The sequence below is a fragment of the Paenibacillus sp. JJ-100 genome (assembly GCF_948329825.1).
Lineage (GTDB): Bacteria > Bacillota > Bacilli > Paenibacillales > Paenibacillaceae > Paenibacillus.
The window spans coordinates 173,015-288,357 of sequence record NZ_CAOJCM010000003.1; the positions used below are offsets into that span (position 1 = coordinate 173,015).

102 protein-coding genes and 1 pseudogene (2 of these 103 running past the window's edge) are annotated in these 115,343 nt (G+C 47.3%); 72 read left to right on the top strand and 31 right to left on the bottom strand.

What is annotated here, in order from left to right; all coding sequences use genetic code 11:
• From PQG66_RS13840 to PQG66_RS13865, 6 genes are all read left to right on the top strand, one after another.
• Positions 1-196 carry the 3' end of an aldo/keto reductase gene (locus PQG66_RS13840; protein WP_272038304.1) on the top strand. The gene continues 722 nt to the left of window position 1, outside the view, so 196 of the gene's 918 nt are visible here — the last part of the coding sequence; its start codon lies beyond the left edge, outside the window; its stop codon occupies positions 194-196.
• Positions 197-506: 310 nt separating this feature from the next.
• Positions 507-1,889: a helix-turn-helix domain-containing protein gene (locus PQG66_RS13845; RefSeq protein WP_272038305.1), complete on the top strand. Its 1,383-nt coding sequence runs from the start codon at positions 507-509 to the stop codon at positions 1,887-1,889.
• Between the two features lie 264 nt (positions 1,890-2,153).
• A complete protein-coding gene (locus PQG66_RS13850) occupies positions 2,154-2,324 on the top strand; it encodes an aspartyl-phosphate phosphatase Spo0E family protein (protein ID WP_272038306.1) in 171 nt (56 codons plus the stop codon).
• A gap of 153 nt (positions 2,325-2,477) precedes the next feature.
• On the top strand, positions 2,478-2,858 hold the full coding sequence (locus PQG66_RS13855; protein ID WP_272038308.1) for a GntR family transcriptional regulator: 381 nt from the start codon (positions 2,478-2,480) through the stop codon (positions 2,856-2,858).
• Entirely contained in the window at positions 2,855-3,736 is an 882-nt protein-coding gene (locus PQG66_RS13860; protein WP_272038310.1) for an ATP-binding cassette domain-containing protein, read from the top strand. The genes PQG66_RS13855 and PQG66_RS13860 overlap by 4 nt, the downstream gene beginning before the upstream one ends.
• Positions 3,733-4,431: a hypothetical protein gene (locus PQG66_RS13865; RefSeq protein ID WP_272038311.1), complete on the top strand. Its 699-nt coding sequence runs from the start codon at positions 3,733-3,735 to the stop codon at positions 4,429-4,431. The genes PQG66_RS13860 and PQG66_RS13865 overlap by 4 nt, the downstream gene beginning before the upstream one ends.
• A 123-nt stretch (positions 4,432-4,554) precedes the next feature.
• Here the strand turns inward: PQG66_RS13865 and PQG66_RS13870 are convergent, their stop codons facing one another.
• The 3 genes from PQG66_RS13870 to PQG66_RS13880 form a co-directional block, all read right to left on the bottom strand.
• Positions 4,555-5,076 carry a hypothetical protein gene (locus PQG66_RS13870; RefSeq protein WP_272038312.1) on the bottom strand — a complete coding sequence of 174 codons (522 nt, stop codon included), beginning with the start codon at positions 5,074-5,076 and terminating at the stop codon, positions 4,555-4,557.
• A 103-nt stretch (positions 5,077-5,179) separates the two neighbouring features.
• On the bottom strand, positions 5,180-5,341 hold the full coding sequence (locus PQG66_RS13875; protein WP_334220786.1) for an isocitrate lyase/phosphoenolpyruvate mutase family protein: 162 nt from the start codon (positions 5,339-5,341) through the stop codon (positions 5,180-5,182).
• A 39-nt stretch (positions 5,342-5,380) separates the two neighbouring features.
• A complete protein-coding gene (locus PQG66_RS13880) occupies positions 5,381-6,433 on the bottom strand; it encodes a bifunctional transcriptional activator/DNA repair enzyme AdaA (RefSeq protein WP_272038313.1) in 1,053 nt (350 codons plus the stop codon).
• A gap of 255 nt (positions 6,434-6,688) precedes the next feature.
• Between PQG66_RS13880 and PQG66_RS13885 the strand changes: the two genes are divergently transcribed.
• Positions 6,689-7,267 (top strand): hypothetical protein, encoded by a 579-nt coding sequence (locus PQG66_RS13885; protein WP_272038314.1) that lies wholly within the window; start codon positions 6,689-6,691, stop codon positions 7,265-7,267.
• Positions 7,268-7,449: 182 nt separating this feature from the next.
• On the opposite strand, the gene PQG66_RS13890 is transcribed toward PQG66_RS13885, so the two are convergent.
• Positions 7,450-8,367 (bottom strand): phosphatidate cytidylyltransferase, encoded by a 918-nt coding sequence (locus tag PQG66_RS13890; RefSeq protein WP_272038315.1) that lies wholly within the window; start codon positions 8,365-8,367, stop codon positions 7,450-7,452.
• 96 nt (positions 8,368-8,463) lie between these two features.
• Between PQG66_RS13890 and PQG66_RS13895 the strand changes: the two genes are divergently transcribed.
• The 3 genes from PQG66_RS13895 to PQG66_RS13905 all read left to right on the top strand — a co-directional run bounded on the left by PQG66_RS13895 (position 8,464) and on the right by PQG66_RS13905 (position 11,734).
• Positions 8,464-9,030 (top strand): hypothetical protein, encoded by a 567-nt coding sequence (locus PQG66_RS13895; RefSeq protein ID WP_272038316.1) that lies wholly within the window; start codon positions 8,464-8,466, stop codon positions 9,028-9,030.
• Between the two features lie 208 nt (positions 9,031-9,238).
• Entirely contained in the window at positions 9,239-10,534 is a 1,296-nt protein-coding gene (locus PQG66_RS13900; protein ID WP_272038317.1) for a GntP family permease, read from the top strand.
• A 24-nt stretch (positions 10,535-10,558) separates the two neighbouring features.
• Positions 10,559-11,734, top strand: a complete 1,176-nt coding sequence (locus tag PQG66_RS13905) for a glycerate kinase (RefSeq protein ID WP_272038318.1) — start codon at positions 10,559-10,561, stop codon at positions 11,732-11,734.
• A 155-nt stretch (positions 11,735-11,889) separates the two neighbouring features.
• On the opposite strand, the gene PQG66_RS13910 is transcribed toward PQG66_RS13905, so the two are convergent.
• Positions 11,890-12,951, bottom strand: a complete 1,062-nt coding sequence (locus PQG66_RS13910) for a CdaR family transcriptional regulator (protein ID WP_272038319.1) — start codon at positions 12,949-12,951, stop codon at positions 11,890-11,892.
• Between the two features lie 313 nt (positions 12,952-13,264).
• On the opposite strand from PQG66_RS13910, the gene PQG66_RS13915 reads away from it, so the two are divergent.
• The 6 genes from PQG66_RS13915 (at position 13,265) to PQG66_RS13940 (ending at position 20,254) form a co-directional block, all read left to right on the top strand.
• On the top strand, positions 13,265-14,725 hold the full coding sequence (locus PQG66_RS13915) for a carboxylesterase/lipase family protein (RefSeq protein ID WP_272038320.1): 1,461 nt from the start codon (positions 13,265-13,267) through the stop codon (positions 14,723-14,725).
• A gap of 292 nt (positions 14,726-15,017) precedes the next feature.
• On the top strand, positions 15,018-15,359 hold the full coding sequence (locus PQG66_RS13920; protein ID WP_272038321.1) for a zinc ribbon domain-containing protein YjdM: 342 nt from the start codon (positions 15,018-15,020) through the stop codon (positions 15,357-15,359).
• A 184-nt stretch (positions 15,360-15,543) separates the two neighbouring features.
• Positions 15,544-16,104 (top strand): RNA polymerase sigma factor, encoded by a 561-nt coding sequence (locus PQG66_RS13925; RefSeq protein WP_334220781.1) that lies wholly within the window; start codon positions 15,544-15,546, stop codon positions 16,102-16,104.
• Complete coding sequence (locus tag PQG66_RS13930) at positions 16,061-17,722, top strand: DUF4179 domain-containing protein (protein WP_272038322.1); 1,662 nt, start codon at positions 16,061-16,063, stop codon at positions 17,720-17,722. Before PQG66_RS13925 ends, PQG66_RS13930 begins: the two co-directional genes overlap by 44 nt.
• Positions 17,723-18,203: 481 nt before the next feature.
• Positions 18,204-19,016, top strand: a complete 813-nt coding sequence (locus PQG66_RS13935) for a class I SAM-dependent methyltransferase (RefSeq protein WP_272038323.1) — start codon at positions 18,204-18,206, stop codon at positions 19,014-19,016.
• 185 nt (positions 19,017-19,201) lie between these two features.
• Positions 19,202-20,254, top strand: coding sequence for an LLM class flavin-dependent oxidoreductase (locus PQG66_RS13940; RefSeq protein ID WP_184180713.1), 1,053 nt, complete (start codon positions 19,202-19,204; stop codon positions 20,252-20,254).
• A 203-nt stretch (positions 20,255-20,457) separates the two neighbouring features.
• Here the strand turns inward: PQG66_RS13940 and PQG66_RS13945 are convergent, their stop codons facing one another.
• Complete coding sequence (locus PQG66_RS13945; RefSeq protein ID WP_272038324.1) at positions 20,458-20,925, bottom strand: DUF4385 domain-containing protein; 468 nt, start codon at positions 20,923-20,925, stop codon at positions 20,458-20,460.
• A gap of 158 nt (positions 20,926-21,083) precedes the next feature.
• Here PQG66_RS13945 and PQG66_RS13950 point away from each other — a divergent pair, with 158 nt between their 5' ends.
• The 5 genes from PQG66_RS13950 to PQG66_RS13970 all read left to right on the top strand — a co-directional run bounded on the left by PQG66_RS13950 (position 21,084) and on the right by PQG66_RS13970 (position 25,304).
• The gene (locus PQG66_RS13950) at positions 21,084-21,545 is read left to right on the top strand and encodes a DUF1877 family protein (RefSeq protein WP_272038326.1); all 462 of its coding nucleotides are present in this window, start codon (positions 21,084-21,086) and stop codon (positions 21,543-21,545) included.
• Between the two features lie 145 nt (positions 21,546-21,690).
• On the top strand, positions 21,691-21,819 hold the full coding sequence (locus PQG66_RS13955) for a hypothetical protein (protein WP_272038328.1): 129 nt from the start codon (positions 21,691-21,693) through the stop codon (positions 21,817-21,819).
• A gap of 235 nt (positions 21,820-22,054) precedes the next feature.
• Positions 22,055-23,533 (top strand): copper amine oxidase N-terminal domain-containing protein, encoded by a 1,479-nt coding sequence (locus PQG66_RS13960; protein ID WP_272038329.1) that lies wholly within the window; start codon positions 22,055-22,057, stop codon positions 23,531-23,533.
• A 257-nt stretch (positions 23,534-23,790) separates the two neighbouring features.
• Positions 23,791-24,348, top strand: a complete 558-nt coding sequence (locus PQG66_RS13965; RefSeq protein ID WP_272038331.1) for a GNAT family N-acetyltransferase — start codon at positions 23,791-23,793, stop codon at positions 24,346-24,348.
• 170 nt (positions 24,349-24,518) lie between these two features.
• Positions 24,519-25,304: a glucose 1-dehydrogenase gene (locus PQG66_RS13970; protein ID WP_272038333.1), complete on the top strand. Its 786-nt coding sequence runs from the start codon at positions 24,519-24,521 to the stop codon at positions 25,302-25,304.
• Between the two features lie 183 nt (positions 25,305-25,487).
• Here the strand turns inward: PQG66_RS13970 and PQG66_RS13975 are convergent, their stop codons facing one another.
• From PQG66_RS13975 to pdxR, 3 genes are read right to left on the bottom strand one after another with little or no spacing between them, the layout of a single operon-like run.
• Entirely contained in the window at positions 25,488-25,946 is a 459-nt protein-coding gene (locus tag PQG66_RS13975) for a GNAT family N-acetyltransferase (protein ID WP_272038334.1), read from the bottom strand.
• Complete coding sequence (locus PQG66_RS13980; protein WP_272038335.1) at positions 25,943-26,863, bottom strand: D-alanine--D-alanine ligase; 921 nt, start codon at positions 26,861-26,863, stop codon at positions 25,943-25,945. The genes PQG66_RS13975 and PQG66_RS13980 overlap by 4 nt, the downstream gene beginning before the upstream one ends.
• A gap of 44 nt (positions 26,864-26,907) precedes the next feature.
• Positions 26,908-28,359: a MocR-like pyridoxine biosynthesis transcription factor PdxR gene (gene pdxR / locus PQG66_RS13985; RefSeq protein ID WP_272038337.1), complete on the bottom strand. Its 1,452-nt coding sequence runs from the start codon at positions 28,357-28,359 to the stop codon at positions 26,908-26,910.
• Positions 28,360-29,039: 680 nt separating this feature from the next.
• Between pdxR and PQG66_RS13990 the strand changes: the two are divergent.
• The 12 genes and pseudogenes from PQG66_RS13990 to PQG66_RS14045 all read left to right on the top strand — a co-directional run.
• Positions 29,040-29,162 (top strand): annotated as a pseudogene (locus tag PQG66_RS13990) (nucleotide excision repair endonuclease); the annotation flags it as partial.
• A gap of 275 nt (positions 29,163-29,437) precedes the next feature.
• A complete protein-coding gene (locus PQG66_RS13995) occupies positions 29,438-30,184 on the top strand; it encodes a Bax inhibitor-1/YccA family protein (RefSeq protein WP_272038715.1) in 747 nt (248 codons plus the stop codon).
• A 304-nt stretch (positions 30,185-30,488) separates the two neighbouring features.
• The gene (locus PQG66_RS14000) at positions 30,489-31,703 is read left to right on the top strand and encodes an AraC family transcriptional regulator (RefSeq protein WP_272038338.1); all 1,215 of its coding nucleotides are present in this window, start codon (positions 30,489-30,491) and stop codon (positions 31,701-31,703) included.
• Positions 31,704-31,752: 49 nt separating this feature from the next.
• Positions 31,753-32,805: an ABC transporter substrate-binding protein gene (locus PQG66_RS14005; protein WP_334220782.1), complete on the top strand. Its 1,053-nt coding sequence runs from the start codon at positions 31,753-31,755 to the stop codon at positions 32,803-32,805.
• Between the two features lie 265 nt (positions 32,806-33,070).
• Complete coding sequence (locus PQG66_RS14010; protein WP_272038340.1) at positions 33,071-33,931, top strand: alpha/beta hydrolase; 861 nt, start codon at positions 33,071-33,073, stop codon at positions 33,929-33,931.
• A 56-nt stretch (positions 33,932-33,987) separates the two neighbouring features.
• Positions 33,988-34,773 (top strand): 2,3-dihydro-2,3-dihydroxybenzoate dehydrogenase, encoded by a 786-nt coding sequence (locus tag PQG66_RS14015; protein ID WP_272038341.1) that lies wholly within the window; start codon positions 33,988-33,990, stop codon positions 34,771-34,773.
• 24 nt (positions 34,774-34,797) lie between these two features.
• Complete coding sequence (gene dhbC, locus PQG66_RS14020; protein ID WP_272038343.1) at positions 34,798-36,150, top strand: isochorismate synthase DhbC; 1,353 nt, start codon at positions 34,798-34,800, stop codon at positions 36,148-36,150.
• A 3-nt stretch (positions 36,151-36,153) separates the two neighbouring features.
• Positions 36,154-37,770 carry a (2,3-dihydroxybenzoyl)adenylate synthase gene (locus PQG66_RS14025; RefSeq protein WP_272038344.1) on the top strand — a complete coding sequence of 539 codons (1,617 nt, stop codon included), beginning with the start codon at positions 36,154-36,156 and terminating at the stop codon, positions 37,768-37,770.
• Positions 37,771-37,860: 90 nt separating this feature from the next.
• Complete coding sequence (locus tag PQG66_RS14030; protein ID WP_272038345.1) at positions 37,861-38,931, top strand: isochorismatase family protein; 1,071 nt, start codon at positions 37,861-37,863, stop codon at positions 38,929-38,931.
• A 14-nt stretch (positions 38,932-38,945) separates the two neighbouring features.
• Entirely contained in the window at positions 38,946-46,187 is a 7,242-nt protein-coding gene (locus PQG66_RS14035) for an amino acid adenylation domain-containing protein (protein ID WP_442955107.1), read from the top strand.
• 12 nt (positions 46,188-46,199) lie between these two features.
• Positions 46,200-46,436, top strand: a complete 237-nt coding sequence (locus tag PQG66_RS14040) for an MbtH family protein (RefSeq protein ID WP_272038347.1) — start codon at positions 46,200-46,202, stop codon at positions 46,434-46,436.
• Positions 46,433-47,917 carry an MDR family MFS transporter gene (locus tag PQG66_RS14045; protein WP_272038350.1) on the top strand — a complete coding sequence of 495 codons (1,485 nt, stop codon included), beginning with the start codon at positions 46,433-46,435 and terminating at the stop codon, positions 47,915-47,917. Before PQG66_RS14040 ends, PQG66_RS14045 begins: the two co-directional genes overlap by 4 nt.
• A gap of 153 nt (positions 47,918-48,070) precedes the next feature.
• Here PQG66_RS14045 and PQG66_RS14050 read toward each other — a convergent pair whose 3' ends face one another.
• Complete coding sequence (locus tag PQG66_RS14050) at positions 48,071-48,778, bottom strand: 4'-phosphopantetheinyl transferase family protein (protein ID WP_272038351.1); 708 nt, start codon at positions 48,776-48,778, stop codon at positions 48,071-48,073.
• A gap of 351 nt (positions 48,779-49,129) precedes the next feature.
• Between PQG66_RS14050 and greA the strand changes: the two genes are divergently transcribed.
• The 3 genes from greA to rlmN all read left to right on the top strand — a co-directional run bounded on the left by greA (position 49,130) and on the right by rlmN (position 52,511).
• Positions 49,130-49,606: a transcription elongation factor GreA gene (greA, locus tag PQG66_RS14055; RefSeq protein WP_272038352.1), complete on the top strand. Its 477-nt coding sequence runs from the start codon at positions 49,130-49,132 to the stop codon at positions 49,604-49,606.
• Positions 49,607-49,874: 268 nt separating this feature from the next.
• Positions 49,875-51,230 carry a sodium-dependent transporter gene (locus tag PQG66_RS14060; protein ID WP_272038354.1) on the top strand — a complete coding sequence of 452 codons (1,356 nt, stop codon included), beginning with the start codon at positions 49,875-49,877 and terminating at the stop codon, positions 51,228-51,230.
• Between the two features lie 156 nt (positions 51,231-51,386).
• Positions 51,387-52,511 carry a 23S rRNA (adenine(2503)-C(2))-methyltransferase RlmN gene (gene rlmN, locus PQG66_RS14065; RefSeq protein ID WP_272038355.1) on the top strand — a complete coding sequence of 375 codons (1,125 nt, stop codon included), beginning with the start codon at positions 51,387-51,389 and terminating at the stop codon, positions 52,509-52,511.
• A gap of 111 nt (positions 52,512-52,622) precedes the next feature.
• On the opposite strand, the gene PQG66_RS14070 is transcribed toward rlmN, so the two are convergent.
• Both PQG66_RS14070 and PQG66_RS14075 read right to left on the bottom strand, forming a co-directional pair.
• Positions 52,623-53,066 (bottom strand): GNAT family N-acetyltransferase, encoded by a 444-nt coding sequence (locus PQG66_RS14070; RefSeq protein WP_272038357.1) that lies wholly within the window; start codon positions 53,064-53,066, stop codon positions 52,623-52,625.
• A 272-nt stretch (positions 53,067-53,338) separates the two neighbouring features.
• A complete protein-coding gene (locus PQG66_RS14075) occupies positions 53,339-54,124 on the bottom strand; it encodes an ABC transporter ATP-binding protein (protein WP_272038358.1) in 786 nt (261 codons plus the stop codon).
• A gap of 407 nt (positions 54,125-54,531) precedes the next feature.
• On the opposite strand from PQG66_RS14075, the gene PQG66_RS14080 reads away from it, so the two are divergent.
• The 6 genes from PQG66_RS14080 to PQG66_RS14105 all read left to right on the top strand — a co-directional run bounded on the left by PQG66_RS14080 (position 54,532) and on the right by PQG66_RS14105 (position 61,379).
• Complete coding sequence (locus PQG66_RS14080; protein WP_272038359.1) at positions 54,532-55,458, top strand: ABC transporter permease; 927 nt, start codon at positions 54,532-54,534, stop codon at positions 55,456-55,458.
• A 28-nt stretch (positions 55,459-55,486) separates the two neighbouring features.
• Positions 55,487-56,368 carry a carbohydrate ABC transporter permease gene (locus PQG66_RS14085; protein WP_272038360.1) on the top strand — a complete coding sequence of 294 codons (882 nt, stop codon included), beginning with the start codon at positions 55,487-55,489 and terminating at the stop codon, positions 56,366-56,368.
• Positions 56,369-56,499: 131 nt separating this feature from the next.
• Complete coding sequence (locus PQG66_RS14090) at positions 56,500-58,095, top strand: extracellular solute-binding protein (RefSeq protein ID WP_272038361.1); 1,596 nt, start codon at positions 56,500-56,502, stop codon at positions 58,093-58,095.
• Between the two features lie 40 nt (positions 58,096-58,135).
• Complete coding sequence (locus PQG66_RS14095; RefSeq protein WP_272038362.1) at positions 58,136-59,104, top strand: LacI family DNA-binding transcriptional regulator; 969 nt, start codon at positions 58,136-58,138, stop codon at positions 59,102-59,104.
• Between the two features lie 80 nt (positions 59,105-59,184).
• The gene (locus PQG66_RS14100) at positions 59,185-60,297 is read left to right on the top strand and encodes a glycoside hydrolase family 88/105 protein (RefSeq protein ID WP_272038364.1); all 1,113 of its coding nucleotides are present in this window, start codon (positions 59,185-59,187) and stop codon (positions 60,295-60,297) included.
• On the top strand, positions 60,294-61,379 hold the full coding sequence (locus tag PQG66_RS14105) for a pectinesterase family protein (RefSeq protein WP_272038365.1): 1,086 nt from the start codon (positions 60,294-60,296) through the stop codon (positions 61,377-61,379). The genes PQG66_RS14100 and PQG66_RS14105 overlap by 4 nt, the downstream gene beginning before the upstream one ends.
• A 214-nt stretch (positions 61,380-61,593) precedes the next feature.
• Here the strand turns inward: PQG66_RS14105 and PQG66_RS14110 are convergent, their stop codons facing one another.
• Positions 61,594-62,442, bottom strand: coding sequence for an aldo/keto reductase (locus tag PQG66_RS14110; protein WP_272038366.1), 849 nt, complete (start codon positions 62,440-62,442; stop codon positions 61,594-61,596).
• Positions 62,443-62,673: 231 nt separating this feature from the next.
• On the bottom strand, positions 62,674-63,894 hold the full coding sequence (locus PQG66_RS14115) for an MFS transporter (RefSeq protein ID WP_272038367.1): 1,221 nt from the start codon (positions 63,892-63,894) through the stop codon (positions 62,674-62,676).
• Positions 63,895-64,058: 164 nt separating this feature from the next.
• Here PQG66_RS14115 and PQG66_RS14120 point away from each other — a divergent pair, with 164 nt between their 5' ends.
• The 3 genes from PQG66_RS14120 to PQG66_RS14130 all read left to right on the top strand — a co-directional run bounded on the left by PQG66_RS14120 (position 64,059) and on the right by PQG66_RS14130 (position 65,736).
• The gene (locus PQG66_RS14120; protein ID WP_272038368.1) at positions 64,059-64,457 is read left to right on the top strand and encodes a winged helix-turn-helix transcriptional regulator; all 399 of its coding nucleotides are present in this window, start codon (positions 64,059-64,061) and stop codon (positions 64,455-64,457) included.
• Positions 64,454-65,131 (top strand): TIGR00266 family protein, encoded by a 678-nt coding sequence (locus tag PQG66_RS14125; protein WP_272038369.1) that lies wholly within the window; start codon positions 64,454-64,456, stop codon positions 65,129-65,131. Before PQG66_RS14120 ends, PQG66_RS14125 begins: the two co-directional genes overlap by 4 nt.
• 143 nt (positions 65,132-65,274) lie before the next feature.
• A complete protein-coding gene (locus PQG66_RS14130) occupies positions 65,275-65,736 on the top strand; it encodes a MarR family winged helix-turn-helix transcriptional regulator (protein ID WP_272038370.1) in 462 nt (153 codons plus the stop codon).
• A 108-nt stretch (positions 65,737-65,844) separates the two neighbouring features.
• On the opposite strand, the gene PQG66_RS14135 is transcribed toward PQG66_RS14130, so the two are convergent.
• On the bottom strand, positions 65,845-66,819 hold the full coding sequence (locus PQG66_RS14135) for an aldo/keto reductase (RefSeq protein ID WP_272038371.1): 975 nt from the start codon (positions 66,817-66,819) through the stop codon (positions 65,845-65,847).
• A gap of 110 nt (positions 66,820-66,929) precedes the next feature.
• Here PQG66_RS14135 and PQG66_RS14140 point away from each other — a divergent pair, with 110 nt between their 5' ends.
• Together PQG66_RS14140 and PQG66_RS14145 are read left to right on the top strand one after the other, a co-directional pair.
• Complete coding sequence (locus PQG66_RS14140) at positions 66,930-68,003, top strand: LCP family protein (protein ID WP_334220783.1); 1,074 nt, start codon at positions 66,930-66,932, stop codon at positions 68,001-68,003.
• A gap of 263 nt (positions 68,004-68,266) precedes the next feature.
• Positions 68,267-70,849, top strand: coding sequence for a DUF2339 domain-containing protein (locus tag PQG66_RS14145; protein WP_272038372.1), 2,583 nt, complete (start codon positions 68,267-68,269; stop codon positions 70,847-70,849).
• A 332-nt stretch (positions 70,850-71,181) separates the two neighbouring features.
• Here the strand turns inward: PQG66_RS14145 and PQG66_RS14150 are convergent, their stop codons facing one another.
• Complete coding sequence (locus PQG66_RS14150; protein ID WP_272038374.1) at positions 71,182-71,337, bottom strand: hypothetical protein; 156 nt, start codon at positions 71,335-71,337, stop codon at positions 71,182-71,184.
• Positions 71,338-71,573: 236 nt separating this feature from the next.
• Here PQG66_RS14150 and PQG66_RS14155 point away from each other — a divergent pair, with 236 nt between their 5' ends.
• Together PQG66_RS14155 and PQG66_RS14160 are read left to right on the top strand one after the other, a co-directional pair.
• Entirely contained in the window at positions 71,574-72,254 is a 681-nt protein-coding gene (locus PQG66_RS14155; protein WP_272038376.1) for an FHA domain-containing protein, read from the top strand.
• Positions 72,255-72,359: 105 nt separating this feature from the next.
• Entirely contained in the window at positions 72,360-72,938 is a 579-nt protein-coding gene (locus PQG66_RS14160; RefSeq protein ID WP_272038377.1) for a class I SAM-dependent methyltransferase, read from the top strand.
• Between the two features lie 211 nt (positions 72,939-73,149).
• On the opposite strand, the gene PQG66_RS14165 is transcribed toward PQG66_RS14160, so the two are convergent.
• Genes PQG66_RS14165 through PQG66_RS14175 form a run of 3 tightly spaced genes read right to left on the bottom strand, consistent with a single transcriptional unit; the run spans position 73,150 to position 76,915 of the window.
• Complete coding sequence (locus PQG66_RS14165; RefSeq protein ID WP_272038378.1) at positions 73,150-75,381, bottom strand: carbohydrate-binding domain-containing protein; 2,232 nt, start codon at positions 75,379-75,381, stop codon at positions 73,150-73,152.
• A 27-nt stretch (positions 75,382-75,408) separates the two neighbouring features.
• A complete protein-coding gene (locus PQG66_RS14170; RefSeq protein WP_272038379.1) occupies positions 75,409-76,089 on the bottom strand; it encodes a DUF4956 domain-containing protein in 681 nt (226 codons plus the stop codon).
• On the bottom strand, positions 76,082-76,915 hold the full coding sequence (locus tag PQG66_RS14175; RefSeq protein ID WP_272038381.1) for a polyphosphate polymerase domain-containing protein: 834 nt from the start codon (positions 76,913-76,915) through the stop codon (positions 76,082-76,084). Before PQG66_RS14175 ends, PQG66_RS14170 begins: the two co-directional genes overlap by 8 nt.
• A gap of 313 nt (positions 76,916-77,228) precedes the next feature.
• On the opposite strand from PQG66_RS14175, the gene PQG66_RS14180 reads away from it, so the two are divergent.
• The 3 genes from PQG66_RS14180 (at position 77,229) to PQG66_RS14190 (ending at position 79,644) form a co-directional block, all read left to right on the top strand.
• Positions 77,229-77,906, top strand: a complete 678-nt coding sequence (locus PQG66_RS14180; RefSeq protein ID WP_272038382.1) for a response regulator transcription factor — start codon at positions 77,229-77,231, stop codon at positions 77,904-77,906.
• The gene (locus PQG66_RS14185; protein WP_272038383.1) at positions 77,906-79,270 is read left to right on the top strand and encodes a sensor histidine kinase; all 1,365 of its coding nucleotides are present in this window, start codon (positions 77,906-77,908) and stop codon (positions 79,268-79,270) included. Before PQG66_RS14180 ends, PQG66_RS14185 begins: the two co-directional genes overlap by 1 nt.
• 86 nt (positions 79,271-79,356) lie before the next feature.
• Entirely contained in the window at positions 79,357-79,644 is a 288-nt protein-coding gene (locus tag PQG66_RS14190) for a hypothetical protein (RefSeq protein ID WP_272038384.1), read from the top strand.
• 258 nt (positions 79,645-79,902) lie between these two features.
• Here the strand turns inward: PQG66_RS14190 and PQG66_RS14195 are convergent, their stop codons facing one another.
• The 3 genes from PQG66_RS14195 to nirB form a co-directional block, all read right to left on the bottom strand.
• Complete coding sequence (locus PQG66_RS14195; protein WP_272038386.1) at positions 79,903-80,784, bottom strand: formate/nitrite transporter family protein; 882 nt, start codon at positions 80,782-80,784, stop codon at positions 79,903-79,905.
• Between the two features lie 73 nt (positions 80,785-80,857).
• A complete protein-coding gene (gene nirD / locus PQG66_RS14200) occupies positions 80,858-81,175 on the bottom strand; it encodes a nitrite reductase small subunit NirD (RefSeq protein WP_272038387.1) in 318 nt (105 codons plus the stop codon).
• 16 nt (positions 81,176-81,191) lie between these two features.
• A complete protein-coding gene (nirB, locus tag PQG66_RS14205) occupies positions 81,192-83,639 on the bottom strand; it encodes a nitrite reductase large subunit NirB (protein WP_272038388.1) in 2,448 nt (815 codons plus the stop codon).
• A gap of 498 nt (positions 83,640-84,137) precedes the next feature.
• Between nirB and PQG66_RS14210 the strand changes: the two genes are divergently transcribed.
• Positions 84,138-84,731: an ANTAR domain-containing response regulator gene (locus tag PQG66_RS14210; protein ID WP_272038389.1), complete on the top strand. Its 594-nt coding sequence runs from the start codon at positions 84,138-84,140 to the stop codon at positions 84,729-84,731.
• A gap of 68 nt (positions 84,732-84,799) precedes the next feature.
• Here PQG66_RS14210 and PQG66_RS14215 read toward each other — a convergent pair whose 3' ends face one another.
• Together PQG66_RS14215 and PQG66_RS14220 are read right to left on the bottom strand one after the other, a co-directional pair.
• Entirely contained in the window at positions 84,800-84,946 is a 147-nt protein-coding gene (locus PQG66_RS14215) for a hypothetical protein (RefSeq protein WP_272038390.1), read from the bottom strand.
• Positions 84,947-85,055: 109 nt separating this feature from the next.
• A complete protein-coding gene (locus PQG66_RS14220; RefSeq protein ID WP_272038391.1) occupies positions 85,056-85,679 on the bottom strand; it encodes an acetate uptake transporter in 624 nt (207 codons plus the stop codon).
• Between the two features lie 349 nt (positions 85,680-86,028).
• Between PQG66_RS14220 and PQG66_RS14225 the strand changes: the two genes are divergently transcribed.
• Entirely contained in the window at positions 86,029-91,377 is a 5,349-nt protein-coding gene (locus tag PQG66_RS14225; protein ID WP_442955099.1) for a rhamnogalacturonan lyase family protein, read from the top strand.
• Positions 91,378-91,669: 292 nt separating this feature from the next.
• Positions 91,670-91,846, top strand: a complete 177-nt coding sequence (locus PQG66_RS14230; protein WP_272038392.1) for an aspartyl-phosphate phosphatase Spo0E family protein — start codon at positions 91,670-91,672, stop codon at positions 91,844-91,846.
• A gap of 175 nt (positions 91,847-92,021) precedes the next feature.
• On the opposite strand, the gene PQG66_RS14235 is transcribed toward PQG66_RS14230, so the two are convergent.
• A complete protein-coding gene (locus PQG66_RS14235) occupies positions 92,022-92,951 on the bottom strand; it encodes a response regulator (RefSeq protein WP_272038393.1) in 930 nt (309 codons plus the stop codon).
• A gap of 430 nt (positions 92,952-93,381) precedes the next feature.
• Here PQG66_RS14235 and PQG66_RS14240 point away from each other — a divergent pair, with 430 nt between their 5' ends.
• Positions 93,382-94,818 carry an alanine/glycine:cation symporter family protein gene (locus PQG66_RS14240; protein ID WP_272038394.1) on the top strand — a complete coding sequence of 479 codons (1,437 nt, stop codon included), beginning with the start codon at positions 93,382-93,384 and terminating at the stop codon, positions 94,816-94,818.
• 127 nt (positions 94,819-94,945) lie between these two features.
• Here PQG66_RS14240 and PQG66_RS14245 read toward each other — a convergent pair whose 3' ends face one another.
• On the bottom strand, positions 94,946-95,785 hold the full coding sequence (locus tag PQG66_RS14245) for a methyl-accepting chemotaxis protein (protein ID WP_272038719.1): 840 nt from the start codon (positions 95,783-95,785) through the stop codon (positions 94,946-94,948).
• 289 nt (positions 95,786-96,074) lie between these two features.
• Between PQG66_RS14245 and PQG66_RS14250 the strand changes: the two genes are divergently transcribed.
• On the top strand, positions 96,075-96,773 hold the full coding sequence (locus tag PQG66_RS14250; protein ID WP_272038395.1) for a Crp/Fnr family transcriptional regulator: 699 nt from the start codon (positions 96,075-96,077) through the stop codon (positions 96,771-96,773).
• A gap of 64 nt (positions 96,774-96,837) precedes the next feature.
• Here PQG66_RS14250 and pepT read toward each other — a convergent pair whose 3' ends face one another.
• Complete coding sequence (pepT, locus tag PQG66_RS14255; RefSeq protein ID WP_272038396.1) at positions 96,838-98,079, bottom strand: peptidase T; 1,242 nt, start codon at positions 98,077-98,079, stop codon at positions 96,838-96,840.
• A 204-nt stretch (positions 98,080-98,283) separates the two neighbouring features.
• Here pepT and PQG66_RS14260 point away from each other — a divergent pair, with 204 nt between their 5' ends.
• Entirely contained in the window at positions 98,284-98,478 is a 195-nt protein-coding gene (locus PQG66_RS14260; RefSeq protein ID WP_272038397.1) for a 2-hydroxymuconate tautomerase, read from the top strand.
• Positions 98,479-98,543: 65 nt separating this feature from the next.
• Positions 98,544-99,578, top strand: coding sequence for an NADH:flavin oxidoreductase/NADH oxidase (locus PQG66_RS14265; RefSeq protein ID WP_272038398.1), 1,035 nt, complete (start codon positions 98,544-98,546; stop codon positions 99,576-99,578).
• A gap of 97 nt (positions 99,579-99,675) precedes the next feature.
• Here PQG66_RS14265 and PQG66_RS14270 read toward each other — a convergent pair whose 3' ends face one another.
• Positions 99,676-100,449: a class I SAM-dependent methyltransferase gene (locus PQG66_RS14270; protein WP_272038399.1), complete on the bottom strand. Its 774-nt coding sequence runs from the start codon at positions 100,447-100,449 to the stop codon at positions 99,676-99,678.
• 193 nt (positions 100,450-100,642) lie between these two features.
• On the opposite strand from PQG66_RS14270, the gene PQG66_RS14275 reads away from it, so the two are divergent.
• Together PQG66_RS14275 and PQG66_RS14280 are read left to right on the top strand one after the other, a co-directional pair.
• On the top strand, positions 100,643-101,059 hold the full coding sequence (locus PQG66_RS14275) for an SRPBCC family protein (protein WP_272038400.1): 417 nt from the start codon (positions 100,643-100,645) through the stop codon (positions 101,057-101,059).
• 284 nt (positions 101,060-101,343) lie between these two features.
• Positions 101,344-102,702 carry a cryptochrome/photolyase family protein gene (locus PQG66_RS14280; RefSeq protein ID WP_272038401.1) on the top strand — a complete coding sequence of 453 codons (1,359 nt, stop codon included), beginning with the start codon at positions 101,344-101,346 and terminating at the stop codon, positions 102,700-102,702.
• Here PQG66_RS14280 and PQG66_RS14285 read toward each other — a convergent pair.
• Positions 102,683-103,399, bottom strand: a complete 717-nt coding sequence (locus PQG66_RS14285; RefSeq protein WP_442955100.1) for an effector binding domain-containing protein — start codon at positions 103,397-103,399, stop codon at positions 102,683-102,685. The two genes, PQG66_RS14280 and PQG66_RS14285, sit on opposite strands and share 20 nt — an antisense overlap.
• 139 nt (positions 103,400-103,538) lie before the next feature.
• On the opposite strand from PQG66_RS14285, the gene PQG66_RS14295 reads away from it, so the two are divergent.
• The 7 genes from PQG66_RS14295 (at position 103,539) to PQG66_RS14325 (ending at position 109,367) form a co-directional block, all read left to right on the top strand.
• A complete protein-coding gene (locus tag PQG66_RS14295; RefSeq protein ID WP_272038402.1) occupies positions 103,539-104,027 on the top strand; it encodes a GyrI-like domain-containing protein in 489 nt (162 codons plus the stop codon).
• A 210-nt stretch (positions 104,028-104,237) separates the two neighbouring features.
• The gene (locus PQG66_RS14300; RefSeq protein ID WP_272038403.1) at positions 104,238-105,413 is read left to right on the top strand and encodes an acyltransferase; all 1,176 of its coding nucleotides are present in this window, start codon (positions 104,238-104,240) and stop codon (positions 105,411-105,413) included.
• A gap of 210 nt (positions 105,414-105,623) precedes the next feature.
• Positions 105,624-105,773: a hypothetical protein gene (locus PQG66_RS14305; RefSeq protein ID WP_272038404.1), complete on the top strand. Its 150-nt coding sequence runs from the start codon at positions 105,624-105,626 to the stop codon at positions 105,771-105,773.
• A 36-nt stretch (positions 105,774-105,809) separates the two neighbouring features.
• Positions 105,810-106,022 carry a hypothetical protein gene (locus tag PQG66_RS14310; protein WP_272038405.1) on the top strand — a complete coding sequence of 71 codons (213 nt, stop codon included), beginning with the start codon at positions 105,810-105,812 and terminating at the stop codon, positions 106,020-106,022.
• A gap of 83 nt (positions 106,023-106,105) precedes the next feature.
• Positions 106,106-107,251, top strand: coding sequence for an HNH endonuclease (locus PQG66_RS25365; RefSeq protein ID WP_442955101.1), 1,146 nt, complete (start codon positions 106,106-106,108; stop codon positions 107,249-107,251).
• A 295-nt stretch (positions 107,252-107,546) separates the two neighbouring features.
• Complete coding sequence (locus PQG66_RS14320) at positions 107,547-108,215, top strand: TVP38/TMEM64 family protein (protein WP_272038406.1); 669 nt, start codon at positions 107,547-107,549, stop codon at positions 108,213-108,215.
• A 90-nt stretch (positions 108,216-108,305) separates the two neighbouring features.
• A complete protein-coding gene (locus PQG66_RS14325) occupies positions 108,306-109,367 on the top strand; it encodes a DUF1835 domain-containing protein (RefSeq protein ID WP_272038407.1) in 1,062 nt (353 codons plus the stop codon).
• A 27-nt stretch (positions 109,368-109,394) separates the two neighbouring features.
• Here the strand turns inward: PQG66_RS14325 and PQG66_RS14330 are convergent, their stop codons facing one another.
• The gene (locus tag PQG66_RS14330; protein WP_272038408.1) at positions 109,395-109,922 is read right to left on the bottom strand and encodes a cupin domain-containing protein; all 528 of its coding nucleotides are present in this window, start codon (positions 109,920-109,922) and stop codon (positions 109,395-109,397) included.
• A 151-nt stretch (positions 109,923-110,073) separates the two neighbouring features.
• On the opposite strand from PQG66_RS14330, the gene PQG66_RS14335 reads away from it, so the two are divergent.
• The gene (locus tag PQG66_RS14335; protein ID WP_272038409.1) at positions 110,074-111,075 is read left to right on the top strand and encodes a dTDP-glucose 4,6-dehydratase; all 1,002 of its coding nucleotides are present in this window, start codon (positions 110,074-110,076) and stop codon (positions 111,073-111,075) included.
• Positions 111,076-111,266: 191 nt separating this feature from the next.
• Here the strand turns inward: PQG66_RS14335 and PQG66_RS14340 are convergent, their stop codons facing one another.
• Positions 111,267-111,443 (bottom strand): CsbD family protein, encoded by a 177-nt coding sequence (locus tag PQG66_RS14340; RefSeq protein WP_184180880.1) that lies wholly within the window; start codon positions 111,441-111,443, stop codon positions 111,267-111,269.
• A gap of 182 nt (positions 111,444-111,625) precedes the next feature.
• Here PQG66_RS14340 and PQG66_RS14345 point away from each other — a divergent pair, with 182 nt between their 5' ends.
• The 3 genes from PQG66_RS14345 to PQG66_RS14355 form a co-directional block, all read left to right on the top strand.
• Entirely contained in the window at positions 111,626-112,564 is a 939-nt protein-coding gene (locus tag PQG66_RS14345; protein ID WP_272038410.1) for a hypothetical protein, read from the top strand.
• A gap of 66 nt (positions 112,565-112,630) precedes the next feature.
• Positions 112,631-114,502: an RNA polymerase sigma factor gene (locus PQG66_RS14350; protein WP_272038411.1), complete on the top strand. Its 1,872-nt coding sequence runs from the start codon at positions 112,631-112,633 to the stop codon at positions 114,500-114,502.
• 592 nt (positions 114,503-115,094) lie between these two features.
• Positions 115,095-115,343, top strand: the 5' portion of a protein-coding gene (locus tag PQG66_RS14355; protein ID WP_272038412.1) for a DUF1641 domain-containing protein. Its footprint extends 198 nt past the window's final position; the window shows 249 of its 447 coding nt (coding positions 1-249); it begins with the start codon at positions 115,095-115,097; its stop codon lies beyond the right edge, outside the window.

Consider the following 115,343-nt stretch of genomic DNA (forward strand, 5'->3'; position numbering starts at 1 on the left):
GATCGCTGCAAAGTATGATGTGAGCAATACCACGATTGCAATTGCATGGTTGCTTCGTCACCCTGCTAAGATGCAACCCGTGACAGGCACCATGAATATTGAACGTCTCAGAGATTGTGTGAAAGCAAGTGATGTTCACCTGACTCGCCTTGAATGGTATGAGATTTACCGTGCAGCAGGTAATGTTCTGCCATAAATCAGGCACAAAGATATGAATCTCTCTAATGTAGTGATCTTGTAGTTGCTACTGAGGGATGGATAATCGACACGAGCCGGACAGGCTCGTGTTTGATTTGTTCACATTTAGGCTTGGAGATCGACACTTTTCGATATAAAATATAGGTACATACCTTCTTGATTAAAAAAGGATTAAAATGTAATTAATACAAATTTGTTGAAAAGGTTTTATTGAAAAGACCGTATAGATTACATATAATTACTTTTACATACACGTTGCATCCTAACAATCTTGTTTTTGGTTTTTTATTTTGGAGGGTGGTGTTCCCTTGGAGCCGACAACCACGATACGCGATCATTTAGAACGTTATCTGAAGAGTGAACAGATGTCGATTAGTCTTTTTTCCGAGTTGTCAGGAATTAATTCTGGCACACTTAGTAATATATTGAATAAAAATCGACCTATCTCCATGCAGCAGTTGGACCGTATTACATCAGCCATGAAGCTGGTACCGGGCCATTTCTACGAGTTGTATATTGATGAGTGCTTCGTGCACGCTACCCCGGACTGGAGAAGACTAGGGCCCTTCCTGCATCGATGTGCCGAATTAGATAAACTCGACTGCATCGAACAGGTTGTTCGTCTGATGATGGATAATTTGTCGTATATCCCGTTGTTATTCGAGGTGGCCGAAGAGTTTTACCATGCTGGCAAAAGGAAACCAGCAACCCTTCTATATGAAACGATCGCCGAAAGCGAGAAGATGCAGCATTCCGAGCGGCTTGCCCTCTGTCAGTACCGTCTTTTCAAGCTCGGGCTGACGAATGATCAGCAACGTAATGTGATTATTGCAGCACAGTTTGAATACTACGTGGATCGACTGGATGAGCGTTATCAACTGGATGCACTGAATGAACTAATTAATGCATTTGGAGCTTTGCATAGATGGAATAAAGTACAGGAGTTGTCCGAGAAATTAAAAATTAAAGCGACAGTCCATTATGAACTGAATGGCAGAAGGAAGCAGGAAGAGACCAAAAGACCGATCATTTTTTATATCCTGTATTCTTATCTTGCTTCGGGAAGCGCATATTATCATCAGAAGGATTATCATAAAGCACTTGAGTATGTTGCTCTATATGCAGATCATAGCTGGGTTAAAGATCCTAATGAAGAAGAAAGAGTGGTCATGAACCAGTTTCAAGAATGGGCTGTAGCTAACCGATATATTTATCAATTAATGGCTGGACAGTTTGAGGTGTTACCTGATTATTTGGACTATATATCAACCAAAGAGAATGAAATTTTCCCGGCACTATGTGATATCGTGAAGGCAGCTCTTCAATATCATCAGAATATTGATCATGTTCTGCGGGATTACCAATCCTATTTTGTATATCAAGAGCAAAGCAATCGAATTGGTAAAGTCAGCAGACAGGTGACGGATGATCGATATTTACGACTATTATTGGATCTGGGAGCATATTATTTAAGGAAAAATGAGTATCATTTAGGTATCAGATTTGTGTTAGATAGTTTAAAATTTGCTATTGAAATTAGCAGTGGACGAGGTATGCTAAGAGGAGTCGGACTGTTTGAGCAATACAGGGAATTCGCACCAGAGACGGCGAAACAGGAATACAAAATGATCATTAGTGAGGTGCAGAAACTCAATGAAGAGAAAGTTGACTTTGTTGATAGCTACATGTAGTATCGTTGTATCCATCACGTCCCCTATTGCGCAACCTGTCCCAGACACCCAGAATCCCAACCTTGAAATTATGAAACCTAATGATCACGGATTTGGAACGTAAATGCGATACGAAATAAGGTTCAGGGGCATAAGCCTGAACCCCGGAACGCTTCTGATTGACTCAGAAGCGTTCTTTTTTTTGCAATAAAATACATCTGTCATATCTTCGCTCAACTATCGATTGGCATAATCAGCTAAAATATGACAAAAGGAGGGGGAGTCATGGATCGGTTGGAACTGAGAACACAGATTGAGGACGCCAGACAGCAGCTGCATCAGGTACAATTACAATACGGTAGTCTGCTTCATCCTGAAGTGATCCGACATTCTGTAGCACTAGATGACCTCCTGAATCAATATAACCGGACACAAGTGAAGAAATGGATGAATTAAAATAGTCTATTTACAATGACGTTTTTGTGTATTATAGTTAGTTACATGAGTAACCAACCAATCAACCAACTAACTGACCGCCGACTAACTCAAACGAACTCACGTGAATTCAAAAGCATATCCATTATCATTATGTAAGAAAGTTGGAAACAGATGAAATCGACTTTAGATGAATCGCAACCTATTTTTCATCAGATCGCCATGATGATCATGGATGATATTGTGGAAGGTAGATTAAGGGTGGAGGAACAGGTACCCTCAACGAATGAGTTGTCTCGCTTTTATAATATTAATCCGGCTACAGCACGAAAGGGGCTACAGGAGTTGGTGGACAAAGGCATTATCTATAAACAGCGAGGTGTAGGCATGTTTGTTGCCAAAGGAGCCAGAGAAGCGTTGCTTGTTGAACGGAGACAGCATTTTTACGAAGAATATATCAAGCCTTTACTTGAAGAAGCCAGACGCATTCGTATGGATGAGGATATGATTATTGATCTAATCCGAGGCAAGAAGGATAAGGAGAGTGAACTATGATTCGTATGGATCAGGTAAGTTATAGTTATCAGAAGAATACCCCCGCTATACTCAACGAGATCGATCTGCATGAGAGTGAGCCTGTGATTGGGGCTATCTGGGGAAGGAATGGTGCTGGAAAAACAACACTGATGAGTCTGCTCGCAGGACACAACCGACCTGATCGTGGAACCGTTCAGATTATGGGTCAGAACCCGTATAATAATCTGTCCGCTCAGGGGCATCTATGCTACATCCAAGAGAATCATCCACTTGGCAGAAACTGGACCATTCATGATCTGGTTGCCATCGGTTCACATTTCCATTCTAAATGGGATCAGCAGCTTGCCAAGCGTCTCATCGACCTGTTCGAGCTACCCTCCAAAAATAAAATCAGCAAATACTCCAAAGGCATGAAGACAGCCGCCCAGATTATTTTGGGTCTATGCAGTAACGCAAGTGTAACGATTATGGATGAACCCACGAACGGACTGGATGCCGAGAAACGAAAACTGTTCTACGAATCCTTACTCGAAACGTATGAAAATAATCCACGTTTGATGCTGATATCGACGCATCATATTGAAGAAGTACAGCCTTTGTGTGAAACGCTGATCGTAGTTCATCAAGGGAAGTTGTTATACCATCATCCTATGGATGAGATGCGCGAACGAGGAATTCTCCTAACAGGGTCTAATCGAGATGTGGAACAAGCGTCACAAGGTGCCCGTATTATCGATACTACTCGTATAGGCACGACCAGCAAAGTGTTGATCGATGACGTGTATTCACAGGAATGGACGACTAAGGCGAAGGATCACGGGCTTTCTATTGACAGAGCATCGCTACAGGATTATCTGGTGAATGTCACTCGGAAGCAAGAGGAGGTGAGTGTATGAATGCAGTAAAAGGAACGAATCGACTGATGTTAGATGACATGCGTCTATATCTGACCATCTTTACTTCTATTGCTCTTGGACTGACAGCGATATATATCGCCATTAGCCTATTATTTAATGTAAGTTATTCCTCACAGTTATTAGGACCCATGTATGGAGGGATATGTGCTTTTGCTGTTGCAGGTCTGATTACACTCTACCCGGTAGCCATTGGGTTGGGCAGTACTCGAATTCAGTTCATGAAATCATTTTATATGATGGGGGCCTGCATGGTGGCTGGTACCATGGTCATTTTGCATACCATCTATCTGATCGTTCATCTGCTGAACACAAGAGGAGGGTTAGGGGTTACATTGTTTCAACCCGGGATGCTATATTCCTCCCAATATCGTATATTTTCTTACTTGTGGATTGATCTGATGCTTGGTTTTTTGGTTCTCGGTCTGTCCGTTTTCTTAACCGTTTGCTGGATTCGGCTGGGGATGCGTAACTTCCTGATTCTATTGTTTGGCTTGGGTCTTGTGATGTCGCTGGTGACAGTATTCACTGATCTAATTGAATTATTGGGGTGGATCACTAAGGTAGATATGCTGCTCCTGTTTACCGTTCTAGGCTTGATCGGTGGAGCACTGCTTCTGTCAACCTATCCCATGATGAAACATGCGCCGCTTGTACGAAAAAGCAGCAAAGGCTAAGCATAATCCAGTTAAGGTTCTTTCATAAAAAAATGCAAAGTGGTCAGATCGTGATAAGGACAGCATATTCAGTAGTGAAAAAACACGAGGGAGAAACTCGCCTCGTGTTTTTGTATTGTTGTGTTATGCCTGAGCTTGTCCTTGCGGTCTGAAACCTTCTTCTTGAAGATATTCACCAGCTTCGCCACGTGATTCAAAAGCCATCTCCAGCTCCTGACCGGCATACACACACCACATGTCATTATCATATTTTAATGTGAGGGTGTGTCCCTCGTCATTGATCCAGATTCCGCCTCCCGAAGAAAGTGTAACGGGAACCGATTTCTTCTCGGCCGGAACTTGCTCAACCACATCAGCTGCGTCTGGGTTGTGGGACATGGCTTCAATCGTTGCATCCAGCAATGTGCGTAGATCGGCCTCAGAATAATCACGGATGTTAACGAACCCTTTGGCGTCCGTCTCGTAGTTCGGCAAGAGTCCTGCATAGATATAACCGTTACCGTTCGGATGAATATGGAGTGCCACAATCTTTTTCTCATAGGCACTGTCTTCGTAGTGGAAATTCACACGCCCTAGAGAAACATTTTTGCGTTGTAGCTGAGGGTAAGATTCCAGAATTTCAAGCTTTCGTTCAACGTTAAGCATATGTGCCTCCTGTTACTAGTTAGGTAGTGGGATTATACCACAGGTGAAGTCTGGAAACATCCTGTCCATGACGTGGTACGAACGCACCTCTTTATCATGACCCTTATGATCCTGTGAATAAACGTTGATCTTCAATATTGATGCCTACAGCTCCAAGCTCTATAATCCGGGATACATTTTCCTTCACTTCTGACACAGACCTGCCATGCCCTCCCTCTATATCGACGGTTACAGGCAAATTCTCACTCCTGATAATACGTTCCAGGTTCCTTTATAAAATAAAATGACGCTGATGCTGTAAATCTTACTGTAAAGAAACCTGCTTCTCATGCTGAAGTAGCCAATTTTTACGTGTTAATCCGCCTCCATAACCGCCTAATTCACCACTTGCATTAATTACACGGTGACATGGGATGACAATGGCCAGTTGATTGGTTCCATTGGCTTGTGCTACTGCTCGGCAAGCAGACGGTTTTCCAACAATGCTCGCGATCTCTTGATAGGATCTCGTTTCTCCAGCTGGAATGGCTAATAGTGCTTCCCAGACTTGTTTTTGAAATGGTGTTCCTAAACAGAACAACGCTGTGTCGAACGCTGTTCTTTTGCCGTCGAAATATTCAGTTAACTCCCGTTCTATGGATTGGATCGGTGGTGTTATACCAGGTACAATCGAAGATTTGGTCCTCTTACGCAGGCGCTCCACTTCGCGTTCCAGCCCTCTGCGGTCAACGAATTCAAGTAAATATAAGGCCTTCTCGTCGGCAACAGCCATCATGGGGCCAAGGCGGGTGTCAATCCAAGCTGCCTTCAGTATTCGTTCCTCATCTACATGTGTAGGTGCAGCCCCCATAATCCGCGAAAAGGCATCTCGAAATCCACTGCTGGATTCATATCCGGTCGAGAGCTGGCTATCAATGACGGTGCGTCCTGAACGAATATGTTTTAGAGCTAGTCCCATTCGTCGGGCCCGTGCGTACTCAACAAAGGTCATGCCAAATCTTTTTTTGAACTGACGACGAGCCGTAGATTCATCAATAGATAATGCCCGAAAGTCCTGGCCCTTCCAGCGTTTTTCGGGCTCCTTCTCGACAGCCTCCACCAGCATGCGAACCACGTCCGAAACATGATTGGGATGAGATAAAGGCCGGCACCGCTGACAAGGGCGGAATGAGGCAAGCAGGGCTTGCTGAGCGGTTTCGTAAAACTCGCAGTTCTCAAATTTGGGTTTCCGCGCCGGGCAGGTCGGACGGCAGAATACTCCCGTTGTTTTGACCCCTACATAAAATATACCTTCGTATTCTGAATCTTTGGCTACCAGCGCCTGATAATATTGTTCCTTTAGATCTGGAGAGATCATAAGTCGCACGTCCTTACTTCAGTAGAGTCATTATCTTACCTCCTATTATAGGTGAGGATTACACATTCCATCGCCGAAAATCAGGCATCGATTCTGATTATGAAGGGATCAAGAATAACAGTGACAGTCTTAATTTTAAACTAATTTACATATTATGGAGCTTCATGAGGGACGATATCGTGTAGTGATGAATAAGGTTTACTTCGAAGTCGTGCAAGAGAATGGTGCAAGAAGATTGAAGGGAGAAGATGTAGTATGAATGAAGCGGTAATCAGGAAATCTGTATGGTATACGGCGGTGTTGTGTATGCTCCTTACCATTAGCGCCTGTGGCGCCAAAAATAATAAAGAGTCTGTTCAGGAACATGCATATCCGCAGTCCAAGCAACCCATCGAAGAAGCTGGACAAGATTCTGTGCCTAATGCCGAGGCTAAGAACAACAATGATCAGAATAACGCAAATGATGAGGAAAGCAAGATGGAGAAGCAGTCTACTTCTTCGGCATCGTCCAAGGAGATTGACATTGTTATTGATCAATCGGATAAACCGATCGAGGGCAACAGCTTTGATTTTGCGATCAAAAACGTACCTGATGGGTATACCTTAACGGAAATGCAATGGACATCAAACACAGTGACGATTGTGAATTCTTTACAGGAAGCGATCGAGCATGGTGCGAACGGAGAGGACGGCTTTTATTTTAGCGGCAATGGTCAGTTCTCAGGCTTTATCTATTCGGACGAGATGAAGGGTGAACGCGGGAAAGCCACGTTTGTATTCACCAATGATGAGGGTAACATGCTAATGTCCGAGAAGGAAATCAAGTTGAAATAAACACAGTGCTCTTCAGGAGGCGGGGAGCCACATACACCATCTTTGTACGGTTGAAAGTACAGTTGAGAATATAGTTAAAAATAAAACAGGAAAAGCAGCCTTTTGGGCTGCTTTTTGGGTATGCATTTTTGCATCACTACTTCTGTGGAGGTCATTTGTCTAAGATAGCTGCTCTGGCGCTCCTACATAAATTCAAAGAAATAACGAACCACGTGGAACATGACTGGCGAGGTATAGGTAAGACTATCCACCCGGCTGAGATAACTCTCTTTAAGTGCGTCCGATTTGTTGTCATCCCCGATGAGCAGATCACGTTTCAGCACGGACACGGTGAGGCTACCGAAGAATCCGGCAAGGCTGATCAATGCCCCAATGAACAACGAGAATGGCCAATCAAAAGGCGTTAAGTAAGGATGAATGAAATAGGAGGCGGCCGTCGTGACAAGGAATGCACACACAAACCCTTCCCATGTGAGAAAAGGATTCGCTGTAGGCACCACCTTTCGTTTGCCCCAATATAGAGATATCAGATAGTGCACCACATCATTAAGCTGCGTTAACACGACAAGAAAGAGTACCAGCTTCGACCCGTACTCTGGCGTGGCAAATGGGAAATAAGCCAGATGGCTAAGTCCAAATACCATCAGCATGAGGCCCCACTGTGTGGAGCTGACACTGCGCAGGAAGCCGATAGTTCCTTTGTTGATTAGTCGCGGCATGGGTAAGAACAGAAATACATAGAGTGGAATAAAGACGATAAACATGCCATACCATCCAATGTAAATCCAGTAAAACTGCACGGGAATCGCAAGATATGCCCATAGAAACAGACGGCGGTCGGCCTTGCGTGTGTTGCGGATCATGGAGAAATACTCTTTCAGTGAGAAAAAAGCAAGCACCATGAGTGAGATTAGAGAAACAATAGGGTTAAACAAGGTAGCGAGGCAAAAGATAACCAGCATGCCCCACCAGGTTTTGATTTTGGTTCCGATGCCCGAATAATCCTTATCTGGTTGCAGTCTAGCAATTACTTTATACACAATATGAATAACAAGTAAGGCTGCAAAGATCAGGGTTAGTGTGAATAGGGAACTGCTCATGTATGAGATCACCTGCTTATTCATTGTGACATTCCATTATAGGATACTATGTTATTATGAAGGAATAGTGACAACTTGATAAGGGGAAATATGAGGATGACCGATAAACGATCCATTTATATTTTGCTGACGAATACAGGGACGTTGTTCACGAGAGTGATTCAGAGCTACACCAGAGCGCCATATAACCACGCTTCCATCTCGTTTGACCGGGAATTAACGGAATTGTATAGTTTTGGACGCAAACATCCAAGCAATCCTCTGAATGGCGGTTTTGTGAAGGAAGATATCCAGACGGGTACTTATAGTAAGTATCCCAATACGACATGTGTCATCTATGAGCTTCAGGTTACGGAGCGTGAAGTGGAAAAAATGAAGCGTGTGCTGCACATCTTCATTCGCAGCCGTCAGAAATATATGTACAATCTTCTAGGTGTGATTGGAATTACGCTTAAGGAGCCGGTGGAGTTCAGCAACTCCTATTTTTGCTCTCAGTTCGTAGCTGAGATTCTGCAACGCTCGGGGATCAAGCTGTGGGATAAGCTGCCGGCACTGGTCACCCCGGACGATTTTCGCCAATGTGAGCAGCTGAAGCTGGTGTATGAGGGGAGACTGAAGGAATATTCTATTAGTAGCGAGGAAGAGGTTCCTTACTTGGAATAGCAGCTGAGGTCCGCTTAAGGGGTTGGAACTACAGTAAAATAGGCAGATGGATGCCATCTGTCTTTTTGCGTTATATGTAAGTTTCTTGCCAATGAGTTCAGGATATTATGCATATGCACAAGTAATTTCGTCCTTTCATCAATATTTATTTGGTTCCCCAGCTACTATAATGAAAGCGTGTTCAACAAGTGCGAGGGGGAAATGAACAATGGAATCCTTAACAATAAGCTGGATTGGAGCACTGGCAGGACTTGCAATAGCCATTATACTAATCCTGAGAAAGCTTAATCCCGTGTATTCTTTATTTTTAGGCGCAATTGTAGGCGCTTTAATTGGCGGAGCGAACCTAGATCAAACTGTCAATATACTAGTCAACGGCACTCAAAGCGTCATGGGGACAGTTCTTCGGGTGCTTGCTGCAGGGGTGCTGGCAGGTGTCATGATGGAATCAGGTGCAGCAGAGACAATTGCCCAAGCCATTGTGCGGAAGTTTGGAGGCAGCAAAGCTATTCTGGCACTGGCTCTAGCAACGATGATTATTACTGCTGTCGGCGTATTTATTCCAGTCGCGGTATTGATTGTTGCTCCGATTGCACTCTCGGTAGGTAACAAAATGGGCATATCCAAACTCGCGTTAATTCTGGCACTATCCGGTGGAGGCAAGGCAGGGAATGTGATCTCTCCGAACCCGAATACGATTGCGGCTGCACGTGGCTTTGACCTCGACCTCAGTAGTGTCATGCTGGCAGGGGTTATTCCAGCCATCTTCGGATTAATTGTAACCGTTATTGTGACTTCCATGCTGAAGAATAAAGGAGTAATGGTATCTGATCAGGAAGCGGAACAGGGTGAAGTGGATACCTCAAAATATCCACCATTGGGTAAGGCCATTGTTGCACCGCTGACAGCTATCATTCTACTGATGATTAATCCGATTGGTTCCATAGCAGGCATTGAAGCCTTGTCTGCGTTCAAGGTCGATGCCATGTACATTCTGCCGCTTGCAGGAATCATCGGTATGCTGGCCATGGGACAAGGACGAAATATCGTTAAATATACAACATCAGGTTTGAACAAAATGACGGCAACTGTGCTAATTTTGGTGGGCGCTGGTGGTATTGCAGGACTTATCTCGGCTTCTAACCTGTCCGCTCAGGTAGTCAGTTTGATTGAAGCCTCTGGCGTATCAGGTACCTTCCTGGCACCTATCGCAGGGATTCTTATGGCAGCAGCTACAGCGTCAACATCAACGGGGGTTATCTTAGCGACAGGCTCCTTCGGTGATGCCATTCTGAATATGGGCACAGCACCATTAGCAGCGGCTGTCATGGTTCATACTGGCGCTACAGTTATTGATTCTCTGCCACAGGGGAACTACTTCCACGTCACGGCAGATAGCATGAAGATGACCATTCGCCAGCGGATGGGAGTCGTCCCTTATGAAGCTATTGTAGGTGGAACGATGGCAATTATAGCGACAATATTATATGGATTTATCCTTTAGTATAACGGATGGAGCGTGAGAGATATGGAAGAGACAGTGGATATGATGAAAGGCAGAGAAACTACGTTTGTGCTAGCTCCGGACTCATTCAAAGAGAGCATGACTGCGAAGCAAGTCTGTGAGGCGATGGAGAAAGGTCTTCGAAAAATATATCCGACTGCCCGTTATGTTCATGTACCCATGGCCGATGGTGGGGAAGGGACAGTACAGTCACTCGTTGATGCTTCAGGCGGTGCAATATATCAACAGGAGGTCCAAGGCCCGCTGGGTGAAAAGGTCCTGGCTCAGTACGGTATACTTGGTGACGGTACGACAGCTGCTATTGAGATGGCTTCTGCAAGTGGTATTCATCTCGTCACACAGGAGAATCGGAATCCGCTGCGTACTTCAACTTATGGAACGGGGGAACTGATCTCAGCGTGCCTGAATCGGGGAATTCGTAAAATCATTATCGGGATTGGCGGCAGTGCTACCAATGATGGCGGTGCTGGCATGGCTGAAGCTCTTGGTGTGAAGTTTCTGGATGCTTCGGGTCAGCCGCTTGCACGCGGAGGAGGGGCTTTGCGTCAACTTGCCCGGATTGATGTGTCCGGCTTGGATGAGCGTCTGCAAGAAGTTGAATTTATCGTGGCTTGTGATGTCACCAATCCACTGTGCGGCGAGCATGGTGCTTCACAGGTGTTTGGACCACAGAAGGGCGCTTCTTCCGAGATGGTACAGCAACTGGATGCCAGCTTATCACATTATGCAGATATCGTACGGGATCAGCTGGGCAAGGACATTCGCCATGTGCCCGGGGCCGGAGCTGCAGGAGGTCTGGGCGCAGGACTTTTAATTTTTACACAAGCAGTGCTCCGCAAAGGGATTGAGATCGTTATCGAATATACAGCATTACAGGAGAAGCTGAAGCATGCCGATGTGGTGTTTACAGGTGAGGGCGGGATTGACTTTCAAACGAAATTTGGCAAAACGCCCTATGGCGTAGCCCAAGCGGCTAAGGCTGCAGGTAAACCCGTTATTGCAATAGCTGGGTATATAGGAGAGGGAATTGATACACTATACGCAGAAGGTATTGATGCAGTGTTTGGCATTGTGCCAGGTGCTGCCGGGCTGGAGCAGTTGTTGCAAGAGGGACCAGCTAACGTAGAACGCACCACGGAAAACATTGCAAGGGTACTTAAGCTTGGACTGCATCTGTAGGTGGAGCACTGATGGTCTAGCTACTTCGAGGTAAACAAAAAGCGGGACATGGATCAGCCTTAAACTAGGCAGTCTGTGTCCCTTTTTGCTGTATGCTATTATGGTTGATCTTAACTCTTAACCCTGAGGCTACTCCAGTTCGCGCTACTTTCGGGCTATTGATAATGTCTCAATAAACCATGCGTGAGCTCGATAAGTTCCAGCCAATTACGTGGATCTCTGCCTGTAAGAGTATGGATTCGTTTGAGGCGGTACTGCAAAGTGTTGCGATGAATATTGAGATGATCCGCCGTAGCAGACATGCTGCCGCTATGATGAATGAAACTGCGTAGCGTCTCTAATAGGTCTGCGCTATCCTCTAACTTGCTGATAGTATTGGTGTGAGGATTCAAATCGGCTATGCTGAACTGTACCAGAAAAGGTACATCCTCATAATGCATAACATGTATGGCAGGTTGAAGCGCTTGCAGGATCTGGATGACAGAGCGAGCCTGGGCATACCCGGTTGCGATATTAGTTTCCTTTTGACTAACACCAATCCAGATCTCATTAGGAGCCAATTGCATAAGCAGCTGAATCGTAGGTTTGATGTCTGCATCGTTTTGAATCAGTATGAGTTGAGCCTGTTCTTCTCCTTCCAACGGGAATGACGGAAGATGGGATGCAAAACGAGCCAATTCCATCTGCATTCCTGCCTGTTCCTCTGCGCGTTTTTGGCTGGGTTTCATGTATAACAGCACACTGGGAAGTTGCAGGTCAATCTGATACTGCTTGGCTTCTTTACAGAACTTCTGGGAGTATGAGCCCGTGTGGTTCAGTAACCGTTCCCAAAATGCCTTTTGCTGTGAAGCCTCAAGAGCCTGACTCTCCAGCTGTACACGCTGTTCAATCAAGAGGGCTACGGTGGTACGCACAATGTTGCAGAATGGACGCACCTCATCCGGGTGACCGGATATGCCGATGACGCCTACATGCTGTTGATTGATGAGAATGGGTTCGTTCGTGCCCATTCTCTCCAGGCGTCCATCCTGCCAGACCTCAATCATTTTTCCGGTCCGCAGTGCACGGACTGCCCCTTGATGAACAGTTCCGACTCGTTCTCTCTGCCCGCTCCCTATAATAATGCCCTGTTCATTCATAATGTTGATGTTGTAGGGGATATCCTGCATCATTTTATCTACAATATCCTGTGCCTGTTTCTCGGATAGCTGTAACAATAGTAACCCATCCTTTCCTCTGGTTCTGATGAAAGTGGATATTTTCAATATAATTATGTGCTTCTAAGTACTTGTGCATATGAACAAAATTATAAAGAATGGGGAAGGCTCGTACAAGCGAAGATCGTCGGTTACACTAAACTTCATTGGCATCTGGCCTGCACCATCGTACATGGTAACAGCATCATTTTGGGTAAAGTTGTAAATAGGTATACCAACGTTTTATACTCAAATAGATACACATCGTCCATGGTTCGTTCATTATTATGAACATATCTATTTACTTTTTTTATGGAGAGGATGTAGAAGCGGCATGAGAGAACTTCAGGTTCAAACGAAATATGGTACGGTTCAAGGCGAGCTTTTACACGGTGCAAGCGTATGGAAAGGCATTCCGTATGCGAAGCCACCTGTAGGGGAGTTGCGTTTCCGCGCTCCGGTGCAACCTGAGTCATGGGATGGGATCAGACAGGCAACCGCATTTGGTCCTGAAAATATACAACCGCGCCATGATTCAGAATGGATGGGCGGGCACAAGCCGCCAGAGTCGGAAGACAGTCTATATCTAAACATCTGGGCACCGGAAAAAGAAAGTAGTCACTCCCTTCCCGTCATGGTGTGGATCCACGGGGGTTCATTCGTTACGGGATCAGGCAGCTTGCCGGTATATGACGGTACACAGTTAGCCGTTCGCAGTGATGTCATTGTCGTCACTATAAATTATCGTCTTGGACCACTTGGCTTCCTTCATATGGCTCCGCTGGGCAATTCGTATGTGACCAATGCAGGATTGCTGGATCAGGTGGCGGCTCTTCAGTGGGTAAAGGATAACATTGCAGCCTTCGGCGGTGACCCAGAGCAGGTTACTGTGTTTGGTGAATCAGCAGGTAGTATGAGTATAGCGGCATTGATGGCTATGCCATCGGCTAAAGGGCTGTTCCAGCGTGCCATTATGGAGAGTGGTGCTTCACAATTTATGCGGGGAGAACAAGCTGACGCTTTACGAGAAGGCATGTTGAATGTTCTTGGTGTAGATCGGGACAAGCTGGAGAAGTTGAACAGTATTCCAGTGGAACAGATTATGGCGGCAGCAGAAACAGTGAGACAACAGAGCGGAGCAGGTATGGCTTTATTGTTCCAGCCTGTACTGGATGGTGAGACACTTCCTCAAATACCGCTGCAAGCTGTAAATGAAGGCTCCGCAGAGGGCATTCCAGTACTTATCGGCACAACGCTTCATGAGGGAGCACTGTTTATTCAGCCGCATGTGCCATTTTCGAATGAAATTGATATGGTGCAGGGTGTTGATTTTATGGCGCCGGATCTGGAGAATCGCGTTGCCATCGCGGATAGTTATCCCAAAACCGCAGATGGACAAGCCCAGGTCATGACAGATATGTTCTTCTGGCGGTCAGCGCTGCAGTATGCGGCTGCACAGCAGAAGCATGCTCCAGTGTGGATGTACCGTTTTGACTGGGTAATGCCTGAACATCCGCTTCTAAGCAGAGCCATTCACAGCATTGAGATGTTCTTTGTATTTAATACACTGGATGAGCTGAAATTCATGAAAGCTGAGCCGGATGAGGCTGCTAGAGCTCTTGCTCTTAAGGTGCAGGATGCCTGGATTTCTTTTGCCAAGCATGGTAAACCGGAGACAGCAGGAATGGAATGGCCTGAATATAGCCAGGATCGGGCAACGCTGATCTTCAACCATGAGATTGAGGTTGTTCATGATCCAGAAGCATCTAAACGTGAACTTTTAGGGGTTAAATAAGCCAGCTCTCTTATTAAAGTTTCATAAGTTGGATAGCTCTGTATGAAAAATACAAATACAAAGGCAGCCTTGTGGATTGTAGACGAAGCTGCCCTTTTTGGTTATGCCATGGCATATACCGAGGCATATTCATGTTACCATAGTGATTTTTCTTTATAGTGTAGGCTGCTATTCCTTTAAATTCAATCTAAAAATAGGTTGAATCCAGAGTGCAGTGAGCCATCGTATGGAACATATCTCCGAAATCACGTATACTAGCGGAATAGTGAATTGTAGAATGGAGAGTTAATATATGTCTAATCTGCCTAATTGTCCAAGTTGTAATTCGGAATATACGTACGAGGACGGCCTGATGTTCGTTTGCCCGGAGTGCGCGCATGAATGGTCTTTGGAAGAAGATCAAGGTAACACAGAGGATTCCAAAGTGGTGCGTGATGCGAACGGGAATGTGCTGAATGATGGTGATACGGTTACAGTTATCAAAGACCTGAAGGTTAAGGGTAGCTCCCTCGTTGTGAAACAAGGAACGAAGGTCAAGAATATTCGTCTAATTGACGGAGATCATGATATTGATTGCAAGATCGATAGTCTGGGTGCTATGAAGTTGAAATCCGAATTTGTGAAAAAAATCTAAGCTGGATTCCAAACGCTATACGTAGGCTCGTCAGCGATGGTAATCTGATAAAGAGAACGCTCATTTCTGCATGTCGTGGAAGTGAACGTTCTTTTTTTTGGTTGGGCGCAACAGAAAAGTGAACCTGAAAAGCATCTGCTTTGTCTATAGATTTGAAAAGACGATCTAGAGAAAGGGGGAAGAGATGTTGAGCGAAAGGGAACTGTTCGAGTTGTACAACAAGGACGTGTATCGGACCTGTTACTACATGCTCCATCATGCCCAAGATGCAGAAGATGTCTGCCACGACGTTTTTGTTACAGTATTCCGTCAGGACTGGCAGAAGGTGGAGTATAAGAAAACGTGGCTGATGAAAATTACGGTGAATCACTGTCTCAATTTTCTGAAAAGAGTACAAAAATCCAAGCTGAGGGAAAAAAAGCAGTTTTTGCTCACGCCGCAGCGAACGGCAGATCCGGTAGATATACAGATTGAACATGTAGAGGAATCTGCACTGTGGGCACAATGGATTCAGGAACTGCCAGAGAAAATGCGATCAGCGATACTGCTGCGTTATATGAATGATTTAAGTTTGGCCGAGATTGCAGAAATTCTTGAAATTCCGACGGGCACCGTGAAGTCAAGGATCTATAAGGCTATTCGTTTGTTGAGGAAAAAATGGGATCAAGCTGGTAAGCCGTATCAGAAAGGGGAGGTATACAGTGAACCATACGGAAAAAAAGTTGTCTCATCATCTGAAAAATGATGCAGATATTTCTTATCCTGATTTTAATGCCATGTGGGATCAGATCGCACAGGATCAGGAGCGCTGCCCCGAACTTCATAGTTCAGCAGGGAGCGGGAAGGTACCGCGGCGTTTGAAATGGAAAAAGACTGTGCTGATCGGAACAGCTGCGGTCATTCTTATGGCGACACCTGTGTATGCTGCGGTGCATTACAATTGGCTTGACCTTTTGGATCATCGGAGCGGTATTCAGACTGCGATTCAAAATGGACTTGGACAGAAGCTGAATCAGTCAGTGAGTATAAAGGGAGTGACGTTAACATTAGATACTGCCTTTTCCGACGATAATCGTACGGTAATTTTGTATACACTGAACCCTGGTAAGTACAAAGGGGATACCCTGAGATTTCCTTCGATTGGTCTGAGAGATGAGACTGGCAAGTTGATTGAAGGCAGGTACTATCATGATTTTAATCGTACGGACGGAGAATACAAAGGTTATTTTGAAACGGAGTGGACACCATCAGGAAACGAGGCCAATGTTGATTTTACGGTAAGTGGAATCCAGGTATTAGCTCCTGAGGAACAGGAGATCGACCTCGATATTTCTCAGCGGCATTCACAGATGTTCGATATCCATAAAGACGGCTTGGGTAAACTTGCAGTGAGTGTATTCAACGAGAAAGATGATCAAGTGATGTTGTCTACATCTTTAACTTTTGATCAGTCTGAGGTTCGTGATTATGCCTTTCCTTATTTAAAGATATACGATCAGAAAGGACAGACAATAGAGTGGATTGCGCCGAGCATAAGCGGTAAGCCGGGAGTAAATGGTGAATATTTATCAGAACAATTCTATAACCTGGACACGTTAAAGCAGCAAGCCTCATCTTATGTACTCGCTTATCATAAAGAAGAAGGTACAATGGATCAATCACTGGATATCAGTATACGTCTGGATAAAACGGAGATGCTTAGCGGTACGAGTAAAAGGGTACTGAATCTCCCTCTGGAGAAGCAATCGGATGGAGTACTCGTTAAAGAAGCTATCATTACACCGACTCAAATTCGGGTGACTCTTGCTCAGGATAAAGCAATTTTGCAACTGCCATATTTGAAATATGATCTGGATGTGAATGGGACCCAGCTGGAGGGTGCAGTATGGCCGTCAGAGGATTCGAAGCAAATGGAACTGCGTTTTGAAGTAGATCCTGGTCTGAAAATTAATCCAGATACGCCAATGACCCTGTATGCTCATCATAAAGTCGATTATGTTGAGGGTGACTTTGAGCCGGTTACTCTATCTGGAATAAGTGAGAAACCACAGGTTGTGGATACAAACCTGGGCGGTTTTATAATCCATTGGACATATTACCTTAAGGACGGAGATTTGTACGTGGAGAGGTATAGTGATGATCCGCATTTCGGGGGGATGAATCAGACCTTTATGCTCCTAAAGGGTGAACGAAGTTATGGGATGCCTGTTAAGACCCAATTTGCCGGTGACGGAGACAATCAGGGTATTGATCGGTATGAGAAGTATACATCAGATACGGCAGTTGTATATCCTTGGATGTACAGTACAGAAGAACCGGAAGGTAAAACGGTCGTACCCATAGTGGAAGAGAAGAGAGATTAGAAAAAGCCGCTGTGATCAGGCGAGAGAAGCGCTCTCATTTATTCCGAATATAGAGTTGACAGTAAATATTTAGGAGAACTATACTGGGTAGAATTCAATAGCCAAATGCAATGATCAGGAGTATTAAGGTATGTGGCATGGTTCAGAGAGCTGTCGATTGGGTGCAAGACAGTCCATCCTATCCCCAACTCACCTGTGAGCAGCAGGGTCGAAGAGCTATCCTATGGAAGTTTCCTTTGGTTCGGAGAGCCAATATAAACGGATGTTCCATACGATGTATGGCTCAGATGTAGATCCTGACGGGTAGCCTCCGTCATCAGGTTGTGAGATGTTATGGCAGTTGCGCATGTATAGGGCATCCTGTTCATGATTCAAGAAGAGTGGTACCGCGAAGGTCAGACCTGTCGCCTCTTAGCTGAGGCGGCAGGTTTTTTGGTTTTATGATCATATCTCCATATTAATCAAAGGCGGGTGCAGCATTATGGAAAGATCACGTGTGGTGGACTATTATTCCTCATTTGATGAGTGGGGAAGACTGGATCGGGAACCATTGGAGTTTATCATTAACATGCATTATATTCTGGAGTCACTTCCGGACACAGGTCTTGTGCTGGACAATGGGGCAGGGCCAGGGAAGTATGCGATGGAGCTTGCCGCATTGGGGTACCGGATCACGTTGTCAGATCTGACTCCTGCATCTGTGGATATAGCCAGACAGAAGGCAAGTGAAATGGCTTTGACGAAGCAGTTTGACGGTTTTCATGTGCTGGATGCGACTCACTTAAACGGAATTGCAGACGAAACATACGATGCGGTGCTCATGTTAGGGCCGATGTATCATTTGCAGCATGAAGAGGAGCGTGAGGCTGCTGTCCGAGAGCTGCACCGTGTAATCAAGCCGGGGGGAGTCGTTTTTGTGGCATTTCAGAGCCGGATGAGGATGAGTATCAATTCACTACAGTCTCCGCAGCATTGGAAGCCTCACGACAAGATGGACGCCATCCGGTCTTTTGTAGACAAAGGCACGTTTGATCATCAGGACCAGGGGCGATTTACAGGAGCATACTATTTTCATGTGCAAGATGTTGTACCGTTTATGGAACAGCGTGGCTTCGAGACCGTTCATCTGATCGGTTCATCCAGTCTGAAAGCCGTACTGACAGATGACCAGGAGAGATATTGGAAGGAGCGCGGTGAGGAGCAAGAACTGCTTCAATATATGATTGAGGCAGCCAAAGATCCTTCAATTCTGGGGATTTCATCTCATTTGCTATATATCGGTACAAAATTGTAGTCGAAGGATAAGAGTATAGACTAGCTTTCAACATAGACAAAATAAACGCGAAGCCCCCTTCGGAAACAGGGTACTTGTATTTTTTCTCAAAATAGTTCAATATAAAGATAAATAACAAAAGGTGATCTACTTACAATAGGTTAGATTAACGAACGGATCGCTACATTTACAGGGAGGAACATACCATGGAAATCGGAATCAGTACATTTGTGGAAACAAACCCGGATGTAAATACAGGAGAATTAATCAGTCATGCACAACGTATTCGGGATGTCGTGGAAGAGATTGTTTTGGCAGATCAGGTGGGACTGGATGTATACGGCGTGGGGGAGCATCATCGTGCTGATTATGCCGCTTCATCGCCAGCTGTAATTCTGGCAGCGGCAGCTTCTCAAACCAAAAATATCCGTCTGACGAGTGCCGTAACCGTGCTATCATCCGATGATCCAGTGCGTGTATTTCAGGACTTTGCAACGCTAGATGGCATCTCCAATGGACGTGCAGAGATTATGGCAGGACGTGGATCATTTATTGAATCCTTCCCGCTGTTTGGTTATGAATTGAGTGACTATGACGAATTGTTCGATGAGAAGCTGGATCTGCTCCTGAAACTGACGGAGTCGGAAAAGGTCACTTGGTCGGGTAAACACCGCCCTTCCTTCAACAACCTGGGCATCTACCCGCGTCCAGTGCAAGAAAAGCTTCCGGTCTGGATTGGCAGCGGCGGTAATCAGGAATCCGTTGTTCGTGCAGGTCTGCTTGGATTGCCGCTGGTGCTTGCCATCATCGGTGGTCGTCCAAAACAATTCGCACCTTTGGTGGAGTTGTACAAAAAAGCTGCTGCGCATGCCGGACACGATGCCTCCAAGTTGACCGTAGCTTCTCACTCCCACGGCTTTATCGCCGATACAACAGATGAAGCTGTAGAGAAGTTTTTCCGCCCAGCACAGGCCGTTATGAACCAACTGGGACGCGAACGTGGATGGGGACATTATGGCCGGGAGACATTTGATGCGGCACGTAGTCTGGAAGGTGCACTGTACGTCGGGGATGTGCAGACGGTCGCTGAGAAAATCATCTATCTGCGCAAAGAAGTCGGCATCACTCGTTTCATGTTGCATACACCGCTCGGAACGCAGCCGCATGATGAGGTGATGCACGCCATTGAACTGCTTGGCAAGGAAGTTGCACCAATTGTACGCAAGGAGATTGCCCGCTGGGAAGCGGAGAATGCCTAAGCTTATTAAAGCAGTCCGTAGTCCTGTATCTTCGATATGTGAAAATAAAGTTTTAGCAACGTCATATCATAAACTTGCTTAATGTGTTAACAGGAGCAGGGTTTCAGCCCGTATTAATGGACTGAAACCCTGCTCTTTTGGTATCTCAGCTATTTCAATTCCTTCGAGTCAGAAGTAGGATAACATCGTGCAGTGTATTCTGATTAATCCGTCGTCTCAGACTCATGTTGCTTACGGTGCTGCTTCTTCATCCGGATATATTCCTCATCCTCTTTGGCGATCTCCCATTGCGCTTTGAAAATAGCAGCAGCCTCGGCCTTCACGGGATCGTTCTGATAGGGTAAGATCGAACCATCTTCCTTCGAATATTTACGCCCGCCTTTATGATTGGTGTAACGTCTCGCTCGTGTGTAACCCATCTGTAGGAATTTGCGAGCCATATCCATGCCGACAAAGTCGTTTTTCTGTTTATACTCCAAAAACAGTTCATAGATTTTCTTCGAAGACTCCTTCGCAATCTCGGGCGTTTTGAACCGCCAGTACGGTAGAATCTCGCTTTTATACGGCTCCACCATCAGCACACCCTGCTCACCTCGGCCCACCGTATATAATTCGGGCTGCTTGCGCAAATCCAGCTCTTCGTAGTTGAGACTGTAATCGAATTTTTTCATCCAATGTCCTCCTTGCCAAAGTAACGTGTTTCTCCATGAACGTACATCATGTGATGTCGATAGCTCTGTTTCCTTTTACCCGATTCTGATGTAACATGCATGGTTAATGGGAAACAATAGAGAAAAATGTGTGCAGAAGGGATGATAACACTATGGGAATGTCCGGGAGATATCTTGTAGTAACCGAGGCGTTAATTGAATCCATCAAATCAGGTGAGATTAGTGTGCATGATTGTCAGGTCGATCTGGATATTGATAAAACGTGGCAGATGCTGCAGTTCACGTTAAACGGGAACCTATTGGACGGTGAACCGCCGCTTGGATATGTAGTGCCTCTCGCCAGTGAGCAATATCTGGGGCGTTATGATGATATGGATCTGTTCCTGCTTAGCCACGAGCAAGTACTTGAGGCGTATATGGCATTGGAGCAGCTTACTCCTGAGGATGTGAGGGCGCGCTTCAGTCTGGAGAATATGCTTGCTGAAGGGGTATATCCCGTCATGGAAGGCTGGGACGAAGAAGTTATTTTCCAAGAAATAATGCAAACGATTGATATGATTCAGGCCTTGTTTCAGGTGACAGTTGAGAATGGCAAGGGGATTGTTTTTTATGTTTTCTAAAAGGATGAAGTGTCGCAGAAGCTTTACGTTCACTTCTATCGACTTGGATAAATTACTGCACCATGTTTAATTCATGCATCATCCGGTTATTGATACTCACAAGGCAGTGCCTTGATGATATTCCGCCGAAGAGAGGGAGAGCCAAATGACACAGAATCAGAATGAAGAGAACAAAGCCATTCAGGACGATGAGCCGGATCAATTCGAGACACCTGTGACACCTGCAGATGAAGCGGAAGCTGGAGAGGCTACGGAAGATCAGGAGCAGGAATAGTCTGAAAATGTTACATGAAACAGCACGTTTCCACGCGCATGTTATGACATATGAAGGATAGAAGAACCAGAAGGCCGGACGAGTTCCGGCCTATTTGGACTATTTTTATACGTATCCGTTTACAACACTATCTCCTGCCCTCATAATATGGGATGTACCATATTTTACTAAGGGGGAGATCTCAATCAGGAACCTAAAATTCACTCAATGGATTGCAGTACCGCTTGTACTGCTTATGGTTGTTCTTACAGGCTGCCAAGATGTAGGCGGAGTTGATGTTAACCAGGCAATGGTTAATAACACCAACGTAAAATCCGGAGAATCCAAACAATCCATGCATATTAACATAGAACCGGACAAGCAATTTGCCACGGAAAGAGACCTCGAAATCATCAAACAAATCAACTCGTTCTCACTTGATATCGATCATGCCAAAATGAAAGACGCTAATACCGCTTCAATCAAAGGTTCTCTGAGCATGGAAGGAATGAAACTGCCGTTCCATCTGTCCATGGACAAGTACGGCATCTTCATTGATGTGGATGGAGCACAGAAGCCGGTATACCTTTCTCTGGATGCTCTAGGAGGAGCAGAAATGCCGCTGCCTGTGGATACGAAGGAGCTCGAGAAACAGCTGGAAGAGCTCTCTCCAAAGGTATTAACTTTTGTGATGAAACATCTGTCCAATCCTAAAAACATTTCGGTTACTTCTGTTCAGGAAGCCGTATACGGTGAAACGCTATCTCTGAACAAGTTGCATATCGAGATGAATGGTGAAGAAATGCTGGCTATGGTGAAGCCGTTCCTGACCAGTATCGCCAAGGATGAGCAAGGTCTTAAGCAGATCATTGGAGATCTGTATGATGTACTGTATCCCGTATTTGAAACTGTGAGCAGTCTGGAAGGTATGGAAGCCGATGAACTGAGCTCCATCGTACCTGCCACGAAGGAAGAAGCAGTGACAGCAATGTACAGCTTAATCAAAGAAGGATTGGACAGTATTCTAGCGGAGTATGATCAGGAACTGAACAATCTGCTTACAAGTATTCCAGAGCTCAAGACTGTATTCGGTCCGGAAACCAAATTAAACATGGACTTCTTCCTGGATAACAAGCTGGATATCCGTAAACAAAATATGTCATTAAAGGTAGCATTGCCTGCTTCGGAAGATTTACCAGTACGTGCTGTAACGATTAGTTCAGACAGTGAGTTATGGAATATCGGTGGTGCGGTCACCGTGGATGAAGTGCAAGCTCCCCAAGGTGTAATCGAGCTTGAAGAAGGGAAAGTCACACCTGGTCAGGTTCTTCGCAATTTTGATCCGAATTCAGTAGTGTATCCATTCCTGAAAAATGAGATGAGAATTACAACCAAAAGTATCTTTCTCAATCCGGAGCAAGAAGAGTCTGTTACCGTAAAAAATACAACCTTTGTTCCGCTCCGTTACTTATCTGAAGAGTTAGATGCAGAAGTGAAATGGACCAAAGGATCGAAACAGATTGTTGTCACTGATGACATCACAGGAGATGAAATCGTGATGACTGTAGGTTCTCCGAAGGCAACTGTTGCAGGTCAGGAAGTCACAATGGTTGAATCGCCCTTTGTTGGAAGTGACGGTAAAACCTATGTTCCACTACGTTTCATAGCTGAATCGCTTGGAGCCACAGTGGAGAAAGAGCAAGGTACAGGGTGGATTTTCATTGATCGTCCCTAGTCAAATGTAATTAGCTGAATAACGATGTGTGAATGGGAAGGGGATTTCAGAGAATGCCAGATTTCTCGTAATGATGTAGAAAAGAACAAGGCGCAAAAATTCCGTTAGATCAACACGGGATACGTCTGTCCTTTTTGACCATTACGAGGAGCTTCGGCGTTTCGATCTGAAAGGATGAAACGACACAGGAGTACCTCTATTGAAGGTGCTCCTTTTTGTCGTGTCATCAACCAATAATCCCCTAAGAGGTGTTCTATATGAATCATGAATTCGCACTTTATTCTAGTTCAATCGTGTTACGTCCCTTTACCTTGCAAGACCAAGCTGCTCTGACAGCTCTGACACATCAGCCTGAAATTACCGATCTCTTGCCGGATTGGAAGATGACCGAAGAACAATTAAACGATTTTTTGCAGTTCATCATAGGGAGTTATGTAAGATTTGATCCGCAGGATGTGCGGATTATGCTTGCCGTCATTCATCAGGAAAGTCAGCAATTGATCGGTTGGTGTGGCGTGTTTCCGAACGATATGCTTGATCCGTCTGATCGTGAGGTGGCCTATGCTATCTCGCGAGATCACCGCAACCAAGGGTATATCACAGAGGCGGTTGGAGCGCTAACAGCTTATTTATTTGAGTATACGTCGTTAACTCGAATTGTGGGCATTGTAAAGACATATAACCCAGCTTCTCGCCGAGTGTTGGAGCGTACGGGCTTCAAGTACGTGAATCAGAGACGGTTGTCTGACGGAGAGGTGTATGATTATTTTGAAAGAAAGAGCGGCGATTCAGATGTGGCAATGTGGGATATTTGAATAAACGTTGTGGATGTCAGAATGCTGATGATATGCATGTCCTCGAGCCTCGTAAGGCATCATAACGTGTGAGTTATTGAACTTACTCTCGATATCAATCATGTTAAAGATTAATCCAAATGGGGTATTGAAGTAGGGAATCATCTAAACAATCATAGGAGGTCTACAACATGACAGAACGATTCGCAAACAAAGTTGTTTTGATTACAGGCGGGGGCTCTGGACTTGGTCAGGCAGCTGCTGTTGAGGTTGCGCGTGAAGGAGCCAAGCTGTCACTGGTGGACGTTAATATGAAGGCACTGGAGGAAACGAAGCGATTAATCTCTGAAGAGGTAAACGGGGCTGAGTTTCTGTTGATTGAAGGAGATGTAGCGGACGAGGAGGCAGTCAAGAAATATGTCCAGGATACAGTGGACAAGTTCGGACGCATTGATGCATTCTTCAACAACGCAGGTATTGAGGGTAAGCAGAACCTGATCGAAAACTATGAGACTGAAATGTTCAATAAAGTAATCGACATCAACTTGAAGGGTGTATTCTACGGGTTGAAACATGTATTACCTGTGATGAAAAAACAGGGTGAAGGCTCTATCGTCAACTCTTCCTCCGTTGGCGGTATTCGCGCTGTACCGAATCAGATTGCCTATGGAGCGAGTAAACATGCTGTAGCCGGCATGACCAAAGATGCAGCCATTGAGTATGCTGAACACGGCATCAGCATTAACGCAATAGCCCCTGGAGCCATTCTCACAGATATGGTCATCGGTTCATTCAAACAGATTAACCCGAATGACTGGGAGTCTGCATCCAAAGACTTTGTGAAGGACAACCCGGCGAAACGCCTGGGTGAACCCAAAGAAGTTGGGCGTCTGGTGGCATTCCTGCTGTCCGGTGAATCCCCATTTATCAACGGAACGATTATTCCAATTGATGGCGGACAATCTGCCAAGTACTAAGTGACAATTACCTAAACCATATGGATAAGAAATGTAGAGAAACGCAAACAAACAAGCCCTTCCGAGTTGATACACGGGAGGGCTTGTTTTGCTGTTTTATTCATAAGCTAGGTATCACATCTGGAGCATCAGCAACGAAGCAACAATTAAATCAATTTGATGCACCTGATCGTCCCCAAACTATTAGTTATGTTGTAACACTTGAGGTTTTTTACTAAATCCGGTGCTGCCAGCGGTATACCCCATCTCTTGATAAAATTCATGTGCTACTTCACGATTCGCACCATTGCTGCTGTTCAGCGATATCGAGTCTACCTGATGTTCGGATGCCCATTGCTCAGCAGATAGTAGGAGCTGACGACCAATGCCGGAGCCACGGTACTGCTCGTGAACAACCATTGTCATGATGCGGCAGTGTCTTCCGTTCTTTTCATACAAATAGGATGTTTGCAGCCCAATAAGTCCTATCACGCGTCCGTTCAATTCGGCTACCAGTGTTGTGAAGTTGTCATCGGCAGCGATGTGTGCGTAACGTTCCTTCATCTCGGCAAAAGTCGTAGGATAGCCAAGCTGGTCCATGAGGATCACCATGTCCTGCAGGTCCTTCTCCGTGCTGTGACGGATATGGATATTCAAACTCATCTTCTGTCCACCTCCCCTGAACGTTCTTTGAGGGATAGATCAATGATGGTGTCGAGCAATTCGGCAAAAGATATACCCGCAGCCGCTGCACTTTTAGGAAGCAGACTGTTTCGTGTAAGCCCCGGCAGGGTGTTAACCTCCAACACGTAAGGAACCCCATCCCGAATAAGCATATCTACTCGGGCATAGACGCTGCACTTGAGCACGTTATAACAAGTTAATGCGGCAGCTTCTACCCGCTGATGCAGATCGGCAGGCAGCTGAATAACCTGCTCATCCGCTCCGTTATCATTGTACTTGGCAGCATAGTCGAAAAAAGAAGCGTTGGCACGAATCGAGATCACGGGCAGCATTTTACCATCTACAATAGCACAGGTAATCTCGTCGCCCTCAATATATTGCTCGATCATGACGCTGTTATCCCAGGCAAGAGCAGCCTCTACTGCAGCCGACAGACCGGATGGCTCATGTACAATCTGTGTTCCAATGCTGGAGCCACCAGAATTCGGTTTGACAACGACAGGGTACGTTAGTTGACGTACAGCATCCGAGGACAGATCTTGCATGTCATTGACTTGAAGCCAGTCACCTGTAAGTACCCCTGCTTGCCGCATGAGTTGTTTGGACATGTCTTTATCCATGCAGACGCTGCTTGCTAGCACGCCGCAACCTGTGTAGGGAATACCGAGAGATTCGAGTGTGCCTTGCACCGTACCATCTTCCCCATATTTACCATGCAGTGCGAGCAGAGCTACATCAATCCCAGCAGATTTATCGATTAAATCCCGCTTGGAGTTTAGCTCAACGGGCACAACCTCGTATTTGTTTCTGTCCAGATTCGCAATCATCTCCTGTCCGGTGAGCAGAGATATATCCCGCTCAGAAGATGTACCGCCCATTATAACGCCGACTTTCATGTGAAAATCCTCCCTATCGTCATCTATTCTCGTATTACATTACTTTATATCATGCTTGCAACGGTCTCCCCGATGATCCGGATACCTATGCGGATATTCTCATCGCTGACTCTGGAGAAACCAAGGCGCATGGTGTGAAGCCCTTGCCCTGGTTCCAGATAGAAGGTATCTCCTGGGGTGAAGGTGACCCCTTTCACTTTGCAGGCAGCAAGAAGCTCTCTCGTACGCACTTCCGGAGGAAACTGCACGAACAGATGCAGCCCACCTGCTCCAGATATTTGACACATCGGCAGATGTTTTTTCAGGCAGTGCACAACAAGTTCGTATTTCCTCTTATACTCCATTCGAGCTCGTTTCAGATACTTCTCGAAATTACCGTTACACAAATATTGATATAACAGTGATTGATCCAGTGTTGACGTATGAATGTTACGTGCCCGCTTCATGCTCTCCAAATAATCGATTAACGCCGCATCCGCAATAATCCAGCCGACGCGCAGGCCGGGGAATAATACTTTGGAGAAGCTGCCAAGGTATACCAGCCCGTTGCCGTTCCCCATACTGGCGATCAGAGGCGAGACATGGGAGCCAGAGTAACGAAGCTCCTCGTTGAATCCATCCTCGATGATGGGAACTTGATACTCGTTCATTAAGCGGATGATTTCAATCCGTTTCGCGGGTGAAGTCACGATTCCAGTCGGATTGTGATAAGAGGGCACAAGGTAGGCCAGATCATACGTGTTTCCAGCCAGCTCCTCCTCCAGCTGCTTCAGGTCAAGTCCATCCGGTTCCATGTTGATTCCGGTTAACTGAAACTGGTGCAGCTTGAGGTTTTTGATCGCCGTATGATGTGTAGGGTTCTCACAGAGCGCTTTGCCGCTTTTTTTGCGCAATGCTCCCAGTACTAGATCGAATCCTTCTGTAAACCCGTTCGTAATCAGGATATTCTTGCCTGTAAGATCTACCCCTTTGTTCTCCATATAGCGTAGCAAATAGTTCATGAGCGGCTTGTAACCTTGTGCGTAGCCGTAATTAAGCAGAACCTCTCCTTCAAGTGACATGCGATCCAGAAAAGCACGCTTCACATTGTGTAGATCAAATAGCTTCTCATCAGGTGCAATACTGGTAAATGAGATTTTACCTCGTTCGGCTCCTGAGCCGTGTTTCATCAGATCATATTGCTCTGCCTGAATGGCATAATCACTAACCCTTGTTGTCCAGTCCAGCTGCCAGTGTGCTGCTGCCTTTGGTGTTTCAATGAGTGTGCTGACGTAATTGCCCTTACCTTTGAGCGCATAGATCAGCCCTTCCTCTTCAAGTTCAGCGTAGGCAAGCAAAATGGTGCTGCGGCTTACCTTCATGAGCGTGCTAAGCTCACGAGTGGAAGGCAGTTTTTGATTGGGCTGCAAGCCGCCCTTTAACATTAATCTCTTCAGATAATCTTTGACTTGTATATATACAGGGCGGTCCTCCGTCAGTTGCAGATCGGAATACATCCCATCACTCCCTCTACTGGTATCTTGCCATATTATAAACCCAGCAGAAAGAACCACGATACCTTTGTTTCGCAGATCAGGTGGACTGGGGCATATGTATGAACGGGAAAAAGCCCTGGCTCATCTGCCGGGCTGGGGGTAAAGCCTATTTGATTCTAATGGTACTGCTACCCTGCCTTACTACATTTGCATGTTCTGACTAGTCTCTTTAATGGATCGTCTGTCTATTCTTCCCATGTGTCGATTTGCTATAATACGTCTAAGAAATAATAACAAAATCTAATTCTAGATGACAAAATTCGAAGTTATGATATAAGGGATCTTTCTAGCGGCCGATTAGGCCATCGTTTGCTTGCTGCAAAGGGTCGTATTAATGGTCAATCTACAATCTATAAAGCTACGGTTCTTTCTAACTGTACTCTTCTCGTGTGCACGTCGCCGAATTCAGTATGAAAAAGATTAATGATTCAGGCTACACTTGTCGTTAATAGATATAAAGACATGTGTCTTAGTGCCCAATTTCTTCCTCATACCCTTATAGTACCACTTTGAATCAGGGAAGTTAACCTTTTTTTTGAAATTTTTGTCGCATTAGAGAAATTTCCGTGAATTGTGCTTCATTTGGACTGAAATGGTGTCGAAGTAGGAGATTGTGTTAAAATGTAGTTCTAGTGATAATAGAGGAAGTGGCCGAGATCGAAGTATGTTTGGTGGACGATCCGAAGAATCGTGAAATATACGAGACCTATATCATCAACACCACGCGGGCGAAGTTTAATGTAGACAAGGTGCTGTATAAGTAGTTAGGCTATGTTAGTAGAGTAAAGGTATACACCTATAAGGATATATAGACGTTGTTAGTTGCATATTTATCAGATTGATGACATGACTTATTGCACGTTATAAAGTAAAATAGAATAAATATTAAAGTTTGGGACATATGTCCTATTAACATATATAGACGGGCGAGGTATCATACCATACGGATTGCATTCGGCCGTTTCTTACCTAGGTTCAAGAAGCAGTACACAAGACGGGTTCAAAGTTTTACCAAAATACATAAGAAGAGGTGATTGTGTTGATCGGTCGTAGTGGTAACCCTACCCTTAAAGACAGCACGTTTGAGAACAGAGGATATGGGGAGGATCGATACCAGAATTACATGACGATTAACGGTACGGTGAACAAAGCGTTCATTACGTTAATCATCCTGCTGGGTAGCGCATTTGCAACATGGATGATGTTCTTTGACGGCAAAGAAGTAATGCCACTTGCTTACGGAGGTTTGGCTGTTGGTTTTATTCTGGCTCTGGTCATTTCGTTTAAACCGGTAGCTTCACCTTATCTCGTACCCATCTACGCAGTAGCAGAAGGGATGTTCCTGGGTGCGCTCTCCGCGACTTATGAGTCTCTGTATAACGGAATTACATTGCAAGCCGCCCTGCTGACTATGGCTGTATTTGTTGCTCTGTTAACGGCTTATAAGACGAGATTAATTAAAGCAACAGAGAACTTCAAGCTGGGTGTGGTAGCTGCAACTGGCGGTATTATGATTATGTATCTGCTCAGTTTTGTGCTCAGTTTCTTCGGCATTTCGATTCCGTATTTGCACGAGAATAGTCTGATCGGCATCGGGATCTCTGTTGTCATCGTCATTATTGCTGCCCTTAATCTGGTACTGGATTTCGACTTCATCGAAGGTGGTGCTGAGCAAGGTGCACCTAAGTATATGGAGTGGTACGGAGCGTTCGGGCTGATGGTAACTCTGGTATGGTTGTACATTGAGATTATTCGTCTGCTCAGCAAACTGCGGAGCCGTGACTAGCACAGTCTATTAAAAATATATCAAAGAGGTAGTCTCATGAAAGCCAACACGTGTTAACTCTCGTCGTTGGCTTTTTTGCGTATGGTACATGGTGATGGCGGAAAGCAAGCTTTTACCGGATGTTAGATAGAGGATTACATCGAGGGTTGTGTATATTTCACCATATATCATTGACGATAAGAAAATAATTGTGGTACTTTATTGATAATGATTATCAATATCGTTTAGATCATTTTATTATTTGACTGAATGATTATTGAGTTGTGTATCAAGTCAATCAAGCAGTTTTGAAAGGAGTGGCCTCATGTTACTGGAAAATGATTCGCAGTTTACTGCGCACTTGCCTGTTACCGGCCGCAGTCCCAAGACGAATCTTGCCAAAGTTAAACTATACATGGACAAACACTACGACCAGCCGCTATCCATTGCAGAGCTTGCATCGGAGGCAGGTATCAGTCCGAAATATTTTGTGGATTTGTTCAAGAAAACGTATGGACAGAGCGCAATGGAGTATCTTACTGACTTGCGCATTAACCGTGCCAAGCGATATCTGAAAGAGTCGAGTCACAAACTTCGCGATATAGCCCTGAAAGTCGGTTATAGTGACGAGTACTATTTTAGTCGCAAATTTAAAAAGGAGGTGGGCGTATCTCCATCGGATTATGCAAAAAACGCCAGAAAACGGATTGCTACCTGTTCCTCCAGTATGATTGGACAGCTTTTGGCTCTCAATGTCATTCCGGTGGCTGCACCGATCGATCCCAAATGGACAGCGTATTATTATAATACATTCCGTACAGAAATTCAGTCTCATCTGAAATTGACCGATCCATATACGAGTTGGCGATTTGAGGCCAATGTGGAAAGACTGGTTCATATTCGTCCTGATGCAATCGTAGGTACAGATCAGATTAGTGAACAGGATCAGGCTCGATTGGCTGATATTGCGCCTTGTTGTTTTGTCCCTAAACACACTTCGGATTGGCGAACCCAGCTGCGCATGATCGGGTCATTTCTGGAGAGGGAGGAACAGGCGGAGCAATGGATTCGGCTTTATAACCAGCGAGCAGAGGAAGCGCGCGAATCGGTACAGAAGGAAGTGGGCCCGGAGAAAGTGATCGTCGTGCGGATATACAGGCAGAATTTGTACCTCTACAGCAATCCGGGTATTGAAGAAGTGCTGTATGGAGCACTGCAGCTGGATACCTTTTCTGACCTTAGTGCCAATGCTCCTTTAACGCTGGAGCAACTCGTTGACATGAACCCTGATCGAATTCTAGTCATGGTGTGCCCTGAGGCTGCTTCACGAGCGTATTGGCTTAGCTTGCAGCATTCGGTTACATGGCGTGAGCTCAACGCTGTTCGTCGGTATCAGGTTCATTTGATAACTGGTGACCCTTGGTTTGATTATTCAGCTGTAGGTGTGATGCGAATGTTGGATGAAGCTTTACTGATCTTCACGGGATATTGTCCAAACATATTTCTGGATAACGTCCATGGTGATTCCCGAGCGAGGTGACATATAATCCTTGTATCTACATGAGAATGTTTATCAGGGGGGATATCACATGTTTCAATATTTCAGCAGAAGTACACAACGTTCTGTGATTAGCAAATTCCGCAGCACCCGGCTCTCAGCCTTAATCTTACTCATGTTAATTGCAGGACTGTTGTCTGCCTGCGGCACAGCATCAGAGAAGAATACCGGAGCGGCTCAGCAAGAGCAGCCCGCAACGGAGAGTTTAACAACGGCCTCGACCGAGACGACTGTAGAGAAAGACCAAGAGCCAGAAACGACGGGTGAACGAACTGTAAAAGACGACTTGGGACATGATGTGCTTGTGCCTGCGAAAATAGAACGAGTATTTGCACCGTATCTGGAGGATTCCCTGTTAACCCTTGGTGTGAAGCCCGTAGCTCAGTGGGCAAGTGGTACAACAGGCCATGTCTATCTGCAGGATCAACTCAGTGATGTGCCTACACTTGATTTCTCCAGCGGCTTGCCTTCGCCAGAGGTACTGATGACATATAATCCGGATTTTATTATTTTGCATACGGCCCAGTATGCAGAGAATGGGGTATATGAGAGTTATTCCAAGATTGCACCAACCTACGTATTTACGAATGCTTCGGGTGATGTAGAGAAGTCTTTGCAGGTCATCGGCGATCTGCTGGGCAAAACGGCTGAAGCGGAAAAGGCTATTGAAGCCTACCATGCGAAGGTCAAATCAGCCAAAGCTGAACTTGCGAAAGTAGCCGAAGGCAAGAAAGCAGCCATTATCCGTTTTGCCCCGCGTGGCATCAGCATGATGGGCGGTAACTACTTCAGCGGGTATGTCGTATACGAGCAACTGGGACTTGGTAAGCCGGCATTGGTTGAGACGGAGAATAGCGCAATCATTTCAACCGAGGTATTACCCGAGATTGATGCCGATTTTATTTTTGCCGTGGAACAGGGTGCTGGCAACATGAAAGAAATGACGGAAACGAATGTATGGAAAAGCATGCCTGCGGTGCAGGCAGGGCATGTATACGAAGTGGATTCGGCTCCGTGGCTGGGTAGTGGCCTGATTGCCTATAGTCATGTCATTGATGATACGTTAAAGGCGTTAACACCATAAATCTGATACTAAAAACTCCTTATGAGTACCGAGAACCGGATGTTAGTCCGGGGTTCCAGTGTATATCTAGGGAGTTTTTTTGTGCTGGATGGCTAACACCACCATATGACATAAATATGGAAATAATCAAAATGATTTCTGGATATCGTCCATGGGACAGAAGAGTCGACTCTTTTATAATTGGTAATGAGAATCAATCTCACATAAAATATGTAGTTCAGTTTTTAACTTATATAAACAGAACAACGAGGAGGACCCATCCGTAATGATGTTTCAGCCCGATTTAACTGCTTCCGGTAACCTTGAGCATATTGCACGCAGTAACGTTGAAATCCCGCATGCCGAACAATGGACCATGAAATCACGTACAGGACACCATGACTATCAGATTATGGTATTCAAGCCTGTTGAACCGCCGCCTCCGTCCGGTTATCCGGTCATCTACTTACTCGATGCCAATTCCGTATTCGGCACGATGGTGGAAGCCGTTCGTGTGCAGGGACGTAGACCAGAGAAGACAGGGGCAATCCCGGCAATTATCGTTGGAATAGGGTATCCGAGCGCTACCCCTTTTTCTCCCCATCGATACTATGACTTTACCCCAAAAACAACGACGGAATATACCCGAAAATCCGATGGTACACCGCTACCGGAACAAGGCGGCGCTGATGAATTCTTACGTTTTATTGAAGAAGAGTTGAAGCAGGATATGGAGCAGCAGTTTCAGATTGATCGGGATAGACAGGCCATCTTTGGACACTCGCTTGGCGGTTTGTTCGTGATTCATGCGTTGTTCACCAAGCCGGAGGCTTTTCGTTATTACATTGCGGGCAGTCCCTCGCTGCACTGGAATCAGGAGGTCATGCAGGGGGAGGAAGAGGAATTCGTTGCAAGGCTGAAGCAGCATCCAGTAAACGTCAGGGTGTGGATTGGTATGGGCGAACACGAGAAGACACATCCGGCCCGTAACAATGACAAGGCATCGAGTCTTACAGAACGGTTATCAGCGTTGAAGCAACCAGGGCTAGATATCACATATACCGAGTTTGAAGAAGAGAATCATGTTTCAGTACTGCCTTTTCTAATTAGTCGCACGATGCGTTTTGCCTGTAGTCCGGAGTCCTAGAAGGTAAGAAATGAGGGGTATTACAGCATATAGTGGTTACAAGGGAGGTACATGAGGTGAGCTACACAGGAATCAATGGAAACGTGGCCGTGGTCACCGGTGCTGCGCAAGGGATTGGTGAAGCGGTGGCACGTTTGCTTGCACAGCATGGCGCTATCGTTGCTCTGGTGGACCGACAGGAAGCTGCGCTGAGTCAACTGGCCACTGAGTTGTGCAGACAGGGCTATCAGGCCATAGCCTGCATTGCTGATGTATCGGATCGTCAAGCCATCGAAGATACAGTCCAACGAATTGAAGAGAACGTAGGTCCCATTGCCATTTTGGTGAATGCTGCGGGTGTGCTGTACGCTGGGGCCGTGAGTGAGCTGACGGATGAGGAATGGACGAGGACGTTTGATGTGAATACGCATGGTGTATTTTATATATCGCGTGCGGTAGTGAGGAATATGTCTAAGCGCCAAACGGGAGCGGTGGTTACCGTAGGTTCGAATGCTGCGAGTGTTCCGCGAATGCATATGTCGGCATACGCTGCCTCCAAAGCTGCTTCGTCCATGTTCACCAAAAGTCTGGCGCTGGAATATGCGGGTCAGAACATTCGCTGCAATATTGTCTCTCCAGGTTCAACGGATACGCCCATGCAAAGAGCCCTGTGGCAGGAGGATCATGGAGCAGAGGCAGTGATTGCGGGTTCGCTGCAAAGCTTTCGTCTAGGCATCCCGCTGAACAGAATGGCAGTGCCATCGGATATTGCGGATGCTGTTATTTTCCTGATATCAGATCAAGCCAGACATATTACGATGCATAATCTGTGTGTGGACGGAGGCGCCACACTCGGCGTTTGAATCAAGATAAGGAGATGATGAGTCATGTCAAAAGCGGGTTCGGTTATAGCAGCAACTTCTGCCATAGACCTTCTGGAGCAATATCGGGAGGGGACGTCCTTTTTTTGGTCTTCACCACAGCATACCTTGCTTGCACAAGGAGAGCAGATTCGTTGGTTTGCGAAGGAAACTGCTGAAGCACTTCAATCTACTGAGAATGAACCTGTCAAGGGTAAGAGTATAGAGCAAAAATATAAAGAAGAGTGTCGATTGTTCATTGAACAGATTCAACAGCTCATGGAGCAGGCCAAGCAATCGGGTCAATCGAACCCGCTTGTGGTGGGGGCAATTCCTTTTGATCCAATCCATTCTACTGCTGAGCTATATGTGCCAGAGACGGTACAGTGGGCTGAACCTCTGCCCTCGGAGCCACGGACATTTATCCCCAAACTTCCGGCTGCGTCAGGTTGTGAGATTACTGAGGTTCCTGCGGGTAGAATGTACGAGCAAAGCGTGAATAACGTATTGGTAGATCTGAACGAGGGAAATCTGCACAAAGTCGTGTTATCCCGTACGCTGGAGATCACTTCACGGACAGTTGTAAACACGCACCAGTTGCTGCTTAACTTGTTCAAGGAAAATACGCATGGTTATACATTTGCTGTTCCAATGAAGGACATGGTTCAATCTGAAAATCATGTAACAAGGTATAGACAATCCGAAAAAACAGACAATCCGATTGAAAGTAAAAATAGTCGCACCTTCATTGGAGCAAGCCCAGAACTGTTGGTTACTCGCCATGGCTCCAGAGTAAGAGTCAACCCGCTGGCAGGTTCGGCCGCCCGCAGTGATGACCCGGCGGAAGATCGTCGCCGAGCTGAGGCGCTGCTGGCTTCAGCCAAGGATCGGCATGAGCATGCCTTGGTCATTGAGGCGGTAGTAATGGCGCTGGGGCCTCTATGCAAACATTTGTCCGTTCCCGCAGAGCCTTCCCTGATCCAGACGTGCACAATGTGGCATCTATCCACGGAAATACATGCGGAACTGGTGGACCCTGCTACAACATCAATGGAACTGGCATTGGCACTGCACCCGACACCTGCTATTTGTGGAACACCTGTACAGGTTGCTCGGGCAGTCATTAAGAAACAAGAGCCGTTCGACAGGGGGTTGTTCACGGGAATGGTGGGCTGGTGTGACAGTAAGGGGGATGGCGAGTGGGCGGTAACCATTCGATGTGCCGAGGTGCAAGGCAGAACGGTTAAGTTGTTTGCTGGAGCAGGTATTGTAGCCGGCTCTACGGCAGAAGCAGAGCTGGCAGAGACGAATGCCAAGTTCAGAACGATGCTGCTCGCGATGGGTTTGGATTCAACGGTGTCCAATCGGAAGGAGGACTGAACAATGCCGTCAGGATATCAGGCTTGGCCTGATGAATATGCAGAGCTTTATCGGAAGGCGGGTTGCTGGGAAGGGATTACGTTTGGGGAAATGCTTCGCCAGCGTGCGGATTTATATGGCAATCGGGTAGCCGTTATTAGCGGTAAGCACCAGCTCACGTATAAGGAACTGAATGATCGGGTGACTCGATTAGCCTCCGGTATGTATGGCAGGGGAATACGGAAGGATGACCGGGTCATTGTTCAACTGCCGAATGTTCCTGCGTTTATTGAGGCTTGTTTTGCTTTATTTCACATCGGTGCACTGCCTGTATTTGCGCTTCCCTTGCATCGAAAGAGTGAAATCACATATTTCGCCCGTTTCTCTGAGGCGGTAGCCTATCTCATCCCGGATCATGATGGGGGATTTGACTATCGCACGTTGGCGGAGGAGGTACAAGCTGAGGTTCCGGAGCTTCGGCATATTTTCGTCGCAGGCGAGGCTGGGCCTTTTACCGCGTTGGAAGATGTTTACGCAGAGCCAATCAGCCTGCCGGATGCGCCAACATCTTCAGATGTAGCTTTCTTGCAATTATCGGGAGGGAGCACCGGATTACCTAAAATGATTCCCCGAACACATGATGACTACATCTACAGCTTGCGGAGGAGTGTCGAGGTATGTGGCCTCCACCCGGATAGCGTCTATTTGGCAGTTCTGCCTGTAGCTCATAACTATCCAATGAGCTCACCCGGCATTCTAGGCACGTTGTACGCAGGCGGTACGATTGTACTGTCACGGGGATCAAGCCCAGATGAAGCATTTCCACTGATTATCCGCCACCAGGTAACTATTACAGCCCTGGTGCCACCGCTGGCTCTTGTCTGGCTGAATGCAGCAGCAGCTCGTGGAATCAAGCTTCCGTCGCTCCAGGTGCTTCAGGTCGGAGGAGCTAAGTTTAGTGCCGAGGCGGCGGCACGTGTCAAGCCGGTGTTTGGTTGTACATTGCAGCAGGTGTTCGGTATGGCTGAAGGGCTGGTAAACTACACACGTCTGGATGATTCCGAATATGTGATCACCCATACACAAGGGAGACCGATGTCTCCATATGATGAGGTGAGGATTGTGGATGACGAAGATGTTGAGGTACAGCAGGGACAAGCCGGACACCTGCTGACACGCGGGCCCTATACCATCCGTGGGTATTACAAGGCGGAGGAGCATAACGCCAGATCATTTACGACAGATGGCTTCTATCGTACAGGAGATATTGCCAGCCTGACGGCTGATGGATATCTCGTAGTTGAAGGAAGAGCGAAGGATCAGATTAACCGTGGCGGGGATAAAGTGGCTGCCGAAGAGGTGGAAAACCATTTGCTGGCCCATCCTGGTGTGCATGATGCGGCCTTGGTATCCATGCCCGATGAATATTTGGGCGAGCGCTCTTGCGCCTTTATCGTGCCAAGCGGTGATACGCTGGCGGTGGCCGAGATCAAATCGTTTCTGCGTAATCGGGGCCTGGCTAGTTATAAAATTCCAGACCGGATTGAATTGGTGGATGCTTTTCCGAAGACAAAAGTCGGCAAGGTCAGCAAAAAAGCACTAAGGGAGATGTTGACTGCCGAGCAAGCTGCATCCAATTAGAAAATTTCGATCGCGATGACATTGTACTTTTTCCGTTTATGGATATGGCTGGACTTGATCTGATAAATAAAGCTGAAAAGAGGGATATTCATGGCACTTCCAGTGATTCAACCATATGCAATGCCTGTAGCGTCTGAGCTCCCGGTCAACAAGGTTGCCTGGACACCGGATGCGAAGCGTGCAGTACTTTTGATTCACGATATGCAGAACTATTTCATGAATGCATTTACACCGGGAGCCTCTCCGGTAGTGGAGCTGATCAATCATATTACAGAGCTTCGTTCAACGTGTCATAAGCTTGGCATTCCTGTGGTTTACTCGGCTCAACCTGGCGGACAGACACCGGAGGAACGCGGGCTACAGCTGGACTTCTGGGGTGCGGGAATCGATGGCGGAGCAGTACAGAAAGAAATTGTTGAATCGCTTGCTCCCGCTCCGCAGGACACCTTCATGACTAAATGGCGATACAGCGCCTTTCAGAAGACGGAACTGCTTGAGCTCATGCAGAAGCAGGGTCGGGATCAATTGATTGTCTGCGGCATATATGCACATATCGGATGCCTGATGACGTCCTGTGAAGCATTTATGCGTGATATTCAAGCGTTTCTGGTTGCTGATGCGGTTGCTGATTTTTCGTTGGAAAAACATCGAATGGCGCTGACGTATGCGGCAGAGCGTTGTGCGGTAACCCTGACGACCGAACGTTCGGTTTCATTGCTAAATGCATCAGCCATAGCCCAAACTGGCGGTGCATTCACACCCGAAGCACATGATAATGGTCAAGACGAGCCCAGGGAGCAATCGGGTGCAGTATCAGCCTCACTAGCTGTAGCTGAGGTGCAACATCAAATGGCTTCTACCGCTGAGCTTGAGAATATTCTGGAAGGGCAAGAAGGCAGTGATCATGCAAGGCTGAAAGCATTACAGCTTCAGATTGCCAATCTTTTGCAAGTGCAGCCCGATTCCATTGGAATACATGATGATCTGGTACACAGCTGGGGTATGGATTCCATCCGCATGATGAGTCTGGCCGAGCGTTTTCGTGCGGAAGGAGCCGAGGTCGCCTTTGTCGATCTGGCGGAGCAGCCAACATTGGCAGCATGGGTAGCACTTCTGGATAACACCCAACCGAAAGTGCTGCTGAATGGAGACTACTTTTGAGCGGGGCGGTGCAGTTGTCGCAACGTCAGAACACAGCTTGGCCTTTGTCTTCTGCACAGTCTGGCATCTGGTATGCCCAACAGTTAAATCCGGACAACCCGATGTACAACACAGCCGAGTATGTGGTTATTGAGGGACAGATTCATCCTGGACTTTTTGAGAAAAGTGTACGTCAGACCGTGATGGAAGCCGAATCACTCAATATGGTGTATGGCGAAAATGAACAAGGCCCTTGGCAATCGCTGCGCTCCAATATGAATGATTGGACATTCCATGTCATGGATGTGCGCGATCAGGCTGATCCTCATGCGGCTGCGTTGGACTGGATGAAGCAGGACCTGAGACGACCTGTTAATCTGGCCATTGGTCCACTCTTCACAGAGGCTTTATTCCAAGTGAGTGAGGATCGGTATTACTGGTACCAGCGCATCCACCATATAGCAATTGATGGGTATGGTGTATCCCTGATCACACGAAGGGTCGCCAGCTTGTATTCAGCAAGCATCCAGGGAGAGGGTGCAGCACAGAATACAGTACAGGCAAAAGATACAACTGCATTTGGCCCGCTCACTTCTGTGCTTGAAGAAGATGATGCCTACTCAGGCTCTATCGATCAAGAACAGGATCAACAGTTCTGGATTAGCCGTTATGCAGATGCACCGGATGTTGTCAGTCTGGGTCATCGTGCATCGCTGACTTCAACAGGGTTCCTGCGGCAATATGCAGTGATAACGCCATTAGAGCGGGAGCAGATACAAGCAGTAGCGAGCAGGTTTGATGCGACCTGGTCAGATCTGTGTGTGGCGGCGACAGCAATCTATGTGTACCGGATGACAGGGTCAACCGATGTGATTCTGGCCTTGCCCGTCATGTGCCGTTTGGGTTCGGCGTCGCTGCGTGTCCCGGGCATGGTCATGAATGTTCTTCCACTGCGATTGACTGTACATTCGCAGATGGATTTGTCTGAATTGATCGGCCAGATCGTAAGGGAGATTCGGGCTGTACGTAAGCACCAGCGATACCGTCATCAGGATCTGCGGCGGGATCTCAAGCTACTGGGAGAGAATCGACGTCTGTATGGACCGATGATTAATGTGATGCCCTTTCATCATGCATTAAATTTTGCAGGCGCGCGTGGCATGATTCATAATCTGTCCACGGGTCCTGTGGATGATCTATCCATTCATATCGTGGATCAAGGGCATGGTCAAGGGATGAGCATTGCTTTGGATGCCAACTCTTCCATCTACACGGAATCGGAACTACGTATGCATCAGCTTCGCTATGAACAGCTCCTGAAATCCATGATTTCAGGAGGGGATGTAGACATAACAATTGCACAACTGGATATTCTGCTTCCTGCCGAGCGCGAGCAAGTGCTGAAAGGGTGGAACCAGACGCATCATGTGGCCGCTGAGTGGAACTCGGCATCGTTATTTGAACAGCAGGTTAGGCGGACCCCTCATGCCACTGCGATCACATTCGAAGGGGAGACGTTGACCTATGCAGCGTTGAATGAACGTGCGAATCAACTGGCCCATCAACTGATACAAGCCTATGAGGCAGGACCGGAGCAGGTAGTTGGCATTGCGATGCCTCGTTCATTGGAAGTGGTTATTGCGATCCTGGCTGTTCACAAGACGGGGGCCGCTTATCTGCCGCTTGACCCTGATTATCCGGAGGATCGCCTGATCTACATGATGGAGGATGCCAAACCTGCTTGTGTAGTGACAGTGATGGACAATCTTGCTAACATTCCGCAGACGTCTGATATACCGATTCTCGTCATAGATCAAACAGATATTGTACAGGCACTATGCTGTCGGTCTGGAACCAATCCGGAAGGTGATGATCTTCCAGGCAAAGCCTCTATGCTCAATCCTGCGTATCTGATCTACACATCAGGTTCTACGGGTAGACCCAAGGGGGTGGCGGTGACCCATCTGGGATTAGCCAATCTACTCGAAGATATGAAGACGAGATTGCAGGTCGGTTCGCAGGACCGCTGGCTGTCGGTGACTACGATTGCTTTTGATATCTCTGTACTGGAGATTTTCCTGCCACTGACGACCGGGGCCAGACTGGATATCGCGCCAAAGGACACGATCCTTGATCCGGTTGCGTTGGCCGGAAAAATGCGAAAGCAGAAGACTACGATCATGCAGGCTACGCCGACATTATGGAAGTATTTGGTTATGAGTCGGCCTGGAAGGTTCGACGGGCTAACGGTAATTACGGGAGGAGAAGCTCTGACGGAGGAGTTAAAGCTATCACTGGAAGGGTTGGGGTGTCAGGTCAATAACCAGTACGGGCCAACCGAAACGACCATCTACTCAACAGCAGCATCGCTGGGGGTGGGTCAATCGGGCAAACCGAATATAGGTGGACCGGTGCGTAACACACAACTCTATGTACTGGATCAGAGCATGCAGCCTGTGCCTCCGGGTGTAGCAGGAGAATTGTATATTGCAGGAGAGGGGCTTGCGCGGGGATATTTGGGCCGACCTGATCTGACGGCAGAACGCTTTGTCGCTAACCCTTATGGACAGCCGGGGAGTCGGATGTACCGTACGGGTGATCTCGCTCAATGGTTGCCGGATGGCTCCATTGATTATTTGGGCCGGGCAGATCATCAGATCAAGATCAGGGGTTTCCGCATTGAACTGGGAGAGATTGAGTCGATCATCGCAAGTTATCCGGGCGTGGCACAGGTTACGGTGATCGCACGTGAGGACCAGCCGGGGAACCAGCGATTAGCGGCTTATATTGTGGCTGAGGCCGGAGAATGTCAGACTGAAATCGATCTGTCTGATATCAGAGCATACGTAACGGATGTATTACCGGATTATATGGTGCCCTCTGCCTTCATGCTGTTGCCTGAGATGCCGCTGACTCCGAACAAAAAAATTGATCGGAAACAGCTTCCGGTCCCGTCCATGGCATCCAATACAGCTGGGAGGGAGGCTCGGACACCACAGGAAGAGATGTTATGCGGATTGTTTGCTGAAATTCTGGGCGTAGCCAAGGTAAGTATTGATGATGATTTCTTCGAGCTGGGCGGGCATTCCTTGTTGGCTGGTCGAATTACAGCCCGGGTCAGGGAGGTATTCGGCGCAGAGCTGAACATCGGAACGGTGTTTGAATCACCGACAGTAGCAGGACTTGCGAGGAAACTGGATCAGACGAACTTCGTCAGACCGGTAATTCAGCCTGTATTGCGCGAGGCCGGGCTTCCGCTTTCCTTTGCCCAGCAACGGTTATGGTTCCTCTATTGTCTGGAGGGGGCTAGTCCGACCTACAATATTCCATGGGTTGCCCGGTTGACAGGAAAGCTGAATCTGGATGCTCTAAGAGATGCCTTGCAGGATGTTGTAGAACGTCATGAGACATTGCGCACATTGTATCCACCAGACCTGGGTGCGGCGAGCCAGCATATTCTTCGTGCAGCGGAGGTGAACTTGAACATGAAATTCACCCGGACTTCAGCTGAGGAGCTTCCGGCTTTGCTCTCGGAAGCGGCGCGTTACGGCTTCGAGCTTAGTTCAGAGCCGGGGATACGAGCGGAATTGTTCCATCTGGATGCGGATGAATATGCGCTCCTGCTGCTTGTTCATCATATTGCAGGGGATGGCTGGTCTTTGTCACGGCTCATCAGGGATTTGTCTGAAGCGTACAGAGCTCGTCTGAGTGGAACGGCACCCGATTGGGAGCCGATGCGCATTCAATATGCGGACTATGCGGTATGGCAGCAAAAGCTACTGGGGGATGAGCAGCATAAGGACAGTCTGATCGCGAGGCAGTTTGAGTTCTGGACAGACCGACTCGCAGGCATACCGGAGCAAGTCACATTCCCGGCAGACTATACCCGTCCAGTGGCGTCCAGCTACCGAGGGGGCGTTATACCTTTTACATTAAGTCAACCCCTGCATGAGCAACTTATGGTTATTGCTCGGGAAAATAAGACTAGTCTCTTCATGGTTCTGCATGCGGCGTTAACGGCATTGCTTACCAGAATGGGAGCAGGAACGGATATTGCGATTGGCACGCCGATTGCTGGACGAAGTGACGATGCGCTGGATGATGTTGTTGGCATGTTCATCAATACGTTGGTGCTGCGTACAGACACCTCGGGTGATCCTACCTTCAGAGAGCTGCTTGCTCGTGTGCGTGAAGCCGACCTGGCCGCTTATGAGCATCAGGATGTACCTTTTGAACGGCTGGTAGAAGTGCTGAACCCATCCAGATCTCGTGCCAAACATCCGCTCTTTCAGGTAATGCTGGTGCTGCAAAATACGCCGGACATCTGTCTTGATCTGCCAGGTATTGAAGCAGACGCTCATATCCAGAGTGTAGGTTCATCCAAATTTGACATGACGTTTGAACTGACGGAGAAAAGGGAGCCGAACGGACAACCAGCGGGAATAGACGGGCTGCTCGAGTACAGTACAGACCTATATCGTGAATCGACTGTTAGTGAATTGGTCATTCGGCTATTGCAGTTGCTCGAACAGGCCGTACAGCAGATGGATATCGGTATTGGCCGATTCGATCTGGTTACACCGACAGAGCATGCTCAGCTTGAAAAGGAATGGGCTGCCGTACCTGATCAGTATCCACAATGGCCGACGATAGCAGAGCGTTTTGAAGTGCAGGCCGCCGCTCATGCAAGCTCGATAGCCCTCCAATGCGGCGATGAACGTATCACTTACAGGGAACTGAATGTACAGGCAAATCGACTTGCGAGACGTTTGATCGCAGAGGGCGTAGGAGCGGAACAGATGGTAGCGCTGGCCTTGCCTCGTTCCGTGGAGATGGTCGTAGCCATTCTCGCTGTACTCAAAACGGGTGCCGCCTATCTGCCGCTTGATCCGAACTATCCGGCAGACCGGTTAACACATATGCTGACGGACGCAGAGCCGAAAGTGATGATTACAAGTACAGAGGTATATGCTTCACTGCCACAGATGGATGACATTACATGTATTAACATGGATGATCCGAATACCTTGCGACAACTGGAGTCCATGGATGAGCAGAATCCTGCTGACGATGAGCGGAACGCACGGGTAACTCCGTTGAGCCCGGCATATATGATCTACACATCGGGTTCGACAGGGAAACCGAAAGGGGTTGTGATTCCACACGCGAATGTCATCCGGTTACTGGATGCAACGCAGCACTGGTTCCATTTTGATGCGCATGATGTGTGGACGTTGTTCCATTCGTATGCTTTTGATTTCTCTGTCTGGGAGATCTGGGGACCGTTGCTGCACGGTGGAAGATTGGTCGTCGTTCCTCACGAGATTAGCCGGTCGCCTGGAGCCTTCCTGAAGCTGCTTGTGGAGGAACAAGTTACTGTTCTGAACCAGACACCATCTGCATTCTACCAGCTCATGCAAGCAGACAAGGAAAATCCGGCTTGGGGGCAGCAATTGGCACTTCGCTATGTGATCTTTGGAGGGGAGGCACTGGAGCTGGGACGTTTGCACGACTGGTATGAACGTCATGCAGATCATGCTCCAAGGCTCATCAATATGTATGGTATCACTGAAACCACGGTTCATGTCAGCTACAAGGAGCTGCATTCAGGCAGCTCGGCAGAGGGGGCAAGCAGCTGGATTGGATGCCCTATTCCAGATTTGCGCGTATATGTGCTAGATGATCAACTGAGACCTGTGCCGACCGGGGTAATCGGAGAGATGTATGTGGCTGGGGCGGGTCTGGCTCGCGGGTATTGGGGAAGACCTGATCTCACGGCCGAGCGTTTCGTTGCTGATCCATATGGTCCGGCAGGCACACGAATGTACCGTACAGGAGACTTGGCAAAACGGCTGCACGATGGTTCGCTCGATTATCTGGGACGAGCGGATCAGCAGGTGAAAATCCGCGGGTTCCGTATTGAACTTGGCGAGATTGAGGCTGTACTGGCAAGACATTCAGGTGTGGCGCAGGCCGCCGTTATCGTTCGTGAAGACCAGCCGGGGGATAAACGCCTGATAGCTTACGTTGTTTCAGCACGGGATGGAGAAAACGGCCTGGAGACAGCAGCACTCCGAAGACATGCAGCAGCAAGCCTTCCCGAATATATGGTACCTTCTGCGGTTGTTGTGATGAAGGTTCTGCCGCTCACGCCAAACGGCAAGCTGGATCGTAAAGCATTGCCTGCACCGGAGATACAACTATCAGTTGATGGCCGAGCGCCACGTAACCCGCAGGAGCAAATTCTGTGTGATTTGTTTGCTGAAGTGTTAGGTTTGCGGAGTGTAAGTATAGATGATAGCTTTTTCGAATTGGGTGGCCATTCGCTGCTTGCTGTGCGCTTGATGAGTCGAATCCGTGAAGCAATGGGCATAGAGCCCGGCATAGGCATTTTGTTCGAAGCCGCGACGGTAGCTGGACTGGCTGAGCGATTGGAGATGGGAGAGTACTCCGGTGATAGCTCGTTGCAAGTGTTGTTGCCGCTTCGGACGCATGGGCAGCATCTGCCTGTATTCTGTGTTCATCCGGCAGGGGGACTAAGTTGGTGTTATGCCGGATTAATGAAACATCTGGGCATGGAGTATCCGCTGTACGGTCTGCAGGCAAGGGGCATTGCCGAGTATGAGGAACTTCCAGGGACACTGGAAGAGATGACAGCAGATTATATCCATCATCTGCGGTCTGTGCAGCCGGAGGGGCCATATCGTCTGCTTGGCTGGTCACTTGGGGGGAACGTTGCCCAGGCGATGGCTGTGCAGCTCCAGTCCGAAGGAGAGCAAGTAGAGTTTCTTGCCATGCTGGATGCCTATCCGAGTCATTATCTTCCCATTCGCGGAGAGCCTGACGAAGCAGAGGCATTGACGGCTCTGCTGGCACTTGGCGGCTACGATCCGGACAGCATTGGAGACGAGCCACTGAATATGGCCACAGCCATGCGAATACTTCGCAGCGAAGGAAGTGCACTGGCGAGTTTGAGCGAAGAGACGATCCGGAAGCTGCGGAGAACCTATGAAAATTCTGTTCGCATTCTGGGGGCATATACCCCATCCCGATTTGAAGGGGATTTGATCTTCTTCCGCTCTACCATTATTCCTGACTGGTTTGATCCGATTGAACCGGAAATGTGGAATGCATTTATTGGAGGACATCTGGAGCGCCATGATATTGCCTGTCGTCACAAAGACCTTTGTCAGCCTGGCCCATTGGAGGAAATCTGCCGTACCCTTGCCGCCAAGCTAGAGATGCTGAACAACAAGCGTAATATTCAACATAAATAGGAGGATAAACGGATGAGCAACCCTTTTGACTATGAAGACAGCAGTTATCTGGTGTTAAAGAATGATGAAGGGCAGTATTCGCTTTGGCCCGCATCCATTGAGGTTCCGAAAGGCTGGACCCAGATGCTGGGGAAGGCCAAACGCCGTGTATGTCTGGATTACATTGCGGAGCAATGGACTGATATGAGACCACTTAGTCTATGGGACGAAACGGGAATACTGGAGTCACTTCATGAGACTGGCGGATGAATTTCCTGTCAGGTTCGAAGAAAATTGTAGGCACGGTCTATGTTCTCGCCATGTTTATCGTTGCGATGGATGCCACTGTATTGAATGTGGCCCTGCGGACGATCAGTGAGGAACTGGGTGTTCCTCCAGCGGCTGCGGGTACATTAAATGTGGGGTATCTGGTCAGCCTGGCTGTATTTTTGCCTGTGGCGGGATGGCTAGGAGATCGATGGGGGACAAAACGGGTCTTCCTGTCGGCGCTGGCACTGTTTACGTTATCTTCTGCACTGTGTGCTACAGCTGATCAACTGGAGACACTGACGTTTTTCCGTATTTTGCAGGGAGCGGGGGGAGGTCTGCTTACGCCTGTAGGCATGGCGATGTTATTTCGAGCATTTCCTCCGCATGAACGGGCCAGAGTATCTCGTATGCTGGTGTTACCGATTGCCCTTGCTCCTGCGCTAGGGCCGATTGTGAGCGGATTAATTGTGGATCAGCTATCGTGGCGCTGGATTTTCTATGTTAATCTGCCTGTAGGTATTCCAGCCGTGATCTTTGGCATGCTGTATCTGAAGGAGCATAGAGAACAGGGAGCCGGTCAATTCGATTTGTCGGGCTGGTTATTATCTGCGCCGGGACTGGCTCTGACGATGTATGCACTAAGTCAGGGACCGCTGCGGGGGTGGACATCACCACTTATTATGGGGGCGGGTTTTACAGGAATGCTGCTTCTTACGCTGCTCGCTAGGGTGGAGCTGCGCGCGAAACATCCGTTGCTTGATCTGCATCTGCTGAAGCAACGACTTTTTCGTTACACAGGTCTGGTATCTGTATGTGGGGCGGCAGGATTGCTGGGCATGTTATATGTGTTTCCGTTGATGTATCAGCATGTGCTGCATGCCTCTGCGCTGGAGACAGGGCTAACCACATTTCCAGAAGCGATCGGATTAATGATCGCTTCACAGCTTGTTCCATGGAGCTACCCACGTTTGGGCCCACGCAAGCTCATATCCATGGGATTGATCTGTACGGCGATTATTTTTATTACCCTTAGTCAGATTACAGTGGATACGAATCCATGGTTCATCCGGTTCTTATTATTCGGAGTGGGCATTTTCCTGGGACAGACGGTAGGGGCGGTACAGATCGCAGCCTTCGCTCAGATTCCGCCTGCTGCTATGGGACGGGCTTCGACCTGGTTCACGGTGCAAAATCGTCTGGGTTCTGCAATCGGCATGGCCATACTCTCTGCTGTTCTGGCGGTTGCAGGTACAACCACGGTGACTGCGACAGGTACACTGGAGCCGAATATGATAGCATACCGTCTGGCTTTGCTAGGAGCAGCTGCATTTCTGTTCATCGGGCTGTGGTTTGCTCTGATGATCCGCGATGCGGACGCAGCGGCTACGATTCGGAAGAAGCCGATGGGCGGGACATCGGTTATGGCGAAGGGTCCCTCCGGGCCAGGGTCCGAGTCAGTGGCAAAACAGCTGGATCGTTGAAGGATGTAAATGGAGCGAGCAAGCTGCATTTCATTAATACTGTCGATAATCGTATTACAGAAGAAGGAGCGAATCACCGGAGAGCTTTATTACCCGATGAACTCGCTCCTCTTTTTTTAATCGGTCAAAGTTTAGGCTATGCATGTGCCTTCCTTATGTAAGCTCTGCGCATAAGCTCTCCAGCGTGACAACTTCAGGCTGGGCTGGTAACTCTCCTTCGACAGCACAGGCAGCGAGCATATGCTGCTCATCCAAAGAGTGAGTGTAGAAGCGATGCCTAACGATTTGCCCGTCTTGGTTGCATCTCCAGTCATGCTTCCCATGCTGATGAACATGGGGAAGAATGGCGAAGGAGTTAAGGGGCATGGACAAGCCCATGCCTATAGCTTTAATGTAGCTCTCCTTTAGCGTCCATAGGCGATAGAAGGTGTTTAACTGTTGATCGGCAGGCTGTGCTGACAGATACGCATTCTCCTGTGTTGAGAAGAACCGCTCTGCAATCTGCAGGTCAATCGGGACTATTTTTTCCACATCCACACCCAATTCAGCTGTCCCGCCAGAGATTAAAGCAATCCAATCCCCGGAATGGGAGACGTTGAATGGCTTCTCAGGGTATTGAGCGAGACAAGGTTTACCATAGGTGTTACGGGAAAATGAAAGCTTTTCCGCCCGAATGCCAGTTAATTCACTTAACGTCACCCGGGTCAATACCTCACCAAGCACAGAGCGATACGCATCGGCTTGATGTATAAAGCGTGCAGCCTGTGCCCGGCGTTCATCAGAGACAGATGACAGAAAAAGATCCCAGTATGCTTCGGGTACAACAGAGGGTACTTGCAGTACTTGTATAGTTATCATCATTTATCACCTGACGTTGTATTCGGCATGGATGACAGGCTTTCCTCTATAGTTATCCTTTTCTGGCGTTTTCCCCAGTGAGTCAGGCTAGTTGTGGTGGAAACAGTAACCGCTGCGTCCTTGAATTCATTGTATAAGTGAACATCTGAAATGCACACACGTGTTTACTCTAATTTGTACCAGTAAAGTTTAGGCGATGGTAAATATAGTGGTTATAGTGCATGCATATCATATTTCGGGTGTGGATTTATTTCGATAAATGGGAGCTTAATCTCTTTTTCTAGGGTATGTTAACCGTTTGGAGTGGATATAGGTTAGAATATAGATAGATAGCTGGATTAGGAGATGGAAAAAATGGCTAATGATGAAGTGATTTTGACACAGGAAGGCTTGGAAAAGCTGGAGGAAGAACTGAAGGAACTGAAAACGGTGAAGCGCAAGGAACTGGCAGAACGATTGAAACTTGCGATCAGTTATGGGGACCTGAAGGAGAACAGTGAGTATCATTCAGCCAAGGACGATCAGGCATTTATGGAGACCCGCATTCTGATATTGGAGAAAATGCTGACCAAAGCGAGAGTCATCAGCACAGACCATATCGATTCGAATCAAGTGGGCATTGGTTCTACTGTGTTGCTGAACGATATTGAGTTTGCCGAAAAGATTGAATATCAACTCGTCGGTCCTGCGGAAGCAGATGTATCCAACAACAAAATTTCGTATGAAAGTCCACTGGGGAAAGAATTGATGGGCAAGGAAGTAGGCAGTGTAATCCATGTCAACGCTCCAATGGGTGTCATTAAGTACGAATTACTTGAGATTAAAGTTTAGAAAAAAAAAGCCGTCAAGACGGTCTGATACAATGAGCAAAAGGTTAGTTTTATTTTAAGAAAGAGATGTTTCAGGAGCCTTTGCCATGGGCTGTCTGGACCATCTCTTTTTGTCTTCCAACACATATTCACGGTTAAGTTGGATGTAATTATCCCATACTGAAATCATCTCCATAAGATTAATTTTCGACAAATTATGATTTTTGATGACCTGACACGTGTAGTAGTATATAATTACGGGAAAACTTTAAAGTGATGGAGTAGATACGATGAATTTTAGTAAGTCTGATCTGAACCCAAACAGAGCCGGCAAAGGAGAACGCTTTTCGCGCGCCGGTTTCATTCTGGCAGCCATCGGTAGCTCAGTGGGACTCGGTAACATGTGGAAATTCCCATATATTACGGGTGAAAATGGGGGAGCGGCTTTTTTCCTGCTCTTTATTGTCTGTCTATTGCTGATTGGCTTGCCGGTGCTGCTTGCAGAATTAGCTATTGGACGTAGTGGACGAGGTAGCGCAGCAACTGCATTTATCAAAGCAGGCGGGCATAAAGGCTGGCTTGCGGCTGGTCTGTTGCAAGTGTTAACACCGTTTATCATTCTGTCCTTCTATATCATTATTGCAGGCTGGACTCTGCATTATGCTGTAACTTCATTTAGTGGTACCTTGTTCAATAGTGAGGATTATGCCGGACAATTCAACAATTTTGTTGGCGGTTATATGCCTATTGTATGGCAACTGATATCTGTATTGATTACGGGATGGATCGTTGCCAAAGGTGTATCCAACGGAATCGAGAAGTTTAACAAAATTTTGATTCCATCGATGCTGGTTTTGCTGATCGTCCTGATGATTCGGGCCGTTACACTACCGGGATCTGGTGCGGGGGTTTCTTTCTTCCTGAATCCTGATTTCTCCCAGCTCACTACGGAGTCGGCACTCGTTGCCCTCGGACACGCATTCTTCTCCCTATCTCTCGGGATGGGTATTCTTATAACCTATGGTTCGTATGTGGATAAAAGCCAATCTCTTGGCGCAGCAACGGTGGCTGTCGGTGCGGGTGATTTAATCTACGCCTTTATCGCAGGTCTGATTATTTTCCCAACGACATTCTCATTTGGTATCGCGCCTGACCAGGGGCCATCTCTGATCTTTATTGCGCTGCCTGCTGCATTCTCTGCGATGCCGCTTGGTTTCCTGTTTGCCGGATTGTTCTTTGTTTTGCTTGCAATTGCGGCGTTGACATCAGCTGTTTCACTGCTTGAGGTGCCTGTAAAATACTTGATGGAGCGTCTCTCCTGGAGTCGTAACCGCGCGGTATGGGTGGTTTCCCTTGCAATCTTTATCGTCGGACTGCCTTCCGTTCTATCGCTCGGATTGTTCCCGGAGTGGAAGATTGGATCGATGAGCGTATTTGATTGGCTGGACTTTGTGGCATCTAATGTTTTCCTGCCGGTTGGTGGATTGTTAGTTACAATCTTTGCAGGATACTTCTGGAAAACGGCTGCTGAGGCTTCTGGCCTGAGTTCCGGTTGGTTCCGGATCTGGCTGTTCATGCTTCGTTATATCGCACCCATTCTGGTGTTGCTTGTTCTGTTGCACACGTCGGGTATTATTCGCTTCTAAGGGTTACCTGCGTAGATTTACCATGCGTAAAACCTCTTGGAAGAAATGCAAAAGCTCTTGTGTTCCTTTGTTAATTTTGGGACAATACAGAGTAGAGGTTTTTTGGGTAAGACAACCGATAAGCCATATGCTTTTTTGCGAAAAGAGGTTCATACCATGTTTAAATCATCCTTATATGGATTAACATTAGAGCAATTACGTGCCTGGCTGCCTGAACATGGGCAGAAAAAATCCCGCGCCTCCCGGATCTGGGAGTGGTTATACCAAGAGCGGGTGCATGATTTTAGTGATATGTCCGATGTCCGTCAAGATTGTCTGGAAGTACTCGCTGAGCATTTTACAATGAATTCATTAAGTGAACATGTGAAGCAAGAGTCGGCAGACGGCACGGTGAAATTCCTGCTCAAACTGCAGGATGGCAATTTAATCGAGACAGTGCTTATGCGGCAAAAGTATGGCTTGACCGTATGTGTCACGACACAGGTCGGATGTAATATCGGCTGTAGTTTCTGCGCCAGCGGACTGATCAAGAAAAGCCGTGATCTCTCGGCAGGAGAGATTGTAGAGCAGATCATGCATGTTCAGCGGCATCTGGATGCTGCAGGACAAGGGGAGCGCGTCACGAACGTGGTCGTGATGGGCATTGGCGAACCATTCGATAACTTCGAGCATATGAGCAACTTTATCGAAGTGATCAAGGATCGCAAAGGGCTGGCTCTCGCGGCGAAACGAATCACCGTATCCACCAGTGGATTGCCGGATAAAATTAAGGAATTTGCAGACAGCAGTCTACAGGTGAACCTTGCCATCTCACTGCATGCTCCGAATAACGATTTGCGTACCCAGATCATGAAGATTAATCGGGCCTTCCCGATTGAACAGTTGATGGATGCCGTTGATTATTATTTGGAAAAAACAAATAAACGCATCATGTTCGAATATATTCTGCTTCGGGATGTGAACGATCAGCGTGAACATGCTGCGGAACTGGCAGAACTTCTGTCCAGCCGCAAGAGCATGGTCAGCGTGAATTTGATCCCATACAATCCGGTAGATGAACATAGCCAGTATCAGCGGAGCACCGAAGAGTCCATCTTGGGCTTCTACGATACGTTGAAAAAGAATAACATCAACTCCACGGTACGTATGGAGCATGGCACAGATATCGATGCCGCCTGCGGCCAACTGCGCAGCAAACAGATGAAGAATGCTGCGGAGGCCAGTGCAGATGGGCAACCAGGCGCCAGTAAACTAGACGCAAGCCGCCTGGCGATGGGCTAACGCAACAAAGAGCAGGGCATAAAGAAGCCTCTATCTACTCACTGATCAAGTGAGGATAGAGGCTTCTTTGAGTTAAGATTTAATTTCGGAGAGAACCATGCCAGCTCAACTTTATTCTCTAAGTTCTTTCGTCATCAGCAGATGAGGGATGCCATCTTCCATGAATACGTCTGAAGCGGGAGCATAGCCGAGACGTTCATAGAAACCGGAGGCCTGTACCTGGGCGTGCAGTTTAGCTTTTTGCAGACCGTCCTGTGTAGCCATCTCTTCCAGTTTATTAATCAGCACACGTCCCAGCCCATGCTTACGGTAATCCAGCATTACACAGATCCGTTCAAGCTTGGCCACTTGCTCCACGACACGGAGTCTGGACGAAGCAGCAGGTACACCATCGACATATAGCAGTATGTGGCGTGCTTCTGTATCCAATGCATCAAATTGATCAAACTCATCGGATGCAGGAACGCCCTGCTCTTCAACAAAAATAGCTGTGCGAATCGCAAAGCAGGCATCAAGCAGCTCCTGGGTATTCGCTTCGACAATCGTTATATTCATGTATGATTCTCCTTTGCATAATGGATGGAAGGAATATCGAAATGGAACCCGAAAGTGTTACACTAAACTAGTGTAGTTATATCATCGATTATGTTGCGAAGCAACCTAAGACAGAGACGGAGTTATACTCAGATTGATCAAAGTTCTACACAGAAAACCGTGGATAACACAAGATATAGGAGTGAAAAGCCCAAAAACTATCCACATGTGGATAAGTGTTTGGGCTTTTTTTCGCATTCCGCTTCCCTTTGTTCCGTTCGGATGCACGTATTTTAACCTTTAGATGCTGCTGCTCGGACATATATCCGTTCACCATGCCGGTCGATCTCTACAGGAGCTTCGAAGAAATCACTTAACACATCTGATGTCATCAGATCAGCAGTGAATCCCCTTCTGAAAACCTCGCCGCGGCGTAGCAGAAGACTGTGTTGGAACACAGGGAGGATTTCTTCCGTATGATGAGTGACATAAATTAGCGAAGGTGTATCTGGGCGTGCGGTCAGTTCACTAATGCTATCCAGCAGACGTTCTCTGGAAAATAAATCGAGCCCATTACAAGGCTCATCCAGAATGAGCAGTTGCGGATTTGCCATCAGGGCACGGGCAATGAGGAGTTTCTGCTTCTCCCCTTGGGAGCAGGTGCGGTACTCGCGGTCCCACAGATGCTCGCAGCCGAGTGTCTGCATCCAGTGCCTGGCCTCCTCCAGATCTTCGCCAGCTAGTTTGTTATACAAACCAATTGTGGCATGTTTGCCGCTAATAACAACATATTGTGTGCGGTCAGACGCATATAACTTCTCCTGTAGGGAGGAGCTCACCCATCCAATCGACTTCCGAAGCTCTCTCAGATCTACACTTCCGTATTCATGGCCAAGTACTGAGATGCTGCCTTCCGTCGGCCACAGGTAGCCGGTGATCATATTGAGGAGCGTTGTTTTGCCTGAGCCGTTGAGGCCGAGCAACGCCCAGTGTTCGCCTTTGTTGACACGCCAACTGACATCGTGCAGCAGAGTGAGTGCTTCTCTTTTCCAAGTGACATGCTGTATATCAATGATCATTGACCTATTCCTACTTTCTGTTAAATATCGCTCGTTCTGATCCTGATCTTATTGTATTGCCTGCTGTGGAAGTTTCAATAGCTTGTCAGGCTGTGGCGGGTTGATCATTGCGCAAAAATTCTTTCTCCCCCAATTTCAGTTTTTTGCCAATTTCATTATTGCTAAATGAGGAGGACTCTGCTAAGATGGGTAAAAGTTTATGTAAGCGTATACATTTAATAAAAAATTACAACGTTGTAATTTTTGTGAATAGCCAGCTTCATAAGTACATCTGCATATTATATGCTTGTTTATCAAAGTGAATCCTTGATTTTAATTCTATTTCTGAAGTGCATGTACGTTGAACGAAGAGATAGATTCTATTTTTAAACAAAAATTCAAACGTTGTAATTATGAGGCGAAGGGGAGTGTTTACGTTGAAAAAACGCATGACCACGCTGTTCAACCTGATCCGGCGGGATAAGTATTTGTTGCTGATGTTCTCGCCCATTTTTGTGTATTACGTGATCTTTATGTATCTGCCGATGCCTGGTGTGCTGCTTGCATTCCGCAATTTTATGCCTGGGCAGGGTATGTTTAGCGGAGAGTGGGTGGGCCTGCGCTGGTTTGAGCAGTTTGTGAACTCGATTTACTTCTGGCGTCTGCTTCGCAACACCTTTTTGCTGGCCTTTTTGCCGCTGCTATTCGGTTTCTCTATCCCCATTTTGTTCGCCGTCTGCATTGTGGAGATCAAGAACCGGACGTTCAAACGCTTCGCTCAAACGGTAACTTATCTCCCTCACTTTATCTCCACCGTTGTGGTGGCTGGCATGATTATCAACTTTCTGTCACCTACAGACGGTATTGTGAACACCCTCATCGCAAGTCTCGGTATGGAAAAAATAAACTTCATGATGGACGCCGGCTGGTTCCGCACCATCTTCACCAGTTCTGACATCTGGCAGAGCTTTGGCTTCAGCTCCATTATCTACATCGCTGCCATTATGGGCATTGATCCCGAAATGTACGACTCTGGAAAAATCGATGGCGTGAACAAATTTCAAGAGCTGTGGCATCTGACACTTCCTAGCATTAAACCAACCATTGTGATTCTGTTGCTTCTGTCGCTTGGCGGCATTATGAGTGTAGGCTTCGAGAAAGTATATCTGCTCTATAACGGCGCTACGTATGAAACGGCGGACGTGCTGTCCACTTACGTATACCGAATGGGGATCGAAGGCCAGAACTATGGCTTTGCAACGGCTGTCGGCCTGTTCAACTCCATCATCACATTTGTGCTTGTGTTTGCAGCCAATTCCATGACCCGCCGCCTGACCAAAATGTCACTCTGGTAAAACCACACTGAATCAAAGGAGAGCCTGTATGCAAAAATCGAGAAGTGACCGATTGTTCTATGTATTTGTCTACCTGCTGACCATTGTGGCCGTGGTTGTCACCCTGTATCCGTTCCTGTATGTGGTTAGCATTTCCTTCAGCTCGGTGGATGCCATCGACAAGCAAAAAGTTGTGCTCTGGCCTGTCGGTTTCACACTTTCAGGCTACCAGATGGTGCTGCAGTATAAGGAGCTGTGGGTTTCGTTCTATAACACCGTCTGGTATACGGTGGTGGGCACGCTCCTGAACATTGTGGCTACCTGCCTCGCAGCCTTTCCTTTGTCGAGACAGCAGTTTTTCTTGCGGCGCAAGCTGAACTTTTTTATCGCCTTTACGATGTATTTCTCGGGTGGGCTTATCCCGGTGTACATGATGATTACATCGCTTGGACTATATAATACCCGCTGGGTTATGGTACTGCCTGTGCTGGTGATTACGTTCAACGTTATGATCTGCCGCTCTGCTTTCGAAGGTATTCCGAATGAAATATTTGAGAGCGCAAGCATCGACGGTGCGAATGAGTTAACGATGCTGTACCGTCTCGCTGTTCCGATCATCAAGCCTACGCTGGCTGTACTGACGCTGTACTATGCGGTGTTCCACTGGAACAACTTCTTCTCGGCCCTGCTGTATCTAGGAAAACAGGATATGCAGCCTCTTCAGATGTTCCTGCGAAGGGTACTGATTATGGCTTCGCCAGAGGTTATGCAGAAGATGGGTGGTACGATGACATCTGGTGCACTGGCGGTATCGACTTTGCAGGTTCGTTATGTATCTATCGTAGTCAGCATTCTGCCGATTGTGATGATCTACCCGTTTATCCAACGGTACTTCGTTAAGGGGATCACCCTCGGAGCCGTGAAAGGATAGATTTTGTTACCCCAAGCAGCATCGTCAATAAGAAAGGGAGCAGGTGTTTTCAGGGAGATGAAGCTTGCTGCAGAGGGTTCAAGGGTTTTCAAGGGAGTTCAATATGGTTCCATACCAAGGAGGAATGAAGGATGAGATTTAAAGGGGCAGGAAGAAAAAGTGTAATGGCGGCATTACTTGCACTGAGCTTGGCGGGATGCAGCAGCGGAACGGGAGCAGGCACGGATGCGGGTAATGCACCGGCCAGTTCAGAGCCGGCATTCAATTATACGGGTGCAGGACCTGTAACAGATCAGCCAGATGCGAAGCTGTCCATTCTTGGAACCAACGCATGGACAACGAACGTCGACTTGTCTACCGCAGCCATTGTGAAGAAAATCGAGAGCAATGCAGGTGTTGCAGTGGATTGGGATCTGATCCCGCCGCAGAACTACGCGGATGCCGTGAATCCAAGACTTGCTGCGGGTACAGGACTGCCGGATATTGTCTACCTGCCGGATCAGGATCAATTGATGAAATACATTAACAGTGGTTTGTTCATTCCTATTAATGATCTTGTGGACAAATATGGGGTTAATCTGAAAAAAATATATGAAAAGTCGCCTTCCGTTAAAGCCAGTTTAACGGCACCAGATGGTAAAATGTATTATATCCCGCAGCAGACGCTGACGCGGAATTACATGCCTGTATTTATGGTGAATGAGCGCTGGTTGAAAAAGCTGGGCTTAAACGAGCCGACCACGCTCGATGAGTTCACGGCGATGCTACGCAAATTCAAAACTGAAGACCCGAACGGCAACGGCAAAGCGGATGAAATTCCGTTGTCGATGGAAGCCAAGTTTGTACCGATGGCCTTTGGTCCGGCCTTTGGGCTTGATCTGTCCAACCAGTTCTATGCAGATGATCAAGGCAAAGTGCACTTCAGCTATTATGAGCCAGCCTACAAGGAATATTTGACGTATCTGAACGGACTGTATAAGGAGGGGCTGCTTGGGGTCGATTATGCCAGCACAACGAGTGACCAGGTAACTTCGCGTATATCGCAGGATGTAACGGGAGCCACCTTTAATTTCAGCTGGTATATGTCGATGGTCTACAGCCCGCTGTTCAAGGATTACAAGCCGGAAGAGCCTATCTTCAAGGGTATATTGCCATTGAAGGGACCGCATGGCGATCAATTCTACATCGGACGTACACCGGTTAGCGGCATCTTCGGCATTACGAAGGATAGCAAAAATCCGGAGCTCGCCTTCCGCTTTCTGGATTATGCGGTAAGTGAAGAAGCACAGACGTATTACACATGGGGTATCAAGGACGATACGTATACGGAAGAGAATGGCGTGAAGACATTCACAGATAAAGGTAAGGACAATGAATATATTCAGAAGCTCGGCATTGGTCCGGTCAATCTGCCTAACATCCAGTCTACCGATTCGGCTGATTCCGTCGTAGCCCCTTGGCATGCGAAGCTAGACAAAGAACTAGAGAAGTATGTGCGTGAGCCGTTCCCGGTTGTCTATGCTTTGCCAGATGAAGCGAGTGTAGAGTCGATGTCCATGCCAGACATCACAACCTATGTGGAAGAGATGAATTTCAAATTTATTAGCGGTGACGCAAGCCTGGATCAGTTCGATAGTTACATTGAGACACTCAAAAAAATGAATGTTGAACAAGTCATTGCTGGCAGACAGGCACAATATGATCGTTACAAAGCAGCACAGAAATAGGGAAAAGCTTGGGCAGGCATATGAGAGGTGTTGATTGATTTTGATTACCATTAAAGATATAGCCAAACTGGCGGGAGTGAGCTACAGCACGGTATCGAAGGCGCTGAATGATGATCCCCGGATTAAACCGGCGACCAAACAGAAGGTGCTCGCGGTAGCGGAGAAACACCAATACCGGAAAAACATGCTGGCCCGGCAGCTCTCCACCGGCAGAAGTAATATCATCGGGTTTGTGCTCGATGAACTCAGCAACCCGCTCTTCTCCAACATATCGGGCAGTCTTCATACCGAACTGAAGAAGCGGGGATATCAGATGATTCTGGTTGTGGCCGACGACGGGGTGGATGTATTCAGCCAGCTACGTGTGGACGGCTGTATTCTGTGGGATTATGCCCTGGACAATCGGGACGTGTTTTGGAAAAAGTTCGCGACCCTTAACATGCCTTGCTTTGTCCTTGGTACAGATGAAGCACCGAACTCTCCTTACATCAAGATTGATCGTAAGGAGGGACTCTTCAAAGCGGTGGAGCATCTGAAATCCCTCGGGCATAGCCGGATTGGATTCATCGGTAACTCACAGCATGTGAAGCTGGAAGGGTACAGGGAAGCCCTGCAGCGAACGGGTCTTACTTTTAACGAGAGCCATGTGCTGCCAGCGCATTCTTCCTGGGAAGATGGATATTTTTCCATCCGAAATTATAATTTCGGCCCGGATTCTCCTACTGCATTTATCGGTCTGAACAACCTTGTGACGCGAGGGGCACTCCGCGCACTGCTTGAGGCGGGGTATAGTGTGCCGCGCGATATCTCCATGATCGGTTACGACGATCTGCCCGATATGCAATATGCAGAGGTTGCTCTGACAACGATCGGTCCGCCACTTGATGAACTGGCTGTCCAGGCGGCAGAGCTGATCGTATCTCTGATCCGCGACGAGCAGGTTGAGGTTCCCGTTGTCATTCAGCCGAGGCTGAGCCTGCGCAATTCAACGGCAGTGTGCCGACACTAAGGTTGGCACATCAGGTCAACCTAACAAGACGATTCGTGTGTTTGCTTTACAAACGGAATAACATTACAGGAGGTGCCGTGATGCAGGTGCAGACGCAGTTATCCTGGTCAGAGCGAATTGCAGCTACGATCATGCAGCAATGTAACGATGATGGGTTCCATGCGTTCCCTTCGGGACGATGGGCGTATGTGGAAGGTATGACGTTGATGGCGATGGCGCGCACGGGAGAATTATATAACAAGCCGGAGTATATTGATTTCATGAAAAGACATATGGACCTCTACGTGCAGCCGGATGGTTCCATCCGTACTTACTCTCTCGAAGAATATAATCTCGATCAGATTAATCAGGGGAAGAACCTGTTCGCGTTACTGGAAGGTACGGAGGATAATCGTTATGCCGAAGCAGCCCATCTTCTTGCCGCGCAACTTGCAGGTCAGCCTCGAACGTCGGAAGGTGGATTCTGGCACAAAAAAATCTATCCGTTCCAGATGTGGCTGGATGGGCTGTATATGTCTTCCCCTTTCCTCGCGCAATATGCAAAGACACTCCAGTATCCAGAGCTATGGGATGAAGTGGCTCATCAGATTTTGCTGATTGAACAAAAGACACGTGATCCGCGCACCGGATTGCTGTATCACGGCTGGGATGAATCCAGGGAGCAGGTCTGGGCCGATTCGCTGACTGGCTGTTCGCCGCACTTCTGGAGTCGGGCGATGGGCTGGTATGCTATGGCTATTGTCGACAGTGTAGAGCATTTCCCGCTGAACCATCCAAAGAGGGGCACGATCATTGGCATCTTCGAGCGTATGTGTAACGCATTAGTTCGGGTGCAGGAGCAGGACAGCGGATTGTGGTTCCAAGTTCTGGATCAGGGCTTCCGCCAAGGGAACTATCTCGAAGCCTCGGGCTCAAGTATGTTTGTATATGCGCTTGCCAAAGGGGTGCGTCTGCGTTATTTGGAGCCGCATTTCAGAGCAGCAGCCGAGAAGGGCTGGCAGGGTCTTACTTCCAGATTAGTGGAAAACACGGCTGATGGTGTGCGGTTAAATGGGATATGTCACGGTGCAGGGCTGAGTTTGGATCGAGATGGCTCCTACAGCTACTATGTGAGCGAAGCTGTTGTAAGCGATTCCTTTATGGGGGTAGCTCCGCTGCTACTGGCTGCACTCGAAATGGAGCGATTGCCATGACGGATCAGCATTTGGCAGAGGAAGGCGTGGCGGCGCAGGCTGCATTGGGGTCATCTGGCTCGGACGCTTATATCACCGTTGCTGCTGATGGGTCTGGAGATTATGCAAGCATCCAGGCTGCGATTGATGCGTTGCCGGACCAAGCCACGGGTCACGGTGATGGCAACGGTAGCCTTCTTCCGATTCGAGTGAAGGCAGGTGTGTATTATGAGAAGCTGCACATGGAGAAGCCAGGCATTCATTTGATTGGTGAGGGGGCTGAGCAGACGATCATCACCTATGATGATCATGCACTCAAGCGATTCCCGAACGGCTCGCAGTATCATACGTTCCATTCCTATACGGCGTTTATTGGTGCTGATGATTTTACGGCAGAAGGGATATCCTTTGTGAATTCAGCTGGACCGGGTAAGGAGGTCGGGCAGGCGCTTGCCGTTTACGTGGACGGGGACCGTGCTGTGTTTCGCAGATGCCGTTTTATCGGCCATCAGGATACGATTTTTACTGGACCGCTGCCGGAACAGCCTCTGGACCGCAGTTATTTCGGCGGACCTCGTGACGGTGCGGAGCGCCGGAAGTTAAGACAGTACTTCGAGAATTGTTATATCGAAGGGGATATCGATTTTATTTTTGGCTCTGCGACGGTTGTATTCAAGGGGTGTGAGATTTTTACGAAGAGCCGCCTGACTGAAGGGGAGGTTGCAGAAGGACAAGTGAATGGCTGGATTACGGCAGCATCTACACCAGAAGATGTCCGTTACGGTTACGTATTTGTTGATTGCGATCTGACCAGCAATGCGCCTCCGCAATCGGTGTATCTCGGCAGACCATGGCGTAATTATGCCAAAGTCTGTTTCCTGAACTGCTGGCTCGGTGCGCATGTGAAACAAGAGGGCTGGCATAATTGGGGCAAGACCGAAGCGGAAGTGACGGTTCTTTATGCGGAATATAATAGTGCTGGGCCTGGAGCCGGAAGTGCGGATATGCGTGTACCTTGGTCTAACATACTGACAGAGGAAGAGGCGGCTGAGTATGCGTTGCCTCGCATTCTGTCCGGGGAGGATGGCTGGAAGCCCTTCTAATTCAGTGCTAGGGTGTACTTTCTCTGGCTGTTGTTCCAAAAAGAAAGGCAGAGACTGTGTTTAAATTCGATCAGAAATTCAAACACAGTCATTTCCTGTTTCATTGGATATCATCTCAAATAGGATATATACCGATAAAACAGAAAAAACAAAGCCGAAGGATGAACAATCGACTTTGTTTGATAGGTTAGTGATATTAGTTTATACAATCGAATTAAAAATCAAAGTTATCCGGGTCTGGACCTACACGCACATTGTCATTCAACGAGTTAATGCGTTCCATCTCTTCCGTGGACAACTCGAAGTCAAAGATGTCAGCATTCTCGATAATCCGATGCTCTTTGGTTGATTTCGGGATCGTGACAACACCATTTTGAAGATCCCAGCGCAGGATGACCTGAGCAACAGACTTGCTTTTGGATGCAGCAATCTCTGTAAGTACTGGATTGTCGAGCAGTTCACCCTGCATTAGAGGGGACCAAGCTTCTAATTGAATTCCATGCTGTTCACAGAAGGTCTTCAATTCAACTTGCGTTAGACGTGGGTGGTACTCCACCTGGTTAATCATTGGTTTCACCTGTGCGTCCTGCATCAGATCTTGCAGATGGTGAATCTGGAAGTTGCTCACACCAATCGCACGGATTCGGCCTGCTGCGTAGAGTTCTTCCATAGCTTTCCAAGCACCTTTGTATTTGCCTGCTTTTGGCCAGTGAATCAAATATAGATCCAGATATTCCAGTCCGAGCTTGTTCATCGTTACATCAAATGCGGCAAGTGTCTCTTCATAACCCAGATCTGCATTCCACACCTTGGAGGTAATAAACAGGTCTTCGCGTTTCAACCCATTCTCCTGCAATGCCTCGGTGATCGCCTGGCCTACACCGGATTCATTACCGTAGATTGCTGCTGTATCAATACTGCGGTAACCGTGTTTAATTGCACTTTTTACTGCTTCAATAAGTTCAGTACCTTCTTCGACCTTGAATACGCCAAGGCCGAACCAAGGCATACGGACACCGTTTTGCAATGTTGTCGTAGATTGTAGATGTTGTGCTGTTGTCATGTGAAATCCTCCTGAAGTTGTGTGAATATGGCCATGGCCATTTAAAGTGAACGTGAAAGTGAAATTGACATTGATTCATGATACAAAATGAAAACATAGTAGATCAAATGGCATCCAGCGTATATAGTAACGTATATAGTCAGTCATACCTGACATGATACCGGTTCTGATGTATAAAGACTCTCGTCAACATATTGATAGCTGATCTATGGGTTCATTTTGACGAGCCCTTTATAGCTTCTGTGTTGCCTGTTTAATTCCGTTACGGGGGGTGATTTCATGTTGCTCCAGATGTTTGGCCCATATCGTCAGGATTGCCGCAATAATCACCATTAATGCACCAACCCATGTGGTATGAATCAAACCGATGGAGTCATTCACGATTCCACCCAGATAGGCGCCTATCGCAATGCCAGCGTTAAATGCAGCAATATTAAAGGCAGAAGCCACATCTTTGGCCTGCGGTGCATAACGTTCAGCAAGTGTAACGACAACCACCTGAAGGCCAGGCACATTCATAAAAGCAAACAGCCCCATGCCCATGATGGTTGCTAGTGCTGCCCACTGAAATGGAACGGTGAAGTACAGAATGCCCAGAATCACTGTCTGCACGATGAACATGTATAGAAGTGACTTTAACGGATTCTGATTGGCTGCCTTGCCCCCAATCATATTCCCAATGGCAATGGCAATGCCGTACAACAGCAGAATAAAGGTCACCGTTTGTTCCGAGTAACCGCTGATGTCGTGTAATAACGGAGACAGGTATGTGAACACAACAAATGTGCCCCCGTAGCCCACGGCTGTAATCGTAAAAGCGAGCAACAGTCGTCCGTTAGTCACCAGTTTCACTTGATCCCGGATGGCTGTGCGGGTACCTTGCTGCAATGTTGAAGGTATAAGCAGCAGGTTAGCGATCAGGGCAAGAATGCCGACTGCAGCAATGAGGATAAAGGCAGAGCGCCATCCAAAATGTTGGCCTATAAACGTGCCAAAGGGTACACCGGTTACCGTTGCAATGGTCAGCCCCGAGAACATGGTGGCAATTGCACTTGCCCTGCGGTCGCTTGGCACAAGGTCTGCCGCTATCGTCGAACCGATTGACATAAACAAGCCATGTGCCAGTGCAGATATCACCCGTGCAATGAGAAGTACGGTAATCCCGGTAGATAGGGAGGCCAGTGTATTGCCTGCGATGAAGATAACCATAATGGCCAGCAGCAGGGTTTTACGTGATATGGCAGACGTCAGTGACGTAAGGATTGGTGCACCGAACATCACACCCAACGCATATATGGTAACGGTTAGACCCGCAGACGATACACTAATGTGAAGATCATTTGCGATTAGAGGTAGCAGTCCTACACTGATGAACTCGGTTGTACCGATCGCAAAAGCACTGATTGCAAGTGCCAGCAGCGCCCAAGTGCTGTTTTTTTTCTCGTGATGCATGTCCTGCTCAACTCCTAGAATGTAGATTTGCTTACCGGCAAATGCTATTATGAATTATTCGGTACAACATGACCAGTACGTACTTTTTAGTACCCTACGTACTTTTTAGTGCCTATATAATAGCTGAACGGAAGAAGCGAACTCAATGAAGGAGGAAGACGGGAATGGAACGCAAAAAATATAATATTTCGGTTGAAGCAACACTTGAGGTCATCGGGGGAAAGTGGAAGTGTGTTATTCTCTGTCATCTAACCCATGGCAAGAAGCGAACCAGTGACTTGAAGCGTATTATGCCTGCAATTACCCAGAAAATGTTGACACAACAGTTGCGAGAGCTGGAGCATGACGGAATTGTCAGACGAATCGTATACAATCAGGTTCCGCCTAAAGTAGAGTACGAACTAAGTGAATACGGATGGAGCCTGGAACCGATTCTGAATGCGTTATGTCATTGGGGAGATCAGCATATCATTAAGGAATATGGCGACAAAGCAGCAGTGCTGGAAGATAACGGACTCAACGACTTTACTACGGACAACGACAGGGAGCTGATGAAACCGTGAAATACGAAATTCTATATGATGGTGCATTTGCAATGCTCAGGGTAGAGTTACAGCGTGGGGAACGTTTCAAGGCGGAGAGTGGAGCCATGGTATCTATGTCACCTACCGTCCAGCTAAAGGGAGCGGCAGAAGGCGGTATGTTTGCGGGAATTGGCCGTATGCTGAGTGGAGAGAAATTTTTCTTTCAGGAATTGACCGCGGCTGGGGGGAGTGCAGAGATTTTGCTGTCTCCATCGGCTATGGGTAGTGTCGAGGCCATAGAATTGGATGGTTCCTATTCGCTCTATGTACAGAAAGACGGATTTCTTGCAGGAACAGAAGGCATTCAGGTCAATACCAAAATGCAGAATCTGAAAAAGGGTCTTTTTTCTGGAGAAGGCTTCTTTATTGTTGAGATTAGTGGACGGGGCACGGTGTTCCTGTCTTCCTATGGTGCGATACATCCTATCCATCTGGCTGCTGGCGAAGAGGTGATTGTGGACAATGCTCATCTGGTGGCATGGCCCCAATACGTTGATTATCGCATCGAAAAGGCATCCCAAGGCTGGTTCTCCAGTGTGACCAGTGGCGAAGTTCTGGTCTGTCGCTTCCGCGGAGAGGGCACGATTTTAATTCAGAGCCGAAATCCACAGGGATTTGGTCAATGGGTGAAACAGTTTATTCCAACACGGTAAATATGGTATTTTTTTTATAGAAAAACTTGTATAGATGTAACAGATGTATGTGCCGAAGCGTTAATATAACAGATTTGTGACTAGAACGAAGAGTGGTACATACATCTCTACTGCACAAGATCTTACATCACGGAGGTATAAAAATGAAAAGTTCACGTTACAAAAATCCGCAAGATAGTCCAGGATACCTGTTATGGCAGGTGACAACGATGTGGCAAAAAGAGGTTCGGCGAGTGCTCGAGCCACTTGAACTGACGCAGCCTCAATTTGTGCTGCTACATGCTTGTTTATGGCTTAATGAGCGTGATGTGGAAGGCAAGGGAGTTACCCAGGTTCAGATCGCACAGTTTGCCAATGTAGATGTCAATGTGACCTCCCAGGTGCTGCGAGCTCTCGAAAAGAGAGGGTACATTACACGTGCGCGTCATCAGACCGATACACGGGCCAATATCATTACGACAACGCCGGAAGGAACAAAACTGGCGATTGAAGGAATGAATCTCGTCGAGGAATCAGACAAAAACTTCTTTGATCTTCTGGCAGATCGTAAGGATGAATATATGGATATTATGCAGGAGTTCACTCGCCGTAAGATGGAACAATAAGAGATACATATGTGAAAAGTGGTTTCATGATATAGATTGTGCGAAAATTGACGAAAAATAAGATAAACCTTCTGACCATGAAGGCAGAAGGTTTATTTCTCATGAGTGTTATTCAAGTCTGTAGGATGCAAATGGTCTGCCATAACGGAAATTATCACTCAGTTGATCCAGTTCAGCTAGTAGTTCATGTGGAAGTTCTAGATCAAGACTAGCCAGATTGTGCTCTAACTGTTCGGTTTTCGTAGCACCGACAATGACGGTGGATACTGCCGGACGGTTTAGCAACCATGCGAGTGATAGTACACTTGGTGAGCAACCGTAAGCCTCTGCTTTGGCGCTTACCTGCTCACTAAGCTGGATGTTATGCTCCAGCAGGAAGCGGTTGAAGGAAGGGTCGGTATCTGCTCTGGAGCCAGAGGGAATGCTGGCTTGTCCGTTGTATTTGCCCGTCAGAATACCGCCAGCGAGCGGGAAATACGGGATAATGCCTACACCTTGATCAAGGCAAAGCGGGACAAGTTCGTTCTCAGGTGTTCGATCGGCAAGTGAATAGCTCGTTTGCGTGGAGATGTACCGCGCATATCCTCGCGTCTCACTGATGCCGAGGGCTTTCATTAGCTCCCAGGCGGCATAGTTGGAGGCGCCGATGTAGCGCACTTTGCCGGACGTGATCATATCGTCCAATGTGCGCAGTGTTTCATCCAGCGGGGTATGCGGGTCAAAGGTATGGATCTGGTACAGATCGACATAATCCGTCTGCAGACGCCGCAGGCTATGTTCCAGTTCTTGCTGCAGATGATAGCGCGAGGAACCGCGCCCATGAGGACCATCATGCCGGGGCAAGCCGGCTTTGGTTGCAAGCACTGCGTTTTCCCGCCGGCCGGCGAGTGCCTGTCCAATAATGCGTTCCGATTCTGTGCCAGCATAGATGTTGGCGGTGTCAATAAAGTTGATGCCACGATCCATCGCTGCATGAAGAATGCGGGTTGAAGTGGCTTGATCTGCTCTTTTGCCAAATGCATTCGTGCCCAGACCCAGTGCGGAGACACGCAGCCCGCTGTTGCCTAAACGTCGATACTCCATCGTTCATCGCTCCTTCTATGGCGTTGTTGTATAGCCGATTATATCGTAATCTATTGAAAACGTGTTATTAATATAGTTAAATAAATGGAGAAACCGCAATTAAAGGAGATATGATGGAAAACAGTGCTGCACATTTAACTAGACGGAAGCCGAAGAAACCGAAGAAGAAATGGAAGAAGCGACTTATCATCACCCTGAGCATACTGATTGTGCTTGGCGGCATCGGATTTATCTTTCAAAAGGAACTTGTTAGACTGGGCTTTAATATGTTCGCTGCAGGTACGGTAAAGGAGACACTGGACAAATCCTATAAACCCGTTGGAGACAGAGATGTTCCGGTCGTGGAGCATACGGATCCGTTCTCACTGTTGCTGCTAGGTATCGACCAGCGAGATAATGAGCCAAGTCGTTCAGATACAATCATTTATTCTGTCGTGCGTCCAGAGGATAACAAAGTGCTGCTGCTGTCTATTCCACGTGACTCTTACACTGAAATTGTGGGTCGTGATGTGAAGTCCAAGATCAACTCGGCCTATGCTCATGGTGAAGCCAAGATGGCGATGGAGACGGTGGAGAAGCTGCTAGAGAACAAGGTGGACTTCTATGCAGCAATTAACTTCCACGGCTTGAAAGATATTGTCGATGCGGTTGGCGGTGTCGAGCTACCGATTACGAAAAACATCGAGAACAAAAACAAAGCCCATGAGAAACTGTTCATCGAAGCCAACAAACCGATCTATAACGGCGAGGAGGCACTGGCATATGTGCGTTACCGGGAAGATTCCGATTTTAACCGCACGATGCGTCACCGGATTTTTCTAAGTAGCTTCATGAATCGTGCGATGGAGGTCAAAAATCTGACCAAGATCCCCGACATCATTGAGATTGCCGGATCGAATTTTACAACAAATATGACATCGGATTTCATTGTGAATTTTGCCGAGTCTCTATATATGAAGGATAGCATTCCAACGATCAGCAATTACATGCTGAAAGGTGACGGGAAGATGCGCGGCGGTGCTTGGTATTACGATCTGTCTGAGGAAGATCTGACCTTTGTACGAGGCATGATTGCCAGCTGGCTTGACCCGAATACAACACAGGTAATTGAGCCAGAATCGGATGAGTCGAACGAGGGAAGTCAATCGTCAACTCCAGATTCATCGGCACAGACAGGGAATTGACCAGATCAGATCTTAAATAGCCTGCATTAGCCTGAAAATTCTAAAAATCCCGAATATCCCGAGAATTCTGAAAGCCTTGGTAAGCGTCATGCTTCCGGGCTTTTTTTGTGTTTTTTTTTCTGTCCAAGGGGTTGGGAGTAACAAGAGGGGACGGCGAGATATCAACAAAGCGTCAGTTTAATTTCCATTCTATACCACCCCTTTTCCGGCTATGTATAGTAAAATATAGGAAAACATCAGATGACAACCAATGGAGGACATCTATGAGAGAATTTAAGGAGCGACTCAGGCAAGTTCAGGAGCAGCAGAAACAGCTCGCCAAGGACTATCAGGCTCTGTTGCAAGAGTATCAATCCGATGACCTGATCGTTCGTAATGAGCAGTTGTTGGAACAGACGGAAGCTCAGCAGCTCAAGCTGCAGCAGCTAGAACGTCGTGCACGCCAGATGGAAGAAGAGAATGCGCGTCTTCGGATGGCATTATCTGAACAGATGCTGGACGAGAAGCTGAATTTAATCCGAGTGTCCCAAGAGAAGATGCAGACGTATTTTCAGGGGAAAACGGCAGTACATAACAACCAGATTAGCGATCTGGAACATCGAACGAAATTTAATCTGAACAATCTCTTCCATCAGGCTTCTCAACATCTGCAGGAGGATGCGGCCGACATGCAGGGTCGGGTTACCCATCTGGCAACCGAAGTGCAGGCACGGATTGAATCACACCGGCAGGCTGTATGGGAGAGGGCCGAGGCTGTGCGCAGGCAGATGCATCAAGGTTACGAGCAGATGGAAGAGGAGGAACTGAGCGAGGAGACGATCCAGCGCCGGATTAAGCAGAACCGGATGGAGATGCGCATCGGACTTAGTTGGATTAACAAAGTGGCGATCCTGCTACTCATTCTGGGGGTAGGTGCGGCCTTCCGTTACTCCTATTCCACATGGTTTAGTGATGAGATGAAAGGTGCAGGGTTCTTCCTGCTGGGGGCATTAATGCTTGCAGGCGGGGAGTGGCTGTTCCGACGGAAACAGAAAACATTTGCAATGGGAATGCTCGGCGGAGGGATCTCCGTGCTGTTTGGTTCCATTTTCTACAGTTACTTCTTGTTGAATATCATTGGACTCTATACAGGATTGGGTCTATCCGTGCTGGTCTCAGCTGTGTCTGTCCTGTTGTCGTTGCGGTATCAGTCTAAGACGATCTGTTCCTTTGGTCTTATAGGTGGATATTTGCCATTCTTCTCTTACCTGTTCACGTTTGGGCTGGAAGGGACAGCGGTGTACGCCGCGATGATCTATCTGTTGCTGCTGAACGGCATCATCGTATGGATTTCCTTTGGGCAGCGTTGGCCTGTGGTGCACTATATCAGCTTCCTGTTCCATGCACCGTCCATGCTAATTTTGCTGTGGTTATCGCCAAGTGAGCAGGTAGGCATGCTATATTCTGTGGTGACTTTTGCCTTGTACTTGGGTATTACGCTGGCATATCCGTTTAAACATCGGGTGAAGTTGACGTGGTGGGATTTTGCTTTGTTAGCGATGAATACAAGCTTGAGCTGTCTCGTCTTGTATGTGCTATTCGATGTAGCGGGCTGGAATGATGCGCAGGGCTTGCTAGCGGTTATTTTTGCACTCGTCTATTTGGGACTGGCGAGATTCATTCAGCGCTACATGGCGCAGGAGAAACAGACGATTCTATTGTTCTATCTGACGTCGCTCACCTTCGGGATTTTACTCATTCCGTTCCAGTTTGGTTCGAGATGGCTGTCGATGGGCTGGTTGATTGAAGGAGTGCTGGTCGTTACGTTTGGACATTTCAGAACAATCAAGGCGGTTGAACGTGCGGGCTGGGGTATTGTGCTCCTGTGTATCGCAGTCTTTGTACAATATGATCTGTTGTCTGTATTCTTTGTGGGAGAACCATCCTATTTCATGTTAAAATACTCCAGCATCACGCTGGGAACCTTACTTATTACGTTGTATTATGCTTGGGCGTTACGCAGCAACACTTCTGCAGGAACGGGAACAAAGCTTAGTTACGTCTCATGGGAGCGTAGTTTCCTGAATGGGTTCAGGGTAGTGACCCTTGTGAACGTATGGTTATACGTGCTCTACGAATCCAATGAACTGTACGTCAGAGCTATTGATGAGACGTTCCTGTTATACCTGTTTTACAAACTGCTCATGTTTGCGGCACTGACGATTGCTTTGGCGTATGGACTGAGCAAGGTGAAGTTACTTCGTGATTCGTTCCTACGGAGATATACGCTCTTCTTGCATGCGGTTGGCTGTTGTATTGCGCTGGCTGTTACCTTGACGATGCCTGCATTGCAGCCGGGTGTAGAGCAGCATACGGTAGCCGAAATTGTTGGACTGCTGGTGTTAATTATTTTCAACGTGGGCGTGTTCTTCGCTGGGCGCGATCTGTTGATTGCAGGTATCCGAGGTCAGTTTAAAAGTGTAGAGTGGTACCCAGTTATTGCAGGTGTCTATCTGCTTGGCGTCATCACCGTGTTTCTGACCATTCAGTTCCAATGGGGTGATGTCGGACTAATGTTCAGCCTGATCTATCTGGTACTGGCAATCCTCTATATTGCTTACGGGTTCCGTAGAAAATATATTATGATCCGGCGTCTCGGTCTGGGCCTAACGTTATTCGCCACTGGTAAGATGGTGTTCTACGATGTTAGCCTGCTGACGGCAGGTAGCAAAATCTTCGCTTACTTCAGCTTTGGTGTGCTGCTACTGGGCATCTCGTACCTGTATCAGAAGGTGTCGACCCGGATGGAGGAGATTCAGGAGAAGGAGCGCGCGGCGAAGGCTGAGGGCAAGGATTCGGATATGTAAAATGCACAAGAAGTATCCAACACATCTGACACAGGTACATCGCGTACATCAGGTACAACCAGCCAATCAGATGATGTATAGCTTGGATGCAAGCATATAACGACGATCCATATAAATAGGGCTAAAAACGCTACGCTGGTTACATTGTATCCTTCGATAGACATTGTGAAAGGACTCTGGAAATGAGGTTATTTCAGAGTCCTTTTTATTTCTTTTTCAACGTAACCCGTCCCTTTGTCTATAAATGAAAGATACATCTGAAATATTCTGTTGATGACATTCGTGAAACGTTTTGCACAGAATCTGCGTCTATAATAAGGTATCAGCGATTTTTAAGGCTGATTGTTTATTCGACTCCATGAGATTTCGGTGGCCGATGTACCTTTCAGGGATACAACGCTATCATCACTTACGCGAGACAGTACAGTTAAGGTGATAGATAGAGCGAAGGCAAGCAGCACGTAGATCAAAATGTTTTTATTCTTCATGGGAAATACCTCTCTTGTTGAATAAGCTAAAGCGTCCGTCCGGCCGTTATGAGAAAAAAAGCACAACGTCTGGTATAGTAAATAGGTAACCGATGCGATGTTTGTTAAATCTATAGTGTTCCTGTATATCACTATATGAAATGACAGACCTGCAAACAATGGAATAAATCTGATGAGTTTATCAGTATTGGATTGAAAAGATAGAGATCGAGTGATCATTGAAAGTGGGGAATAACATGCGGGAGACGGCAAAAATCGTCATTCGTACGCCGGGACAGGAGAGCGATGGTTCATTCGCTTATGTGAGCCAGGGCCGCTCGATTACGGTAGGGCGCTATACAGGTGTCAGTGAACTGGACTTGTCCATCTATAATCAGATGATATCGAAGCAGCATTGCCGCATTTATTATGACACGAATGAACAGCTCTGGATCGAGGATCTGGATAGCAAAAATGGAACCGAACTCAACGGGCAACGCCTCGTCCCATATGAGAAATATCCGTTCGGCGAAGGAGACAGCCTGACATTGGTCAACGGCTTGATTCACCTTCGTGTGGAAGGTGATCTCGGGGAGACGAGAGAATACCGTGTATCCGACTTGCTCGGTGAGGGTGTGCGTTTACAGGATCACTTACAGACAGTGCAGGTGAACGAGGATGAGATTCCGTTATCCAAGAAGGAATATCAATTGTTCAAGCTGTTGTACAGTGAACTGGATCATTTTGTAACAAGGGAGCGAATTATTGCTCAGGTGTGGCCGGAACGGAGCATGCTGGAGAGTGATCCGGTAGGTATCGATGAGATTAATTCGCTAATCTACCGAACTAACCGCAAGTTGGGCATTCATTTTACGATTAAATCCGTGTACAAAAAAGGGGTATATATGAAGTCTCATGTCGGGGAGACCGATGAATAGAATTGCCTCATGAATCTGGATATATAAGTGGGTTATAAAAAAAGACATAGGGGAGCTTTGGTGCGATCATAGACCGCCGAAGCTTCCCTTTGTTATGATGAGGTCATGATGATTATTCAATATCTTCCTTGGCTCATTGCTGTGTTAACGCTTGTCGCCGTTGTATGGATCGTAATCGTAAGCTGGAAAAATGGAATCTCGCCCATGCCGACATCCCGCCCGGTCAGGCAGGTGGTCATTCAGGAGGTCAATCGCATATCGGGTTATGGTGACATTATGGAAGCTGGTTCTGGGTGGGGAACGCTGGGCATGGATGTAGTGAAGCGGTGTCCTGGTAAAAGACTGACGGGCATCGAAAATTCACTCATTCCCTTGTGGACTTCTCAATGGCTGGTACGGCTCAGTGTATGGTTCCGCCGAGCTGGGGGGCGACAGCATTCGTTGAAGGGACGTCTGCGTTTCATTCGCGGTAACATCTACACCTGTTCCTATGCGCATGCGGATTGTGTGATCTGTTATCTGTTCCCGGGTGCGATGGCTCGGCTAACGGACAAGTTCCAACGGGAGCTACCGCCAGGAGCGAAGGTGATCAGCGTCTGTTTTGCATTGCCTGGCAAAGAGCCACTGCGTACGATCACCTGTCGGGATGCGCTGCGGACCAAGGTGTATGTGTATGCTTTTTGAGTAATAGAGCAGCAGATTGTTGGGATTTTCAAAAATTAACTACGTGAGGTTATGCTTATAATTTCAACTTTTAGGGATATATTTCCTCTGCCAAAATAACAAAGTCAGGCCCTGATGTCACAATAAAGGCGATATCAGGGCCTGACTTTTTTAATTTACGTAGGTCAGGCAATGTCCGCTGCCCTCTACTTAATCGGCTTATTCATTTTATTTACTTTGCTGAATCCGTATTTCCTGTAGTTACTGTAGTTCCAGTAGTGTTTGTCGTACCCGTGGTATCTGTAGAAGTACCGGATTGCGAACGATTTCTTCCACCGCCGAATCCACCTTGACCACCGCCGCCAAATCCACCCATGCCGGAGCGTGCTGTGGTTACACCGGATTCATTCACCCAAGTCACATTGCTTGTCGACTGGAAGGCAACGATCTGGGTTCCACCGCTATACGTACCACCGGTATAGAGTCCGTCTACCGCTTGGCCTGTCGATGTACCGCCAGAGGAGATGACGTAGGAGCCGTCTTCTGCAAGATCAGGTGAACTAATGACAACAGTTTGGTAGTCTTTGACTGGTGCAAATGTCATGATATTGTTGCCTTTGCTGTCTTGAATATGAACTAGTGTTCCAGCCTTTTGTGTCTCAGGAAAGGTCATCACGACTGTATTTTGCGTTGAAGCATCCGAAGTGCCTTGCGCCATGCCGGAACTTCCCGCCGCTACCAGATATCCACCGCTGATCACGAATGCGCCATCATAATCCAGTGCGCCGTTACCGCTATTGGTTGGGCCGTTTACGATAACCGTTCCACCTGTCATCGTAATAGAGCCATTAGCATCAAGGCCGTCACCGCCAGCATTTACCGTCAAGGAGCCGCCGTTGATGTGAAGCTCGTTATTGCCGGATGATTCGTCACCAGCGGCATTCACCCCATCATCTGAAGCTGTTACGTCAACATCCCCGTCGTTCAGGGTAATGATTGCTCCTTCAAGTCCTTCATAACTCTTCGCAATGCTGATGGTTCCACCGTTAATGGTCAGTGCCTGATCCGCATGAATACCATCATCTCCCGACTGGATGCGAAGGGTTCCATCGTTCACCGTGACATTGCTATTGCTATGAAGGGAATCGTCCATAGAATCAATCGTGTATGTTCCACCATTGACGGTGAGATCGGTGCCTGCTTTAAGCGCTTTAGCGCTTGTAGATTCTTCTTCTGTTGAAGTAGCTGCATCATCTGCATCAGCGTTGGAATCGGATGATTTTGCTGAAGCGCTCGCCGCGTCGGTTTTTGCCGACTTCGTGGAGTTCGCGATTGTACCTGTGTTTGAGCCTTCACCATTTGGCATGGCTGGCATATCGGCAGGTGGTTCGCCATCGGGTGGTGTGCCCATATCTGCCGGAGGTGTTCCGCCATTCATTGGACCACGACCACCGAAGCCCCCACGGACTCCACTCCCACCAAAACCGCCACCGCCGGGACCTTGTTCAACTTTGGCAGGTGCATTTGCACTACCGCCAGCCGTCACGATGTTATATGTACCGCCATCGGTGACCAATGCTGTTTCCGCCTGAATACCGTCGCTGCCACTCTGAATATTGAAGGTGCCGTCTGCAATAGCGACAAATCCTTTGCTGGCATCCGTGTCATTGGTTGATTTAATGCCGTCACCCTCCGCATCAACCGTAATGGTGCCTGATTGAATGGCAATCATGTCTTTACCCTTGATGCCATCGTCTGCTGCCTTGACGTTAATCGAACCGCTGATGATTTTCAGATCATCCTTGCTGGTGATCCCTTCATTGTAATTACCTGTGACGGTCAACTGACCTGAACCGTTGAAGGTAAGATCGGCTTTGCTAAAGATGGCGGCATCTGGCTCATCGGTGCTACTGTCAGCATAGACGTAAGTTTTGCCATCGGAAACGGCGTTTTGGGTTCCTTTTTCCAAGGTGATTACCGCTTTGCCTGCCTTCTGAATGTAGATTCCTGCGCTGTCATTATCATGAATAGTTGCCCCGTTCAAAACGAGATGCACTACGCCTTTATCCGCAACATTGACCACGATCTGACCATCCGTCAGTTCACCGCTCAGCACGTAAGTGCCTGCTTCCGAGATGGTGATTGAGCCGTTCGCTGCTTTCGCACCCGAACCTGTTACCGTTGCTGTTGTACCGCTCAGTTTGATCATGGTGGAGTCCGCTTCAGTCCAGCTCACATTCGTATCATCTGCATCCAGAGAGACAAGATCAGCATATTTCACGGATGTTGACTCACTAACGGATACGGTTTTGGTTGTTCCTGTTGTGGATACGGCAGCATTAACGGTAGTACTGGACGCTGAAGGAGTACTGCATGCTGCAAGCAAGCTCGTAATCATGGCAATCGACCAAAGTTTGCTACCTGTCATTATGTTTTTACTCTTCTGAGAATTCTTCATCATCATATCTATCGTTCCTCTCTAATCGTATTCTTAATATTCAGTCGTTGGACTCATCGTTAACGAGATATCCAGATTGCCATTCCGTGTACGGATGGCGTCCAGAAACTGCTTCTGATTCACGCTCTCGTGAATCGTGACGTTGTAGACCAGCTCATAGAGACTGCCGAGTTCGGTCGTTCTGATTTTTTTCAGATCAAATGGGACATTAAAATGATGGAATACTTCGTTGAGAGCTTCTTCATAGCTCAAGTTCTCGGGAATAGTAACCTTGAGTGTCTTCTGCTGACTCTTTTTCCCGCCAAAGTTAAACCGGCTGAGTACAAACATCAGCACACACAAGATCACGGTGAACAGAACGGCGTAACCAAAAGCACCAACACCACAAGCCAGACCAGATGCCATCGTGAACAAAACGTAAGCAATGTCTTTCGGATCACCAGGTGCGCTGCGGAAACGAATAATGGAGAAGGCTCCCGCCAAGCTGAATGCCCGGGCGATATTGCTGCCGATCAGCAGAATGATGATGGCCACGATCACCGGAAGCACAACCATGGTCAGCGTAAAACTTTGGGAATAGGTGGCCTGATTGGTTCTCATATAGGTGAGGCTGATGATAAGTCCCAGTAGAATGGCAAGTCCGATCGTGATGACAGCACTGCTGAAGTTTAACGTTGAATCGTCTAGGGCGGAGCTAAAAAGGGTATCAAGCATAACGTACAACCTCTCTTTCTCGAATTAATTTTTCTTGTGCGATAGCCGGGTTTGGTTGAGCAGGATTGAAATCCGTACCCGGAATAAGTTCGCGTTCTGTCTGATAATTCAGATTGGTGGTTCTCACTAGATGTCTGTATTCATTGCCGTATTTGGAAAACCCGGTTCGGTACAACCCGTGCTCCGACAGCAATTGCGAGAGCCACATGGGAACGGTTTTCTCAGCTTTCACTTCCATGAGCCAACGTCCGTCCTTCACGAGCGGTTCACCGTAATCTCCTTGTTCCAACTTCAGATCGTATCTGCGGCTGCGGATGTTGGTGTCAAATGTGATGCGAAGATCACGGCTGTTCTTGTCAAACAACGCCTTGCGTTCATAAGCCAGATATACTTTGGGCTCTAGATCGTAGATACGTAGGAAGTATTTGATCTCTTCCAGCACCTGCGGGTTCATGTAGTCGGCCAGCTCTGGCGCTTGTCCCGAGCGAACAAAATCATAAGCTTCATCCAGCTTCAGCGCCGTTCTGCGTTTGTTCACGAGGCCGAAGACTTTCTTTTTGATCTCCAGGTACACTTTCGCATTCGCTTCAGGTACACCGTAGGCTCGCAAACGCAGCTTTTCCTTGTATTTCGGTTTGGATAGGCTAGCTCGAATCAATGAATCCTGCGGTGTGTCGAAGTACAGATTGCTGATGGAGTAAAACTCGTGTTTTTGGTTGTAAGCATCCAGTTCCATATAGTGCAGCAGATCGCTGTAGAAATGCTGGTATTGCTCATCGGTCAGCAGGTACTTGCTCTCATATCGGTTGAATACTTCAATGGCCATGATGGTTCAGTCCTTTCGAGTATGTATGGTGTAGTGTATCTTTTGAGTACGTTTGGTGAATCGTGTGTTGCTCTCATGTCTGTATCTTAGCGAAGCAACCTTGAATGAATCTTAAATCGTTTTACATTGCGTTAACATTTCTTTTCCCTCATCTATAGAGCTGAAAAAATGATATAAACGCACACAATTCGATCACAGAGTTCACCTTCTAATCGCTGTTATCTCGGAGGAGTCTCTTTTATTAAGGTTGATTCAAGGTTTACTTGGTAGAATGAGTACAGACCAACAAACGTGAGCAGAGGGTGAGTAGATCATGAGAATTTTGATTGCGGAAGATGAGGTTCATTTGGCAGAGGCCGTATCGCAGATTTTGAAAAAAAATAACTACTCCGTGGACATGGTCCACGACGGCAGATCCGGACTGGACTATGCGCAGAGCGGTATCTACGACCTGTTACTGCTGGACATCATGATGCCGGAAATGGATGGCATAACGGTACTTAAAACGTTGCGCAGCGAAGGTAACCATACACCCGTCATTCTGCTTACAGCGAAAGGGGAACTGTCGGACAAAGTGTCCGGCCTCGATTACGGTGCCGATGACTATATTGCAAAGCCTTTTGCCACGGAAGAACTCCTCGCTCGGATTCGGGCGGCCTTGAGACGCAAAGGGGAAGTGGTGCCTGAGGATGGATTGAAGTTTGGTGATATTGAACTGAATACGACCCAGTTGAAGCTGACGGTGCAGGGTAAGGAGATCAAGCTGAATCTGAAGGAGAACGAGCTGCTGGAGCTATTGATTACCCGTAAACAGGCGATCACCTCCAAAGAGCAGATCATCGAGAAGTTGTGGGGATTTGACTCGGATGTGGAGTATAACAACGTGGAGGTCTACATCTCTTTTTTGCGCAAAAAACTAGCCTTCCTGAACTCGGCTGTTCGCATTCATACGGTTCGGGGCGTAGGGTATGTACTTGAGGTGACGACCTGATGTTTAAGAAACTCCGCAACCGATTCCTGATCGTCAATCTGGTGTCCATCTCGATCATGATGCTGGTGGCTTTTGTAACGATCTATACGATCACCTATCAGAATGTGAAGCGTGAGACGAATATGGAGCTGTTCAAGGTATCCGACTTCTACCACGGACCTTACGGTTCCGTTGCTCATGAAGGAGTGAACTCCGGATCTTCATCGGTACCCTCTACGGGGAGAGGTGTGGAAAATGACGGTATGGGCGAGAGAGGGATTGGTGCTTATCGTGGGCCAGGGGGAGATCCCAAAACCCCTCCTTCCCGGTCCGTTTCTTTTATGATCCAGACCGATAAGCAGTGGAATATTACCGATACGCACTCGCGGTTTGATATGGAGGAATCATTTTATACGCAAGCATTGCAAAAGGTAGATCAGGATCAATCTAGTCTCGGTGACAGGGGGCGGTGGACTGGACAATTCGCACTGAATGGCACGGACTGGGCCTATGTGGTTGATCCGAGCGGAGATGGGCATATGATTGTGTTCATGGATGTGACAGCGCAGCAGGGTATTCTGACCAATCTGATCTATACGTTCACTGTGGTTGGACTATTCATGTTGATTGTAATCTACTTCTTAAGTCGTTATTTTGCCAATCGTTCCATCGCACCCGTGCGTGAAGCTTTTGAGAAGCAGAAACAATTCATCGCCGATGCATCACATGAGTTAAAGACCCCGCTAGCTATCATTAATACGAATACGGACGTGTTGCTCGCTAATCAGGAGGAGACCATTGAAAGTCAGGCCAAATGGCTGCATTACATCAAATCGGAAACCGAGCGCATGTCCGGATTAACAAATGATCTGCTGTATCTCACCCAGATGGATGACTCACGTTCCACACTGATTCATACCAAGTTTAATATGAGTGATGCGGTGGAAAGCATTATTTTACCGATGGAAGCCGTGATTTTTGAAAAAAATATCTCCCTGGATTACAGCATTGATCCTGATCTGATGGTTCATGGTAATTCGGAGCAGATCAAACAGGTTATTCTGATCTTGCTCGATAATGCTGTGAAGTATTCGGGGCCCAAAGGAGCCGTGAACATTACGCTCCAGAAGCAGAACCAGGATGTCTTGCTGGCTGTCTCCAATACAGGAGAAGGCATTGCGCCAGAGCATCTGGATCGTATCTTTGATCGTTTCTATCGCACGGATTCGTCCAGAGCAAGGAAACATGGCGGACATGGGCTGGGTCTAGCAATCGCACGTTCCATTGTGGATCAGCATAAGGGAGAGATATACGCCAAAAGTGCCCAGGGCGAGGGAGCTACATTTTATGTACGGTTATCCTTGGGGCGGGGGAGTGCAGCATAATAACTAGTGCAGCATAACTTCTGCACGTAATGGGATAACCTATGCTACAATGGCTGCAAGATGTATAACCAAGGAGATGAACTGACATGACGGACAACAACACAATTAACGAGCAGGAAATGATGCAATATATCGCTGACAAAACGAAGGCCAGCAAGGCAAATATCGAACTTGTACTCAAGCATGAGCAAGCTTACATCAACAAGGCACATGAGAATGCCAAAGGTAAAGACGTCGATATTGATGGTGACGACCTGGCTGACTACATTCTAAGCCGCAAAGATGTGAAGCTCGATGAACTGACGGTAGAAAGTATTTTGGATGCTGAGATGGACTATTTGATGGATAAGGGTCATGCGGGGTACGTGGATTAACCCGTCATTGAAGCATTAGCAGTGCGCTGCATGAGATGCCAGCATGCGTCCAATCATCTCTTGGCTCATGGAATGAAGACTGGGTGTTCTGCCGCAGTAGATGCGGAGGGCACCCTCTTGTGCTTCCGCAAGTAAATCATCGGTTACCAGCCGATCGTACAGGATGACATCAGCAGATTGAGTGCGTTTCAGAGCATTAAACTGTGATTAGTTCGGGATCTCCCGGGTCGGCACCAATGATACGTATCAGACCCTGGCTCATGACCGTGTCCCCCATTCTGGAGCGGCGTCGGAACCCATCAATCCTGAGCGATCACCCTGCATCGTCGCCAGCGGGGAAGAGAGCTTAGACGAGCTTCCCCAGTGCTGCGCGAAATATAAACCGAAGCCTGTAAATACAGCACCGCCAAGGAGATTACCTGCCAGCACCGGAATCTGATTCCACAGCAGCCAGTCAGCGATGCTGACCTGAGCACCAACCATCATACCGGCTGGGATCACAAACATATTGACCACCGCATGTTCGAAACCTTGCGCGAAGAAGATCATGATGGGCAGCCACATCGCAACGATTTTCCCTAGCGTTGAGGTTGATGTCATCGCCATAACGGCTCCAAGTGTAACCATCCAATTACACAGAATGGCCTTAATAATGACAAGTACGATACCTGCTCCACCCAGTTGCTGATATCCTAGTGTTTTCGTTTCGCTGGTCTGAATGAGGGTTTGGACCAGTGGATTGCTCATGTCTGTGCCCATTTTGGTTGTCGTCAGGCCGTACAAGAGTGCGTAAAAAGCACATCCAATCAAGTGACCAATCGTCACCCAAAAATAATTACGGAACATATCCAACAACCGGACTCTGCGTTTCATCACAGCAAGTGGAATGAGGGCGAAGCTTCCTGTTACCAGTTCGAGACCAAGCAGAATAATGATTACAAATCCTGCTGGAAAGATGAGTGCACCTGCCAAACCAAGCGAAGTTTGAGACACAGCGGTATAAGCCAGTGTCGTGGCGAAGGCAAGGATGGCTCCGGCCAGCATACCCCGAATCAGCATCTGTACCCGGTTTATTTTAGTTTTACTTTCACCAATATCAATCATGGATTGCAACACTTCTGCAGGTTTAACAAAATCCATCGTGTACCCCTCCCTTGTCAGGTCCAACCATGAAGGTTCGCCAAAAGTAACATCTTGTCACGCCAGAGGTCTGCTAACCTGCAATGGTGATATAGATATCTCCGCTATCGCCATCCACTTCTGTTTGGTACGTGTTCAAGCAGCCATCGTCTGGCTCATGCACTCTGCCGCTCCGCAGATCAATCTTCCAGTCATGCAGTGGGCAGTGAACGGCAGTGCCGCACACCATGCCCTCCGATAGCTTGCCGCCCTTGTGAGGACAGCGATTCTCCACGGCATGCAGAGTGCCATCACTCAGTTTGAAGACCGCGATTTCAGTATCCTGTATCAGGAAGGTACGAGCTCCCTTTTCATCAATATCGGTCAGATGTCCGATGCGATATTTACTCATCGCTGATCCTCCTTTTCTAGTGAGCTACCGGTTCTGCACCGGACAGTGGGGTGAAGTTTTTACGCAATTGCTCATCTTCAATAATCTCTTTCCAAGGATCTACCGTGTGACCCAGTGTCACTTCTAGACGCTCCACCAGTGCGAGACGTATATCACGATCTGCAAGAGCTTCCTTCACATGATCCAGCCCTACTCGTTCAATCCACGCCGCTGTTCTCTCATTCCATCTTGCATTTTCTCTATAGTATTGCAGATAGGCATACGTCCACTCTTCCACTTCAGCATCCGTCTTCACGGTGCATAACAGCTCTGCTGCGCGAACTTTCACACCACCGTTGCCGCCGACATGCAGTTCCCAAGCCCCGTCTATGGCGACCACGCCGAGATCCTTAATGGTGGCTTCCGCACAGTTCCGAGGACATCCGGAGACAGCCAGTTTTACTTTGGCTGGAGCTACCATCTTGTCGAGTTTTTTCTCCAAACGAATACCCATCTCAATCGAATCCTGAGTACCGAAGCGGCAGAACGTATTCCCTACGCACGTTTTCACTGTGCGTAAAGCTTTGCCGTAACCGAAGCCGGAAGGCATATCTAGCTCTTCCCATATTTTCGGCAGGTTCTCCTTCTGTACGCCAAGCAGATCGAGTCGTTGTCCACCCGTAAATTTGACCATCGGCACATCGTATTTCTCAGCGACCGTTGCAATTTTGATCAGTTCTGCCGGAGACGTTACACCACCATAGATTCGCGGAATAACGGAGTAGGTGCCGTCCTTCTGAATATTGGCGTGATAACGTTCATTCGTGAATTTGGACACTCGCTCATCTTTATACTCAGCTGGCCAGATCATGCCAAGGTAATAGTTGAGAGAAGGACGGCACTTGGAGCAGCCCTCGGGCTCATTCCAGCCCAGCACGTTCATCACTTCTTTGACGGTTTTCAGCCCCATTTCCTTGATTTGAGCCACAATCTCGTCCCGGTCATACGAAGTACACCCGCAGATCCCTTCCTTGGTCTGCTCGCCTACGTTGTCCCCTGCATAATATGTGAGCAGCGATTCCACGATTGGTTTACATCCACCACAGGAAGCAGATGCTTTGGTGCAGGACTTGATGGCAGCGACAGTATTGCATCCTTTGTTGAGGACAGCATCGCCGATTGCAGATTTCGTTACACCATTACAACCGCAGATGATCTCATCATCTGGCATGGCAGCCATACGCTCTGCTACAGATGGACCCGAGCCAGAACGAGAACCGCCGGAAGGCACACCCAGTAGAATTTCTTTTTCACGGCCGCTGATATCCTCACCGCTCTTTATCAAAGAGAAGAGGGAGGCACCATCAGTTGTATCGCCGAACAACACGGTACCGACAAGCTTGCCATCTTGGATCACTATTTTTTTGTATACACCATCTACATCATCCTGGATGCGAATGCTGCGTGTGTCAGGCGAATCTTTGAATTGTCCAGCCGAGAATACATCGACTCCTGAAACCTTCAGCTTGGTTGAAGTGACCGATCCTTCGTATCCTTCGGTTGCTGCACCGGCAAGTCGTTTGGCAAGAACCATACCTTGTTCATATAAGGGAGCTACAAGACCGTAAGCAATGCCGCGATGTTCCGCGCATTCTCCGACAGCCGAGACACCAGGGATGCTGGTACGCATGTAGTCATCTATGATCACCCCGCGATTGACCTCCAGTCCACTCCTTCGAGCCAGTTCAATCTGTGGACGAATACCGACGGCCATCACCACCAGATCTGTCTCAAGCACGGTTTGGTCGGTGAAACGCAGTGCTTTAACCCGGCTTCTGCCTGTAATCTCCTCTGTCTGTTTGTTCAAAAGGAATTTCATGCCCTGCCCCTCAAGCTCACGTTGCAACATCAGTCCTGCAGGCAGATCGAGATTTCGATCCATCAGATGTCCATTAATATGAATGACAGTCACGTCCATGCCCAGATTCAGTAGTCCGCGAGCGGCCTCCAGACCGAGTAATCCACCGCCGATCACAGCTGCTTTACGATATTTCTGGGATGCGGCCATCATCGTTTCGCAGTCTTGGATATCACGGAAACCGATGACACCTTCTTTGTTCGCACCGGCAAGAGGTAAAATAAAGGCCTGAGAGCCTGTCGCCATAATCAGCTCATCGTAGAATGCGTGAACTCCGTTCTGGGATATAACTTTCTTGCTCACCGTGTCGATCTGCACAACGGGGTCACCTGGATAGACGTGAATACCGTTATCTTCATACCAGCTCCAGTCATTAATCACGATATCCTCAATTGATGTCCCGCCTGCCAGAACGGAAGATAGCATAATTCGGTTGTAGTTTGGATGTGGCTCTGCGCCAAAGACGGTAATGTCATACGCATGTGGAGCAAGCTTCAGAATATGTTCAACTGTACGAATTCCTGCCATCCCATTACCGACGAGCACCAGTTTTTTCGTTATACTCATTGCGGTTAGCCCCCTCAGATCCTTTTCGGTGTAATGCTCACTGCCCTGTCTTCATCTCTACTTTTGTGAAATCAAAAAAAGCCTGTTATGCCTCGGAGGATACGTATACACACACGCATCCCTTATCTCCGAATTTGCAAAACAGGCTTCATTGCCGTTTCAACCAGCTACGCCGTTGTAGCTGTGAGTAATCCTTCATTTTATCGAGTTGTGTTGTTATGGCTAACTATAAAAGATTGGATTTTACATGTCAATATACTTAACATAAAAAGTGTTTGAAATTTAAAGTTAATTGTGTTTACATAAAATACAAAGAAATATGGAAGTGGAAATCCTCTAAAAGACTCCAAAACACATTTTATTTTCATAATCACGGTATGTATTTCATTCAATTTGTTAGGTAATATAACATATAAATGCTTTTATGTAGTATTGGATGAAATGTAAGGCAAGGTTTGGTAGGGTCTGTAGCGCAAAAATAAGGGGGATTGATCCATCATGCGATCCATATTGGTCATCCGTGTACAACCTGATCTCGGCAACTCATCTGAAGCCATCCCTGTGACACCAGAGAAGCTGCTGGGGGCGGTTGGTTACCACGTGCAGGTCTCGGACGATGAGACAGAGGTGATGAACCTTACCCATGAGGTAGATGCTTCCATCCTGCATTTGTCTCTTGCGGAAGTGGATCAATGGGTGGACCGTCTAAGCAAGGGGAATTCAGATACTCCGTTACTCTGGTGGTGTGCTCCCGATACAACCTCTTCTTCCGTTGAAGACTGCGAAGTGGATACATCGTTTGATGGTATTCTTATCCCGTCTATGACTGGACTAGAAATCCACTGGACTCTGCACTTTTCTGCAAGACGTTATATGGAACGCAAGCAATGGGAGCATGAGCGGAAGCAGCTGCAATCCAAGCTGGAAGATCGGAAGTGGATTGATATGGCGAAGGCGATCTTGTGTGACCTCAAGCAGATCCCTGAAGCGAAAGCGTATGACCTGTTACGTAAAAAAGCAATGGATGAGCGAAAACGGATGGTTGATGTCGCTACAGCGATAGTGAAGGCGCATCAACTGCTCCAGTCATAATCGATCAAAAGGGGAGAGGGAAGCTTTTGTACATGCTATATCCGGCATCTTCTGGTTAATCTTCTTTCTTATTCCCAAGGAAATGTTACGGTTAGGAAGCCGGCGAATTTTTTGCTGTCTTCCTGCCGTTGTTTCCATATAGCTGCCCGGTCAAGGGCAGTCTGGTACAGCTTTTTCTCCCCCAGTTTCGAATCCTCACGAATAACGCTAACCAAACCAATTCATATTCCAATGAAGTACATTATCTTTTCTTGGCATACAAAAAACTGCCAGACGCGGACCGGCGCGCAGGCAGTTGATAATACGTCTATACTGACGTCTATATTAAGACTTCGGTGTGAAGATGCCGGACGGTTTGCCGATCGGCAGGAAGGAGTAACCGAAGTGAGCATTCAGAACGGAAGCACCTGTACCGTACAGGGACACAATACCGATGGCTAACTCTGCATAAGCTGCAATGGGATGGAAGATATGCGGTGCTATGCCGAAAGCGTCAAAGGTTAGACCTAGGAACAAGAAATCGATCAGGATAAAAATGATCAGCAATACTTTGTTCGTTTCTACAGCACCAATCGTCATGAACAGGGTGAAGATAAGGTAACCGGCAAAAGCAAATCCAAGTTGCTTGCCATCAGCCTGCTCAGCAAGTGTAGAGCCGAACACACCCATTTTAATCAACCAATTCGCACCCATGGCGAACCAGAAGAAGGCATAGGCCCCGAAAGCGGTCGTTCCGAATGTATTGTTGCGTTTGGAATCCTGAATACATGCGAATAGTTGGGCAAAAGCACCTAGAAAGATGGCCCATGGAATAGCGTAGCTAAGTCCATCTGTAATTCCGAGCTTTTGAGAAGAAGCGACTAGGGTTACGATGGCCAGCCCGAATAATCCCATCGCGCTGGGATCGGCGTTTATGATTTTGACTTTTGTCTGTGACTCCGTTTGCATGGTGTTGATAAGCCTCCAATAATATCTAATCTGAATCATAGGCCTGTGCAGGCCATTCTCGAACTTCATTCTGACGTCCGCCAGGTCCGGACACACATATTGCCCTATTGTAACCGAATGGCTCACTTAAAGATAGGGATTTAATTACCTGAAACACCGGAAAACGGTTGTTTGTGGTGACAGTGAGATGACATGGGGCTGCTAACATATCGGGTTTGTGGTGAAAAAGGACGGAAAATTACATGTTATTTCCAGGTAATACACGTTAGTATCGAATGGAAATCAAATCTGCGGTTCGGCTATCCCCAGGTAGAAGCAGCAAGAATGAACTGAGGCAAGAAAGGAGGAAGTGAAACAGGACGGGGGAGATCCAGCGCAACTGAACAGGGTGGAATCACTACAAACCACTAAATTGCAAGCGCTTACTTATTTGAACTTGTTCGAAATTTGGTATGTACTCATGGATGAAGAAGCGAAAGGATGGATGTTGATGATCGCAAAACAGACGCGGAGGCTCGGCTTAATTTTGCTTGTATCGGCGTTTACTATGTCCAGTCTGGGATGGGGCTCTTTATTTGGTGCGTCAGCAGTGAATGCGGCAGAAGTGAATTCAGTTGCTACGGAAACAGCCGTGTATCGATATGATTTTGGATCAGGCACTGTGGCAGAGGGGTATACCGGTGTAAGTGCAGATGCAGTGTATACATCAGATCAGGGTTATGGTTATGCCGATGCCTCGAAGGTAACCGTACAGGATCGCGGGACTAGTGATCCGATCAAGTCTGATTTTGCAACGTTTGCTACAGGTGGACAGTTCAACGTGGATCTGCCGAACGGGGATTATACGGTGTCACTTGTTGCAGGGGATGAGACTGGGGCCACAGAGATTGCCATAGATGTAGAGAGCATGAACAAAGTGCAATTAACCAGCAAGGCAGCGGGTGAATATCTGGAGATGGACTTCAACATTGCTCTCGTGGATGGACAGATGAACTTGGTCTTCTCCGGTGCAGCTGCGAATCTGAATGCACTGGTCATTACGAAGCAGGCTGAGCGCGAGGCAGGAAGCAAACCTGTTCTGTATCTCGCAGGAGATTCCACGATGCAGACCTACAATCCGTACTGGGAACCACAAGCAGGCTGGGGACAGATGTTTCCTTCCTTTTTCAATGACACCGTGGAGATCAAAAATCACTCGATTGGCGGACGCAGTTCCAAGTCGTTTATTTTCCAAGGGCGATTGGATGAAATTCTGAGGGTAATTCGACCAGGGGATTATCTGTTTGTGCAGTTCGGACATAATGATGCTACCATCAGTGTGCCCGATCGTTACGCTTCACCAGCCGATTACAAAATCTATCTAAAAACCTACATAGATGGTGTGCGGCAGCGGGGGGCTACGCCGATTCTAGTGACGCCGATGGGACGCAGGGACTTCAATGCAAGCACAGGCAAATTCAATGTTTCTTTCCCTGAATATGTGCAGGCAGCCAAAGAAGTGGCGGCTGAGAATGATGTGCAGCTGATCGATCTGAGCAGACTCAGTATCGAATATTATGACTCGATTGGGCCGGAAGCTACGCTGTCGGTGTTCCTACATGTTGCACCGGGCATCTATCAGGCGTTCCCAAATGGTGTTGCCGACAACACACATTTTCAGGAGTATGGTGCGATTCAGATCGCCAGACTGGTTGCAGGTGCAGTACGGGAACTCGATATTCCACTAGCTGATGCGGTGAGAGATGCCGAGGTACCTGCTGAGATTCCAGCCAAGCCAAGCGGCTTGAAGGTTGGCAGTATTAGTAATGCAGGTGCTGTATTGAAGTGGACAACTGATGAAGCGGCTGACATCTACAAGATCTATCGCAAGCTGTCTTCCGAGCCAGCATCTGCATATACCCTTGCTGGAACGGCTACCGTTCCGACCCTAACCTTATCCAGCCTAGCCGAAGGGGAAACCTACACCGTGCGTGTGACAGCGGTGAATGGGCGGGGGGAATCGGAGCCTTCGGACGAGGTGAGCTTCACGACGAAGTCCGCTGCGTATCGATACGACTTTGGCCCGGTAGGCTCGCCAGTAGCCGAGGGGTATAACGAAGTGAATCGGAATACGCTATACACGTCTGAGCGTGGATATGGTCTTACCTCTTCGGCTAATATGGCCGATCGGGATCGTGGTAATGCCACGGATGCGTTGCGCCGTGATTTCGTCATTTATTTTGGCGGAAATTATGAATTTAAGGTGGACCTGCCGAATGGCAGCTATTCGGTTAAAGCCTATATTGGGGACTGGATCGGCTCCGCTCGGACGAACGTCAATATTGAGGGCAAGGACTACGGAACTGTATCTTCGGGTGCACAGAATATAGCGGAAAAAGTCATTAACGATGTGCAGGTTCAGGACGGTCAGATGAATCTGGTGTTCAGTGGGCAGACCGCACATCTCAACGGTTTGGAGATCACCCCAACCTTCATGTCTCCTTCTGGGCTTCAGCTCGATGATCTTGATCTCAATAGTGATCCGATTCGCGCAGTGCTTTCTTGGGAAGAGGTGGCCGGGGATGTGCAGTATAAGGTCTATCGTCAGTCTGTAGGAGCGGCCAAACCAGAATTGCTTGCCACCGTTGATGAGCCAACCTATACGGATATCCAGATCGAACTTGGTATGGACTATGTGTACACGGTAACGGCAGTGGATCAGACTGGAGCAGAGTCGCTCGCGTCTAATGCGCTGAATGTATCGACCATTGATTCCAGTGTGGCGAAGGCCGAAGTGCCTTCCGGACTAGCGTTACAAGAAATCAATAAAAATGAAGCTTCTTTCACATGGAACGAAGCTGCGGGCGCACGCTTTTACCAGATCTATCGTTCCAAGAGCGAGGCTGGATCTTATGAGATGATTGGTCGTACCAAAGAAACATCATACAAGGACTCCACGATTCTTAGTACAGTTCCTTATTACTACAGAGTCGCTTCGGTGAATGCGGGCGGTGTATCAGAGTTGTCCAGTGTGCTTGAAACGCCAGCAGCTACAACGTTGAACCGGGCCATGGAATATTTGGATCGTGCACCCGTTGCGGTGAAAACAGAGCAAGGGAACTACATCGGCTGGCGCATGCTGGGTCTGGACGCAGATTCAATTGCTTTCAATCTCTATCGTGATGGGAAGAAGCTCAATGCAGAACCGCTGACGGGCAGCACAAACTATACGGATGCGGATGGCACAGAAACCTCGAAATATCGTGTTAAGACGGTAGAAAATGGGGTAGAGAAGTCAGCAACGAAAGAATTTGGCGTGTGGCAAGAGCAATATCTGTCTGTACCGCTGCAAAAACCTGCCGATGCATATACCAAAGACGGGCAGCCGTATTCCTACTATGCAGGGGATGCCAGTGTTGGGGATGTAGACGGTGACGGCGAGTACGAGATCGTGCTTATGTGGTCACCGAATAACGGCAAAGATAACTCTCAGGCTGGGATAACTGGCATTGTATATATGGATGCCTACAAGCTGGATGGAACTCGTCTCTGGCGCATCGATATGGGACCGAACATTCGGGCAGGGGCGCATTACTCCCCGTTCCTCGTCTATGATTTTGATGGAGACGGCCGAGCTGAGCTGATGATGAAAACCGCAGACGGAACGATTGACGGACAGGGCAAGGTCATCGGGGATGCGAATGCAGATCATCGCAACAGCTCCGGATATGTTTTGCTGGGGGATGAATTCCTGACCGTATTTGATGGCGAGACTGGAGCGGCGCTGGATACGGTGAATTACGATCCGCCGCGTGGAGATGTTGCCGCATGGGGGGATGGATACGGGAACCGGGTAGATCGCTTCCTTGCCGCTGTAGCTTATCTGGACGGCGAACATCCGAGTGCGATGTTCAGTCGTGGATATTACACACGTACGGTGCTTGCCTCCTACAATTTCCGGGACGGCAAGATCAGTCAGGTTTGGCGTTTTGATTCCAATGATGAGGGTTACGGTTCATATGCAGGTCAGGGGAATCACAACCTCTCCGTAGGTGATGTGGACGGAGATGGTAAGGATGAGATTACATTCGGAGCAATGGCAATTGATGATGATGGGAAGCCGCTCTACAATACCAGACTGGGTCATGGAGATGCGATGCATCTGAGTGACCTGGATCCAACCCGTCCGGGGATGGAGGTATTCGGGGTGCACGAAGATAAAAGCTCGACATATGGCATGGAGATGCGAGATGCAGCCACAGGTGAAGTGCTGTGGGGTGTATTCACAGGGATGGATACGGGCCGTGGTATGGCAGCTGATATTGATCCAAACTACCCAGGAGCTGAAGTGTGGGCTGCCACAATTACGAATGAGCAGCACATCCCGATTACTGGACTATACAGTGCCAAAGGGGAGCTAATCACAACCAAGATTCCTTCCTCGACCAACTTTGGCATCTGGTGGGACGGCGACCTGCTGCGTGAGCTGCAGGATGGTATTCGAATCGACAAATGGGATGTTGAAAACCAGACTACAGTTAACCTGTTGACAGCAACAGGTGCTGCTTCCAACAACGGAACCAAAGCTAATCCAAGCTTGCAAGCTGATTTGTTTGGCGACTGGCGCGAAGAGGTCATCTGGCGTAGTCAGGATAGCTCGGAGCTGCGTATATATACCACGACCGATGAGACGGATGTGCGGCTTCGTACGCTGATGCATGATCCAGTCTATCGTCTTGGCGTAGCTTGGCAAAATGTAGCCTATAATCAGCCGCCGCATACCAGCTTTTATCTCGGTGCAGACATGGAGCAGCCGAAGGTGCCGAATATTCGCTATGTGGGTAGTTCCCCAGAGCCGGAGGAACCGGAAGACACAACACCTCCGGTCATCACGGATCTACCTGGGGAGCAGATGAGCGAGAATGATGTTCTGCAAGTGAAGGTGAAGGCCGAAGACCCTGAATCCGGAATTGCAAGTCTGGAGCTGACTTGGGATGGAGAGATGGTGAAGCCAGGTGATGAGATTCCACTAACCGGGCTTGCAGGCAGACATATCTTCACAGCTCGCGCGGTGAATGGTGCGGGACTGATCACAGAAGTATCCGTTGACGTAACTATAGTAGCTGGAGATCAGTCGGAGGGTGCGCCTGGAACGCCTGTTCTTTCGGATAATCAGGGTCACGTAGATGGGCTAAGTGATGGAAACTACACGGTAACGATGGACATGTGGTGGGGGAATAACGGTACGGAGTATAAGCTGTATGAGAATGGAGAACTGCTGGATACTCAGAAATTAGTTGCATCTACGCCGTCTGCTCAGAAGGTATCTACTTCCATTGAAGGGCGAGCAAATGGCACCTATGTATATACGTGTGAACTTGCGAATGCCAAAGGTAAAACGGAATGTCAGCCGCTAACGGTCATCGTTCGTGATGCTGCACCGGCCAAACCTGAGTTGTCGCATGACAATTGGGATGAGGATGGCCAATACACGATCAAGATAAATCTGTGGTGGGGTACCAATGCGACATCGTATCGGTTGTATGAGAACGGGAAGGAGATTAGTAGCCAGCCATTAGAGGCATCTTCCCCGAATGCACAGGTAGCCGAGGTGAAGGTGAATGATCGCGCTGTCGGAGAGTACACATATGTTGTGGAATGGATCAATCCAAGTGGAAAAACGGTAAGTGAACCGCTTCAGGTTATAGTAATGCATTAACAGGATCAATGAACAGAAGAGCATCTCTTCATTCTCAAGAGATCCCCATCTATGGGATTCGAGATTGGAGAGGTGTTTTTTGTTTTATAAATTACACAATTATGACACAAATTGTTTAATAACATCCAGTGCTGTCTGGCATTATTAACTCATCTCTATTAAAATAGAATCAGTACTTTCAAAATTTGGAGGAACATACAAAACATCCATGTCTTCTATGTCATATGTTAATCAAACTTTAGATTGACAGGAGCCACTACAATGAACAGAAGTTAAGGAGGTATCAGGGGTCATGGTTATGAGTTTGGAATTGAAAAATAAAATAGAAAAGGCCAGGCATAACCTTTATAAACTGGTAGAGCACAACAAAGGAAGGCTTGGACATCCCGAAGTCATTCGACAATCGATGGCACTGGATGAGTTGATTAATGAATATCATCGAATTTCCCGAAATCAGACACGGCCATAAGAGCGAACTGATCGGGTGCAACTATATACAGAAAGGCGTTATCGTATGAATCAATACCGCTTGGACGTGCAGCACATCGTCCAAAACAAGAAAGGGCATGGAAGATCGCCAGAAAGGTAAATCCTGCATGAGTTGTGAGGGACCTTGATGACAGATCATTCATGCCCGTTTTGGTTCAGTGAAGCATTCGTTTGGCTTCCAGATACAGTACTTGAACGAACTTTTTCGTATTGATCCGAGTCTGGGACAACGAAGGCTCCACATTATTTTGAAGTTCCAGCATTTTTTTGCGAATCTCAGTAAAGTCAAAAAATTTGGAAGCGTAGTTCTCGAACTTCGGATGGGTGTAATCGGTCAGTCCAAGAGAAACCACGTGACTCAAGGTCTGAAAAATAGCTCTACGCACTCGCTGTTCTGATGCCTTCACTTCTTTGGTAATGTCTGCAGGCGAAGCATTCTGTCCCAATTTACGCTGGGCGACTTGCTGGAAGATGTCTTTGAGCGATGGGAAGGTATAAGGGGACAGCTTGTGCTCGTTTGTCTCTATCTGTTCCAGATATTCCAGCATGTCCAGCAGATCCCGGCTGCCTGCTTCGCCGATCATCCCCATCTCGGACAGTAGAAAATGCCCGGCAGTAGCAATGGTTTTGTCGGGAACCTGCGTTTGTTGACGTGCCCCAATATGCAGCCCTGACAGTCCTTGGAGCGTACGCTGGATATCAGCAATAGACTGTTGCATCCGTAGCCTTTCCTCCACCAGCCTTAACACCGATAGAATCTCCAAGCGGTTTATGGGTTTCGTAATATAATACTCAATGCCAAGAGAGTAAGCCTCTCCAATCATATTTTTGGATTCGATCTGGGAGATCATCACGATCTTGCCTTTGAACTTCCCTTCAAGTGTACGTACGGTCTGAATCCCATCCTGGTGTGGCATCAGCAGATCGATCAGCAGCACATCCACCTTATGCAGTTCCAACAATTCGGCATGAATATGTGTCCCATCCTCGGCCTCACCTGCGATTTCGCCTAATCCTTCATCTTCAATAATGTCTATAAGCATGGAACGCACGCCTGGGTCATCATCAACGATAAAATAACGCATATAGGTCACGTCCTTTCCAATTGATCAGGATATTTCTAAAAAATAAGCTTTTATTCTATATGGCTTCGCTGTGCCGTAAGATTTTGTTTTACAGATGAGTTATCTCAAATCTTGTGATTCTCTCATTCTATAATACTTCCCACTTGCTATTCTGCATAGAAGCTTACATGTAAGGTTAGATGACAATGACTGGATGAGAGAGGTCTATTTCCAAAAAAAATGTGTAGATATCATGTAGGTATTTGTCGATTTCGGTAGATATAATTGTAGTATAAGTAACATGTATCAGTCTGAGCTCGTTGTTGTGTAAAATGTTGCAAATTTTCAGTTGTTTCAAAATCACAGCAGTCGATATCAGACATAGAAGTTTCAAGATAAGAAATGAATGCAGTAATCTTTTCTATAATACATCATAAAAAGGGGCGTATCGATGGAGCAAATAATACAAGATGTTGTCGTCGTTTTTAATGATTTTCTCTGGTCCAAGCTGTTAATCGTTCTGTTGGTCGTTTGCGGTGTCTATTTCACAACGAAAACAAGGTTCATGCAGTTCCGAATGATCAGTGATATGGTCAAGGTACTGAAAGAGAAAACGAGCAAGGAGCCGGGTAAAATCTCTCCATTTCAAGCCTTCTGTATCAGTATGGCTGCACGTGTGGGTACGGGAAACATTACAGGGATTGCAATCGCTATAGCCATCGGGGGACCCGGAGCTATATTCTGGATGTGGGTTATTGCAATTATTGGATCGGCTTCTAGTTTTGTTGAGAGCACGCTGGCTCAGATTTACAAAATTAAGGACAAAGGCGGATTCCGCGGTGGGCCGGCCTACTACATGGAGCGAGGTCTTGGGAAACGCTGGATGGGAGTCTTGTTTGCGATTCTGATTACTCTTTCGTTCGGTTTGGTCTTTAACGCTGTACAGTCCAACACGATTACAGTGGCATTCCAAAATTCCTTTGGAACGGATCGCTTAACGGTTGGTATCATTATGGCAGTCGTGTTTGCAGGGATCATTATGGGCGGCGTGAAACGGATCGCGAAAGCGTCGGAGTATATTGTGGTTGTGCTCGCCGTACTGTATATCGGTGTGGCTGCGTTTATTGTGCTGGTAAATATCACTGAATTACCTGCGATGATTGCACTGATTGTGAAAAATGCCTTCGGCATCGAACAGGCGGCTGGTGGTACACTGGGTGCAGCGCTAATGAATGGCGTTAAGCGCGGATTATTCTCCAATGAAGCCGGTATGGGTAGTGCGCCGAATGCTGCTGCAACGGCAGATACGTCTCATCCGGTGAAGCAAGGCCTGATTCAAGCGTTTGGCGTACTTACTGATACGCTCATTATTTGTACAAGTACAGCGATGATTATTTTGTTATCCGGAGTATATCAAGGTTCAGATCTAGGTGGTATTGAGTTGACTCAAGCTGCACTCAGTGTACACATCGGTCCTTGGGCTTCAGGTTTCCTAGCTATAATGGTATTCCTGTTTGCTTTCAGTACGCTGATTGGTAACTACTACTACGGGGAAACAAACATTGAATTTATTAAGTCTAATAAGATATGGCTCTGGATCTACCGAGTTGCGGTTATTAGCATGGTGTTGTTTGGTGCGGTAGCGAAGGTACAACTAGTGTGGGATTTGGCTGACCTGTTTATGGGTCTGATGGTCGTTGTTAATCTTATTGCGATCCTGATGCTATCCAAAGTCACCTTTGAAGCACTTAAGGATTACAAGCGGCAGAAGGCTGAGGGACGTGACCCTGTGTTCACCCGTGATCGTATTCATATTCCGGGAGAGGTCGAGTGCTGGGAGTCGGAGGAAGAGGTAACCGGTACTAGAAAGCTTAATGTGACGCAATAATTCATATAAAACAAAGAACAGGACTTGGACTACCATTATGGCATCCCAAGTCCTGTTTATTACATTTTAACTTCACCTGCATGTTGTATGAGGGTAAATCAGATCACTTGGAGCTACACCTCATCGGTTACTTTTGTACAGAGTAGCTGATCAGTTGCTCGGACAGAATTTTCATGCGTTCGCCAGTATCATTGAGCTTCTCGATCACATCCGTGAACGAAGAAACGAGGGTTGCTTGTTCTTGAGAAGAAGCGGCAATCTGGGACACTTCAACTTCCATCTGTTTGATCACCTGTTGTACATCTTTGAGGCTGGCATCAATATCGGTTGTTGCTTGTTTCGCATCAACAGAAAGTTTACGTACTTCGGATGCCACAACACCAAAACCGGCTCCAGCTTCACCTACACGTGCTGCTTCAATCGCAGCATTCAGACCGAGCAGGTTCGTTTGTTCAGAGATTTCACGAATGAATCCTGCAACTTTGTTAATCTGAGATGAATTCTGAACGGCAAGCCGTGTGTTTTCCAAAATTTGTTCGCTTGTCGCTTGTAACTCCTCGGCATGCGCAGCAACATGCTGTACCATATCGACAAGGTTGGCATTGATATTTCGATTCTCTTCAATAATCTCTTCAAGTTGATTCTGATTGGACTGGTCATAGGAGGCACAGAACACAGCAACAACATTGTCATGATCATCAAAGATGGGAATATTCAGTGTGTCCAACTCAAGTCCAAACACTTCTTTGGGCAAAGGTACAAGTGTAGCTTCTCTGCCATTTTTCAACGCGGAGAAGTTCTGATAGGACTCCAGAAGGGGCATTCCTTTTTCAAATCCAAGGTCGAACTTCTGGGTGGTCAAGACTTCGAGTACTTTCTCGTGATCATACAGAGTCAAGCTGGCAGGCTCTCGGAGTATCAGACCAATATATGGAATGGCCTTCGCTAATGCGTCAATAATATTTATGGAACTCATGGAACAAAATCATCCTCTCAAAAAGTATATAAAATGAATTGGTAAGTTTGGAAAATATGTAGAACCTCTATGTTTCATCGGACAATGTTCGGAGATCTTGAATGCTTTAATGCATGAAAATCAAACTATTTTCAATAATATTCTCAGAATTTTTACCATCTGGAACGGTTTCATGGATATTAGTTCTAGTTGTAACTTTTTTTATGCCAAATGTTCTCATCACGTTGACTTGATATATAGGACATATGTCCATTTAAGATCATATGGGAGGTACAGCCGAATGAAGGAAGTATTGGATTTTGAACTGATACGTCAGCTGGTTAAAGTGCACGGATTGGATGAGGTACTTGATAATACAGTGCTTGCTGAGCTACGTCTTCTGGAGGCAGAACAAGGTGAGATGATCTGTGAAAAAGGAGAACGTCCTGAACGCTTGTATTTTCTCGTTCAAGGCAAACTTAAGATCTTCACAACACTGCCGAATGGTAAGTCACTTCTGCTTCGGTTCGGCACACCGCTCTCGCTTGTTGGTGATTTGGAACTTGTTAACGGAAAAGAAGCGAGCAATTCAGTGCAGTCTGTGAATCAAAGTTTGTTACTTGCGGTCAGCTATCGTGCGATCCAGAACTCCTATACGAAGAATCCGAATTTCCTTCATTTTATGCTTAGCCAGGTGACACATAAGCTGCACATGTTCTCGAATGTATCGAGCTTGAACATGTTGTGTCCTGTTGAAAGCAGGTTCGCCAGTTATCTTTTGTCCACTTTGGATCAGAATACAACGACTCCAGAAGAAATTCAGACATCAACACTGACAGAGCTGGCGGATCTGCTGGGGACAAGTTACAGACATCTCAATCGGGTCATTCAGGACTTATGCAAGCGAGATATCATTCGTAAAGCAAGACGGAAAATCGTCATTCAGAATGTGGAAGAGTTGCGCGAGATTGCAGGAGGTAATGTGTATGAAAAGTGTTAGAATCCAATGAAAAACACCCTTCATCGTGAAGGATGTTCTTTATCATCTGATCTGCTGTGGTTTCCTATTCTATATTTCCGTGCTGCTCGAACAATTGGGCAATCTCTACAATGATTTGTGTAGCCTTAACCATATTATCTACGGATACATATTCGTATTTACCGTGGTAATTCTCGCCGCCAGTGAAAATATTCGGTGTGGGCATGCCCATATAGGACAGCTGGGAGCCGTCGGTTCCTCCCCGAATAGGGCGAATAATGGGTGTAATGTCCAGTCTTGTCATTGCTTTATGAGCGATATCTACAATCTGGCGAACGGGCTCGATCTTTTCACGCATATTGTAGTACTGGTCGTTCGTCTCCAACGTGACACTTTTTTCTCCATACGTGGCTTTGAGTTCTTCTGTAATGTTTACCAGGTTCGTTTTCCGTGCTTCGAACTTCTCCCGGTCAAAATCGCGGATGAGATAGTGAATCTTCGTTAGTTCCACATTACCTTCCATCGCCACCAGATGGTAGAAACCCTCGTAACCTTCTGTGGATTCAGGTGCTTCCTCTACAGGCAGACGTGCATTTAACTCCATCGCAATTTTCAGTGAATTGACCATCTTGCCTTTTGCCGTTCCGGGGTGTACATTCGTGCCGCGGACGGTGATCTTGGCTGCTGCTGCGTTAAAGCTCTCATATTCCAGTTCGCCAAGTGGTCCGCCGTCCACCGTATAAGCGTATTTAGCACCAAAGGCGGCAACATCAAACTTGTGAGGGCCGCGGCCAATCTCTTCATCCGGGGTAAAAGCAACCCGAATCTTGCCGTGTTTGATCTCCGGGTGCTCGATCAGATAGGCCATAGCCGTCATGATCTCGGCGATGCCTGCTTTGTTGTCTGCACCAAGTAAGGTGGTGCCATCGGTAGTGATTAGGGTATGCCCCTTGTACTCATGAAGCTCCGGGAAGTCCTTAGTGGACAAAATGACATCCAGCTCCTGGTTCAGCACGAGGTCTGCACCGTCATAGCTCTCAACCACCTGTGGTTTCACATTTTTCCCCGTGAAGTCGGTTGCGGTGTCGAGGTGCGCGAGGAATCCGATGACAGGGACGTCCTTGTCCGTATTGGACGGAAGTGTAGCCATAACATAACCATTCTCATCCATGGTCACTTCCTGTAACCCAATGGAAATGCATTCCTCTACCAGCAGCCGGCCCAGCTCCAGTTGTCCCGGAGTGGACGGACAGGTGCTACTATTTTCATCCGATTGGGTGTCTATCTGTACATATGTGCGAAGTCGTTGAATTAAAATATCTTTCACGTCTAATCTCTCCTTAATGGGTAATATATACATGGAATGCAGCGATATCATATCATGTTTGTCCGGATTTCGAGAATGACATCCCACTGGAGGAGATGTAAGCAGACTTGGGATGAAGATGGATAGAAGGGCACCAAAAAGTGCGTACTTGAATTTGGGAACCTCAGGTTCATAATAGCTATGAAGAGAGGATGTGTTCATATTATGCCATTTATCACGGTGAAAATGCTGGAAGGCAAAACAAAAGAGCAAAAGCGTCAGTTAATTGAACGGATGACCGATGTAGCTTGCGAGACGCTGGGTGTGGATGCAAGTAAAGTTTTTATTTTCATAGAAGATCTGGAGAAAGATAACTACGGTAAGAACGGCAAAATGTTCTCGGACCAAGATACAAATTAATGGGTCAGAGCAGGACGGCGTTAATCTACTGAACATATAAATGATGAATAGGAGTTGTACTTATTATGACAGAGCAATTGTTTTCACCATATCAGTTCAAAGGTCTGCAACTGCAAAATCGTGTCGTTATGGCACCGATGTGCCAATATTCAGTTACGGCCAAAGACGGCATTCCGAATGATTGGCATCAGGTTCACTATGTAAGCCGTGCCGTGGGTGGAACAGGACTAATTATTATTGAAATGACAGATGTTGATCCGGATGGACGGATTACCGACAACGACCTGGGTATCTGGTCAGATGAGCACATACCGGCTTTCACCAAGCTGGTGGAGGGTATGCATGCCTATGGCTCCAAAGTGGCAATACAGATTGCACACGCAGGACGTAAAGCCGAGGATGCACCGCAGCCGGTTGCTCCCTCAGTTGTAACGTTCCCGGGGGAAAAATATAAGGAGCCTCGCGCGTTGACTACGGAAGAAGTGGAAGCGATGGTGCAAAAATTTGCAGATGGTGTGCGTCGTGCTGTTCAAGCTGGTGTGGATGCAATCGAACTTCATGGTGCGCATGGCTATCTGATTCACCAGTTTCACTCTCCGCTGATGAATCATCGTGATGATAGATATGGACAAGATCTGTCTCGCTTTGGTGTGGAGATTATCCGTGCAGTGAAAAAAGAAATGCCTGCTGACATGCCGCTCATCATGCGAATCTCTGCCGTAGAATATGCCAATGGCGGATATGACATCGATCATACGATCAAAATCGGCCGTGCCTATCAGGAAGCAGGCGTGGACATGTTCCACATCAGCTCTGGTGGTGAAGGGCCGGCTGGTCAACGTAAACCTGGAAACTATCCAGGCTACCAGGTTCCTTTTGCCCGTCGATTCCGGGAAGAACTGAATGTGCCTGTAATCGCAGTAGGCATGCTGGAGGATGCGGCACTGGCGCAGGCCGTGATCGGCAATGGAGATGCCGATCTGGTTGCGATTGGCAGAGGCATGCTGCGTGACCCGTACTGGGCCAATCATGCAGCACTTGAGCTGGGTGTCAGCAAACAGCAGGCAGCGATTGCCGAGCAATATGCTCGTGGATATTAAGTCCAACCGATGATCAACAGACGATAGCTGTCCGGTTTGACTTTGTACCTTGTACCTTGTACCTTGTATCTGGTATCGGGTATCCATACGCCATCACTTATAACGATGGTTTGCGTGTTGCTTCATAGACAAATTTCTGGTTGGATTGTGTAGGGACTTCTCCATGATTAAAGTCTGCGTAGACTTCAACGTTGGTGAATCCAATCTTCTCCAGAATAAGACGTAGTTCCTCCACTCCGTACCATCTCAGAGTAAGTTCCTGCATCTCCGTGTCTACGAGTGTGCCTTGGTGCCACTGCTCGTAGCGAATCAGGCTGGTGGTATACTGGTGAAGGAGATTGATTTCGGTCGTTCTCTCTTCAATGGTGATCGTGTCACCCTCGGGTAATCGAACCGAAGATATATCCATTGAAGCAGGTTTGGTGACGTCTGGCAAAAAGAGATCAAAAATCAGCCTGCCCCCTGGCTCCAGGTGATCATACAGATTTTGCAGAACCTGAATCGAAGAACTGCGATCCTGAATAAGCATGAGTGACCCGCTCGGAATAATAATGGCTTCATAACGATAGGGAAGGTCTAAATTCACCAGATCGGCCACAAATAGCTCAGGCATAGGCAATGCACGTTCGTTGCATCGAGAACGGCAGGACTGAACCATAGCTTCCGAATAATCGACTCCATCTACCTTCAGCCCTGCTTCAAGCAGTGGAATGAGCATTCGGCCTGAACCTGACATGGCTTCCAAGATACGTCCATTGCAGTGCTGCAACAGATGGCTGTAAAATTCAATATCCCCTCCCAAAGAGTATCCGATCGGTTTGGTAATATCGTATACTTTGGTGCATAAGGGGCCGTAATAACTGAATGACATCGTATCATTCCTCCAGATTTAGATGTTTTGAACAAAACAGAGGAAGGTACATTCTTGCTGAATTATCCCTTCCAGCAGCGGTGTTTGGAAATAGATTTTTCAGAGCAGACTATCATAGGAATCACAATCCTTATATGTAAGATAGACCCATTATAGGTTGGGTCTGAGAAGAGCGTCAAGGAGGCAGTAACGAATGGAATCATCAACAGCACTACCAGATATTAAGGAAGAATTAGTACTGACGGCGTCTGTGGAAAAGGTGTGGCCTAAGGTCTCGACAGCGGAAGGTCTGGGATCGTGGTTTATGCCCAGCGATCTGAAGCCTGTCGAAGGCCATGAATTTATACTGGAAGCGGGGCCGTTCGGACAATCCCCTTGTCAGGTGATAGAAGTACAGCCAAAGCAGAAGCTTGCCTTTCGTTGGGGGAAAGACTGGACGTTAACGTTCGAACTTGCGGAACAAGCTGGAGATACTCATTTTACGTTGATCCACAGCGGATGGGATGCAGATAAACTGACTGAATTTGGACAGGCCCACGCGATCATCCGCGAACGTATGGCCCAAGGTTGGGCAGGCCTTGTACAGAAGCTTGCGGAAGTCGTCAAGTAAGAGCACAAGAAAAATTGATTAAGGCAACAAGGGAGTTGAGTTTGTACCCTTGGTGCCGCCATGCGAGCTTCATCACGAAGCCCTGGCTCCTCTCTCTGATGTTATCGGTGAGATCGAGATCGGGGCTTTTCGTGTTGGTTACCTGATCAGATCATCATTTTACATGAGAGTTGTAACCCTGTTTAAATCACAGAAATTTTTCATATGTCTGTTTCATCACTGAGGAGATTGGGTAAGCAAGGAAGTTATGCTTCATAAATTCTTAGGCAGGAGGAGTATGGCGCATGAAGTTATTCATACACCGCAAAGATCTGCGTACGGATGATCTCATTGCTTTTGATTATTTGCGGGAGCAGGGAGAAGAGAGCCTGCATCTATTAATCTACGATCCATTCCTGCTACGACAGGGCCGGGAGAAGGACCACAGCGGTGTGAATTTCCTCCGTCACGCTGCAGCACTAGGTAGAAAATATAAGGAAGATAAACGAAATCTCCATGTCGCTTATGGGAAACCGAGTGAAGTGATCGATTGGTTGTTAAGCCATATGGAGGGTGAGATCAGCGAAATTGTAGTTCATCGGGATATGACGCCATATGCGATGGAACGAGATCGGAAAATACGCAAAATCTGCGAATCGTATGGGATCACATTCAATCAGCTGACCGATCATCTGCTGATTGATCTGGAGGCCTTCGCTCGTTTTACAGGCAAATCAGAGCCTTATAAAGTGTTTGCTGCCTTCCATCGGCGCTGGGTAGAATTCATGAATGAGTACCCTAATCCACCATCCGCAACAACGATAGCAGACGTGAACGTCAGTGAACGAAAGCTGGATTGGCCGGAAGCCATGAGCGTCCCTGCTGATTTGCTCGAAGGGGCTAGTCAAACGGAAGGCGCAGAAGAGGACCCACACAGGATGCTTAATCGTTTTCTGTCCGAACGAGTAGCGGATTACGGGGATCATCGGGATGAGTTCGAAGCCTATGAGCCAAGTCATCTCAGCTCTTATGTAGCTGTGGGAGCCGTATCTATTCGTAAAATGTATGATGCTGCGCAGCGTATCTCCGAAGCTGGGGAGTGGATCAGACAGCTCTGTTTCCGTGATTTCTACTTGTACAGGGCAGTCTATGAGGAGCATTATTTTAAGTATGAAAAAGTGTACAATCTCTCCGTTCTTCAAGATACTCATTTCGAACGTTGGTGCAAGGCGGAGACAGGCATCCCAATCATTGATGCGGCGATGACAGAACTGAACGAGACCGGGCATATGCCGAATCGGCTCCGCATTCTGACGGCCATGTTTCTGACCAAAAATCTTCAGTGCCCGTTGACACTCGGGGAAGCATACTTCAGAAGAAAGCTGAAGGATTACGATAATATCCAGAATCGAGGTAACTGGCTGTGGTGCGCATCGCTGGGTGAGAATGCTGCCCCATATTTCCGGGTGAACAATCCGGTGACGCAGTCCGAGAAGTATGATGCTCAGGGTGATTACATTCGCAAGTGGTTGCCTGAGTTGCAGGACTTGCATAGCAAAGACATTCATCAGCCACGCAAGGATGCCATTGTTGACCTGAAAGCCTCCAGACAGGCGGCGATTGAGGTGTACAAGCAGATTCTTGCTAGCCGGGAAAAGAACTAGTCTCGTGACAGAGTGGGACGTACATGTTGATGTTAGATGAGTTCTCTGCTTGAATCTCCAATGCATAGGCAGAAAGATCTGGCATCAGGCCTCGAAGCTTTAACTTATCAATCATCCATAGAAATGATTCATCAGACTGTACTCTATCAACCTTGCCATGATGGGTGTACTGTGCATATTCTCGGGCGGGAAGGGTTAAGCCTATCATGTCATCCGGTAGTTTATCATAATAGGATACCTCTACCCCGGCAACGTAATGATATAGCCGCTGACGACTCAGCACAACGCCTGTCCACACCCCTGCCTGTTTCTGGCGGGGGATTTCATGCTGTCTTCGTTTCAATTCTGTCCACAACCTAGGAATCATGACCTGTGCCATGAAGACTGCTGTAAAGGGAGCCTGAAATTCAAGTCCGACTACGCAAGTCTCAGGTCGAACAATACGCTGGAACGGATCACGGTGTAACATTCGCTGTGCTGTTATCTTGTTTCCATGTCGGAGTGGCAGCAGTAGAGAGTATCCGCCGCTGCGCCCAGGTTCAGCATATAAAGGGACACCCATGCCACTGAGTTCGTGCAGGTAGCGAAGCATTGTCCGGTAAGACACTCCGAATTCGGTAGCCATCTCATCCACGGTAAACCTTGGTTTCTCATATACTCGCATCATTAATTCAATCAAACGTTCCGTTTTTGTCATGATCGTACACTCCTGATTGGATTATGCAATCTATACTGACAGATTTTGTCACTGTTTTAGTATAAAATAGAGTTAGGACAAGGACAACATGACAGACCTAATGACTTAATGACTATTGAAGTGTGAAGGGATGAGGGGCATGAAACCAAGTCAATCTGCGGAGCTGATCCGTAAAGAGGCAGCAACGATGATAGGTCTAAAATGGGAAGGCACTTTTGCTGAGGCCGGTGCTGGAGGCATACGCAAGGTACAGACGGAATTTAAGCGACGTCTGCATGAAATCCAAAATGTAATCCACCCCGATGAGCTATTAGGGTTGTCTTATCACATGACAGACACCGGATTTGTTCACTATGTAGCCGTCCAGGTCGGTAACATAGCAACGCCATCTGTCCCGAAAGGGATGGTTCAATTGGAAGTTCCCGCACATGATTATGCGAAATGCAGCCACGCCAAAGGACAATCCATTGAATCTTCGTATAATCGGATCTATGCGTGGATTGAAGAGCAGGGACTCCATCTATTGAATGATCCGCTTACACACTATGAAGTGTATCCCATGGAGCAGGACCCCTATGATACAGAGCCTGAGTTTACAATTTTTGTGCCGGTAATGAAAGGAATTTAATGAGATTTTTGATAGCCCCCAGACCGCGCTCTAGCGGTCTTTTTGACATGTGTAACGAGATATATCCTGTGAAATCAACTTGAAAATTAATAAAATATTAGGAAATTGGGCTACACATATTGAGCAATATGCTATTTAATAGATAGAGAGCTTAAATGGAATAAGTCATATTTAACATATTGGCGAATACTTAAAGGAGAGCCTCTGAACATGAGTCAAACACTGAAAAGAGAACGAATACCGGAGTTGAATATTGTACGAGCAGTCGCCATTATCGGCGTGTTATGTGTACATTCTACCTCCAATGCAACGCTGGAAATGAGAGAATCCGGTTATTACTGGCTGTACAACTTCATTAATATCTTTATGAAATACGGTACACCTACCTTTATTTTTCTGAGCAGTTTTGTACTGTTCTATAACTATTTTAACCGTCCGCTAGACAAGAAACTGGTTAGTAATTTCTACAAGAAGCGTTTTGTCTATATCCTACTGCCATATTTCCTGTTCTCGATCTTGTATTTTGTCATTCTGCATAATATGTATTATCAAGGACGACCACTCAATGAATCGATCAGCACATTTATTGAGAAGTTGTTGACTGGTAAAGCATACACACATCTGTATTTTGTGTTTATTAACATGCAATTTTATCTTATTTTTCCGCTTGTGCTGTGGTTGATGAAGAAATACCCGTCTGTTGTAAAATGGTCTATTCCGATTGGTCTTGTTATCCAATGGGCGTTCATTGTGAGTAACAAGTTTGGGTTTCAGGTTCCCAACAAAGGGAGCTGGGCATTCTCGTACTTCTCCTATTTCATGTTGGGTGTTTTCATGGGTGTGTATTTCCCGAAAATCAAACAATGGTTTATCGTTAGCCGAGTCAATGCAACGAAGGGGCGTGTAGCTTCTTGGATTTTGTTGTGGCTGATCTGGCTCACGGCGGGACTTGGACACGTGTATATCTACTATTTACTGCGACTGAAGATAGCTACCTATAACACGTTATGGTATGAGTTCTTCTGGAATGTGCATACATTTGCTTGTGCACTGGTCATTATCCAGATCGCTTACTGGCTCTATCACAAAGGTCCTGAGCTCCTTGCCAAGCCACTTAGTCGTCTAGGTGCGTTGTCCTTTGGTGTGTATCTGATTCACCCATTGTTCTTGTTAATTTATCGTGAGCATCCGCCACAAACAGGGGTTTCCTGGTTAATTCATCTGTGGTACGCGGGCGGATTTGTTTTTGCATTGATCGCCTCTTGGATTGTGGTTGGGCTGGCAGCGAGGTTCTTGCCTTATGCCTGGGTTGTTTTTGGCAATCTGCCAAAACCGAAACCGCGTCTTGTACCCCAGCAGAATTCAGGGAAAATGGACGTTCGTTAGAACGTACAATCCCCTATGATGATCAGCCGTTTTCAGTTCGCCTTGGTGCGTTCCGAAGACGGCTTTTTGCTATCATTTTCCGTTCAGAAGCAACGGGATAGTCATGCCGCGGCGTGGGAACGAATGTTTCTTTTGTTCAATCCAAGGGTAATCATAAGGCGGAATGGATATTATACAGTAAACTTTTGAGATAGGATCAAGGTGATCAACATGACTAAATGTGAACAATGCGGCAAAGCGCTGCAGGATATATTGGAATACGTCGAGCATATTCTTCATGAATGCAGAGAGCAGACACCTGAATTTAGCAATGGTGACTATAAGACTGGCGGTTATGAGGGTGTTCGTGAGCAGATGTGATACAATAGAAAGAAACCGGATTCATTCGGAACCGAGGTGACAACATGGAGACGGGACCAGCCCCTGTCCACACAAGGAAGGCAGCACTTGAAACACAACAAACCAAGAGATGTATGTATTGTGGAGAGCAGCGCCCTGCGTCTGATTTTCGGCGTAGAACCGGCAGGCGTGCAGGTTCCGGGGCCAGACGGGGAGCCTGCAGACGTTGTCGCCAGCTCGGTGTACGAGAGCCACATCATGGCAAAGTGACGACAGCTGACTCTGTAAAGACGGGGCGTGTCCAGGGCAATGCAGAGGAGACTCTCAGGGTAGACGAGGCTCAGGCCACGGTGATGAATGAACGTGAACGGAAAGTTCAGGCTAAAGCGCAGCAAGCTGCTGGAGAGAGCGATAAGGGAATGAGTCCAGGAACATATGTGGGTTCAGATGGAGTGGCAGGATCAGCATCTGCTGAAACGAGTTCTGCCCCTGCCGATCAGACGTTCAATGAAGGAGCAGGTGACACCACTTCTTCGGGGAGTCAGCGGCGAAAGAGACGAAGACGGCGGAAGAAGAAGCCGTCTGAGTTAATGAACGCTCAGTCTCGGACGTCTGCTGAGGCAGAGACTGAGCGTCAACAATCCACCGATCAGCATGCGGTGGATTCAAGGCCGGGCGGAGAGCATCCGCCCGGGGAAGGGCATTCGCAAGGCGTTGCTGTTGCGAATGCGAAGGGCCGCGAGCAGCGTGCGCGCAAGCGAGCTGCCGCTGCAGTTCCGGCCGCCGAACAGGCATCGGCGGCCCAAGCGCTGCTGCCGGCTGTGCCGCAAGGCCCGGCAGCAGCGCCAGCGCCAGAGGCTGCGGACCAGCCGTCCGCAGCTCGGCGCACACGCCAGCGCCGCCGCAAGCGTGCGGCTGCTGCTGCGCTAGCGTCCAGCGCAGGGCAGTCTCGCAGCGGAGCTGCTGAGGCCCCTGCGCCACATTCCAGCCGTAGTCCATCGGCTGGAATAGATGGCCGTCCGCGGCGTCATCACTCGCCGCCGGCAGCCATTGACCCGGATGATCCGGCTTCGCTCCGGACCAACCGGCAAGGTATGGTGCGCATGCGCGGCAAAACGGATAAAGGCCGGCGCTGGCATCAAGAAGTAGACATGGAGCTTGCCGTTACGCTGGTGAAGGAAAAGGCTGCCGTGGTGGTCAATCGGTACACCATTCGTCGGTTGTTCAGCAATAAGGAATTCAAACGGTTTATTCTGAATCGGGATGAGCATACCTGTTACTTCTGTGGCTCCTACGGAGATACAATTGACCATCTCCTTCCGCGAGCCAAGGGTGGACATACGACACCGCTTAATTGTGTTTGTGCCTGCAATCTATGCAACCAGTCGAAGGCGGCAATGGATGCAGATGAATTCATGCGCTCAGGAATACCGGAGTGGAATGCGGCTCACAAGGCAGAACTGTTGGAGCTGTCGATGCAAGGAATAACACCAGAATAAATAAACTAAGCTAATGAACCGAATGAACAAGGTTCAGAGGCTCTTATACGTCAAAGCATACCAAGATCATCATCGAGGTGTGCTTTTTTGGTTTGGTGGATGCGTCACAGATTTCTTCTAATTGACAACGGTGCAGGTGCCCAATGTACGTTATACTTGGAGGGTAGGGTTGCATTAACTTTTGGATAGAGGATCTGACTTCGCAGGATGGATTGCTCTCATAAAGCATGTTATTTCTATAGTTTTTGGTGTTTTCTACGTTTGAAATAGTATTGAATAGATTGGATGGATGTGGATGACAACGGCAGCTATAGATATCATGTCGTATTTCACGGAAGAAAATATTCGGTTTTGGCTGGAGAAATTCCGTTCTCTTGGCCCATTACCGGGCATTTTACTTACGTTTATGAAGTCTTTTGTACCGCCGCTTCCCACGTTATTGATTGTGGGTGTTAACGGAGCGGTATACGGCTTATGGGCTGGTTTTTTGTACTCGTGGATCGGTATGGTACTCGGCTGTACCGTGACTTTTCTAATTGTAAGAGAGATTGGGAAATCGGCCTTTGTAGAAAAATGGGCACGCAAACCGCGTGTGCAACGCAGCATGGTATGGATTCGCAGAAATGCGTTTAGTTATGTATTCTTGCTTAGCATTTTTCCAGTAGGTCCCTTTGTCATTATTAATGTGGCGGCTGGGATCGCGCGAATGCGATTGTTGTCCTTCCTGCTTGCGGTTGGGTTCGGTAAAGGCATCATGATATTCTCGGTGACGTACATTGGCTCTAACGTAGAGCAGTTTCTGGAGCACCCGATACGCTGGATTGGCGTAATCCTGTTCATTGCAATATCTTTATGGGCAAGCCGCAAATTGGAACGACATTTCACCCGGTCCAATTCGGATCAAGATGAAGGGCACTCGTTACATCAGGCTTCAGATAAGTCGATCTCCTCCTCACTGAAGTGACGAAATCCGAGGAAGTTATGCAAAAGTTAAAAGTTAGGTTCAGGTCAAGAATATGAAGAGAATATGGAGTGATTCCAGGGAGGTTTCCTCATGATCAACAGTGTTTTCGATTTGGATAACGAATTGCAACAGATGGAGGAAGAAGAACTACGTTCACTGCTGTGCGAACTATACTTGCGTACAGATATGGCTATGAATGGCAAGCATGACGAGCCCCATTACATGCAGTTTGTAGAGAGACAACATCAACTATTCAGCCAGTTGCAACGCAGAGATAACGTCCGTAAGTTGCCCGATCTGCAGCATGCAGAAGAGATCCATATTGCTATCGGTGAATCGCCTTTGGGGAGTATCAAAGTAGCCATGGGCAAAATCCCCGGGCGGGAAGGCCGGCGCTTTTACTCCCTGAATGATTACTACGCCATCGGGCCATTAGGTGACCTGACGGATGCAAGCGTAATGCAGCGAAGACACCTATGGCTACTGGAAAGACTCTATATCTCGGAGCACGGAAGTTATCTTATTCAAGGCCTGAAACAGTTAAATCAGATTAAATCATTCCTAAGTGAAATTCGTGAAGAGACTCGGGTAATTCTGTGGTATACGAACAATGGCCATGAACGAACGGGCTTGCTATATGCGCTCTATCTGCTGCGTCATCGTCAAAACCCGATCAAATTGATCGACACTACATCACTGTACCAAGCCTTGTTTGATACTTCTGAACATCAGATTCTCCATCTAGGTGAGTTGATCCCGGAGCACCTGTCCATGATATGGAAGCGGAGTGTGGATGCCGAGCCGTTGTCAGAGGAGCAGCGAAGTCTTATGGAAAAGGAATGGCTTGAGCTGTCCGCACAACCAGGTACGTTAAGAATCATCCAAGATGATGTGGTTCACAGTATCCCTGAAGACAGCCTCGATGGATTTATTTTGGAACAGGTCAAGAAGCTCGCCGAAGAACATGAAGCTCAGCAATTCATCAATGCTGCTCGTGTAGTAGGAGAGGTGCTGGGGAACTTGCCACAGGCTGTCGGTGACTCCTTTATTGAATACCGTTTACGTCAACTTGTGCTTCAAGGGAAGCTGGACATGGAAGGCAACCCTCGCGCGATGCGCTTCTACCGTGTCCGACTAGCAACTGCTTGGTAGTGGGGGCCTGACCCATGTCTCGATGTTCTAAGTGTTGCGATTCAGCCACAGCTTGGTTAGGGGGCCGCCCCTTCCATACACTGGATCGGTATCTGGTATAGAAACCTCTCGAATCTCTTGCAACACTTGAGGGCGTTCCTCCGGTTCGCCTGTACGTGTGTTATAGCTCGTACCCCCAGGATAAGCTCTGGTGATCCGGAAGTCGGGACTGGCCTTCAAACGTTTATGGCCGGTTCCGGCAGGTAATACAACGACATCTCCACTTTCCAGAACAATCTTCTGTCCCTTCTCACCACCGATAATCAACTTCACGAATCCACTGATTACGGCAAGAGCCTCGTGCGCATTGCTGTGATAATGATGAACATCGAATACGCCATTGACCCAGCTATTGGCCCATCCGTTTTGGTTAAAGCGTGATTCAGCACCGGCTGGCTCAGTATGCCATACCCCTTTGTACAAAAGTACGGGTAGATGTGGATGATTCGGAATCATCCCGTCATCTTGGAAATACATACATTCGACATCGTTATTGTCATTCCTTGGATCGCGCATGGTAAACACCCCTTTCTATGTATTAACCGTTCGATATAGGGATAATCAAAAAATAATTGTAAAATGATACAAAATGTATCATTCTAAGGTTATACTCTTTACATAGACTCTCTTAAAGTGCCTGATGTAAAAACGAATAGGGGGAACATGTGTGAATATTGTGGTGACAGGAGCTTCAGGTTTCGTCGGGTTTAATCTCTCACACTTTTTGGCGCAAAAAGGGCATCAAATCACCATGCTGGATCAGGATGACTATTGTCAGAGACTGGTTCAACTCTCTCCACTGCACGACATGCCTTTTATCGAGTGTAACCTCATGAAGGACAGCCTTCGTCTACCCCACAACACGGATTACATCATACATCTTGCTGCCATGCCTCACGTCGATTATTCATACCATCACCCTGCAGAAGTATTCCGCAATAATACAATGAGTACGCAGACTATTCTGCAGTATGCTGCGGATCATGACATCCCTGTGTTACTGGCTTCATCCGTTGAAGTCTATGGCGGCGATTGGGGTAGAGTTTATAGTGAATCAGACCCGCTTGCACCTGTGTCCCCTTACTCGGCTTCGAAAGCAGCCTGTGAGATGCTGGCTCAATCCTATGCAAAATGTTATCAGCTTCCAGTGAAGATATTCCGTCTGACCAATCTATATGGGCCATGGCAAGTCCCTGATCGTATCATTCCGCGGAACTTCGCACGTATGCTGGATGGTTTGCCACTGGATATCCAAGGATCAGCTGTTCGAGACTTCTTGTATATTGAGGATGCGCTGCGAGCAATTGAACTGATTATGACGAAAGGCCAAGACGGGCACATCTATAATATCTCTACGGGATTTGGAACGACGATGCAAGAGATCGGCATGCTTCTGGAGCCTATGGTTCGATCTGTGATCGGGAAGGAAGTCCGGGAACAGGAGCCTACGCAGTCCAGAGGTTCAAGTCTGGTTGTTCACTCCGGCAAATTGCGTGCTGCATTGGGCTGGTACCCTCGGACTACCCTGGAACAGGGGCTGGACAAGACATACCACTGGTATCGGGAGAATGCGGATTGGGTGAGACTGTTCAGTCGGGAATATCATACGACACGTCAAAGTCGGAACTTTATCATTGATATGGCAAGGTATGCTGTACCTGTGACATAAAATGAAAAAAAGCCAGGGAAGGGTAGTTTTTCAACACCTTCCTTGGCTTTTTTGTGCCTCCGTCATCTAATCGATGTTCGGAGAGATCCGAACCATGATCAAGACGGTCAGGCTACTTCTAACACTCTCTAGCTTCTAGCTGACTTCACGCGAGGTCGTAGAGATATGCCGAATACGCTAACTCATGTGTATTATTCGTGATGTTTTTTCACATCGGCCACTTTATCTTGAACGGCCCCTTTGGCCTTATCCATTTTACCTTCAGCTTGAAGGGACTTATTGTTCGTCGCGTTACCGATCTGATCCTTCACTTCGCCTTTGGCTTTGTTAACGCCTGCTTTGATTTTATCGCTAGTTGAATTACTCATATCGAACATCTCCTTCGTTGTCTGGTGTAGTCCTTATTAACCGGACTGAAGATTATTTAAACGTTCGATTTCAGAAGACGCTGTAAAAAAATTGTTCAATCTGTCAGAAATCTTGCCTCTATGAAGTCATCTAGATATAGGCACGTTTTATGAATGCCACACCTAGATTAAGAGGAGATGTTATGAACGTGAATAATTATATCGGGAATGCTGCGTACTGTTATGCCAACTCTGCTGCCATGTTATTATCATCTATTGGAGAGCATGTTGAACCAGGATTGATTGAAGTGGTGAGCGGGTTTTCGCTAGGTGCATCGCTTGCGTCAAATGAACTTCTTTATTTTGATAACGTCAGCTCTAGTCCAGATTATGCTGTGACCAAGGCTTTAAACATTCTAGGATTCACAGTTAAGGAGCAAGCGTATAATCCTGGCTCTTGTATGCCAATCGAGGAACTTAAGGCATCTTTACGTGTAGGCCCGGTCATGGTTGGACCGCTGAATATGGGTAAGCTGGGTTACAATCCTAGACACAGGGCACTTGAAGGGTCTGATCACTATGTGTTGTTACAACATCTAGAAGGTGATGAAGTATTGCTGCATGATCCAGCGGGATTTCCTAATGTATATCTGAGTTTGGATCAGCTTGAAGAAGCCTGGCAATACGAGTTTCCTTGGAGTGCAAAGGTGTACCGTAGCTGGAGCCAACCTGAACGTGTGGAACGTCCAGACAGAGCAGAGATAGATCGCCGGGCGTGTGCATGGTTTCGGTCAAGTTTAATGGAGCAAAACCATAATCAGGCATACGCAGGCAGAACAGGTGCTTCGGCTATCGGTCAAAAGGCGGAGCAGATTTGTTCGGGTGAGCTGAATGATAACGAATGGGCTCATTATGTTTACTTTACACTGCCGGTAGGTGCACGTCGGGCGGAAGATTATCGTTTATATTTTGAAAAGATAAGTCCTGCATTGTCTGCTTTGAAACATAACCAGTCGCTACAGATGGGGGCGTGCCAGAGTCGTCTTGTGTCCAGAAATTGGAGAGAAGCTGGCAGATGGATGAACGAGTTGGCGGATACAGAAGCCAAGATCGAGGCAGAACTGATGAGGTTGATGAATTAAGCTTAATAGAGTTTGATTAGAACAGGAAGCGGAAACGGATTATACGATAGCAGAGAGGGCGACGATATGTATAAAGGATCGATTGGAAGACAGCAGGAGGACACTTCGGATAGAGGGCCTAAAGATGACTCATCAACTCCGGGTGACTACACCGAGATGTCAGATAAGTTGATCGTCGAACAGATCAGGCAAGGAAACAGCCGAGCATTCGAAGAGATGGTTCATCGTTATCGGTCCCAACTGCATCGTTACATACGAGGGATTACACAGGATAATGCCCTTGCAGATGATGTGGTACAGGAAGGGCTTATTCGTGCTTACATGCATATAGACCAATTAATGGAGCCTGGCCGTTTGTTTGCCTGGTTGCAGCAGATTGTGAAGAATCAGGCTTACACACACATACAGCGAAAAATCCGTCTCCGAGAACATTATTTCTCCTCTTTTACTGCTGCAAGGGAGCCTTCTGCTCCAGCAGGATCTTGGAGTGAACAAGATGTTGTAGACCATCTTCTGAATCAACAGATGAGCTATGAGCAGCTAGAGATACATGAGCTGAGTCACGATCCTTTTTTCGTAACCACTCGTCAGGACATGAACCATTATGTTCACCAATTGCTGGCTGGACTTAAGGAGAAGGAAAGGTTCGTTTGCCAGCAACACTGGATAGAGCATAGGTCACCTCAGGAGATCGCAAGCCAAACCGGGTTAACTATAGCCAATGTATATCAAATCCTATCCCGATCACGTAAAAAAATGTCCCGGCATCACATTCATCAGGCCGTCAATGAAATGCTGAAGGAGAGCATTCCCTTGTTGCCACAATGTGTGCTGCTAAGGGAACCGCGAACTTTTCATACTCCCCAGACATGGAGTTCTGCAGGTGCCGCTATGCATGAGATGTTGAGCTATTTGGAAGCTTCGCCATCTTTGCCTATGATCATGGGGGCGACGGGGCTCGCCTTTCGAATGACCATTTATCCAGAAGACATTCATATTGCAGGGCCGACGGCTTTTAATTTCAAAGAAGTACTTGGCAGGGGGCTGAGACATATGGGTTATCTTCCTTCTTCCGTGGAGGCTATTGCGAATGAAGCAGGAGTGAATGCTAATCTGGTTGATCCCGCTTTATTACAGGTGGCTGCCAAGGATAAACGCATGGTGAACCCCAGACTGGTACGGGCGCTTTCGATGATTCGCTACTCGGTTTCTCGGGGGCTCCCAGCTGTGGTGTGGGATCTGAATATTCCCGAATTTGGTCTGGTATATGGCTATGATGATCAGGCTCGTACATTGCATGGGGAGGATTTTATTCAAAGATCCACAGTCCCTTATGACCATCTAGGGAGGGGTGTGAACGAAGAAGTTTTTGTACTGACTGTGGAACCAGAGCCATTCCGGAATGAGTTGGATATGCAAGCCATTTTGCAGCACATACTGGCACATTATAAGGGTTCTGATTCATGTACGATGAAGGGAACAGTATCTGGTCTGGCCGCATATGCAGCTTGGCGAGAAGCTCTGCGAACAGGGAGAATTGAGCCTAATGGACATGCTTACAATATTGCTGTTTTATGGGATGCGAGGCACTATGCCACTGTGTTTTTCGAAGAACTGGCTCAGGTATGGATGGCGTTAGCGAGTCGTCCATGTATGGACAAAAGATATTCCGGGATGGACAATCATAACTTTATCCGCTTATGTCGGAAAGCTAAGGAACAATATCGTTTGATTGCAGATCGGCTGTATATGTTAGTGCAACGTTTTCCTTTCCCGGAAGGCGGCAAACCCAATCACCACGTTAATGCAGACAAGGCCTTCTCTATTCTGGAGGAGATAGAGAAGTTGGAGTGTTCCGCTGTGAGAACTCTGGAGATCATGCTGGATATGTTGGAGAGCGGTGAGCAGACTGGGGTGAAGGACGGATACAAGGAATAAGACCGTTTAATGCGCTTTGCATTATTACCCGAAAAGACTCATACTTGTTTGGGTGAGATGTTAATCTGAAAGAATAAGGCTAGGTCTGTCGCTGCATAATAACCAAAGTGACCAAATTCGTTGCAGAAGTGTTATGTTTTTGGGAATCCGATCCTGAAAATCCATATATCATGTACTTTCATATGTGCTTTTCGTACATATGGTATGATGTGAAATTTTTAATACCGCATATGGTATGTAGGGGCGTTTGGATACAAATTATGAGCGTTCAGACAAGATTGCTCGCCTTGACAAAAAAATCGATTTTGTTACAATGTTCACAATATCTTCACAAGTGTAAAAAGATTCTTTTTCATGTTCATGTGTAAGAGGTGTAATATAAGGGTATAGAGTTCGGTTTCGGCCTGCTTGTCGTTTTGTGCGTAATAGACCCAACATACCATGCATGCGTGAGAGTGGTTTTGGCCACGCTTATCCTAATGTGTGAAATTTAGTACATTTACTGTATTGATGTATTTGTGGTTCGGCTTAGCTTGACAGGCATCATGAAAGTCGCGGACTTCTATCCCAAAGTAAAGGAGGACTTTCTCTTATGTCACAATCGCCTACTCAACAAGAGGTGCCAGTAACAGAAGGCGCCAACGTTTCCGAGCGCCAGTCCCTGGACGTACTGGATCAACTGATGAAGCCTGAGGTACAGGAGTCTTTAACTGTATTGGTGGAGAACCTGCCTAAATTGGCTGAAATGGTTACCGCAATGACAAAAGCTTATGATTTCGCACAAGGTATCGCTACGGACAAAGTTCTTATCAGCGACACGATGAGTGCAATGGGTGAGTTC

Excerpts from the sequence above, each read along its gene's own strand:
- PQG66_RS13885 (WP_272038314.1), top strand. The coding sequence starts at position 6,689 with ATGAATGAAGCGGTAATCAGGAAATCTGTATGGTATACGGCGGTGTTG.
- PQG66_RS13975 (WP_272038334.1), bottom strand. The coding sequence starts at position 25,946 with ATGAGTTTGAATATCCATATCCGTCACAGCACGGAGAAGGACCTGCAG.
- PQG66_RS14010 (WP_272038340.1), top strand. The coding sequence starts at position 33,071 with ATGATGTTTCAGCCCGATTTAACTGCTTCCGGTAACCTTGAGCATATT.
- PQG66_RS14100 (WP_272038364.1), top strand. The coding sequence starts at position 59,185 with ATGCAGGTGCAGACGCAGTTATCCTGGTCAGAGCGAATTGCAGCTACG.
- PQG66_RS14105 (WP_272038365.1), top strand. The coding sequence starts at position 60,294 with ATGACGGATCAGCATTTGGCAGAGGAAGGCGTGGCGGCGCAGGCTGCA.
- PQG66_RS13895 (WP_272038316.1), top strand. The coding sequence starts at position 8,464 with ATGACCGATAAACGATCCATTTATATTTTGCTGACGAATACAGGGACG.
- PQG66_RS14250 (WP_272038395.1), top strand. The coding sequence starts at position 96,075 with ATGAAGGAAGTATTGGATTTTGAACTGATACGTCAGCTGGTTAAAGTG.
- nirB (WP_272038388.1), bottom strand. The coding sequence starts at position 83,639 with ATGAGTATAACGAAAAAACTGGTGCTCGTCGGTAATGGGATGGCAGGA.
- PQG66_RS13855 (WP_272038308.1), top strand. The coding sequence starts at position 2,478 with ATGAAATCGACTTTAGATGAATCGCAACCTATTTTTCATCAGATCGCC.
- dhbC (WP_272038343.1), top strand. The coding sequence starts at position 34,798 with ATGTCAAAAGCGGGTTCGGTTATAGCAGCAACTTCTGCCATAGACCTT.
- PQG66_RS14145 (WP_272038372.1), top strand. The coding sequence starts at position 68,267 with ATGAGAGAATTTAAGGAGCGACTCAGGCAAGTTCAGGAGCAGCAGAAA.
- PQG66_RS14185 (WP_272038383.1), top strand. The coding sequence starts at position 77,906 with ATGTTTAAGAAACTCCGCAACCGATTCCTGATCGTCAATCTGGTGTCC.
- PQG66_RS13900 (WP_272038317.1), top strand. The coding sequence starts at position 9,239 with ATGGAATCCTTAACAATAAGCTGGATTGGAGCACTGGCAGGACTTGCA.
- PQG66_RS13880 (WP_272038313.1), bottom strand. The coding sequence starts at position 6,433 with ATGATCTCTCCAGATCTAAAGGAACAATATTATCAGGCGCTGGTAGCC.
- PQG66_RS13920 (WP_272038321.1), top strand. The coding sequence starts at position 15,018 with ATGTCTAATCTGCCTAATTGTCCAAGTTGTAATTCGGAATATACGTAC.
- PQG66_RS14330 (WP_272038408.1), bottom strand. The coding sequence starts at position 109,922 with ATGCGCGATCCAAGGAATGACAATAACGATGTCGAATGTATGTATTTC.
- PQG66_RS14085 (WP_272038360.1), top strand. The coding sequence starts at position 55,487 with ATGCAAAAATCGAGAAGTGACCGATTGTTCTATGTATTTGTCTACCTG.
- PQG66_RS14180 (WP_272038382.1), top strand. The coding sequence starts at position 77,229 with ATGAGAATTTTGATTGCGGAAGATGAGGTTCATTTGGCAGAGGCCGTA.
- PQG66_RS13890 (WP_272038315.1), bottom strand. The coding sequence starts at position 8,367 with ATGAGCAGTTCCCTATTCACACTAACCCTGATCTTTGCAGCCTTACTT.
- PQG66_RS14170 (WP_272038379.1), bottom strand. The coding sequence starts at position 76,089 with ATGCTTGATACCCTTTTTAGCTCCGCCCTAGACGATTCAACGTTAAAC.
- PQG66_RS14030 (WP_272038345.1), top strand. The coding sequence starts at position 37,861 with ATGGCACTTCCAGTGATTCAACCATATGCAATGCCTGTAGCGTCTGAG.
- PQG66_RS14340 (WP_184180880.1), bottom strand. The coding sequence starts at position 111,443 with ATGAGTAATTCAACTAGCGATAAAATCAAAGCAGGCGTTAACAAAGCC.
- PQG66_RS13850 (WP_272038306.1), top strand. The coding sequence starts at position 2,154 with ATGGATCGGTTGGAACTGAGAACACAGATTGAGGACGCCAGACAGCAG.
- PQG66_RS14220 (WP_272038391.1), bottom strand. The coding sequence starts at position 85,679 with ATGCAAACGGAGTCACAGACAAAAGTCAAAATCATAAACGCCGATCCC.
- PQG66_RS14190 (WP_272038384.1), top strand. The coding sequence starts at position 79,357 with ATGACGGACAACAACACAATTAACGAGCAGGAAATGATGCAATATATC.
- PQG66_RS14295 (WP_272038402.1), top strand. The coding sequence starts at position 103,539 with ATGAAACCAAGTCAATCTGCGGAGCTGATCCGTAAAGAGGCAGCAACG.
- PQG66_RS25365 (WP_442955101.1), top strand. The coding sequence starts at position 106,106 with ATGAATGAACGTGAACGGAAAGTTCAGGCTAAAGCGCAGCAAGCTGCT.
- PQG66_RS13925 (WP_334220781.1), top strand. The coding sequence starts at position 15,544 with ATGTTGAGCGAAAGGGAACTGTTCGAGTTGTACAACAAGGACGTGTAT.
- PQG66_RS14040 (WP_272038347.1), top strand. The coding sequence starts at position 46,200 with ATGAGCAACCCTTTTGACTATGAAGACAGCAGTTATCTGGTGTTAAAG.
- PQG66_RS14325 (WP_272038407.1), top strand. The coding sequence starts at position 108,306 with ATGATCAACAGTGTTTTCGATTTGGATAACGAATTGCAACAGATGGAG.
- PQG66_RS13865 (WP_272038311.1), top strand. The coding sequence starts at position 3,733 with ATGAATGCAGTAAAAGGAACGAATCGACTGATGTTAGATGACATGCGT.
- PQG66_RS13860 (WP_272038310.1), top strand. The coding sequence starts at position 2,855 with ATGATTCGTATGGATCAGGTAAGTTATAGTTATCAGAAGAATACCCCC.
- PQG66_RS13935 (WP_272038323.1), top strand. The coding sequence starts at position 18,204 with ATGGAAAGATCACGTGTGGTGGACTATTATTCCTCATTTGATGAGTGG.
- PQG66_RS14350 (WP_272038411.1), top strand. The coding sequence starts at position 112,631 with ATGTATAAAGGATCGATTGGAAGACAGCAGGAGGACACTTCGGATAGA.
- PQG66_RS14075 (WP_272038358.1), bottom strand. The coding sequence starts at position 54,124 with ATGATCATTGATATACAGCATGTCACTTGGAAAAGAGAAGCACTCACT.
- rlmN (WP_272038355.1), top strand. The coding sequence starts at position 51,387 with ATGTTTAAATCATCCTTATATGGATTAACATTAGAGCAATTACGTGCC.
- PQG66_RS14150 (WP_272038374.1), bottom strand. The coding sequence starts at position 71,337 with ATGAAGAATAAAAACATTTTGATCTACGTGCTGCTTGCCTTCGCTCTA.
- PQG66_RS14320 (WP_272038406.1), top strand. The coding sequence starts at position 107,547 with ATGACAACGGCAGCTATAGATATCATGTCGTATTTCACGGAAGAAAAT.
- PQG66_RS14045 (WP_272038350.1), top strand. The coding sequence starts at position 46,433 with ATGAATTTCCTGTCAGGTTCGAAGAAAATTGTAGGCACGGTCTATGTT.
- PQG66_RS14135 (WP_272038371.1), bottom strand. The coding sequence starts at position 66,819 with ATGGAGTATCGACGTTTAGGCAACAGCGGGCTGCGTGTCTCCGCACTG.
- PQG66_RS13905 (WP_272038318.1), top strand. The coding sequence starts at position 10,559 with ATGGAAGAGACAGTGGATATGATGAAAGGCAGAGAAACTACGTTTGTG.
- PQG66_RS14300 (WP_272038403.1), top strand. The coding sequence starts at position 104,238 with ATGAGTCAAACACTGAAAAGAGAACGAATACCGGAGTTGAATATTGTA.
- PQG66_RS14285 (WP_442955100.1), bottom strand. The coding sequence starts at position 103,399 with ATGACAAAAACGGAACGTTTGATTGAATTAATGATGCGAGTATATGAG.
- PQG66_RS14240 (WP_272038394.1), top strand. The coding sequence starts at position 93,382 with ATGGAGCAAATAATACAAGATGTTGTCGTCGTTTTTAATGATTTTCTC.
- PQG66_RS14060 (WP_272038354.1), top strand. The coding sequence starts at position 49,875 with ATGAATTTTAGTAAGTCTGATCTGAACCCAAACAGAGCCGGCAAAGGA.
- PQG66_RS14165 (WP_272038378.1), bottom strand. The coding sequence starts at position 75,381 with ATGATGATGAAGAATTCTCAGAAGAGTAAAAACATAATGACAGGTAGC.
- PQG66_RS13950 (WP_272038326.1), top strand. The coding sequence starts at position 21,084 with ATGTCCGGGAGATATCTTGTAGTAACCGAGGCGTTAATTGAATCCATC.
- nirD (WP_272038387.1), bottom strand. The coding sequence starts at position 81,175 with ATGAGTAAATATCGCATCGGACATCTGACCGATATTGATGAAAAGGGA.
- PQG66_RS13955 (WP_272038328.1), top strand. The coding sequence starts at position 21,691 with ATGACACAGAATCAGAATGAAGAGAACAAAGCCATTCAGGACGATGAG.
- PQG66_RS14160 (WP_272038377.1), top strand. The coding sequence starts at position 72,360 with ATGATGATTATTCAATATCTTCCTTGGCTCATTGCTGTGTTAACGCTT.
- PQG66_RS14230 (WP_272038392.1), top strand. The coding sequence starts at position 91,670 with ATGGTTATGAGTTTGGAATTGAAAAATAAAATAGAAAAGGCCAGGCAT.
- PQG66_RS13970 (WP_272038333.1), top strand. The coding sequence starts at position 24,519 with ATGACAGAACGATTCGCAAACAAAGTTGTTTTGATTACAGGCGGGGGC.
- PQG66_RS14050 (WP_272038351.1), bottom strand. The coding sequence starts at position 48,778 with ATGATGATAACTATACAAGTACTGCAAGTACCCTCTGTTGTACCCGAA.
- PQG66_RS14025 (WP_272038344.1), top strand. The coding sequence starts at position 36,154 with ATGCCGTCAGGATATCAGGCTTGGCCTGATGAATATGCAGAGCTTTAT.
- PQG66_RS14275 (WP_272038400.1), top strand. The coding sequence starts at position 100,643 with ATGGAATCATCAACAGCACTACCAGATATTAAGGAAGAATTAGTACTG.
- greA (WP_272038352.1), top strand. The coding sequence starts at position 49,130 with ATGGCTAATGATGAAGTGATTTTGACACAGGAAGGCTTGGAAAAGCTG.
- PQG66_RS14195 (WP_272038386.1), bottom strand. The coding sequence starts at position 80,784 with ATGGATTTTGTTAAACCTGCAGAAGTGTTGCAATCCATGATTGATATT.
- PQG66_RS14345 (WP_272038410.1), top strand. The coding sequence starts at position 111,626 with ATGAACGTGAATAATTATATCGGGAATGCTGCGTACTGTTATGCCAAC.
- PQG66_RS14120 (WP_272038368.1), top strand. The coding sequence starts at position 64,059 with ATGGAACGCAAAAAATATAATATTTCGGTTGAAGCAACACTTGAGGTC.
- PQG66_RS14005 (WP_334220782.1), top strand. The coding sequence starts at position 31,753 with ATGTTTCAATATTTCAGCAGAAGTACACAACGTTCTGTGATTAGCAAA.
- PQG66_RS14000 (WP_272038338.1), top strand. The coding sequence starts at position 30,489 with ATGTTACTGGAAAATGATTCGCAGTTTACTGCGCACTTGCCTGTTACC.
- PQG66_RS14110 (WP_272038366.1), bottom strand. The coding sequence starts at position 62,442 with ATGACAACAGCACAACATCTACAATCTACGACAACATTGCAAAACGGT.
- PQG66_RS14260 (WP_272038397.1), top strand. The coding sequence starts at position 98,284 with ATGCCATTTATCACGGTGAAAATGCTGGAAGGCAAAACAAAAGAGCAA.
- PQG66_RS14090 (WP_272038361.1), top strand. The coding sequence starts at position 56,500 with ATGAGATTTAAAGGGGCAGGAAGAAAAAGTGTAATGGCGGCATTACTT.
- PQG66_RS14265 (WP_272038398.1), top strand. The coding sequence starts at position 98,544 with ATGACAGAGCAATTGTTTTCACCATATCAGTTCAAAGGTCTGCAACTG.
- PQG66_RS14115 (WP_272038367.1), bottom strand. The coding sequence starts at position 63,894 with ATGCATCACGAGAAAAAAAACAGCACTTGGGCGCTGCTGGCACTTGCA.
- pdxR (WP_272038337.1), bottom strand. The coding sequence starts at position 28,359 with ATGTATTCCGATCTGCAACTGACGGAGGACCGCCCTGTATATATACAA.
- PQG66_RS13980 (WP_272038335.1), bottom strand. The coding sequence starts at position 26,863 with ATGAAAGTCGGCGTTATAATGGGCGGTACATCTTCTGAGCGGGATATA.
- PQG66_RS13965 (WP_272038331.1), top strand. The coding sequence starts at position 23,791 with ATGAATCATGAATTCGCACTTTATTCTAGTTCAATCGTGTTACGTCCC.
- PQG66_RS14130 (WP_272038370.1), top strand. The coding sequence starts at position 65,275 with ATGAAAAGTTCACGTTACAAAAATCCGCAAGATAGTCCAGGATACCTG.
- PQG66_RS13960 (WP_272038329.1), top strand. The coding sequence starts at position 22,055 with ATGGTTGTTCTTACAGGCTGCCAAGATGTAGGCGGAGTTGATGTTAAC.
- PQG66_RS14270 (WP_272038399.1), bottom strand. The coding sequence starts at position 100,449 with ATGTCATTCAGTTATTACGGCCCCTTATGCACCAAAGTATACGATATT.
- PQG66_RS14210 (WP_272038389.1), top strand. The coding sequence starts at position 84,138 with ATGCGATCCATATTGGTCATCCGTGTACAACCTGATCTCGGCAACTCA.
- PQG66_RS13870 (WP_272038312.1), bottom strand. The coding sequence starts at position 5,076 with ATGCTTAACGTTGAACGAAAGCTTGAAATTCTGGAATCTTACCCTCAG.
- PQG66_RS13940 (WP_184180713.1), top strand. The coding sequence starts at position 19,202 with ATGGAAATCGGAATCAGTACATTTGTGGAAACAAACCCGGATGTAAAT.
- PQG66_RS14175 (WP_272038381.1), bottom strand. The coding sequence starts at position 76,915 with ATGGCCATTGAAGTATTCAACCGATATGAGAGCAAGTACCTGCTGACC.
- PQG66_RS13915 (WP_272038320.1), top strand. The coding sequence starts at position 13,265 with ATGAGAGAACTTCAGGTTCAAACGAAATATGGTACGGTTCAAGGCGAG.
- PQG66_RS14280 (WP_272038401.1), top strand. The coding sequence starts at position 101,344 with ATGAAGTTATTCATACACCGCAAAGATCTGCGTACGGATGATCTCATT.
- PQG66_RS14070 (WP_272038357.1), bottom strand. The coding sequence starts at position 53,066 with ATGAATATAACGATTGTCGAAGCGAATACCCAGGAGCTGCTTGATGCC.
- PQG66_RS14305 (WP_272038404.1), top strand. The coding sequence starts at position 105,624 with ATGACTAAATGTGAACAATGCGGCAAAGCGCTGCAGGATATATTGGAA.
- PQG66_RS14155 (WP_272038376.1), top strand. The coding sequence starts at position 71,574 with ATGCGGGAGACGGCAAAAATCGTCATTCGTACGCCGGGACAGGAGAGC.
- PQG66_RS13945 (WP_272038324.1), bottom strand. The coding sequence starts at position 20,925 with ATGAAAAAATTCGATTACAGTCTCAACTACGAAGAGCTGGATTTGCGC.
- PQG66_RS14140 (WP_334220783.1), top strand. The coding sequence starts at position 66,930 with ATGATGGAAAACAGTGCTGCACATTTAACTAGACGGAAGCCGAAGAAA.
- PQG66_RS14235 (WP_272038393.1), bottom strand. The coding sequence starts at position 92,951 with ATGCGTTATTTTATCGTTGATGATGACCCAGGCGTGCGTTCCATGCTT.